General features: G+C 53.5%; 99 protein-coding genes, 11 tRNA genes, 3 rRNA genes, 2 other RNA genes and 1 pseudogene (2 of these 116 cut by a window edge). 85 read left to right on the top strand and 31 right to left on the bottom strand.

Translation table 11 applies throughout. The features are described from left to right. Positions 1–627, top strand: the 3' portion of a protein-coding gene (gene speB, locus ABIE48_RS31090; RefSeq protein WP_089549432.1) for an agmatinase. It extends 243 nt beyond the left edge of the window; 627 of the gene's 870 nt are visible here — the last part of the coding sequence; its start codon lies beyond the left edge, outside the window; it ends in the stop codon at positions 625–627. A 101-nt stretch (positions 628–728) separates the two neighbouring features. On the opposite strand, the gene ABIE48_RS31085 is transcribed toward speB, so the two are convergent. From ABIE48_RS31085 to ABIE48_RS31065, 5 genes are all read right to left on the bottom strand, one after another. Beyond that, positions 729–2018 (bottom strand): ABC transporter substrate-binding protein, encoded by a 1290-nt coding sequence (locus ABIE48_RS31085; RefSeq protein WP_192717566.1) that lies wholly within the window; start codon positions 2016–2018, stop codon positions 729–731. 171 nt (positions 2019–2189) lie between these two features. Continuing rightward, a complete protein-coding gene (locus ABIE48_RS31080) occupies positions 2190–3809 on the bottom strand; it encodes a response regulator (RefSeq protein WP_192717565.1) in 1620 nt (539 codons plus the stop codon). Beyond that, positions 3784–5571, bottom strand: coding sequence for a cache domain-containing sensor histidine kinase (locus ABIE48_RS31075; protein ID WP_192717564.1), 1788 nt, complete (start codon positions 5569–5571; stop codon positions 3784–3786). The genes ABIE48_RS31080 and ABIE48_RS31075 overlap by 26 nt, the downstream gene beginning before the upstream one ends. Positions 5572–5743: 172 nt before the next feature. Beyond that, positions 5744–6580, bottom strand: a complete 837-nt coding sequence (locus ABIE48_RS31070) for a carbohydrate ABC transporter permease (protein WP_076176951.1) — start codon at positions 6578–6580, stop codon at positions 5744–5746. Further along, positions 6577–7542, bottom strand: a complete 966-nt coding sequence (locus ABIE48_RS31065; RefSeq protein ID WP_192717563.1) for a carbohydrate ABC transporter permease — start codon at positions 7540–7542, stop codon at positions 6577–6579. The genes ABIE48_RS31070 and ABIE48_RS31065 overlap by 4 nt, the downstream gene beginning before the upstream one ends. A 269-nt stretch (positions 7543–7811) precedes the next feature. Here ABIE48_RS31065 and ABIE48_RS31060 point away from each other — a divergent pair, with 269 nt between their 5' ends. The 3 genes from ABIE48_RS31060 to argS all read left to right on the top strand — a co-directional run bounded on the left by ABIE48_RS31060 (position 7812) and on the right by argS (position 11351). Further along, a complete protein-coding gene (locus tag ABIE48_RS31060) occupies positions 7812–9011 on the top strand; it encodes a WD40/YVTN/BNR-like repeat-containing protein (RefSeq protein WP_192717562.1) in 1200 nt (399 codons plus the stop codon). Between the two features lie 238 nt (positions 9012–9249). Next, entirely contained in the window at positions 9250–9675 is a 426-nt protein-coding gene (locus ABIE48_RS31055; RefSeq protein WP_192717561.1) for a YwiB family protein, read from the top strand. Further along, positions 9672–11351 carry an arginine--tRNA ligase gene (argS, locus tag ABIE48_RS31050; protein ID WP_192717560.1) on the top strand — a complete coding sequence of 560 codons (1680 nt, stop codon included), beginning with the start codon at positions 9672–9674 and terminating at the stop codon, positions 11349–11351. The genes ABIE48_RS31055 and argS overlap by 4 nt, the downstream gene beginning before the upstream one ends. A 156-nt stretch (positions 11352–11507) precedes the next feature. Here the strand turns inward: argS and ABIE48_RS31045 are convergent, their stop codons facing one another. Next, positions 11508–12671, bottom strand: coding sequence for a S8 family peptidase (locus ABIE48_RS31045; RefSeq protein ID WP_105444913.1), 1164 nt, complete (start codon positions 12669–12671; stop codon positions 11508–11510). A 386-nt stretch (positions 12672–13057) separates the two neighbouring features. Here ABIE48_RS31045 and rpoE point away from each other — a divergent pair, with 386 nt between their 5' ends. The 8 genes from rpoE to rpmE all read left to right on the top strand — a co-directional run bounded on the left by rpoE (position 13058) and on the right by rpmE (position 21845). Then, on the top strand, positions 13058–13615 hold the full coding sequence (rpoE, locus tag ABIE48_RS31040; protein ID WP_105444912.1) for a DNA-directed RNA polymerase subunit delta: 558 nt from the start codon (positions 13058–13060) through the stop codon (positions 13613–13615). 419 nt (positions 13616–14034) lie between these two features. Beyond that, positions 14035–15636, top strand: a complete 1602-nt coding sequence (locus ABIE48_RS31035; protein ID WP_192717559.1) for a CTP synthase — start codon at positions 14035–14037, stop codon at positions 15634–15636. A 176-nt stretch (positions 15637–15812) separates the two neighbouring features. Beyond that, the gene (locus ABIE48_RS31030; protein ID WP_076176959.1) at positions 15813–16196 is read left to right on the top strand and encodes a response regulator; all 384 of its coding nucleotides are present in this window, start codon (positions 15813–15815) and stop codon (positions 16194–16196) included. Between the two features lie 182 nt (positions 16197–16378). Beyond that, positions 16379–17233 carry a class II fructose-1,6-bisphosphate aldolase gene (fba, locus tag ABIE48_RS31025; RefSeq protein ID WP_076176960.1) on the top strand — a complete coding sequence of 285 codons (855 nt, stop codon included), beginning with the start codon at positions 16379–16381 and terminating at the stop codon, positions 17231–17233. Between the two features lie 196 nt (positions 17234–17429). Continuing rightward, the gene (locus ABIE48_RS31020; protein ID WP_192717558.1) at positions 17430–18680 is read left to right on the top strand and encodes a UDP-N-acetylglucosamine 1-carboxyvinyltransferase; all 1251 of its coding nucleotides are present in this window, start codon (positions 17430–17432) and stop codon (positions 18678–18680) included. 197 nt (positions 18681–18877) lie between these two features. After that, entirely contained in the window at positions 18878–20224 is a 1347-nt protein-coding gene (gene rho / locus ABIE48_RS31015) for a transcription termination factor Rho (protein ID WP_076176962.1), read from the top strand. A 26-nt stretch (positions 20225–20250) separates the two neighbouring features. Then, entirely contained in the window at positions 20251–21525 is a 1275-nt protein-coding gene (locus tag ABIE48_RS31010; protein ID WP_192717557.1) for a radical SAM family protein, read from the top strand. Between the two features lie 122 nt (positions 21526–21647). After that, positions 21648–21845, top strand: a complete 198-nt coding sequence (gene rpmE / locus ABIE48_RS31005) for a 50S ribosomal protein L31 (RefSeq protein WP_076176964.1) — start codon at positions 21648–21650, stop codon at positions 21843–21845. A 164-nt stretch (positions 21846–22009) separates the two neighbouring features. Here the strand turns inward: rpmE and ABIE48_RS31000 are convergent, their stop codons facing one another. Next, positions 22010–23257, bottom strand: a complete 1248-nt coding sequence (locus ABIE48_RS31000) for a stalk domain-containing protein (protein WP_145030045.1) — start codon at positions 23255–23257, stop codon at positions 22010–22012. Between the two features lie 181 nt (positions 23258–23438). Between ABIE48_RS31000 and ffs the strand changes: the two genes are divergently transcribed. The 37 genes from ffs (at position 23439) to trxB (ending at position 51786) form a co-directional block, all read left to right on the top strand. Continuing rightward, positions 23439–23706: signal recognition particle sRNA large type (gene ffs / locus ABIE48_RS30995), an RNA gene on the top strand. A 224-nt stretch (positions 23707–23930) separates the two neighbouring features. After that, complete coding sequence (gene dnaX / locus ABIE48_RS30990; RefSeq protein WP_145030043.1) at positions 23931–25652, top strand: DNA polymerase III subunit gamma/tau; 1722 nt, start codon at positions 23931–23933, stop codon at positions 25650–25652. 44 nt (positions 25653–25696) lie between these two features. Next, positions 25697–26008 carry a YbaB/EbfC family nucleoid-associated protein gene (locus ABIE48_RS30985; RefSeq protein WP_076176967.1) on the top strand — a complete coding sequence of 104 codons (312 nt, stop codon included), beginning with the start codon at positions 25697–25699 and terminating at the stop codon, positions 26006–26008. A gap of 27 nt (positions 26009–26035) precedes the next feature. Next, positions 26036–26635, top strand: a complete 600-nt coding sequence (gene recR / locus ABIE48_RS30980; RefSeq protein WP_076176968.1) for a recombination mediator RecR — start codon at positions 26036–26038, stop codon at positions 26633–26635. Positions 26636–26835: 200 nt separating this feature from the next. After that, on the top strand, positions 26836–27147 hold the full coding sequence (locus ABIE48_RS30975; protein ID WP_145030041.1) for a DUF2508 family protein: 312 nt from the start codon (positions 26836–26838) through the stop codon (positions 27145–27147). A gap of 54 nt (positions 27148–27201) precedes the next feature. Further along, the gene (locus ABIE48_RS30970; RefSeq protein ID WP_145030039.1) at positions 27202–27474 is read left to right on the top strand and encodes a pro-sigmaK processing inhibitor BofA family protein; all 273 of its coding nucleotides are present in this window, start codon (positions 27202–27204) and stop codon (positions 27472–27474) included. Between the two features lie 290 nt (positions 27475–27764). After that, positions 27765–29317: ribosomal RNA gene (locus ABIE48_RS30965) — 16S ribosomal RNA — on the top strand. A 111-nt stretch (positions 29318–29428) separates the two neighbouring features. Beyond that, a 5S ribosomal RNA gene (gene rrf / locus ABIE48_RS30960) occupies positions 29429–29545 on the top strand. Between the two features lie 45 nt (positions 29546–29590). Further along, positions 29591–29667: transfer RNA gene (locus tag ABIE48_RS30955), tRNA-Ile, on the top strand. A gap of 44 nt (positions 29668–29711) precedes the next feature. Next, positions 29712–29787, top strand: a tRNA-Ala gene (locus tag ABIE48_RS30950). Positions 29788–29977: 190 nt separating this feature from the next. Beyond that, a 23S ribosomal RNA gene (locus ABIE48_RS30945) occupies positions 29978–32907 on the top strand. Together the 16S, 23S and 5S rRNA genes with 10 tRNA genes alongside form the textbook arrangement of a ribosomal RNA operon. A gap of 109 nt (positions 32908–33016) precedes the next feature. Beyond that, a tRNA-Ser gene (locus tag ABIE48_RS30940) sits at positions 33017–33108 on the top strand. Positions 33109–33138: 30 nt separating this feature from the next. Continuing rightward, positions 33139–33215 (top strand) — tRNA-Met (locus tag ABIE48_RS30935). A gap of 9 nt (positions 33216–33224) precedes the next feature. Next, a tRNA-Val gene (locus ABIE48_RS30930) sits at positions 33225–33300 on the top strand. A gap of 6 nt (positions 33301–33306) precedes the next feature. Then, a tRNA-Thr gene (locus tag ABIE48_RS30925) sits at positions 33307–33382 on the top strand. Between the two features lie 11 nt (positions 33383–33393). Beyond that, positions 33394–33470 (top strand) — tRNA-Asp (locus tag ABIE48_RS30920). A 115-nt stretch (positions 33471–33585) separates the two neighbouring features. After that, positions 33586–33658, top strand: a tRNA-Phe gene (locus ABIE48_RS30915). Between the two features lie 8 nt (positions 33659–33666). Then, positions 33667–33752 (top strand) — tRNA-Tyr (locus ABIE48_RS30910). 7 nt (positions 33753–33759) lie between these two features. Then, a tRNA-Lys gene (locus tag ABIE48_RS30905) sits at positions 33760–33832 on the top strand. Positions 33833–33988: 156 nt separating this feature from the next. After that, a complete protein-coding gene (locus tag ABIE48_RS30900; RefSeq protein ID WP_354520329.1) occupies positions 33989–35131 on the top strand; it encodes a PucR family transcriptional regulator in 1143 nt (380 codons plus the stop codon). 105 nt (positions 35132–35236) lie between these two features. Continuing rightward, positions 35237–36361: an ABC transporter ATP-binding protein gene (locus ABIE48_RS30895; protein ID WP_145027392.1), complete on the top strand. Its 1125-nt coding sequence runs from the start codon at positions 35237–35239 to the stop codon at positions 36359–36361. A 187-nt stretch (positions 36362–36548) separates the two neighbouring features. Continuing rightward, a complete protein-coding gene (hprK, locus tag ABIE48_RS30890; RefSeq protein ID WP_076173197.1) occupies positions 36549–37490 on the top strand; it encodes an HPr(Ser) kinase/phosphatase in 942 nt (313 codons plus the stop codon). A 12-nt stretch (positions 37491–37502) separates the two neighbouring features. Continuing rightward, positions 37503–38534, top strand: coding sequence for a prolipoprotein diacylglyceryl transferase (gene lgt, locus ABIE48_RS30885; RefSeq protein ID WP_145027390.1), 1032 nt, complete (start codon positions 37503–37505; stop codon positions 38532–38534). Positions 38535–38541: 7 nt separating this feature from the next. Then, entirely contained in the window at positions 38542–39183 is a 642-nt protein-coding gene (gene ppaX, locus ABIE48_RS30880) for a pyrophosphatase PpaX (protein WP_145027388.1), read from the top strand. A gap of 7 nt (positions 39184–39190) precedes the next feature. Further along, the gene (locus ABIE48_RS30875; protein ID WP_076173194.1) at positions 39191–39730 is read left to right on the top strand and encodes an acyltransferase; all 540 of its coding nucleotides are present in this window, start codon (positions 39191–39193) and stop codon (positions 39728–39730) included. A gap of 205 nt (positions 39731–39935) precedes the next feature. Further along, positions 39936–41129, top strand: coding sequence for an ATP phosphoribosyltransferase regulatory subunit (locus ABIE48_RS30870; protein WP_192716173.1), 1194 nt, complete (start codon positions 39936–39938; stop codon positions 41127–41129). A gap of 82 nt (positions 41130–41211) precedes the next feature. Then, the gene (gene hisG / locus ABIE48_RS30865; protein ID WP_076173192.1) at positions 41212–41844 is read left to right on the top strand and encodes an ATP phosphoribosyltransferase; all 633 of its coding nucleotides are present in this window, start codon (positions 41212–41214) and stop codon (positions 41842–41844) included. 57 nt (positions 41845–41901) lie between these two features. After that, on the top strand, positions 41902–43197 hold the full coding sequence (gene hisD / locus ABIE48_RS30860; RefSeq protein ID WP_192716172.1) for a histidinol dehydrogenase: 1296 nt from the start codon (positions 41902–41904) through the stop codon (positions 43195–43197). A gap of 3 nt (positions 43198–43200) precedes the next feature. After that, a complete protein-coding gene (gene hisB, locus ABIE48_RS30855) occupies positions 43201–43803 on the top strand; it encodes an imidazoleglycerol-phosphate dehydratase HisB (protein WP_089549412.1) in 603 nt (200 codons plus the stop codon). A gap of 2 nt (positions 43804–43805) precedes the next feature. After that, entirely contained in the window at positions 43806–44426 is a 621-nt protein-coding gene (gene hisH / locus ABIE48_RS30850) for an imidazole glycerol phosphate synthase subunit HisH (protein WP_192716171.1), read from the top strand. 44 nt (positions 44427–44470) lie between these two features. Next, positions 44471–45211, top strand: coding sequence for a 1-(5-phosphoribosyl)-5-[(5-phosphoribosylamino)methylideneamino]imidazole-4-carboxamide isomerase (hisA, locus tag ABIE48_RS30845; RefSeq protein WP_192716170.1), 741 nt, complete (start codon positions 44471–44473; stop codon positions 45209–45211). Positions 45212–45311: 100 nt separating this feature from the next. Next, positions 45312–46070, top strand: a complete 759-nt coding sequence (hisF, locus tag ABIE48_RS30840; protein WP_192716169.1) for an imidazole glycerol phosphate synthase subunit HisF — start codon at positions 45312–45314, stop codon at positions 46068–46070. Continuing rightward, positions 46067–46768, top strand: a complete 702-nt coding sequence (gene hisIE / locus ABIE48_RS30835; RefSeq protein ID WP_192716168.1) for a bifunctional phosphoribosyl-AMP cyclohydrolase/phosphoribosyl-ATP diphosphatase HisIE — start codon at positions 46067–46069, stop codon at positions 46766–46768. The genes hisF and hisIE overlap by 4 nt, the downstream gene beginning before the upstream one ends. 12 nt (positions 46769–46780) lie before the next feature. After that, positions 46781–47605: a histidinol-phosphatase HisJ gene (gene hisJ / locus ABIE48_RS30830; protein ID WP_192716167.1), complete on the top strand. Its 825-nt coding sequence runs from the start codon at positions 46781–46783 to the stop codon at positions 47603–47605. Between the two features lie 164 nt (positions 47606–47769). Next, positions 47770–48717 (top strand): ribose-phosphate diphosphokinase, encoded by a 948-nt coding sequence (locus ABIE48_RS30825; RefSeq protein WP_105445120.1) that lies wholly within the window; start codon positions 47770–47772, stop codon positions 48715–48717. Positions 48718–49070: 353 nt separating this feature from the next. Continuing rightward, positions 49071–50798, top strand: a complete 1728-nt coding sequence (locus ABIE48_RS30820; protein WP_192716166.1) for a tetratricopeptide repeat protein — start codon at positions 49071–49073, stop codon at positions 50796–50798. Between the two features lie 40 nt (positions 50799–50838). Beyond that, positions 50839–51786 carry a thioredoxin-disulfide reductase gene (trxB, locus tag ABIE48_RS30815; RefSeq protein WP_105445122.1) on the top strand — a complete coding sequence of 316 codons (948 nt, stop codon included), beginning with the start codon at positions 50839–50841 and terminating at the stop codon, positions 51784–51786. A gap of 162 nt (positions 51787–51948) precedes the next feature. On the opposite strand, the gene ABIE48_RS30810 is transcribed toward trxB, so the two are convergent. Continuing rightward, positions 51949–52533, bottom strand: coding sequence for a LysE family transporter (locus ABIE48_RS30810; RefSeq protein WP_192716165.1), 585 nt, complete (start codon positions 52531–52533; stop codon positions 51949–51951). A gap of 119 nt (positions 52534–52652) precedes the next feature. Here ABIE48_RS30810 and ABIE48_RS30805 point away from each other — a divergent pair, with 119 nt between their 5' ends. After that, positions 52653–53207 carry a helix-turn-helix domain-containing protein gene (locus tag ABIE48_RS30805; protein WP_192716164.1) on the top strand — a complete coding sequence of 185 codons (555 nt, stop codon included), beginning with the start codon at positions 52653–52655 and terminating at the stop codon, positions 53205–53207. Positions 53208–53346: 139 nt separating this feature from the next. On the opposite strand, the gene ABIE48_RS30800 is transcribed toward ABIE48_RS30805, so the two are convergent. From ABIE48_RS30800 to ABIE48_RS30785, 4 genes are read right to left on the bottom strand one after another with little or no spacing between them, the layout of a single operon-like run. Continuing rightward, complete coding sequence (locus tag ABIE48_RS30800; RefSeq protein ID WP_076173179.1) at positions 53347–53949, bottom strand: response regulator transcription factor; 603 nt, start codon at positions 53947–53949, stop codon at positions 53347–53349. Next, positions 53946–55082 (bottom strand): sensor histidine kinase, encoded by a 1137-nt coding sequence (locus ABIE48_RS30795; RefSeq protein WP_186326100.1) that lies wholly within the window; start codon positions 55080–55082, stop codon positions 53946–53948. The genes ABIE48_RS30800 and ABIE48_RS30795 overlap by 4 nt, the downstream gene beginning before the upstream one ends. After that, positions 55082–55819 (bottom strand): ABC transporter permease, encoded by a 738-nt coding sequence (locus tag ABIE48_RS30790; protein WP_192716163.1) that lies wholly within the window; start codon positions 55817–55819, stop codon positions 55082–55084. The genes ABIE48_RS30795 and ABIE48_RS30790 overlap by 1 nt, the downstream gene beginning before the upstream one ends. Further along, a complete protein-coding gene (locus ABIE48_RS30785; protein ID WP_192716162.1) occupies positions 55819–56772 on the bottom strand; it encodes an ABC transporter ATP-binding protein in 954 nt (317 codons plus the stop codon). Before ABIE48_RS30785 ends, ABIE48_RS30790 begins: the two co-directional genes overlap by 1 nt. A 398-nt stretch (positions 56773–57170) precedes the next feature. Here ABIE48_RS30785 and ABIE48_RS30780 point away from each other — a divergent pair, with 398 nt between their 5' ends. The 12 genes from ABIE48_RS30780 (at position 57171) to ABIE48_RS30725 (ending at position 69606) form a co-directional block, all read left to right on the top strand. Continuing rightward, complete coding sequence (locus tag ABIE48_RS30780; RefSeq protein WP_145027364.1) at positions 57171–58121, top strand: ROK family glucokinase; 951 nt, start codon at positions 57171–57173, stop codon at positions 58119–58121. Between the two features lie 96 nt (positions 58122–58217). Continuing rightward, on the top strand, positions 58218–59117 hold the full coding sequence (gene rapZ, locus ABIE48_RS30775; protein ID WP_076173174.1) for an RNase adapter RapZ: 900 nt from the start codon (positions 58218–58220) through the stop codon (positions 59115–59117). A gap of 14 nt (positions 59118–59131) precedes the next feature. Continuing rightward, a complete protein-coding gene (locus ABIE48_RS30770; RefSeq protein WP_076173173.1) occupies positions 59132–60118 on the top strand; it encodes a gluconeogenesis factor YvcK family protein in 987 nt (328 codons plus the stop codon). 5 nt (positions 60119–60123) lie between these two features. Then, the gene (whiA, locus tag ABIE48_RS30765) at positions 60124–61053 is read left to right on the top strand and encodes a DNA-binding protein WhiA (protein ID WP_116233099.1); all 930 of its coding nucleotides are present in this window, start codon (positions 60124–60126) and stop codon (positions 61051–61053) included. Positions 61054–61153: 100 nt separating this feature from the next. Next, a complete protein-coding gene (locus ABIE48_RS30760) occupies positions 61154–61423 on the top strand; it encodes an HPr family phosphocarrier protein (protein ID WP_076173171.1) in 270 nt (89 codons plus the stop codon). A 242-nt stretch (positions 61424–61665) separates the two neighbouring features. After that, positions 61666–63204: a methyl-accepting chemotaxis protein gene (locus ABIE48_RS30755; RefSeq protein ID WP_186326099.1), complete on the top strand. Its 1539-nt coding sequence runs from the start codon at positions 61666–61668 to the stop codon at positions 63202–63204. A 186-nt stretch (positions 63205–63390) separates the two neighbouring features. Next, positions 63391–64146, top strand: coding sequence for an SIMPL domain-containing protein (locus tag ABIE48_RS30750; protein WP_192716161.1), 756 nt, complete (start codon positions 63391–63393; stop codon positions 64144–64146). 284 nt (positions 64147–64430) lie between these two features. Then, entirely contained in the window at positions 64431–65405 is a 975-nt protein-coding gene (locus tag ABIE48_RS30745; protein WP_354520318.1) for an ABC transporter ATP-binding protein, read from the top strand. Beyond that, complete coding sequence (locus tag ABIE48_RS30740; RefSeq protein WP_105445130.1) at positions 65402–66253, top strand: ABC transporter permease; 852 nt, start codon at positions 65402–65404, stop codon at positions 66251–66253. The genes ABIE48_RS30745 and ABIE48_RS30740 overlap by 4 nt, the downstream gene beginning before the upstream one ends. Further along, positions 66250–67056, top strand: a complete 807-nt coding sequence (locus tag ABIE48_RS30735; protein WP_076173166.1) for an ABC transporter permease — start codon at positions 66250–66252, stop codon at positions 67054–67056. Before ABIE48_RS30740 ends, ABIE48_RS30735 begins: the two co-directional genes overlap by 4 nt. An 85-nt stretch (positions 67057–67141) precedes the next feature. Beyond that, positions 67142–68179 (top strand): polyamine ABC transporter substrate-binding protein, encoded by a 1038-nt coding sequence (locus tag ABIE48_RS30730; protein ID WP_373319031.1) that lies wholly within the window; start codon positions 67142–67144, stop codon positions 68177–68179. 323 nt (positions 68180–68502) lie between these two features. Continuing rightward, positions 68503–69606, top strand: coding sequence for a PdaC/SigV domain-containing protein (locus ABIE48_RS30725; RefSeq protein ID WP_192716160.1), 1104 nt, complete (start codon positions 68503–68505; stop codon positions 69604–69606). A gap of 161 nt (positions 69607–69767) precedes the next feature. Here the strand turns inward: ABIE48_RS30725 and ABIE48_RS30720 are convergent, their stop codons facing one another. The 6 genes from ABIE48_RS30720 to ABIE48_RS30695 all read right to left on the bottom strand — a co-directional run bounded on the left by ABIE48_RS30720 (position 69768) and on the right by ABIE48_RS30695 (position 76171). Then, entirely contained in the window at positions 69768–71210 is a 1443-nt protein-coding gene (locus ABIE48_RS30720; RefSeq protein ID WP_354520314.1) for an MFS transporter, read from the bottom strand. Between the two features lie 189 nt (positions 71211–71399). Continuing rightward, positions 71400–72356 carry a class 1b ribonucleoside-diphosphate reductase subunit beta gene (gene nrdF, locus ABIE48_RS30715; RefSeq protein WP_089549396.1) on the bottom strand — a complete coding sequence of 319 codons (957 nt, stop codon included), beginning with the start codon at positions 72354–72356 and terminating at the stop codon, positions 71400–71402. Positions 72357–72434: 78 nt separating this feature from the next. Further along, positions 72435–74519: a class 1b ribonucleoside-diphosphate reductase subunit alpha gene (nrdE, locus tag ABIE48_RS30710; protein WP_354520312.1), complete on the bottom strand. Its 2085-nt coding sequence runs from the start codon at positions 74517–74519 to the stop codon at positions 72435–72437. Beyond that, on the bottom strand, positions 74506–74865 hold the full coding sequence (gene nrdI, locus ABIE48_RS30705) for a class Ib ribonucleoside-diphosphate reductase assembly flavoprotein NrdI (RefSeq protein ID WP_145027353.1): 360 nt from the start codon (positions 74863–74865) through the stop codon (positions 74506–74508). The genes nrdE and nrdI overlap by 14 nt, the downstream gene beginning before the upstream one ends. A gap of 426 nt (positions 74866–75291) precedes the next feature. Further along, the gene (gene clpP, locus ABIE48_RS30700) at positions 75292–75888 is read right to left on the bottom strand and encodes an ATP-dependent Clp endopeptidase proteolytic subunit ClpP (RefSeq protein WP_076173158.1); all 597 of its coding nucleotides are present in this window, start codon (positions 75886–75888) and stop codon (positions 75292–75294) included. Between the two features lie 208 nt (positions 75889–76096). Then, positions 76097–76171 (bottom strand) — tRNA-Arg (locus tag ABIE48_RS30695). 240 nt (positions 76172–76411) lie between these two features. Between ABIE48_RS30695 and ABIE48_RS30690 the strand changes: the two genes are divergently transcribed. The 12 genes from ABIE48_RS30690 (at position 76412) to ABIE48_RS30635 (ending at position 89352) form a co-directional block, all read left to right on the top strand. Continuing rightward, a complete protein-coding gene (locus tag ABIE48_RS30690; protein ID WP_145027351.1) occupies positions 76412–77449 on the top strand; it encodes a sugar-binding transcriptional regulator in 1038 nt (345 codons plus the stop codon). Between the two features lie 79 nt (positions 77450–77528). Then, positions 77529–78539 carry a type I glyceraldehyde-3-phosphate dehydrogenase gene (gene gap, locus ABIE48_RS30685; protein ID WP_076173156.1) on the top strand — a complete coding sequence of 337 codons (1011 nt, stop codon included), beginning with the start codon at positions 77529–77531 and terminating at the stop codon, positions 78537–78539. A 194-nt stretch (positions 78540–78733) separates the two neighbouring features. Then, positions 78734–79915, top strand: a complete 1182-nt coding sequence (locus ABIE48_RS30680; RefSeq protein ID WP_076173225.1) for a phosphoglycerate kinase — start codon at positions 78734–78736, stop codon at positions 79913–79915. Between the two features lie 63 nt (positions 79916–79978). Then, positions 79979–80731 (top strand): triose-phosphate isomerase, encoded by a 753-nt coding sequence (tpiA, locus tag ABIE48_RS30675; protein WP_192716158.1) that lies wholly within the window; start codon positions 79979–79981, stop codon positions 80729–80731. A gap of 1 nt (position 80732) precedes the next feature. Further along, positions 80733–82277 carry a 2,3-bisphosphoglycerate-independent phosphoglycerate mutase gene (gene gpmI, locus ABIE48_RS30670; RefSeq protein ID WP_192716157.1) on the top strand — a complete coding sequence of 515 codons (1545 nt, stop codon included), beginning with the start codon at positions 80733–80735 and terminating at the stop codon, positions 82275–82277. Between the two features lie 202 nt (positions 82278–82479). Further along, positions 82480–83766, top strand: a complete 1287-nt coding sequence (gene eno, locus ABIE48_RS30665; RefSeq protein ID WP_076173153.1) for a phosphopyruvate hydratase — start codon at positions 82480–82482, stop codon at positions 83764–83766. Positions 83767–84110: 344 nt separating this feature from the next. After that, positions 84111–84344: a preprotein translocase subunit SecG gene (secG, locus tag ABIE48_RS30660; protein WP_076173152.1), complete on the top strand. Its 234-nt coding sequence runs from the start codon at positions 84111–84113 to the stop codon at positions 84342–84344. A 210-nt stretch (positions 84345–84554) separates the two neighbouring features. Further along, the gene (gene rnr, locus ABIE48_RS30655; RefSeq protein WP_145139193.1) at positions 84555–87176 is read left to right on the top strand and encodes a ribonuclease R; all 2622 of its coding nucleotides are present in this window, start codon (positions 84555–84557) and stop codon (positions 87174–87176) included. A gap of 234 nt (positions 87177–87410) precedes the next feature. Next, entirely contained in the window at positions 87411–87893 is a 483-nt protein-coding gene (smpB, locus tag ABIE48_RS30650; RefSeq protein ID WP_076173150.1) for an SsrA-binding protein SmpB, read from the top strand. A 233-nt stretch (positions 87894–88126) separates the two neighbouring features. Further along, positions 88127–88493: a transfer-messenger RNA gene (gene ssrA / locus ABIE48_RS30645) on the top strand. A gap of 364 nt (positions 88494–88857) precedes the next feature. Continuing rightward, on the top strand, positions 88858–89058 hold the full coding sequence (locus ABIE48_RS30640; protein WP_076173149.1) for a cold-shock protein: 201 nt from the start codon (positions 88858–88860) through the stop codon (positions 89056–89058). Between the two features lie 81 nt (positions 89059–89139). After that, positions 89140–89352: a cold-shock protein gene (locus tag ABIE48_RS30635; protein ID WP_076173148.1), complete on the top strand. Its 213-nt coding sequence runs from the start codon at positions 89140–89142 to the stop codon at positions 89350–89352. Positions 89353–89505: 153 nt separating this feature from the next. Here the strand turns inward: ABIE48_RS30635 and ABIE48_RS30630 are convergent, their stop codons facing one another. Further along, on the bottom strand, positions 89506–90249 hold the full coding sequence (locus tag ABIE48_RS30630) for an NADPH-dependent oxidoreductase (RefSeq protein ID WP_192716156.1): 744 nt from the start codon (positions 90247–90249) through the stop codon (positions 89506–89508). Positions 90250–90419: 170 nt separating this feature from the next. Here ABIE48_RS30630 and ABIE48_RS30625 point away from each other — a divergent pair, with 170 nt between their 5' ends. Next, positions 90420–90908, top strand: a complete 489-nt coding sequence (locus tag ABIE48_RS30625) for a MarR family transcriptional regulator (protein ID WP_354520307.1) — start codon at positions 90420–90422, stop codon at positions 90906–90908. A 154-nt stretch (positions 90909–91062) separates the two neighbouring features. Here the strand turns inward: ABIE48_RS30625 and ABIE48_RS30620 are convergent, their stop codons facing one another. The 3 genes and pseudogenes from ABIE48_RS30620 to ABIE48_RS30610 form a co-directional block, all read right to left on the bottom strand. Continuing rightward, entirely contained in the window at positions 91063–91380 is a 318-nt protein-coding gene (locus tag ABIE48_RS30620) for a helix-turn-helix transcriptional regulator (protein ID WP_354520305.1), read from the bottom strand. 135 nt (positions 91381–91515) lie between these two features. Then, a pseudogene (locus ABIE48_RS30615) lies at positions 91516–91614 on the bottom strand (AraC family transcriptional regulator); the annotation flags it as partial. After that, a complete protein-coding gene (locus ABIE48_RS30610) occupies positions 91578–91799 on the bottom strand; it encodes an AraC family ligand binding domain-containing protein (RefSeq protein WP_354520750.1) in 222 nt (73 codons plus the stop codon). The pseudogene ABIE48_RS30615 and the gene ABIE48_RS30610, both read right to left, overlap by 37 nt. Positions 91800–92172: 373 nt before the next feature. Here ABIE48_RS30610 and ABIE48_RS30605 point away from each other — a divergent pair, with 373 nt between their 5' ends. After that, positions 92173–94356 carry an alpha-galactosidase gene (locus tag ABIE48_RS30605; protein ID WP_192716154.1) on the top strand — a complete coding sequence of 728 codons (2184 nt, stop codon included), beginning with the start codon at positions 92173–92175 and terminating at the stop codon, positions 94354–94356. Positions 94357–94700: 344 nt separating this feature from the next. Here the strand turns inward: ABIE48_RS30605 and ABIE48_RS30600 are convergent, their stop codons facing one another. The 3 genes from ABIE48_RS30600 to ABIE48_RS30590 form a co-directional block, all read right to left on the bottom strand. Then, on the bottom strand, positions 94701–94937 hold the full coding sequence (locus ABIE48_RS30600; RefSeq protein ID WP_145027337.1) for a hypothetical protein: 237 nt from the start codon (positions 94935–94937) through the stop codon (positions 94701–94703). Between the two features lie 304 nt (positions 94938–95241). Beyond that, entirely contained in the window at positions 95242–95361 is a 120-nt protein-coding gene (locus ABIE48_RS30595; RefSeq protein ID WP_208629353.1) for a YjcZ family sporulation protein, read from the bottom strand. A gap of 91 nt (positions 95362–95452) precedes the next feature. After that, on the bottom strand, positions 95453–95659 hold the full coding sequence (locus ABIE48_RS30590) for a hypothetical protein (RefSeq protein WP_192716153.1): 207 nt from the start codon (positions 95657–95659) through the stop codon (positions 95453–95455). Between ABIE48_RS30590 and ABIE48_RS30585 the strand changes: the two genes are divergently transcribed. Next, positions 95601–96116, top strand: a complete 516-nt coding sequence (locus ABIE48_RS30585) for a glycosylhydrolase-like jelly roll fold domain-containing protein (protein WP_354520303.1) — start codon at positions 95601–95603, stop codon at positions 96114–96116. The two genes, ABIE48_RS30590 and ABIE48_RS30585, sit on opposite strands and share 59 nt — an antisense overlap. 206 nt (positions 96117–96322) lie before the next feature. Next, entirely contained in the window at positions 96323–97213 is an 891-nt protein-coding gene (locus tag ABIE48_RS30580) for a cation diffusion facilitator family transporter (RefSeq protein WP_192716152.1), read from the top strand. A 22-nt stretch (positions 97214–97235) separates the two neighbouring features. Here ABIE48_RS30580 and ABIE48_RS30575 read toward each other — a convergent pair whose 3' ends face one another. Both ABIE48_RS30575 and ABIE48_RS30570 read right to left on the bottom strand, forming a co-directional pair. Further along, the gene (locus tag ABIE48_RS30575; RefSeq protein ID WP_192716151.1) at positions 97236–98081 is read right to left on the bottom strand and encodes a WYL domain-containing protein; all 846 of its coding nucleotides are present in this window, start codon (positions 98079–98081) and stop codon (positions 97236–97238) included. Further along, on the bottom strand, positions 98068–99375 hold the full coding sequence (locus ABIE48_RS30570; protein ID WP_192716150.1) for a helix-turn-helix transcriptional regulator: 1308 nt from the start codon (positions 99373–99375) through the stop codon (positions 98068–98070). The genes ABIE48_RS30575 and ABIE48_RS30570 overlap by 14 nt, the downstream gene beginning before the upstream one ends. A gap of 233 nt (positions 99376–99608) precedes the next feature. Here ABIE48_RS30570 and ABIE48_RS30565 point away from each other — a divergent pair, with 233 nt between their 5' ends. Both ABIE48_RS30565 and ABIE48_RS30560 read left to right on the top strand, forming a co-directional pair. Beyond that, positions 99609–100874, top strand: coding sequence for a class I SAM-dependent methyltransferase (locus ABIE48_RS30565; protein ID WP_192716149.1), 1266 nt, complete (start codon positions 99609–99611; stop codon positions 100872–100874). A 5-nt stretch (positions 100875–100879) separates the two neighbouring features. Then, a complete protein-coding gene (locus tag ABIE48_RS30560) occupies positions 100880–103465 on the top strand; it encodes a metallophosphoesterase (RefSeq protein WP_192716148.1) in 2586 nt (861 codons plus the stop codon). Between the two features lie 65 nt (positions 103466–103530). Here ABIE48_RS30560 and ABIE48_RS30555 read toward each other — a convergent pair whose 3' ends face one another. Further along, positions 103531–103860, bottom strand: a complete 330-nt coding sequence (locus ABIE48_RS30555) for an ArsR/SmtB family transcription factor (RefSeq protein ID WP_192716147.1) — start codon at positions 103858–103860, stop codon at positions 103531–103533. Positions 103861–104113: 253 nt separating this feature from the next. Here ABIE48_RS30555 and ABIE48_RS30550 point away from each other — a divergent pair, with 253 nt between their 5' ends. From ABIE48_RS30550 to ABIE48_RS30540, 3 genes are all read left to right on the top strand, one after another. Continuing rightward, the gene (locus tag ABIE48_RS30550; RefSeq protein ID WP_089549375.1) at positions 104114–104743 is read left to right on the top strand and encodes an HD domain-containing protein; all 630 of its coding nucleotides are present in this window, start codon (positions 104114–104116) and stop codon (positions 104741–104743) included. A gap of 288 nt (positions 104744–105031) precedes the next feature. Beyond that, on the top strand, positions 105032–106048 hold the full coding sequence (locus ABIE48_RS30545; RefSeq protein ID WP_145949791.1) for a phosphodiester glycosidase family protein: 1017 nt from the start codon (positions 105032–105034) through the stop codon (positions 106046–106048). Positions 106049–106079: 31 nt separating this feature from the next. Next, positions 106080–107156 carry a bifunctional glycosyltransferase family 2/GtrA family protein gene (locus tag ABIE48_RS30540; RefSeq protein ID WP_145027321.1) on the top strand — a complete coding sequence of 359 codons (1077 nt, stop codon included), beginning with the start codon at positions 106080–106082 and terminating at the stop codon, positions 107154–107156. 126 nt (positions 107157–107282) lie between these two features. Here ABIE48_RS30540 and ABIE48_RS30535 read toward each other — a convergent pair whose 3' ends face one another. Further along, on the bottom strand, positions 107283–107975 hold the full coding sequence (locus ABIE48_RS30535) for a hypothetical protein (protein WP_192716146.1): 693 nt from the start codon (positions 107973–107975) through the stop codon (positions 107283–107285). Between the two features lie 73 nt (positions 107976–108048). Between ABIE48_RS30535 and ABIE48_RS30530 the strand changes: the two genes are divergently transcribed. Beyond that, a complete protein-coding gene (locus ABIE48_RS30530) occupies positions 108049–108996 on the top strand; it encodes a hypothetical protein (RefSeq protein WP_354520298.1) in 948 nt (315 codons plus the stop codon). 57 nt (positions 108997–109053) lie between these two features. Here ABIE48_RS30530 and ABIE48_RS30525 read toward each other — a convergent pair whose 3' ends face one another. Next, the gene (locus ABIE48_RS30525; protein ID WP_192716144.1) at positions 109054–113127 is read right to left on the bottom strand and encodes a glycoside hydrolase family 10 protein; all 4074 of its coding nucleotides are present in this window, start codon (positions 113125–113127) and stop codon (positions 109054–109056) included. 312 nt (positions 113128–113439) lie between these two features. Between ABIE48_RS30525 and ABIE48_RS30520 the strand changes: the two genes are divergently transcribed. After that, on the top strand, positions 113440–114327 hold the full coding sequence (locus tag ABIE48_RS30520; RefSeq protein ID WP_192716143.1) for an ADP-ribosylglycohydrolase family protein: 888 nt from the start codon (positions 113440–113442) through the stop codon (positions 114325–114327). A gap of 71 nt (positions 114328–114398) precedes the next feature. Here the strand turns inward: ABIE48_RS30520 and ABIE48_RS30515 are convergent, their stop codons facing one another. Next, a protein-coding gene (locus tag ABIE48_RS30515; protein ID WP_354520295.1) for an epoxide hydrolase family protein crosses the window boundary here: on the bottom strand, positions 114399–115343 show its 3' portion. The gene runs 234 nt beyond the window's last position; the window shows 945 of its 1179 coding nt (coding positions 235–1179); its start codon lies beyond the right edge, outside the window; its stop codon occupies positions 114399–114401.

Raw genomic sequence — 115343 nt, 5'->3', positions numbered from 1 at the left:
GGCAATGCAGGACGCAGTCTCGAAGTGATCGGCGAGTACGTGGGCAAACTGCTCGGCGACGATAAATTTCCGATTGGGCTCGGCGGCGAGCATCTGGTGACCTGGCCGGTCATCCAGCAAATGTACGCGAAGTATCCGGATCTGATCCTGATCCACATCGACGCGCATGCCGACCTTCGCGAGCAGTACGAGGGCGAGCCGCTGTCGCACTCGACGCCGGTCCGCAAAGCAGCCGGGCTGATGGGCGGCAAGAACATCTACCAATTCGGCATCCGCTCCGGTTCGCGCGAGGAGTTCCAGTATGCCCGCGAGAACATCAACTTCTATCCGTTCGACGTAGCGGCTCCGCTTCGGGAAGCACTACCGCAAATGGGTAATCGTCCTGTATACGTCACGATCGACATTGACGTGCTCGATCCTTCAGCGGCGCCGGGAACGGGAACCGCGGAAGCGGGCGGCATCACTTCCAAGGAATTGCTGGAAGCGGTGCACCTGATCGCCAATTCCGAAGTCAACGTGGTCGGCTGCGACTTGGTGGAAGTGGCGCCCGTCTACGACCATTCGGAGCAGACCCAGATCGTGGCGGCGAAGCTGATTCGTGAAATGCTGCTCGGTTTTGTAAAATAAATGAACGTAAAGAAGCACCCGATGATAACCGGGTGCTTCTTTGTTGTGTCATTGTGCGAGCTAGGATGGTGATCCGAGATTCATCTGTGAGAGCTGCCAAGCTAGTCCAGGCTCTTGCTCAGCTTGACGATTTGGTTCCAGCCGTCGTCGATGCTGATTTTTCCGAACATGATCGACTGCGTGATGTTATCATACTCCTTCGTGAAATTAGCCCAGCCGCCTTTATTGCCGGGACCCGGGTCGAACGCGGCCCCGTCCTTGGACACTTCGTTGATCAGGCCCAGTGCATTTTTGTCGACATCGGTGAACTTAGGTTTGAGCGCATCAGCGACGGTCTTGTTGACAGGAATCCCGCGGGAAGTGCCGAGGATGTCGCCGGCTTCCTGGCTGTTGACGAACCAGTCGATGAACTTCTTGGCTTCTTCTTTATACTGGCTGTTGGGGCTGACGCTCCAATACATGGAGGCTTTGAGCCATCCGCCCGCCTGTGTCCCCCGCGGCTGGGTCGTCAGCGCCATAACGCCCGGTTTCAGGGCGTCCGTTCCGCCGAATTCCGCGGCATGCGCGCCCCGGAGCAGAATTTTCTCCTGAATGAGCAAATCCATCTGCGCGTCCTGCGACTTATCCGACACCGTCACATCCGGCGGAGGCACGAGATGGTCTTTGCGCAGCTGTGCCCATTTGTTCATCCAATCTTTCCAGGTGGTTTCGTCGTAGTGGAACTTTCCGTCCTTGCTCATCGAGAAGCCTTTGCTCATGCTCAATTGATAGGACATGTAGGAGGCGCCGTCTGCCGTCAAATCCCGGGTAAGGTATTGGTCTTTGGCCAATTTCGGCTTCAGGTCGCGCGCCATGGCGAAAAACTCATCCCATGTCTTTGGAGGCTGAACGCCAAGGCTGTCCATGATCGTCTTGTTATATACCATGCCCCAGGCGTTGTTGCCGAGCGGCATCGCGTACAGCTTGCCTTGATAGGTGCCGGTTTCGAGCAGGGCCTTGTCGATGTTATCCGTCGGAATGGACGAGAGATCCTCCAACCGGCCGCTGGAGGCCCAGTCGTTGAACCAGGCGGCATCCATCTGGAAAATATCCGGGGTGTTTTTCCCTGCGGACTGGGTCGAGAGCTTGTCTTGGTATCCGTCGAACGACTGGTATTCCGGCTCGAATGTGATACCCGGGTTGTTTTTGGAGTATAAATCGAGCGCTTTCAAAGTTGCGTCGTGACGGGCCTGTGAACCCCACCACATGATCCGCAGCGTGATGGACTTGCCGTTTCCGGTGCCCGCAGCTCCGGTTTCTTCCTTCTTGACCCCGCTGCAGGCGGACAGGACGAGGGACAGCATAAGGACGGCCGCAGTGCCTGCGGCAACACGTTGCCATGATTTTCTCATTAATTGAACCTCCCTTAAGTAACGGATCTCCTTCTTGCTCTAAGGTACCAAGCCAAGGGACAACCGCGTAGCAGACAATACAACAAATCGTTTCAGTATTTTACGAATATCGGTGAACTGCCGGCTGCGCTTGTCCTGTATGCTGGGCGTATCCAAGCGGCAGTAGCTGCATTAGGCCCGGTAGAACTCGGTCGGACTGCGGCCGGTATGCTTTTTGAACAGCGTAGTAAAGTACGGTACGTTGCGGTATCCGACCCGCTCGGCAATTTCGGCGATAAACAGCTTTTTCTCCAGGACCATGCTCTTGGCTTTTTCCATCCGGACCCGGGTCAAATAATCGCCGAACGTCTCGCCGGTGAACTGGCGGAATAGGGTGCTCAAATAATTTTTGGAAATATAGACCTGATCCGCTACATCCTGGAGGTGGATGTTTTCGGCGTAATGCTCGTGAATGTACTGAATGATAAACTCCACCGTTTCCTTATGCTTCAGGTTCTCATTGGGAGTAAACCGGCGGCAGATCCGCTTAACCTTCTCGGCCACCCAGGCCTTCCACTGCTGCGCGTTTTCTATCAATCCCAGCTCCTTCGACAGATCCGAGGGAGGCAGCTCGTCGTCAAGCTTGTGGCCGGAATCGTACAGCGTGAAGGAGAGAATGGCAAACAGCTGTGTTCCGAGGGCTGCCAGCTCGCCGGGAGAAAGCTGTGCCACGCCGCTGTCGCTGCTTGCGAAATCCTCCAGCGCGAGCAGGGCCCGCGGCTCATCGAAGGTCCGAACCGCATCCGCCATTTCCTGAAAAAATCGGACCGGACGCACGTTTCGCGCTGCCGGATGCCGGAAGCCGGCTTCGGTATAGACGTAGATGCAGGGATGGTTTGCATCCGGCTCACGCCGCTCGGCCAGGGCCTGAAAGGCCTCTTCCGTGGAATCCGCAATAGCCGTCCAATCGTCTTTCCGGAGTCCTGCCCCGATACGCAGCTTGACCTGAAGGTAACGGTCCACTGACTCAATGATGCGCCCGGCCAGTGCCAGTACCTCGGAGCGAAACGCTTCCGCGGGCCAGGGAAGGGGCTTATACAGCAGCAGAGTCATATGGTGACTATGCAGCTCTAAAAAGTAGCTCCTCAGTCCATCCTGCCTGGCCAGCTCCTCGACCGTATTACCGACGGCAAAGCGGAACAGGTGCCAGTCCCGGGCAGAGATGCCCTCCGTCCGCCCCTGCCGCTTGATTTCCAGGGCCAGCATCATGAACTGGGCGCCTTTCCAGCCAAGCCGGTCCAGCATCCGGTACGGCCCGGTCGGAGGGGAGAAGGTCCCGCCCGTGAGGACCGATTTCACCCATTCCCTCTCCAGGTAGGGCTCGTACTGCATCAGCCGGTCCTGAAGCTCCTGCTCCCGGTTCTCTGCCGCTCTTTTCTCTGACAATTCGGCGATTACGCGCTGCAGTACCTCACGGATCGTAGCCGGTGAGGCCGGCTTGGGCAAATAATCGTCGACCTGCAGCCGCAGCGCTTTGCGGGCATAATCAAAGTCCGAGTAGCCGCTTAAGATGATGATTTTGCCGTCAAACTGCTGCTTGCGAAGCTGCTCGATCATTTCCAGCCCGTTCATGACCGGCATATAGATGTCCGTAATGACGATATCCGGCTTGGCAGCTCTAATCAGCCGGAGCCCCTCTTCACCGTCCATGGCCTCCCCGATGGGTCGGATGCCGAGCTGCTCCCAGGGAATGAGCCGCGACATCCCCCCAAGCACCTGCCGGTCGTCATCCACGATCGCGAGTGTCCACATCACTTCGTCCTCCTTCCAAATCCGGCTGCTGCGTCAGCTTCGGAAGATAAATTTCCGCCTCGGTGCCTGATCCGGCGGTACGATTCCGGAGCGATACGCCGAAAGGCGGACCGAAAAATACTTGAATGCGCTCGGTTACATTACGGATGCCGTATCCACCCGTCGGATGGCGCCTCCGGGTCTTCCAATCGTCCCGCAGGCCGACGCCGTCATCCCGGATCCGGATCCGGATGCCGCGGTCCTCTTGCACGGCATTCAGGACGATTCGGCCATGGCTGCGTCCATGGAAGCCATGCACGATCGCGTTTTCCACAAAGGGCTGCAGGGTCAGCTTCGGAATCAGAAGCTGCCGCAGTTCCTCCGTACAGTTGATCTCCCAGTCCAGACCCTGCCCCCTTTTGAACTGTTGAATTTTCAAATAGCATTCAACGTGAAGCAGCTCATCCTGCATCGGGATCAAGGATTCGCCGCCGGACAACCCGATACGGAACATTTGCCCCATCAGTTCAAGCACCCGGCTGATCTCCTCCTGGCCGGCCTCCAGCGCCATCCAGTTCAGCTGATCCAAGGTGTTGTAGAGAAAATGGGGGTTGATCATCGCCTGCAGCGCCTTGATTTCCGCCTCGCGCTGCGCCTTGTACTGCTGTTCCAGCGATTGGTACAGCGTCTCGATCCGCTCGGTCAGTTTGCGGTAGCCGCTGAAGAGACTGCCGAATTCGTTGCGGTATTCTGTAGGCAGCGGCAGCCCTTTCTTGCCGGGATTGAACGCCTGCATCAGCTGGACCAGCTTCCGGATCGGCACCGTGAAATTCCTCGAAAGGAACAGCGTGAAGAATACCGACAGCAGGATGGCGGCAGCTCCGATCGTAGCCATGGTCCATGCCAGGCGGACACTTCCGCCTGTGATGTCCTTCCATGGCGTAAGCTCGACCAGCATCCAGCTGCCGGGGGCCGTGCGGGACCAGACGGTCAGCATGTTCTTCTCCGGAAGCGAGCCTGCCGCTTCCAGCAGCTGATGCGCATGGCCGGCATCTCCGCTGACCTCCTTCAGAATGGCATCGATTTCTCCAGGAGGCGGAGCGATCCGGGTGTGCATGATCATCCGGCCGCCGGAATCGAGCAGCAGCCGGCTGGCCGAGGAATTGTCCTCGGTCAGGATATCCTGCAGAAATTTGACGCGGACGTTGATAATGAGGATTCCGCGGTTCACCCCGTCCGGCGTCGTGATTTTACGGATAAAGCTGATGACCTGCTGCTTCCCCTGCGGCGAGCCGACCTCGCGCTGTCCGATCCAGACGAAGTCGGCCTTGTCGACGGCCGGATACCAGCTTTCCCGGCTGGCGTAATTCAGCGGAAGGTACTGAATGTTCGCGTTGGGGTCGACTTGCAGCGGATCTCTCATATAAATCTGAAAGGAGAACATCGAGCGGGAACTGTTCAGCATCGGCGCCAGATAATCCCGGTTCAGCTCGTCCCTGGCCGTTTTGCGGGCATAATAGTCTCCTTTCATTGTCAAATAATTGACCAGCGGGGAGTTGATGGCTACGGCGAGCGAGGTCTGCTCCACGGCGCTCATCTGGTCGGTGAGCTGTTTGTTGAGCTGCTGCAGCACCGCCTGTTGATACATGGAGGCGCTGTCCGCCTGCTCATTGGCGGAGAACCGGTAGCTGACGATCATCATGATAGTGATCAGGACCGCGATAAAAGCGGCAAAGCTGAAGAAAAACACATAATCGATACGGAACATGCGAAACGGATTCATGGCTTTTCCCCTCCTCTTGGGTGCGGCGAGGCCATAGCGTTAACGCGCTGCTATCCCAAAGCGGCCGTTCACGGCGCGCCGGGGGAGAGAATTACGTTCACGATACGGTCCGGAAGAAAAGCATGGAATGAGCGATTCCCCTGTTGCTTTCGTTTTATTGCGCTCCAGGTGACTAGCCTTTCAGCCCTGACGTAGCAATGCCCTCGACAAAATGCTTCTGCGCCAGGAAGAAGATCACGACCGGCGGCAGCACGGAGAGCAGGGACACGGCGAGCAGCTGACCCCACGGCACGGCCGACTGGGAATCGATGAACATTCGGAGCGCCAGCGGAACGGTATATTTGTCCACGGTATTCAGATAAATCAGCGGACCGAAGTAATCGTCCCAGCCCCAAATAAACGAGAAGATCATGACCGTGATCAGCGCCGGCAGGGTCAGCGGCATGACGATGCGCAGGTAGATGCCGAACCAGGTGCAGCCGTCAATTTTCGCCGACTCGTCAAGCTCCCGCGGAATGCCCCTGATGAATTGGACGATCAGAAAAATAAAGAAGGCTCCACCCATGGCCGACGGGACGATCAGAGGCAGATACGTGTTGATCCAATCGAAAGAATGGAACATCGTATACTGCGGGATGAGCGTGACCTGGCCCGGCAGCATCAGGGTCATCATCAGGATGGAAAACCACAGCCCTTTCAGCGGAAAGGTCAGCCTGGCGAATCCGAAGGCCACCAAGCTGGCGGAGATGACGTGCAGCACCGTGGTCGCCACGTTCAGCTTGAGGCTGTTCATGAAGAAGCGTGTAAACGTATACTTGGGCAGCGCGTTCCAGCCTTCCGTATAATTCTGCCACAGCCATACTTTGGGGAACAGGGAGGGCAGGCTAATCTCGGCTGTCGATTTGAAAGAGGCGCCGATCCACCAGAGTACGGGGTAGAACATCACAAAGCAGAACACGATCATCAGAATATGAACCAGCCAATTTTGTTTTTTCAGAACGCCTGTCATTTGCGACCCTCCGTTTCCGTTTCGTAGAACACCCAATATTTAGATGCGAAAAAATTAATCGCTGTGGCGATGCCGATAATGACCAGTAGGATCCAGGCCAGTGCCGAGGCGTAGCCCATCTGCAGCGAACCGAAGGCTTTGTTGTACAGGTACAGGGCAAACATTTCGGTCGAATTGACCGGACCTCCGTTGGTAACGACAAACGCCGAGGTGAACATCTGGAACGCGTTGATGATCCCCATGATCAGGTTGAACAGGATGACGGGCGACAGCATGGGCAGCGTAATCCGGATGAATTTGCGAAAAGGTGTGGCCCCGTCCACGGAGGCTGCTTCGTACAGCTCCCCGGGAATCTGCTTAAGACCGGCCAGAAAAATAATCATCGACGAGCCGAACTGCCACGCCGTCAGCAGGACCAGGGTTCCGAGGGCAGTGGAGGGCGTTCCAATCCAGTTCTTCGGGGCGATGCCGACCAGAATCACAAGATGGTTGATAAATCCGTTGAGGCCGAAAATGTTGCGCCACAGCACGGCCACCGCCAGGCTTCCCCCGATCAGGGACGGCAGATAAATGATCGTGCGGTAGAAGGAAATACCCCGAATATTCCGGTTGAGCAGCATAGCGACCAGCAGCGCTGCCAGCAGCTTCAGGGGAACCGAAGTAATGACGTACAGGAAGGTCACCTTCAGCGAGTTGAAAAAGAGCCGGTCCTGCGAAATATCCTGATAATTTTTGAGCCCGATCCAGCGGGCTGGTTCCAGCAGGGAAAACTCGGTGAAAGATAAATAGAAGGATTGAATAATGGGCCACAGCTGTAAAATGAGAAAACCTAGCAGCCAGGGGGCGATGAACAGGTAGCCGGCCAGCGGGGCGTTCCAGCGTCCTTTCAACGTTTTGGCAACCGTTTTCATGTTTTTGCCCGGCTGGGCCTTGTCCGCCGCCGGTATCGTTTGTGCATTCAAAATCAATCACCTCACGCCTTTTAGTAGCTCTCATTGTATCGTGGGCTGAACCATGCCTGTAGTCGAAGGATGCACAAATTCTTTCACTATTGAATGGTGTTTGCTCCTGTTTGGCTTGCTTCGCTCTCTTGTTTTGCGCTGTGCGCAAAGCCAAAGTCGCTCACCAATCCAAACACTCGCATGCTATTTTTGGAATGAAGATGAGGACCTTTTTTTTGCGAGTGGGGAATCCCCAAAGAGGGTAATGTAATCGATATGGAGGTGTCGTTATGATCATGAAAAAGCTGCTTAGAAACTCTTCCTTGGCTGCCGCTGCGCTTATGCTGCTGATGATGGCGGGCTGGGGATTATCCCCAACGCAGACTTCGGCCGCCGCCGCGGCGCCTGCTCCCTGCGGAAGCGGCGATCACGGCCTGCTTCAGCAAGAGCAGAAACAGCATATGGGGGAGGGCGCGGACCCGCTTCATTTTACCGATATTCAGTTTCTGAACGGGTCGACGGGCCGGGCGGCAGGAACCGGGTTTATGATCGGCACATCGGATGCGGGGTGCCACTGGCAGGAAATTTACACGGGGAAATGGAACTTTGCCCAGATCAAATTTACGGACAACGTGAACGGATGGGCCATCGCCACCCTTCCTTCCCACCAGACCACGCATATGCTCAAGACGGTGGACGGCGGATCGCATTGGAAACAGGTGTATACGGCCAATCTGCCGTTTAACCGGCTGGAGGCGCTCGGCAAGAACACGGTGTATGGCTACACGCAAAATGGCGCCTACCGGACCGATAACGGCGGGAACAGCTGGGTGAAAGTCCCTACGCCGGCCAATACGAGATATGCCACGTTTCGGGATAAGAACAACGGGTATGTCCTGGTCATTGTTCCCGGCTCTGGCTATAAAGTATTGGGCACGGCCGACGGCGGGCACAGCTGGGGCACGAAGCTGAACGTGAAGTTTGACTCCCCGTACCCTGCGGGCGGACAAATTTACAGCAAGGACAATCAGGTCTGGGCGCTGTTTTATGGCGGTTCAGGCATGTCCCAGGTATCCTATTCGCTGTATGGCAGCTCAGATCAAGGCGTACATTGGAAGCGTGTCATCGCCCAATCCACGGCAGGCGGAGGCCCGGCTCCCGGCAGTGGGGCCGCTGTCGTTAATCAGGGGCCGGCCCAGCCAGGCGGACACCCCGGCAACATGCAGCTGATCGGCAAGGAGACGTCCTTTCTGTCCGGCGGCTCTCCGGCGGGCGGCATGGTGTCTGTCGGCGTGACTTATAATGGAGGAAAAACGTGGAAGAACGTAAAGCCGTCCATTAATGGTTACGATTCACGGATCTCCTTTACGGACGGCAAGACGGGCTGGCTTGTGGTGACTAGCGCCACCAAATCGTCGATTTATGCCACCCATGACGGCGGTGCCAGCTGGAACCGGAAGTTCGCATTTAAGGAAGCGTTGAATCCTTAAACGGAAGTAACATGGTACGAATGAAGTTGCAGTAACAGTCATAAGGCGGGGCTGCCGGTTATTACTGGCGGTTCCGTCTTTTTTTCGATGACGGCGTGGGTTTCCCGGAATACGAATCCCCGGCGCTGTGAAAGCTGTACAGTAGAGGCAGTCTGCGGCAGGCACGGTTTGTATTGAATTGATACAGCGAACTGGATATAGTAGTACAATAGGAAAGAATAGATTGGAGTATTGCGTAATGCCACATGCCAGAAATGCTACCGTCCGTCTGCGCAGCCGTCATGACGGCCAGGAGGTCAACCAGGAGATGACGGCGCAGGTATTTGCCCGCGGACAAGCTCTCTATGTGATGTACGAGGAGCCGGAAGCGGATTTGCAGGGGCGGAAGACCAAAACGACAGTGAAAATCGGCGCAAACAGCCTGAAAATGATCCGGCACGGCGCCGTGGAGTCAGAGCAGTCTTTTCAGGAGGGGCAGCGGCTTCCCGGCTTTTACCGTTCGCCTTATACGTCCTTTAACCTATCGACGGATACGCGTTCCCTTAAGATGGACCTGGACGGAATGACAGGGGAAATCAGCTGGGCGTACGATCTATATGTATACGAGGAATGCACAGGGCATTTCACCATCAGCTTTTTTATACAGGAGGATAATCAATCATGACACTCAATCCACTCGAACAGATTCACCAGCTGGTTTTGGAGGCGGTCAAGGACGCGGTGGTCGCCGCCGGGCTGGCCAGCCGTGAAGAGCTCCCCAGCATTACGCTTGAGGTGCCGAAAGATAAATCTCACGGGGACCTTGCCACCAACGCCGCCATGCAGCTGACCCGGATCGCGAAGAAAAACCCGCGCCAGATCGCCGAAGCGATCCTGGAGCATATCGACGTAAAGAAGGCGTCCATCGAGAAGGCCGAAATCGCCGGCCCGGGCTTCATTAACTTTACGCTGAACAAAAGCTATCTGTACCCCGTGATCGAACAGGTCTACGCGCAGGGCGAAGACTATGGACGCGTACAGCTCGGTCAGGGACAGCGCGTGCAGGTCGAGTTCGTCAGTGCCAATCCGACAGGCAGCCTGCACTTGGGACATGCCCGGGGAGCCGCCGTCGGCGACGCCCTGTGCAATATTTTGGACTTTGCCGGGTATGAAGTAACCCGCGAATACTATATCAACGATGCGGGCAACCAGGTCGAAAACCTGTGCAAGTCGATAGAAGCCCGGTACCTGCAGGCGCTCGGACAGGATGCGGAAATGCCTGAGGACGGATACCATGGCGAAGATATCAAGGGATTTGCCAAGGAACTCGTCGCCGAGAAAGGCGACTCCCTGCTGTCCATGGATCCGGGCGAGCGGACGGCGTTCTTCCGTTCGTACGGCCTGGAGAAAGAGCTTGGCAAAATCAAACGCGATTTGGCACGCTTCCGGGTACATTTTGACGAATGGTTCAGCGAGACTTCCCTGTACGAGAAGGGACTCGTTGAAGCATCTCTGGACGAACTGAAAGCCAAAGGCCAGGTGTACGAGCAGGACGGTGCCACTTGGCTGCGGACGACTGAATACGGGGACGACAAGGACCGTGTATTGGTGAAAAATGACGGCACCTATACGTACCTGACACCGGATATCGCGTATCACCGGGACAAATACAACCGCGGCTACGACCGCATGATCAATATTTGGGGAGCCGACCACCACGGCTATATCCCGCGGATGAAAGCAGCCATGCAGGCCATCGGCAACGATCCCGACAAATTGACCGTGCTCATCGCGCAGATGGTCAGCCTGTTCCAGAACGGGGAGAAGGTCAAGATGTCCAAGCGTACGGGGAAAGCCGTAACGATGGAGGACCTGATGGAAGAGGTCGGCATCGACGCCATCCGCTACTTCTTCACGATGCGCAGCATGGACTCCCATCTCGATTTCGACATGGATTTGGCCATTTCGACGTCCAACGAAAATCCGGTGTTCTATGTGCAGTACGCGCACGCGCGGATTTGCAGCATTTACCGTCAGGCGGAAGAGCAGGGCGTTGCGCTGCTACCGCTGTACGAAGTGGACCTCACGGTGCTGAACACGGAGCATGAGTATGACCTTCTCCGTAAAATCGGCGAGCTGCCGGAGGAAATCGCCACTGCTGCAGCGGGCTACGCGCCGCACCGGATGATCCGTTACGTGTATGACTTGGCTTCCCTGTTCCACAGCTACTATAAGGCGCAGCGCGTTATCACCGAGGATGCCGCTCAAACGCAGGCACGCTTCGCCCTGCTCGGCGCCGTGCGGACCGTTATCGCCAACGTGCTGAGAATCGTGGGCGTATCCGCTCCGGAGAAGATGTAATTCCTTCTTCCCCTTTTGAATACGCCGAACATATGAAAGGCCGTCTCCGGTATTTGCCGGAGGCGGCCTTTTTCAACAAATGCTAAATATTGTAGTTGTTTGGCATGTACGTGAGCAGAAGCTCCGTTTGTCCTGAGCGGTACAGGCCGCTCTCGTCTAGCTTGGATTATTTTTGCGTTTGATGCCTTCACGCAGCAGCCGGTAGGCATTGATTTCACCGGTGTGCACGACGCGGGATTGCCCTTTTCTCGGGCGCAGCGGCGTGGCGGTTGCGACGAGGAGCTCTTTAATTTCAGCCGGCGACAGGTCGGGATTTTGGGCAAGCAGCAGCGCGATTGATCCGCTGACATGCGAAGTCGCCATGGAGGTGCCGCTCATCTCGTGGTACTTGCCGCGCGTCCAGGAAGAAATGATTTTATCGCCCGGCGCATAAATATCGATGAGGTCGCCGCGGTTGCTGAAGCTGGCGATGCGGCGGTTCCGGTCGGTCGCTCCCACGGATATGGTCTGCCCGTACCTTGCAGGATAGTCGATGCTTCGCCGTTTCCCGTCATTGCCGGACGAGGCGACGATCGAGATCCCGGCCGTATAGGCCTTGCCGACGATGTCCAGTAGCGCCTTGCTTTTGGTCTTCATGCCGAAACTCATATTGATGATGTGCATGCGGTTGCGGACGCACCAGTCGATCCCCTGGATAATGTCCGAGACATAGGCGGATCCGTTGTTGTCGAAGGCTTTGACCGGAAAAATCATGGCCCGCGGGGCGACGCCGATCATGCCGTCGGGACCGTTCGCGGCAGCAATGGTTCCTGCAATGTGGGTGCCGTGCCCGTTGTCATCGAGCGGCAGCAGATGCCGGTGCAGCAGATTGATCCCTTTGGCCAGCGACTGGCGCAGATCGGGATGATAGTAGTCGGCCCCGGTATCGATCACTCCAATCCGGATGCGGTAGCCCGTCGAAGTGGACCAGGCTTTGGGAGCCTGAATTTGCTTGACTCCGTACGGAATGCCTGGGCTTTGGTTGACTTTGTTGTTCACCAAGGTATGGACCTGCATTTGGGTGTCTTCTTCAATAATAAGATCGTCATGATACTTGGACATCAACCTGCTGCTGACCGGAAACGGAGCGATCATGGCCTCGAGGAGATCGGACACCTGGATGCCGGGCATGTTCGGATACCGAAGGTGAAGCGTCTGCAGCCGATCCTGACAGGCATAGAAATGCCGCGGTTCGCGAAACCTGATAATATTTTTTTCTCCGGACGATACGGGACTCTCCATATCTTCAAGCAGCATCTGGATAAAATTGGTGTAGTCCATGTTGGGCAGTCCCCCTCATAATGAACCCTGCTTTTGCATTGTATGAGCGGGGAGTGCGGCAGGAGTGGGAACATGCCCTTTTTTGACGAAATAGGCCCTGCCCCGATGTCAAAAGCCGGAGGCGGACATAATATAGACTGAAGAGGCCATGGGCGTCTCTTTCCAGGTCCCGTGAGGAGTTTCTCCTTCGTGGGCGGATACAGTCGGAAGGCGGAGGATACTCCGCCTTTTCATTCGCCTTTTTTAGGACAACCTTGCAGTCTTCCTTTATGCACTTAAAACTTGCATTTTATTTATAAATAGGTTTTACTTAGTTTTGATAATGGATATGTTGTTATAAGTAACGATATATAAGGTGAACTTTGCGTGAGAGGAAGTGTCCGTAAGTGAGTAACTCACTCCAGCTTAAAATGGATCCCGAGAGAATCCGGGAAATGCCAATGGTCGACCTGGCCTTTGCCATTTTGAAGGCGGCGAATACGCCGTTTTATTATCTCGACCTGATGAAAGAGGTAGCCAAGCTTCGCGGTTTGACGGATGAAGAAGTTAAAGAGACCGTTGCGCAGCTATATACAGAAATTAATATCGACGGCCGGTTTGCCTGCGTAGGAACGAACCTGTGGGGACTCAAGCGCTGGTATCCGATTGACCGCTCCGAAGATCCGATCAGCAGCGCCAAGCGTCCGCGCATCATTAACGATGACGACGATGATGAGGATGACGATTTCACGGACGAGGAAGATACGTTTGCTGAGGACAGCGACGATGATTTCGACCGGATCGACGAGGATCATGACGACATCTATTCCGATGACGATTCCGAGGAAGAAGTGGAAGAAGACGAAGACGTGATGCTCGACGACGAGGACCTGGAAGATGAAGACGCCGTTGAAGAGGATGAGGAAGAGGAAGAAGAAGACGACCTCGATGAGGACGAAGATTAATTCCATCCGCAGAATCGCCAATCCTCTCTTGACAGGGGACAAGGCACAGAGTAAACTATTGCATGGGCTTATGATTGAGATTTAAATATGCGTAAAATAATAAAAAGTGCCCCGTACTACGGGTGTCACTTTTTTGTTTTTTAATGCGGTATGTCATGGAAGCGGAACTCTCCTTCCACCATATTCGCGGGGGTAGATGAACTGGGAATGGAATGGAAATGATTCATCTTTTTTAGTTCAATCTATATAATGTCGATTACCCAATTGTGCCATTTGATTTCAAATGGCGCATTGTTGTTCACAGAGAGAGAAAGCAACAAACTTGTTTCGGCCCGATTCCGATGAAAAAACGTGAATTGGGTTACGCTAAACATCATATGTCGCCTGAATTTCTGGACTTTAATAGGAGGGTTTTTACAGTGACAAAGTATATTTTTGTGACGGGCGGGGTCGTGTCTTCCTTGGGTAAAGGGATTACCGCCGCTTCACTCGGAAGGCTGCTTAAAAATAGGGGTTTAAAGGTGACGATCCAGAAATTCGATCCGTATTTGAACGTAGACCCCGGCACCATGAGTCCTTACCAGCACGGTGAAGTATTCGTAACGGACGATGGCGCCGAGACCGACCTTGATCTGGGGCACTACGAAAGATTCATCGACATCAACCTGTCCAAGAACAGCAATGTCACGACGGGGAAGGTGTACTCCTCGGTGATCAGCAAAGAACGCCGCGGGGAATATTTGGGCGGAACGGTTCAAGTCATTCCACATATCACGAACGAAATTAAGGAGCGGGTGTTCCGTGCAGGCCGCGAAGCAGGCTCTGACGTCGTGATTACGGAAATCGGCGGAACCGTCGGCGACATTGAAAGTTTACCGTTTCTTGAGGCCATCCGTCAGATCAAGAGTGAAATTGGCCGCGAGAATGTGATGTACATCCACGTGACGCTGATTCCTTATATTAAAGCTGCAGGGGAAGTGAAGACCAAGCCGACCCAGCACAGCGTGAAGGAACTGCGCAGCATCGGCATTCAGCCGAATGTGATCGTATGCCGGACGGAGCATGAGCTGTCTGCGGATATGAAGGCGAAAATCGCACTGTTCTGCGATATCGACGAAAGTGCGGTCGTGGAGTGCCGCGACGCATCTACGCTTTACGAGGTGCCGCTGAACCTTCGCGATGAAGGGCTCGACGAGATCGTGGTCAACTACTTGAAGCTGACGACGCCGAAGCCGGACATGACCGAGTGGGAAAGCCTTGTGGATCGCATTAACAAGCTGGAGAAAACGGTGGAAATCGCCATCGTCGGCAAGTATGTCGCTCTGCATGACGCTTATTTGAGTGTGGTTGAGTCCCTTTCCCATGCAGGCTTTGACGCAAACGCGGATGTAAAAATCCGCTGGGTGAACGCGGAAGAAGTGACCGATGAGAACGTGGGCGAGCTGCTGCACGGCATCGGCGGCATTCTGGTTCCAGGCGGCTTCGGTGACCGCGGGATTGAGGGTAAGGTATCGGCGATCCGCTACGCCCGTGAGAAGCAAATTCCGTTCTTCGGCATTTGCCTCGGCATGCAGGTGTCTGTGATCGAATACGCCCGTTCCGTGCTGGGACTCGAAGGAGCGAACAGCTCGGAAATCAACCCGTCCACCGAGTATCCGGTGATCGACCTGCTTCCGGAGCAGAAGGATATTGAAGATCTGGGCGGAACGATGCGCCTTGGATTGTATCCTTGCAAGCTGGCCGAGGGCTCCCTGGCGATGCAGTGCTACAATGACGAGCTCGTCTACGAGAGACACCGCCATCGTTATGAGTTCAATAATGAGTACCGCGAGCAGATTGAAAAAGCGGGCTTGCGCATTACCGGAACGTCCCCGGACGGACGTCTGGTGGAAATTGTGGAACTCCCGGGCCACCCTTGGTTCCTGGCTGTGCAGTTCCATCCGGAATTCACGTCACGTCCGAACCGTCCGCAGCCGTTGTTCCGTGAATTCGTGAAGGCTGCGCTGCAAGTAGAACGTTAATATACAGCTATGGGTCTCCCTCAGGAGGCCCATTTTTCATTTATATGAAGTTGCAGGAATTTGTATCTAGAAGGCGAATACCTTTAAATGGAGATTGCAGGAGTATGGAATTAACAGTTTAGTTAGGAATTAGGGGTTTGATTCGGACGCAGCTGATTGTTGGGAGGTAAGTTTGAGTGGATAACAAAAAGGTATTGATCGTCGATGACCAGAACGGTATTCGCATTTTGCTCATGGAAGTGTTCAACAGTGAAGGTTATACGACGTTTCAGGCGGCCAACGGCAAGATTGCACTGGAAATTGTGGAGAAGGAATCGCCGGATCTGGTTCTGCTCGATATGAAGATTCCCGGAATGGACGGGCTTGAAATCCTGAAGCACATCAAGGAAATGAATCCATCCATCAAAGTGATCATGATGACGGCCTACGGAGAGCTTGATATGATCAAGGAAGCGACCGAGCTTGGAGCACTCATGCACTTTACGAAGCCGTTCGATATCGATGAGATGCGGGTGGCGGTAAACATGCAGCTCAAAGACAGCCCGGTTCAATTTGGCTAAAGCGATGGAATTCTGCTGACCTGGCAGAATTCTTTTTTTTGCCCTGCCCTTCCTATATCTGCTTAATTTCAAATGCTTGTTTAGCATTTACAATATGATGTGGTATAATAGCGCTGAATGCAATGCGAATTTCGGCTTAAAACCCTTAGATCAGACAAACACTTTTTAGGAGGATTGGAACCATGCCATTAGTATCCATGACAGACATGTTAAACAAAGCACTTCAAGGGAAGTATGCGGTTGGTCAATTCAACATCAACAACCTTGAGTGGACGCAAGCGATTCTTGCTGCCGCCGAAGAAGAGAAATCCCCGGTAATCCTGGGCGTATCCGAAGGCGCGGCTCGTCATATGGGCGGATTCTATACCGTTGTAAAAATGGTGGAAGGCCTGCTTCATGATATGAAGATTACGGTTCCCGTAGCCATTCACCTGGACCACGGTTCAAGCTTCGACAAATGTAAGGAAGCGATCGACGCTGGATTTACGTCCGTTATGATCGATGACTCTCACAGCCCGATCGACACCAACATCGAAACGACGCGCAAAGTTGTTGAATACGCGCATTCCAAAGGGGTTTCCGTTGAAGCCGAAGTTGGAATGGTCGGTGGTCAGGAAGATGACGTAGTCGGATCTGTTATGTATGCCAAACTGGATGACTGCGTACGCATCGTCAAAGAAACCGGAATCGACACGCTGGCTCCGGCGCTTGGCTCTGTTCATGGACCTTACAAAGGCGAACCAAACCTCGGTTTTAAAGAAATGGAAGAGATTCGCGACGCCGTGAACCTTCCGCTCGTTCTTCATGGCGGGACAGGCATCCCGACGCATGATATCAAGAAAGCCATCTCTTTGGGCACATCCAAAATCAACGTCAACACAGAGAACCAAATCTCGTTCACCAAAGCGGTGCGTGAAGTTCTTGCTGCTAAACCGGACGTATACGATCCGCGTAAATACATCGTTCCAGGCCGCGATGCCATCAAGGCAACCGTTGTCGGCAAAATCCGCGAGTTTGGATCCAACAACCAGGCTTAATGTTACACAAGGTTTGAAGTAGGGCCCAGCCCTACGGTGTGGTTCATGATATAGAGGGCTGCCCCGCTCCGGGGCGCCCAATTGAATAGCAAGGAATGGAAAGCACACCGCTTAGCCGGTGTTTTTCCATTTCATACACCAAAATGGACACAGAACTATTTTGCGGCTGCGAAGTATGTGGGGGGAACCTTAGCTTATGGAAAAATTGATGATCAGCGGTGGACGCCCACTGCAAGGCACCGTTTCAATCAGTGGGGCGAAGAACAGCGCCATCGCGTTGATTCCCGCGGCTATTTTGGCGGAGTCCGAAGTAATACTGGACAACCTGCCGCTGCTTAGTGATGTGGCGGTTTATGCAGAAATACTGGAGGAGCTTGGGGCAAAGGTGTCTTGGGATGGGAGCCAGATGAACATCGATCCTTCGCGGATCGTATCCATTCCGATGCCCAACGGGCCGGTGAAGAAGCTGAGAGCCTCCTATTATATGATGGGTGCGCTGCTTGGCCGGTTTAAGGAGGCTGTCGTCGGTCTGCCGGGAGGATGCAATTTCGAGCCCCGTCCGATCGATCAGCATATTAAAGGTTTTGAAGCGCTGGGCGCGACCGTGACGAACGAGCATGGCGCGATTCATCTCCATGCGAAGGAGCTGCGCGGGGCAAAAATTTACCTCGACGTATCCAGCGTAGGCGCGACGATTAACATTATGCTGGCGGCTGCCAGAGCCAAAGGCTCCACAATTATTGAAAATGCGGCGAAAGAGCCTGAAATTATAGATGTGGCCACGCTTTTGAACTCCATGGGAGCCATTATTAAAGGCGCCGGCACGGAAACGATTCGTATCGAAGGCGTATCCGAGCTGCACGGCTGCCGCCATTCCATCATCCCGGACCGGATCCAGGCGGGAACATATATGATTGCCGCCGCGGCAACGCGCGGTGACGTATTGATCGACAATATTATTCCTAAGCATTTGGAAGCTGTCACAGCCAAGCTGCTGGAGATGGGGGTCCAAATCGAGGAGCTCGACGAGAGCATTCGCGTGATGGGGAGTCCATCATATGGCCATGTCGATGTGAAAGCACTGATATACCCAGGATTTGCTACAGATTTACAATCGCCCATGACCAGTCTGCTAACCCAGGCCGAAGGCGTAAGCGTGCTCAGCGATTTTGTCTACAGCAACCGGTTTAAGCATGTGCCGGAGCTGGTCCGCATGGGAGCTAAAATTCGCGTCGAGGGCCGTTCGGCCGTCATCGAGAAGAGCCGCCTAAATGCGGCCAAAGTCAAGGCTTCCGACCTCAGAGCGGGGGCTGCGCTGGTGATCGCCGGCCTTACAGTTGAGGATGGCGTGACGGAAGTGACCGGCGTGGAGTACATCGACAGGGGTTACGATCACCTCGTCAGCAATCTGCGGATGCTTGGCGCCGATGTTTGGCGCGAACAATAATCAGGGTGCTGTAATATTAGGAGAATGCGGGAAATAGATTGAGTGAAGCTGATTTTTTCATCATGACCTGCATATCTCCTTCTAATTTGGGTAATCCTATCCTAATGAGGATTTTCATAGACTCATAGATTAGCGTCTTCATCCATTTGATGCTAAGCTCTTGTCAGGACTTATAAAATTGAATAGGTGGTTATTACATGGATTTACAAATTGCCGATTTGGAAGAAATGAAGCTGACCGAATTGTACAAACTGGCGAAGAAGTACCAGATCCCTTATTACGGTCAGTTGAAGAAGAAAGAACTGATTTTTGCTATTTTGAGAGCGCAGGCCGAACAGAGCGGACTTATGTTTATGGAAGGTGTGCTCGAGATTCTCCCGGAAGGTTACGGCTTCCTAAGGCCGATCAATTACCTGCCAAGCACCGAGGACATTTATATCTCCGCCTCCCAGATTCGTAAATTCGACCTTCGTACGGGAGACTTGGTATCAGGGAAGTGCCGCGCACCGAAGGAGAACGAGCGGTATTTCGGTTTGCTGCAAGTCAATGCGGTCAACGGGGAGAGCCCGGAGACGGCATCCGAACGGTTACACTTTCCGGCACTGACTCCTCTCTATCCGCAAAAGAAACTTGTGCTTGAAACATCCCCTAACCATTTGTCTACTCGAATTATGGATTTGCTCGCCCCGGTCGGTCTGGGACAGCGCGGTTTGATCGTTGCACCTCCAAAAGCAGGTAAAACGCTCCTCTTAAAAGAAATTGCCAACAGCATTTCCACCAACAATCCCGAGATTGAACTTTTTGTACTGCTGATTGACGAACGTCCTGAGGAAGTGACGGATATGCAACGTTCCGTAAAAGGAGAGGTGGTTGCGTCAACGTTTGATGAGCTGCCGGAGAACCACATCAAGGTTGCGGAACTGGTGCTTGAACGCGCGCTGCGTCTGGTTGAGCATAAGAAGGACGTTGTCATTTTGATGGACAGCATCACCCGTCTGGCCCGTGCTTACAACCTGGTCATCCCGCCTTCCGGACGTACGCTGAGCGGCGGTATCGATCCGGCGGCATTCCATCGTCCGAAGCGGTTCTTTGGTTCTGCCCGGAACGTCGAGGAAGGCGGCAGTCTGACCATTTTGGCCACAGCGCTGATTGATACCGGTTCGCGGATGGACGATATCATTTATGAAGAGTTTAAGGGAACCGGCAACATGGAGCTGCACCTAGACCGCAAGCTGGCTGAGCGCCGCATTTTCCCGGCCATCGATATCCGCCGTTCGGGAACGCGTCGTGAAGAAGTGCTGTTAACGAAGGATGAGCTCGATACCATTTGGGCGATCCGTAAAAATATGAACGAATCGGCCGACTTCGTAGAGGGATTCTTGAAGAAATTGCGTGACTGCAAAACCAATGCCGAATTTTTGGCTTCCTTTGACGTGCATGGAGCAGGAAACGGCCATAGCCGCAGTTCCTCCTCGTCCTCGAACAGCCACAGCAGCAACCGGCGCACCTCACGCCCGTCGACGGCTTCCGTGCCGCTGACTTAAATTTAGAGCATAAAGAGGAGAACATCATGTATCTGGTATATGCCGATGAAAAAGGCAACGTATTTGATCATCCGACACTGTACGGTCTCGGCCGCAGCGCGGATATGATCGTGGAAATTATGGAAGATGAGCTGATTCCCCTGCCGGAAGGCGCGACGCTGGTCGGCCTCCCCAACACCCGTGCCATCGGTATGGATCCGGAAACGGGTGAGATGACGGCGCTCCCGGGAGACGCTCAGGCTGTGGGGGCACTGCTCCCGCAGGGTTACACCCGGTTATGCCTGCCCGGCTATGTGAAGACGGACAAGGACTACAAGCTGCCGCTCTTTGGCTACTCGGCTGTCGTGTGGAAGGACGGACAATTTTACACGACGGGCAGACTGTCGGACGACCCGGAGAAGTGGAACCCGCTGAACTGCGATGTAGAGGAATTGGAGCTTGGCGTGAAGCGCCTGACGGAGAAATATCCGGAGAACCGGCTGTACCAGCATTTGTCCAATTGTGCGCTCGGTTATGAATGTCTGACCGCATCCAATACCTTTTTGAATCGATGGGAAGGGGCTGTTCCGGTATCTTATTCTTGTAATGCCGGCTGCTTCGGATGTATCTCAGAACAACCGGATGACAGCGGATTTGTGGCGCCCCAGACCCGGATGAATTTCAAACCGAGGGTGGACGAGCTCGTTCAAATTATGTTGGAGCATTTAAAAACGCCGGAGTCGATCATCAGCTTCGGACAAGGCTGCGAAGGCGAACCTTCTACACAGGCCAAAATCATCATTGAAGCGATGCGCGAGGTGCGTTCGATCACGGATATGGGATATATTAATATCAACACGAATGCCGGCCTGACGGATTTCATCCGCGGCATCGTCGATGCGGGTCTCGACCTGATGCGGGTGAGCACGATCAGCGCGCTGGACGACCATTACAACGCCTACTATAAGCCGCGTGGTTATACGCTTGCCAATGTGGAGAAATCGCTGAAGTATGCGTCGGACCAAGGCGTTTACACGTCCATCAACTATTTGATTTTCCCTGGCGTCACAGACCGCGAAGAGGAAATCGAGGCGATGGTGGAGTTTGCGCGCCGGACCAATCTGAAGCTTATTCAGCTACGCAACCTGAACATTGATCCGGAGAGCTATTTGGAATTGATCCCGCCGGCCAAAGGCGAAATTTTGGGGATGAAGCAGGCGATTGAAATTTTCCAAGCGGAGCTTCCGGATGTGGTCATCGGATCCTATACCCATGTTCCGCCTCCAAGCTTGATCCGCCCGAAAAAGCCGATTCTGTCTTAATCCGGCAGCGCCTGGAACGGGAAGAAACCATTGATTTATAGGCGCGTCCCTGCTATAATGAATTTATGTGTCAACATAACTCTGGGTCCGCCTGAGGCTCAGGGCAAAAAGAGGTGAAAGTCATGAAAACAGAAATTCAACCAAAATACCACGTTACTACAGTAACTTGCGCATGCGGCAACACGTTCGAAACGGGTTCGGTGAAAGAAGAGCTTCGCGTCGAAATCTGCTCCAACTGCCATCCGTTCTTCACTGGTAAACAGAAATTCCTGGATGCTGGCGGCCGTGTTGATAGATTTAAGAAGAAATACGGAATGTAATTGCTGCCTGGCAGCATAGATCCGTTATATTTTATCAAATGACAATCCCCGGTTCGATGAACCGGGGATTTTTTCTTTAATAAGATCAATATAATTACAATAAACTCCGATCCTGTATTCCGTAGGAAACCTTCCTTTTACGCACCATGCATGTATTCCGCGTCTTAATTGTTCAAGTCGACCGATTGGCCGATTTTTGCCCATACGTTGGTTTTATTAAAGCCGAGGCGCCATAAGGCGATACCTTTCAGATTGTACCGTTTGGCCAGGCCAATTTTGGTGTTCACGGTGTTTTCGTTTTCGCTGGCAAGGTTAACGCCGAGAACCAGTTTGCTGGCAGGCACCTGTTTGAGCGCAAGCTGGATGGCCGCATCCACTTTGTCGTTAGGCTGTGGGTTTTTCTCATCGGTATAGGCATAAGCCATGACGATAAGCTCATCGGCCAGTGTGCCAAGCTTTTTATAATCGTATCCATGAAAAGAACCGTTCAGAGGCGGCAGGGCGATCGACAGTTTCAGGCCCTGGGCGTGAGTAGCTGCCGCTGCTTTTTGGATGAAAGCATTATAGGATGCCTGTACAGCCGCTGCGTCCCCCGTAAGCCCGAGTCCTTCCAAATCAAGCAGGATGCCTTGGAATCCGTTAGTTTTGGCCGTATCTACCATCTGCTGAATCAGGCTTGCCTGAAGCTCAGGATCCTGGGTCGCCTTCGTCAGTTCCAGCTTGGTGTCGCCGGAAAATACCATCAAATAGGGGGTGGTGCCGGCTGCTGCGGCGGAGCTGACGAGGCTCTCCGGCGTCACATCGCCGGCCGCTTGCGGCCATTTGAAATCCTGGCCTGTCGTCGTGAACCGGCCCTGATCGTCGATGCGGCTCCAGCCAAAGGCGGCTGCGTCGAAGCTTGGAATCAGGCTCGACTCAGAAAACGACGAGATGGCGTAAAAGGCCAGCGTATACATTTTTTCTTGGGGGGACAGGATAGTAACGGTATGCGTGGCCTGATCCCAGTTGACGCCGGCGCCGAACTGCTGGCTGAAGAAGCTGAGCGGAATTAGGACACTTCCTCCGGACATTTGGGGAGCTACGGTCAGCGCCGTTTTGGTCCCGTCTACGGTCGCGCTGCGGCTGCCGACGGTCAGAACGACCTTTTTCGTGGAATCCTTGTCTGTCTTTACTGCTGTGATCTGCTTGGCCGAGGCATTCCACTGCACGCTGATGCCCAGCGCTTCGGAGATGGCCCGGAAGGGCACAAGTGTAGTTCCTTGAACGACTTTGGGTGCAGCCGGGAAAGGCAGCGGATATCCGTCCAGCACGATGCTGACGGGTGCAGCGGCGCTAGCCGGCTTCTGGCCGATGCCGCTCCAGGCAGTGGCTGCAATGAGCAGGCACAATGCGGTTTTGGTTGCTTTATTCATGCGCGATGTTCCTTTCCGTTTTAAATCGTATGTGTAGGATTGGTTGTGGTATAGGACCACTATATCAATAAACGTTTGCTAGATGAATATGGAACGAGAATAATAGATTTATTTTTGAGCGTTTATCCACTTTCTGCCGGGTGGTTGCTTTTTGTACAGGCATGCGATATACTTATTTTCACCGTGCTAGATGGGGAGGTAGCGGTGCCCTGTAACTCGCAATCCGCTGTAGCGAGGTTGAATTCCTGTTAGAGGTATTGTCGATGTGAGGTTTGGTCCCTGCGTGCAATGTTGACGGTTGGGTCCTCCGCAATGAGTACTTGTGAACCTGGTCAGGTCCGGAAGGAAGCAGCCATAAGCAAGCCCACTCTTGTGCCGGAGGATAGCCTAGCCCGAGTTGTTACGCAGGGGTGCCGCTCGGATCGCAATCATCAATAACAGGTGCACGGCTTAAACTTGACAATTATTTCAGCATCTTTGCCATCAGGTGGTAAAGATGCTTTTTATTTATTCCGGATGTTCTCATGGCGGCCTTTCAGTCACGGACGCAGGCGGCGGACAGGTAAAAGCCTGCTGCAACATGCGTGTTGGACGTTTTGCATGACGCCGGATTATAGTATAATGATGAGGCAACGAACCCACGCTTAGTGGAAGTTGAAAGAGGGTAAGCGAAGTGGAACATATAGCGTTGTACCGTGCCTGGCGGCCTCAGTCGTTCCAGGACATGGTGGGACAACAGCATATCATTCAAACGCTGCAGAACGCGATCCGCGAACAGCGGGTTTCCCATGCCTACCTGTTCAGCGGCCCGCGCGGAACCGGTAAAACCAGCGCGGCCAAAATTTTGGCCAAAGCGGTGAACTGCGAGCGTGGACCTGCAGCGGAGCCGTGCAATGAATGCGAATCCTGCCGCAGAATTACTTCGGGTGCGGTGATGGACGTTCAGGAAATTGACGCTGCTTCTAACCGCGGCGTGGAAGAAATCCGCGATCTTCGCGAGAAAGTGAAGTACGCACCGACCGAAGTAAGGCAGAAGGTTTATATTATTGACGAAGTGCATATGCTGACGACAGAGGCGTTTAATGCGCTTCTGAAGACGCTGGAGGAACCCCCTCCGCACGTCATGTTTATTTTGGCGACGACCGAACCGCACAAGCTGCCGGCGACGATTATATCGCGCTGTCAGCGCTTTGATTTCCGCCGGGTATCCCTGGAGGAGCAGACGGATCGGTTAAGACAGATTTCACAGGAAGAAGGCATTGAAGCGGAGAATGAAGCGCTTCAATATATAGCAAGGCTATCCGACGGCGGGATGCGGGATGCGCTGAGCATCTTGGATCAGATTGCGTCGTTTACCGGCGGTCATGTATCTTATGAACAAGTGCTGAGTATGACCGGCGGGATTGCTTCGGAGCAATTCGGCAAACTTGCACAGGCCATTCTGGAAGGTGACGTGGGCCAGGTGCTCATGCTGGTGGAAGGTTTTATGCAGGAGGGCAAGAGCGCCGATAAATGCATGGAGAACCTGCTGTATTATTTCCGTGATTTATTGATGATCCAGATGATTCCGCAGGCAGACAAGCTTACGGACCGCGTCCTTCATCCGGAAGAATACAAGGAGATGGCTTCTGCCTTTTCCCGCAAACAGCTGTTCCAAATGATCGATACGCTCAATCATTATCAGAGTGAAATGAAATATGCTTCCCAGCCTCAGACCTTGTTCGAGGTTGCACTGCTCAAGCTGTGCGGCATTCCCCGTGAAGCGGGGGACAGCGATCGTCCTCAGGAGGCGGCTGCCGATTCGGCTGTGATCAATCAGCTCAAGCAGCAGGTCGCTTCTCTGGAGAAGAAGCTCGAGCGCTTCATCAAGTCCGGTGCGGCTCCGGCCGCTGGTAATAACGGACCATCCAGGCCTGCAGCTCCGCCGGCCCCGCGCATGTCGTCGGCCGCGAAAATTCCGGCGAATATGGATCAGTTTGTAGCAAGTAAGGGAAGTCCTGAATTCATGGAGATTCAGCGCCAGTGGGCTCATATTCTGCAAGGAGTCAAGGAGGAGAAGGTGACGGTCCATGCCTGGTTTATGGACGGCGAGCCGGTTTCCGCGACTGATGACACCGTGCTGGTTGCCTTTAAAAATAATATCCACCGGGAAACGACCGAGAAGCCGGCCAATAAGCAGGTGATCGAGGGCGTGCTGCACTCCGTGCTCGGCAAACCGTATCATTTGGTTACCATGATGCAGCGGGATTGGAGCGCCTCGATGGAAGGGGCTGCGCAGCCCAAGGAAGAGCTGAAGCTCGAGCATGAGCATGAATCGAAGGATCCGAATTCAAAACCATGGATTGATGAGGCGCTCCAGATGTTTGGAGAGGACCTCGTTGTCATAAAAGATTAACCGCACCTTGAAGTGCACTCAATTAATTAAAGGAGAGATGACCCATGAATAATATGAATCAAATGATGAAGCAAGTGAAAAAAATGCAGGAGCAAATGCTCAAGGCACAGGAAGAGCTTGCTGACAAAAAGGTCGAAGGTACTTCCGGCGGCGGCGTGGTTACCGTGGAAATGAACGGCCACAAAAAACTGCTCTCCATTACGATTAAGCCGGAAGCTGTTGATCCGGACGACGTGGAAATGCTGCAGGATCTGGTGATGACTGCCGTGAACGATGCGCTGAGTAAAGCTGACGAAATTGCGAATGCCGACATGGGCAAATTTACAGGCGGAATGAAAATTCCCGGCTTGTTCTAAAATTTAAGCTGAAGGAGATCCTGCGCTTTGTATTATCCCGAACCGATCTCGAAGCTGATCGATGCGTTTACGCGACTGCCGGGCATCGGGCCGAAAACCGCGGCCCGGCTTGCTTTTCATGTACTGAACATGAAAGAAGACGACGTCATTGACTTTGCCAAGGCCCTGGTCAGCGTTAAGCGGAATCTCACCTACTGTTCCGTATGCTGCAATATTACAGACACCGATCCGTGCCGGATTTGCCAGGATAAAACGCGCGATCCGTCTGTCATTTGCGTAGTGCAGGATCCCAAAGATCTTGTCGCCATGGAGCGGACCAAGGAATTCAATGGTTATTATCACGTTCTTCAGGGAGCCATCTCTCCGATGGAGGGAATCGGTCCCGATGATATTCGGCTGAAGGAACTGCTTACCCGGCTTAGCGATGAGCGGGTCAAGGAGCTTATTTTAGCGACGAATCCGAATATTGAAGGGGAAGCGACGGCGATGTACATTTCGCGGCTGGTACGCCCTTTTGAAATCGTTGTGACGCGTATCGCGCATGGTCTGCCGGTAGGTGGGGACCTGGAGTACGCGGATGAGGTGACCTTGTCGAAGGCCTTGGAAGGACGGCGTCAATTGAATTGATGTAAGTTTAGTGTTTAGCGTTTTTGTTAAGCGATTATATCCATAAAGAATAGTGCACTTATAGAAGGAGCCTCCTCGGAGGCTTCTTTTTTTGTTCTAAGTTTGTCCCTTTCCCGAATAAGTATGAGAATGGAGACGGTATGAGGTACTTTGTGCTTTAGCCGCCCATAACTTTCGTGTACAAGGGAGGGGTCTGGGACATGACTTGGTTCAAAAAGAATAAATCAGGAATGTCTGCCCGGCAGTACAAAGAGGAACAGGAAGAGAAGTGGATCGTTTATAACGATGTCCAAAATGCTCATGCGGAATGGGAACGCGCTAGGCTGCGGTTTGAGGAGGCGCTCGGACAAGACCAGATCGATTATGCCATTTATATGCTGGAAGCAGCGGAGCGCAAGTATCAAATGCATTTGAAGCAAGCCAAAGACATCGGCCTCAACCGAGTGCAAATGATAACAAGGGAAGCATCGGCGGCAGCCAGAGGGATGGGCACCCGGACGATGTCCCATTAATTTAGTGGAGGTAACGTTGTATTTATAACGATTTGATTGGGAGGAGATCGATCCATGACGGTAAAAATGTTGATTTGGGGTGTGCTTGGCGTCTCGCTGTTTCTGCTTCTGTTCATCGTCTTTAAGAAAAAGCTGGGATTTGGCTGGTTGACGATGTTCGGAGCGCATTTGGTGTTGGCGGCAATGGGACTTTACCTGGTAAATTTCTCAGGCTTGATGTCCGAAGTATACATTCCGCTTAATCCAGCAACGATAGGAACGGTAACGGTGTTGGGACTGCCTGGCGTTGCACTTCTTTATGGTTTAAAAATAACTTTAATGGGGTAGTTGACGATTGGTTGCATTCTGTGGTAAATTAATTCTCGCCCCTTTCGAAAAGGTACAAGCCTGCCGGACTGGCAGGAAGCGAAAGAAAAAAGAAATTAAAAAAAGTGCTTGACGAATTGCTGGGTAACATGATATATTATAAGAGTTGCTGCTGAGATAAAGCGGCGGCGCTGAAAGAGAAGTTTTGATCTTTGAAAACTGAACAACGAGTGAGTATAAACGCGATGGTCTTATGACCGGAGCGATTGAGATTAAATCAATCTCGTCAGATTCAAAATGAGCTACAAACTTTCTTGGAGAGTTTGATCCTGGCTCAGGACGAACGCTGGCGGCGTGCCTAATACATGCAAGTCGAGCGGACTTGATGGAGAGCTTGCTCTCCTGATGGTTAGCGGCGGACGGGTGAGTAACACGTAGGCAACCTGCCTGCAAGACCGGGATAACCCACGGAAACGTGAGCTAATACCGGATATCTCATTTCCTCTCCTGAGGGAATGATGAAAGACGGAGCAATCTGTCACTTGCGGATGGGCCTGCGGCGCATTAGCTAGTTGGTGAGGTAATGGCTCACCAAGGCGACGATGCGTAGCCGACCTGAGAGGGTGAACGGCCACACTGGGACTGAGACACGGCCCAGACTCCTACGGGAGGCAGCAGTAGGGAATCTTCCGCAATGGGCGAAAGCCTGACGGAGCAACGCCGCGTGAGTGATGAAGGTTTTCGGATCGTAAAGCTCTGTTGCCAGGGAAGAACGTCCGGTAGAGTAACTGCTACCGGAGTGACGGTACCTGAGAAGAAAGCCCCGGCTAACTACGTGCCAGCAGCCGCGGTAATACGTAGGGGGCAAGCGTTGTCCGGAATTATTGGGCGTAAAGCGCGCGCAGGCGGTCATTTAAGTCTGGTGTTTAAGGCCAAGGCTCAACCTTGGTTCGCACTGGAAACTGGGTGACTTGAGTGCAGAAGAGGAGAGTGGAATTCCACGTGTAGCGGTGAAATGCGTAGATATGTGGAGGAACACCAGTGGCGAAGGCGACTCTCTGGGCTGTAACTGACGCTGAGGCGCGAAAGCGTGGGGAGCAAACAGGATTAGATACCCTGGTAGTCCACGCCGTAAACGATGAATGCTAGGTGTTAGGGGTTTCGATACCCTTGGTGCCGAAGTTAACACATTAAGCATTCCGCCTGGGGAGTACGGTCGCAAGACTGAAACTCAAAGGAATTGACGGGGACCCGCACAAGCAGTGGAGTATGTGGTTTAATTCGAAGCAACGCGAAGAACCTTACCAGGTCTTGACATCCCTCTGACCGGTCTAGAGATAGGCCTTTCCTTCGGGACAGAGGAGACAGGTGGTGCATGGTTGTCGTCAGCTCGTGTCGTGAGATGTTGGGTTAAGTCCCGCAACGAGCGCAACCCTTGATTTTAGTTGCCAGCACTTCGGGTGGGCACTCTAGAATGACTGCCGGTGACAAACCGGAGGAAGGCGGGGATGACGTCAAATCATCATGCCCCTTATGACCTGGGCTACACACGTACTACAATGGCCAGTACAACGGGAAGCGAAGCCGCGAGGTGGAGCCAATCCTATCAAAGCTGGTCTCAGTTCGGATTGCAGGCTGCAACTCGCCTGCATGAAGTCGGAATTGCTAGTAATCGCGGATCAGCATGCCGCGGTGAATACGTTCCCGGGTCTTGTACACACCGCCCGTCACACCACGAGAGTTTACAACACCCGAAGTCGGTGAGGTAACCGCAAGGAGCCAGCCGCCGAAGGTGGGGTAGATGATTGGGGTGAAGTCGTAACAAGGTAGCCGTATCGGAAGGTGCGGCTGGATCACCTCCTTTCTATGGAGAATCGCTTCCTGCGATGGAAGCATTCAAATACAAATCTAGCCAGGTCGGCTAGTTACTCACTCGTTGCTCAGTTTTGAGAGAGCAAACCTCTTTCAAAACGCGTTTGGTGGCGATAGCGGAGGGGTTCCACGCGTACCCATCCCGAACACGACCGTTAAGCCCTCCAGCGCCGATGGTACTTGGACCGAAGGGTCCTGGGAGAGTAGGACGTTGCCAAGCGCAAACCCTAACGGGTTTCAAATGAATAATTCCCATACACGATATGGGCCCTTAGCTCAGTTGGTTAGAGCGCACCCCTGATAAGGGTGAGGTCGGTGGTTCGAGTCCACTAGGGCCCACCATATAAACTTCATTCAAGTGTAAATCACTTATTGGGGTTATTTATGGGGCTATAGCTCAGCTGGGAGAGCGCCTGCCTTGCAAGCAGGAGGTCAGCGGTTCGATCCCGCTTAGCTCCACCAAATATTTGATCCTTGAAAACTAGATAACGAAACGAATCTGCGTTTTAGAAATATCCTTTTAGCTGCTTGTGTCTTCATTGTAAGACCAAGAAGTAAAAAGTAGCAGACGAGTGTTTGGATTGGTGAGCGTCTTTGGCTTTGCGCGCAGCGCAAAACAAGAGAGCGAAGCAAGTCAAACAGGAGTCATTATGGTTAAGCTACTAAGAGCACACGGAGGATGCCTAGGCGCTAGGAGCCGATGAAGGACGTGGCGAACAACGATACTGCCTCGGGGAGCTGTAAGCAAGCTTTGATCCGGGGATGTCCGAATGGGGAAACCCGGCTGATGTAATAGTCAGTCACTTCTGTCTGAATACATAGGACAGATTGAGGCATACCAGGGGAACTGAAACATCTAAGTACCCTGAGGAAGAGAAAACAAGAGTGATTCCGTCAGTAGCGGCGAGCGAACGCGGAACAGCCTAAACCGGTCAGCTTGCTGGCCGGGGTTGTGGGACGTCTCACATGGAGTTACAAAGGAATTGGTTAGGCGAAGAGGTCTGGAAAGGCCCGGCATAGAAGGTAAAAGCCCTGTAGCCGAAAGTCAGTTCCCTCCGAGACGGATCCCGAGTAGTGCGGGGCACGTGAAACCCCGTATGAATCTGGCAGGACCATCTGCTAAGGCTAAATACTCCCTAGCGACCGATAGTGAAACAGTACCGTGAGGGAAAGGTGAAAAGCACCCCGGAAGGGGAGTGAAATAGAACCTGAAACCGTGTGCTTACAAGAAGTCAGAGCCCTATTTATGGGTGATGGCGTGCCTTTTGTAGAATGAACCGGCGAGTTACGTTCCCGTGCAAGGTTAAGGTGAGAAGCCGGAGCCGCAGCGAAAGCGAGTCTGAATAGGGCGAATGAGTACGTGGACGTAGACCCGAAACCGTGTGATCTACCCCTGTCCAGGGTGAAGGTGCGGTAACACGCACTGGAGGCCCGAACCCACGAATGTTGAAAAATTCGGGGATGAGGTGGGGGTAGCGGAGAAATTCCAATCGAACTCGGAGATAGCTGGTTCTCCCCGAAATAGCTTTAGGGCTAGCCTCGGTGAATAGAGTCGTGGAGGTAGAGCACTGATTGGGTGCGGGGCCCGCAAGGGTTACCAAGCTCAGTCAAACTCCGAATGCCATAGACTTGTAACCGGGAGTCAGACAGTGAGTGCTAAGATCCATTGTCAAAAGGGAAACAGCCCAGACCATCAGCTAAGGTCCCCAAGTGTGTGTTAAGTGGGAAAGGATGTGGAGTTGCACAGACAACCAGGATGTTGGCTTAGAAGCAGCCACCATTGAAAGAGTGCGTAATAGCTCACTGGTCGAGTGACTCTGCGCCGAAAATGTAACGGGGCTAAACACACCACCGAAGCTATGGCTTGATGCGTATGCATCAGGGGTAGGGGAGCGTTGTATACAGCGTTGAAGGTATACCGTAAGGAGTGCTGGAGCGTATACAAGTGAGAATGCCGGTATGAGTAACGAAAAGATCAGTGAGAATCTGATCCGCCGAAAGCCCAAGGTTTCCTGAGGAAGGCTCGTCCGCTCAGGGTAAGTCGGGACCTAAGGTGAGGCCGACAGGCGTAATCGAAGGACAACAGGTTGAAATTCCTGTACCACCGTAAACCGTTATGAGTGATGGGGTGACGCAGGAGGGTAGTGACGCGAGCTGATGGATGCTCGTCCAAGCAGTGAGGCTGGTGTGTAGGCAAATCCGCACACTTTAAGGCTGGGCTGTGATGGGGAGGGAAAATTATAGTACCGAAGGTCATGATCTCACACTGCCAAGAAAAGCCTCTAACCAGGTGAAGGTGCCCGTACCGCAAACCGACACAGGTAGGCGAGAAGAGAATTCTAAGGCGCGCGGAAGAACTCTCGTTAAGGAACTCGGCAAAATGACCCCGTAACTTCGGGAGAAGGGGTGCCCCGGTAGTGTGAATAGCACGAGGGGGCCGCAGTGAAAAGGCCCAAGCGACTGTTTAGCAAAAACACAGGTCTGTGCGAAGCCGCAAGGCGAAGTATACGGGCTGACGCCTGCCCGGTGCTGGAAGGTTAAGGGGAGCGGTTAGGGAGCAATCCCGAAGCTGTGAACCGAAGCCCCAGTAAACGGCGGCCGTAACTATAACGGTCCTAAGGTAGCGAAATTCCTTGTCAGGTAAATTCTGACCCGCACGAATGGCGTAACGACTTGGGCGCTGTCTCAACGAGAGATCCGGTGAAATTTTAATACCTGTGAAGATGCAGGTTACCCGCGACAAGACGGAAAGACCCCATGGAGCTTTACTGCAGCTTGATATTGGATTTGGGTACGATCTGTACAGGATAGGTGGGAGCCTTTGAAACCTGAGCGCCAGCTTGGGTGGAGGCGCCGTTGGGATACCACCCTGATCGTATCTAGGTTCTAACCTGGTACCGTAATCCGGTATGGGGACAGTGTCAGGTGGGCAGTTTGACTGGGGCGGTCGCCTCCTAAAGAGTAACGGAGGCGCCCCAAGGTTCCCTCAGAATGGTTGGAAATCATTCGAAGAGTGCAAAGGCAGAAGGGAGCTTGACTGCGAGACCTACAAGTCGAGCAGGGACGAAAGTCGGGCTTAGTGATCCGGTGGTACCGCATGGAAGGGCCATCGCTCAACGGATAAAAGCTACCCTGGGGATAACAGGCTTATCTCCCCCAAGAGTCCACATCGACGGGGAGGTTTGGCACCTCGATGTCGGCTCATCGCATCCTGGGGCTGAAGTAGGTCCCAAGGGTTGGGCTGTTCGCCCATTAAAGCGGTACGCGAGCTGGGTTCAGAACGTCGTGAGACAGTTCGGTCCCTATCTGTCGTGGGCGTAGGAAATTTGAGAGGAGCTGTCCTTAGTACGAGAGGACCGGGATGGACGTACCGCTGGTGCACCAGTTGTTCCGCCAGGAGCATGGCTGGGTAGCTACGTACGGACGGGATAAGCGCTGAAAGCATCTAAGCGTGAAGCCCCCCTCAAGATGAGATTTCCCAGTATGTAAGACCCCTTGTAGACGACGAGGTAGATAGGTTGGAGGTGGAAGTGCAGCAATGCATGGAGCTGACCAATACTAATCGGTCGAGGGCTTATCCAATTATATTAAAGCGCAGATTCGTTTCGTATCTAGTTTTCAGGGACTCAAATTCCTGAATGTGTTTTGAAACCACTCTTGGTTATACAATTTGTATACCGAGGTTATGCTTGGAGAGATACCCAAGTGGCTATAAGGGGACCCTCTGCTAAGGGGTTAGACTGCGTAAGCGGTGCGAGGGTTCGAATCCCTCTCTCTCCGCCATTTGAATCACATCTTAGCAAGTTTTAGTATGGCGGCGTAGCTCAGCTGGCTAGAGCGTACGGTTCATACCCGTGAGGTCGGGGGTTCGATCCCCTCCGCCGCTACCATACATACCTGGAGGCTTAGCTCAGCTGGGAGAGCATCTGCCTTACAAGCAGAGGGTCGGGGGTTCGATCCCCTCAGCCTCCACCATCATATGCCGGTGTAGCTCAATTGGTAGAGCAACTGACTTGTAATCAGTAGGTTGGGGGTTCAAGTCCTCTCGCCGGCACCATCTAATAATGTGGGACCGTGGTGTAGAGGCCTAACATGCCTGCCTGTCACGCAGGAGACCGCGGGTTCGAATCCCGTCGGTCCCGCCATTATTATTTACTTCATCTATATGCTTGATATAGATTGAAGATGATGTTTTGCATAGTGAATTTCCACAGCGTAAAGTGGGAAGATTAAGATCACCCGCTTTATTTTTGCATGTATGGCTCGGTAGCTCAGTCGGTAGAGCAGAGGACTGAAAATCCTCGTGTCGGCGGTTCGATTCCGTCCCGAGCCACCTTATATGGAGGCTTAGCGAAGTGGCCAAACGCAGCAGACTGTAAATCTGTTCTCGTACGAGTTCGGTGGTTCGAATCCATCAGCCTCCACCAGTTGTAAGAGCCATTAGCTCAGTTGGTAGAGCACCTGACTTTTAATCAGGGTGTCGAAGGTTCGAGTCCTTCATGGCTCATCACAAAGACCATTAACCTTTCGGTTGATGGTCTTTTTGTTTTCTTTTTGGCTGACGATCTGATGTGCATAAGAAGTGTGGTTTTCGATTTTATATAGGAATATGGTAAGATGATTAATAAAAATGGCAAAGTGGTGGATGACATCAATGGTGGAGATGGAAACATTACGAAGCAAGTTGGAGCAGGTCGTAGGCGGAACGTTACATATCAAGGAGCTGAGCAAACAGCAGTCGGAGGCGGTTTATTTACCCGTTTCGGTATCCGGCAAAGCTTCTTCGAAGAAAGGGAAGCAGACCGAGCATAGAAGCCTCCAGGATGTGGTGATGGTGGAGGACAAGGTTTGGTTCCCGCTGTTTATCAAGAACGGGCGGGTACACGTAATTGAAGCCAGTTCTGAGCTGGTCAATAATGAAGTATCCCGCTTGATCGGTGTACTGCTGTCTGCGGTAAGAGAACAAACGGGTGATGCCGTGGAAGCCCAGGGTGATGAGGAACGGGAACTCCTGAGGCTCAGTCAATGGATTCAAGAGCAGCTCGACCTGGGACACGGCGATGCCGAATTGCCTGACGATTTGGAACTAAAACGTCTGCTTTCCGCAGAGATGACTCCCTTTTTACTGACTTGTGAGAGTATCCATGCCTCCGATGTTAAGGGGAGCCAGCTGAAAAAGCTGCTGCGCAGCTACTTCGATGGAGAGGTGGTGCTTGCGGCTCTGCGCGACAACGAGTGGCTCATCTTGGCCAGAAAAGAACTGGTGGCCGGCAGCAATGACGAGAAAGAAGAGGATAACGGCGAATCGGAAACAGACATGCTCTCCGCGTTCTGTATGGGGCTCTATGAGCTGATTGCAAGCGAATGGGTTGGTGCTTTTCATCTATCCGCCGCGCCTTCGTTCATCCCCTTGAAGTCACTGCCGGGCACGGTAGGCATGCTTCGAGAAACCATTTTCTTGGGACGGACGTTTCATGTGTCGGAGCATGTTCACTTTCCATGGGAGCTGCTGTTGGAGCGTTTAATCTACAGCATCCCGATGGAGCAGCGCCGCCGCTTTCTCGAACAGGCAGGGGACCACGGCGTATTGTTCAGCGATAACGAGACGTTGTCGACGCTGGAGACTTTCTTTCAGCTCGACTGCAATGTCAGCGAGACGGCGAAGCGACTATATATTCACCGGAATACCCTTTTATACCGGCTCGATAAGATCAAACAAGAGACCAATCTGGACGTTAGAAGCTTTGGGGACGCGGTTTTGGTGAAGCTGACGATGCTATTGTATAAAGTGACGAAAAGAAAATAGGTTTTTTGTGCAGATTGTGTATAGCCAGTCTGCGAGATGTTGGGTAATATATAACTATCATAATGTATTCGATTTCATAACTATACACTAAGGGGGCAAATTCACATGGCAGGTGTACGTTTAGAGCATATTTTCAAAAAGTATCCGGGTTCTGACAAAGCAACAGTTATGGATATCAACCTTGATATCAAGGATAAGGAGTTTCTGGTGTTGGTAGGTCCTTCCGGTTGCGGTAAATCTACGACGCTTCGTATGATCGCCGGTCTGGAAGAAATCTCTGACGGTAAACTTTACATTGGCGACCGCGTCGTGAACGATGTAGCTCCTAAAGACCGCGATATCGCGATGGTGTTCCAGTCCTACGCTTTGTATCCACACATGAACGTATACCAAAACATGGCCTTTGGTCTGAAGCTGCGTAAAGTGAAAAAGGATGAAATTGATAAACGTGTACGTGAAGCTGCGAGAATCCTCGATATCGAGCATTTGCTGGATCGTAAGCCAAAAGCTCTTTCCGGTGGTCAACGTCAGCGTGTTGCCTTGGGACGTGCGATCGTGCGTGATCCTCAAGTCTTCCTGATGGACGAACCGCTTTCCAACTTGGACGCTAAACTTCGTGGTCAGATGCGTGCGGAAATCACGAAACTGGTGAAACGCCTTGAAACCACTTGTATCTACGTAACACATGACCAGACGGAAGCCATGACGATGGGTGACCGTATCGTGGTTATGCAGGACGGCATTATTCAACAAGCCGCTTCTCCGGAAGAGCTGTACAACAATCCAAACAACCTGTTTGTTGCCGGCTTTATCGGATCGCCTACCATGAACTTTATTAACGGAACACTCAGCGAGTCCAACGGTTCTGTACGCTTCAAATCCCAAGGACTTGACGTAGAAGTTCCAGGCGGTAAAGCGCAAATCCTGAAGAGCAAAGGCTACATCGGCAAAGAAGTGATCATGGGCGTTCGTCCGGAAGATATTCATGAAGAGCCTGTATTCTTGGAAGCTTCTCCGAATACGATCTTCACGGCCCATGTAGACGTAACAGAAAACCTTGGTCACGAAATGCTCCTCTACCTGAGCGGATTGGGTAACGACACCGTTATCGCCCGTGTAGACGGACGTTCTACGACTCGTGAAGGCAACAGCGCTCGCTTGGCTGTCGATATGAACAAAATTCATATCTTTGACAAAGAGTCTGAGCTGAACGTATTGTTGGCTGACTAATTCCAGGCGGAATGCCTGAAGATGAAGAGCCGCCCTTTCGGGCGGCTCTTTTGTATTTGGAGCGAATAGGCGGCTGACATTGCATTCATGGGAAATATCATTTACGATGGGTACATTAGAAAATTCATGGTTTGACCGGCGGCAGTCGGCTGACAGAAGAGCCAGCTGATAGAAAGGGAGACGTGAAATGGCTAAGAAAGTAAGAGTATCTGAATTGGTCCAGCAATTTCAGCTGGAGGTCATTTCAGGGGAACACGGCCTGAGACGGGCCATCACGACAGACGATTTAAACAGACCGGGTCTGGAAATGGCAGGTTATTTTGAATATCATCCTGAGGAACGGGTGCAGCTGCTGGGACGAACGGAGCTGGCCTTTTTTGCCATGCTTACGGCAGAAGAACGGAAAGAACGGATGGAGCGCCTGTGCAGCAGTGAGGAAACGCCTTGTATTGTTGTTACGAGAGGGCTGGAAGTGCCCGAGGAACTGATCCATTTTAGCCAGGAAAAGAACCTGCCCATCCTGCGGAGCAATATGGCGACGACCATCCTGTCCAGCCGGATTACCGGCTTTCTGGAGAGAAAGCTGGCGCCGACCACTACCATTCATGGCGTATTGTGCGACGTCTATGGGGTAGGCATGCTGATTACCGGCAGCAGCGGCATCGGCAAGAGTGAAACCGCACTGGAATTGGTCAAACGGGGTCACCGGCTGATCGCTGATGATGCAGTGGAAATTCGGCAGACCTCGGACTTTCAGCTGCACGGATCGGCTCCTGAGCTGATTCGCCATCTGTTGGAGATCCGCGGTGTCGGGATCATCAACGTCATGACCCTGTTCGGAGCCGGGGCAATCCGGAACAACAAACGAATTACGCTTGTCGTCAAGCTCGAGGCCTGGCAGCAGGATAAACAGTACGACCGGCTCGGACTGGATGAAGAAACGACCAAAATCATCGATACCGACATTCCTCTCGTGACCATTCCAGTACGTCCGGGACGTAACCTTGCGGTCATCATCGAAGTGGCGGCCATGAATTACCGGCTGAAGCAAATGGGTCTGAATGCGGCCCTGCAGTTTACGAATAAGCTCACAGCCACCATTGCAGAAGATATGGACGATATGGACTAGGAGAGTGGATACATGGCTACATTGCTAATTAATCCGATCGCTTTCTCGATTGGATCCCTGTCGGTTCACTGGTACGGTCTGATCCTGGGCTTGGGGGCGCTGGTTGGCCTCCTCCTGGCCATCCGGGAAGGCAGAAGATTCGGCATTATGCCTGAATTTTTCATGGACTTGCTGCTGCTGGGAGTACCGTCGGCTATTATCGGGGCGCGGATCTATTTCGTGGCCTTCATGTGGGACGATTACAAGAACAACCTGCTGGACATTTTTAAAATATGGAACGGTGGGATTGCCATTTACGGTGCGCTGATCGGAGCGATCATTTGCGCCATCATCTATTTCCGTTACAGAGGGTACAACTTCTGGCGCATTGCCGACATTTGTGCACCCAGCCTGCTTACGGGGCAAATGATCGGTCGCTGGGGCAACTATGTGAACCAGGAAGCGTACGGCGGTCCGGTGAATGAGTTTTTCCTGCGGAACAATCTGCATTTGCCTGCTTTTATCGTAGACCAAATGAACGTCGAGGGCGTATACCACCATCCGACCTTCCTGTACGAATCGTTATGGAGCCTGGTGGGCATCATCATTTTGTTTATTCTCCGTCGTCAAAAGTTTTTGCGCGCGGCTGAATTGTTCCTTTCTTATTTTATTTGGTACTCGATCGGGCGGTTCTTTATCGAAGGACTGCGGACGGACAGCCTTGCTTTTAAGGGTCCGGAATGGCTGGCATCGATGGTTAACGGTTTGTGGAAACCGATGGAGTGGATGGGATTCGAGCATGGTGCGCTTGACCCGAACTACGGAAATGTCCGTATTTCCCAGCTGCTAGCGATCCTGATTATCGTCGTCGCCATTGTATTGATTATTGTGCGCCGTACAACCGGTCAGGCGAAGGAGCACTATCTGGATCCGATCGTCTCGACGAAAGCGCCGAAAGATACGGTGCCGGAAGCAACCGCGCTGGATCATGATACTAAAGTAGAACCCGTTGCTACCCCTGAGTACCGCGAGGAGAACGCCGTAGTGGAGGACAAAAAGGAGTAACGACAGCATGATAGATACCGTACTGTTTGATTTGGACGGAACGATTATTGATACGAATGAATTGATTATCAGCTCGTTTATGCATGTACTAGAGAAGCATGTGCCGACTCCCCTGACCCGGGAAGTGATCATTCCCAAAATGGGGATGACGCTGGAGCAACAGCTCCAGTTTTTCTCGGGGAGCGAGGATGTGACCCATTTTCACCAGGCTTACAGGACGTATAACGACGCTCATCACGACGAGATGGTGCAGCCTTTTCCGCATGTGCTGGAGGTAATCAAGGAACTGGACCGGCGCGGCATTACGATGGGGGTTGTGACCACCAAAAACAAGCCGGGGACGTTCCGCGTGCTGGAGATGTTCGGGCTGGACAAGTATATGAAGGCGATTGTAACGGTGATGGACGTCGAGCATCCCAAACCGCATCCGGAGCCGGTGCTGATGGCCATCAGCCAGCTTGGAGCGGATCCGGTAGCAACGTTGATGGTCGGGGACAGCCCGGTGGATATTCAATCCGCCAAGGCGGCAGGCGCCCGGTCTGCAGGGGTCGCTTGGTCGCTGAAAGGCGAGAAGGTGCTCCGCGAGTATAATCCGGATTACATACTGCATGATATGACCGATTTATATTCCTTGGTGGAACAGGAGTAAGGCGATTGTGAGCAGAAACGTGACCCGTTACCCGGTCGAAGGCCCGAACGCGCTGTGGCAAATCTATAGAACGGTCAGCCCTTGGAAAGGGGTTAAAAATTTCATATGTATACAGGCGGCCCGGTACTGCCCGATTCTTCCGCTAAAGAATTGGATCTACCGTCACCTGCTGGGGATGAAGGTGGGAGAGCATGCCGCATTTGGTCTGATGGTCATGGTGGACGTGTTTTTTCCGGAGAACATTACGATCGGGGACAATTCGGTGATCGGGTACAACACGACGATTCTCGCCCACGAATATCTGATTAAGGAATACCGGCTGGGACAAGTCCTGATCGGCAGCAATGTGCTGATCGGAGCGAATACGACCATTTTGCCGGGAGTCACGATTGGAGACGGCGCTGTCATTGCCGCCGGATCCGTCGTGCACAAGAGCGTACCGGCGGGTGCCTTTGTCGGCGGAAACCCGCTGCGCGAGCTGAGACGTTCGGATTCGAAAACGGAGGAGGATGCGCATTCCTCGTCAGTGCCGGCATCGGATGAATAAAGGCAGCGGCCGCACATACGAAACATTCAAAAGCTTGGATTTTGAATGTTTTTTTTGTATCAAGCCGAAGCAAGTGCATGGAAGTGAAACGTATGGCAATTGACGAATCTGCCTTTTCATGTTAATATAGCCATTATTCTTTACTTTGGTAGTATGGTAGCACTTTAACGTGATGAAGAAATATAACTGTTCGAGGTGATGGGACGTGACCAAGCCGAAGGGTTTTGAAAAGCCTTCAGGCGTCCGCGATTATGTGCCTTATGCGGTCTCCAAGCTGCGCCGGATCGAGCGCGACGTGCTTGACTGCATGAGCCGCTGGGGTTACCGGCAAATCATGACGCCGACGATGGAATATTACGATACGGTAGGCGTGGCAAGCTCCACGTCGGACCGCAAGCTGTTTAAATTGTTGAATAACCGGGGCACCACACTGGTGCTTCGTTCGGATATGACGGCTCCGATCGCCCGGGTGGTCTCGTCGCTGCTGAAGGAAGAGCCTCTGCCCATCCGGTTGTCTTACCACGCGAACGTGTTCCGGGCCATTGAGGAAGAAGCCGGACGGGAAGCGGAGTTTTTTCAGACCGGCGTCGAGCTCGTCGGTGACGATTCTCCCGAAGCGGATGCCGAGGTCGTGGCGCTGGCCATCGAATCTTTGAAGGCGGCGGGTGTGTCTTCTTTTAAAATCGCCATGGGCCACGTTGGGTTTCTCAACGGGTTGTTTGATGAAATCCTCCCCGGATCAACCGAAGCTCAGCAATCACTGAAAGAGGGCCTGCTCAGCCGGGACTTCGTCGGTTTCCGTAAAACGATCAGCGAGCTGGGTGTAACGGATGAACAGCGGAATTGGCTCGAAGGACTTCTCCGTCTGCGCGGATGCCAGGAAATTTGCGATCAGGCTCTGGAGCTGAGCGGTCATCCGCTCGCAAGAGCATCCATCAGCCATTTGTGCAAAGTATGGGAGGTGCTGGAGGCGTATGGCGTGTCGGAGCACGTGCTTATCGATCTGACGATGATCGGAGACTTTTCCTACTATACAGGAATGACGTTTGAAGGCTACGCCTCCGAGCTTGGCTTCCCGGTCTGCAGCGGCGGACGATACAACAATCTGCTGAAGCAGTTTGGACGGGACGTTCCGGCGACGGGATTCGCGCTGAAAACGAACCGTATTCTGGATGGCGTCAACGGCGTGCAGGAAGCGGCTGTGCTGCCTGTTCTCGTCCGTTATGACGCAGCTCATCGCAAGGAAGGCCTGGCGGAGGCGGCGAGGCTTCGTGCGCAGGGACAATCGGTTGTTACGCTGTTGATCGACGGAGATCATACCGGCCCGGATACGGCGCAACCAGGGGCGACCAGCCAAGCTTATGGAGAGGTTATCACTTTTGGCGAGAGTTTGGGGTAAAGGGAACCTGGGGCCGGATTAGAAAAACATAAACAGCGAATTGAGATAGATAGATCAACAATTAGAAGCAGGAGGGAGAACGTTGGCAGAAACTTTAAAAGTGGCGATGCCGAAAGGGCGGATCTATAAAAAAGCGTCGGCATTGTTCCGTGAAGCCGGTCTTCCGATCCCGGAAGAGGTCGATGAGTCGCGCAAACTGGTCATTCCGCTGCCGGAGCTGGACATGGAATTCATTCTGGCCAAACCGGTGGATGTGCCGACCTTCGTGGAATACGGCGCCGCGGACATCGGCATCGTCGGCAAGGACGTACTGATGGAAGAAAATCGCGATGTCTACGAGCTGCTGGACTTAGGTATCGCCAGATGCCGGATGTCCGTGATCGGTCTGCCTGACTGGAAGCCGGGCATTCAGCAGCGCGTGGCAACGAAGTACCCGAACGTGGCGTCGCAGTACTTCCGCGAGCAGGGGCAGCAGGTCGAGGTGATCAAGCTGAACGGCTCCATCGAGCTTGCGCCGTTGATCGGGCTTTCCGACCGGATCGTCGATATGGTGGAAACCGGTCAGACGCTGCGGGAAAACGGTTTGGTGGAAATGAACAGCATCTTTGAAATAACGAGCCGTCTGGTGGCCAACCGGGTGAGCTACCGGATGAAGAACGGGCAAATCCAGTCGCTCTGCGACCGGCTTCAGAAAGTGATTTCCGCTTCGGAATAGTTCGGGATAAAGCCAAGCAGAGTGGATGGCGAAGAGATAGCAGAGGGGGAGAATGGGATGAAAATCGTACCGGTTGAGGATTTTGATCTGCGGCGGGAGGTCGAGTACGGCACGCCGGAGCAAAATGCAGCCGCCAAACGGATCGTGCAGGACGTAAAGCAGGAGGGCGATGCAGCGCTGCTCCGGTACACGGCAGAGCTCGACCGCACGAAGCTGACGGCATCGGGCCTGCGCGTGACCGAAGAGGAGCTGAAGGCGGCCTACACAAAGGTTGAGCCATCGTTCGTCGAAGCGATTTCGGCTGCGGCGCGCAATATTCGCGCGTTCCACGAGAGAGAGAAAAGAAACTCCTGGATGGATCTGCAGCCTGACGGCAGCATCTTGGGGCAAATCATCCGTCCGCTGAAGCGGGTCGGCGTCTATGTGCCGGGCGGGAAAGCGGCCTATCCGTCATCCGTCCTGATGAATGTCATTCCGGCCCAGGTGGCGGGCGTCCCGGAGATCGTCATGGTGACACCGCCGGCGACGGGCGGAAAAGAGGGCATCAACCCGTATATTCTGGTGGCGGCCGCGGAAGCCGGCGTCCATGAAATTTACCGGGTTGGCGGCGCCCAGGCCATCGCGGCACTGGCGTACGGCACGGAGACGATCGCGCCGGTGGATAAGATCTGCGGGCCGGGCAATATTTATGTCGCGCTGGCCAAGCGGGAAGTGTACGGTGCGGTCGACATCGACAGCATCGCCGGGCCGAGCGAAATCGTCGTGCTGGCCGACGAGCAGGCCGACCCCGAATTCGTGGCGGCCGACCTGTTGTCCCAGGCCGAGCATGACGAGATGGCGTCCGCGATTCTGGTGACGCCTTCGCGGCAGCTGGCGGACGCGGTCGCTGCCGAGGTGAAGCGGCAGCTGGAGAGCCTGCCCCGCCGGGATATCGCGGCGGCTTCGGTGGAGGGTTACGGAGCCATCATCGTGGTGGAGTCGCTGAAGGAAGGCATATCGGTCGTCAACCGGCTGGCGCCGGAGCACCTGGAGCTGATGGTCCAGGATCCGATGGCGATCGTCGGGCTGATCGAGAATGCCGGGGCGATTTTCCTCGGAGCGTACAGCTCCGAGCCGGTAGGGGACTATTTTGCCGGACCCAACCACATCATTCCGACAAACGGCACGGCCCGGTTTTCTTCACCGGTCGATGTCGATGATTTTATTAAAAAGTCGAGCATGATCTATTACAGCAAGGAAGCGCTCCTGAAAAACGGCGAAGCGATTATGGAGCTGGCGCGCGGCGAGGGGCTGGAAGCGCATGCACGGGCCATTGAGGTCCGGCTGAAACGCGAAATCGAAGGGAGAGACTAGAACATGACTAATCAAAGCAGCGAACGCCGTGCAAGCATCAGCCGCAAAACGAACGAGACCGACATTCAGCTGACGTTTGGCGTCGATGGCACCGGGGTATCCGAACTGGAAACGGATGTGCCGTTCTTGAACCATATGCTGGACCTGTTTACGAAGCACGGCCAGTTTGATTTGAAAGTGAAGGCCAAAGGCGACATCGAGATTGACGACCACCATACGGTGGAGGACATCGGCATCTGCCTCGGCCAAACATTAAGGGAAGCCCTCGGTGACAAAAAGGGCATCAAGCGCTACGCGAACGTGTTCATTCCAATGGATGAGGCGCTCGCTCAGGTCGTGATCGACGTGAGCAATCGTCCGCATTTCGAATACCGGGCGGAGTATCCTTCCAGCCAAGTCGGAAGCTTCTCCACTGAAATGGTGCATGAGTTTCTGTGGAAGCTGGCGCTGGAGGCACGCATTACGCTGCATGTCATTGTTCATTACGGCCAGAACACGCACCACATGATCGAAGCGGTGTTCAAGGCGCTGGGACGCGCGCTGGATGAGGCGACCAGCATCGATCCGCGGGTTACGGGGGTTCCATCAACGAAGGGAGTGCTGTAACCGTGACGATCGCCATTGTGGATTACGGCATGGGCAACCTGCACAGCGTCAGCAAGGCCGTCGAACGTCTCGGCACCGAGGCGCTTGTGACGGGCGACCGTGAAGCCATTCTTGGGGCTGACGGCGTCATCCTGCCCGGCGTTGGCGCGTTCGGCGACGCGATGGAGCACCTGCGCGAGACCGGGCTTGACCGGGTAGTCCGGGAGGCCGCTGAAGGCGGCAAGCCGCTGCTTGGTATCTGCCTCGGCATGCAGCTGCTGTTCAGCAGTAGCGAGGAGCATGGACAGCATGAGGGATTGAACATCTTACCGGGCAAGGTGGTCCGTTTCCCGGATGGGGCACTGAAGGTGCCCCACATGGGCTGGAACCGGCTTCAGTTTATGCAAAAGGACAGCCCGCTCTTGGCCGGCCTGACGGAGGGCCATGTGTATTTTGTCCACTCGTATCATGTGCTGCCGGACGAACCCGCCGATTTGCTGGCGGTAACGGATTACGGCCGTCCGGTGACCGCGATCGTGGGCCGGGGATCGGTATATGGCATGCAGTTTCATCCGGAGAAAAGCGGTGAGCTGGGCGTGCAGCTGCTGCGCAGCTTTTTGCGGCTGACGGGAGCGAAGGTCTAACGCCTTCTTGACCGGCGTGGAATAACAGGAAAGCGGGGAGAACGATGTCTTCATTTATCATTTATCCGGCCATCGATATTCGCGGAGGCAAATGCGTACGGCTGGTTCAAGGGGATTACAATCAGGAAACGGTATATAACGACAGTCCGCTCGAGGCCGCCAAGGCTTGGGAAGCACAGGGCGGTGCCTATATTCATTTGGTGGATCTGGACGGCGCCAAGGCAGGACGCCCGGTGAACGACGAGGTCATTGGAGCCATTGCCAAAGGCGTTCAAGTCCCCGTTCAAGTCGGGGGCGGACTGCGCACCCTGGATGACGTGAAGCGCCTGCTGGGCCTTGGCGTGAGTCGGGTCATTATCGGCACGGCGGCGATCGAGGACCGGGCCTTTACTGAGGCGGTGCTCGGCACTTATGGAGACCGCGTGGCGATCGGAATCGATGCGCGGAACGGTTATGTGGCGACACGCGGCTGGCTGGAGACATCGGAGGTTAAGGCAGAGGAACTGGCTAAAGAGCTGGCGGCCAAAGGAGCGGAAACGTTCATCTTCACCGATATCTCCCGCGACGGCATGATGCAGGGGCCGAACATCGAGGCCATCGTGTCACTGGCCAAAGCCAGCGGACGCACCGTGATCGCTTCGGGAGGCGTGACGGTCACCGAGGACCTGCTGAACCTCAGCGGACACCGCGGCGACGGCGTGGGCGGAGCTATCGTCGGAAAGGCGTTGTACACGGGCAGCATTCAGCTTACGAATGCGCTGCGGCGAATCGCTGAACAAGCATAAGCGTGAGGATAGAGAGAGCGGAAGCTCTCTTTTGCAGATATAAAGGGATAAACGGTAGTCAGACTACCATGTGAGCACGAAAAGAGAGGGAGCGAGGCCCATGCTGGCAAAACGAATCATTCCCTGCCTGGACGTTAAGGACGGCCGTGTGGTGAAGGGTGTTAATTTTGAAAATTTGCGGGACGCGGGCGATCCGGTGGAACTCGCGGCGCTGTACGACAAGGAAGGCGCGGATGAGCTGGTATTTCTGGACATTTCGGCGTCGGTGGAAGGACGCGCCACCATGGTGGAGGTCGTGCGGCAAACCGCAGGGGAAATCGCGATACCGTTCACGGTAGGCGGCGGCATTTCCCATGTCGATGACATGAAGCGGATTCTGCGCGCAGGCGCGGACAAAATCGGCATCAACACGGCGGCCGTCCTGAATCCCCAGCTCGTATCGGAAGGCGCACGCCGGTTCGGCTCACAGTGTATCGTCGTGGCTGTAGACGCCAAGTATAACGAAGCTTGGGGCGAGTGGGAGGTCTACACGCACGGCGGACGCAAAGCCAGTGGCATCCGGGCGCTGAACTGGGTGAAGGAAGCGGAAGCCCTCGGAGCGGGAGAGATTTTGCTGACGAGCATGGACGCTGACGGCACGAAGGACGGCTTTGACCTTCCTCTCACCGCAGCGGTCGCGGACGCTGTCCGGATTCCGGTGATCGCTTCAGGCGGAGCGGGGACGAAGGAGCATTTTGCCGAAGTCTTCACGCAGGGGAAGGCGGATGCGGGCTTGGCAGCTACCATTTTTCACTACAAGGAAATATCGATACCGGAATTAAAGCAGGACTTAAAGCAAAAAGGGGTTGAAATCCGATGAGCAGCAACATACAGCAATTCTCCCTGGAGCAGGTGCAGGGGCAAATCCGTTATGACGAGGCCGGCCTCGTACCCACCATTATTCAGGACGCCACGACGCGTAAAGTGCTGATGATGGCTTATATGAACGAAGAATCGCTCAAGCGGTCGATCGAAACCGGGGAGACCTGGTTCTGGAGCCGCTCGCGGCAGGAGCTGTGGAACAAGGGAGCGACGTCGGGCAACACTCAGCGCATTGTGTCTGCCAGCTATGACTGCGATGGTGACACGCTGCTGTTCCTGGTCCATCCGAAGGGTCCGGCATGCCATACCGGCGAGGAAACCTGCTTTTACCGCGGCATTGCCGTTCCGGGACAGGAGCAATCCGCCGATGGCGTCGGTGCGGCGGGCGAAGGAAGACACCGCTTTGCGGTGCTGGAGGAGCTCGAGCAGGTGATCGCGGAACGCGAGAAGGAGCGTCCGGAAGGCGCGTATACGACCTATCTTTTTGATAAAGGCGTCGATAAAATTCTGAAAAAGGTCGGCGAGGAAACCGCAGAGACGATCATCGCAGCCAAAAACAAGGACAACGACGAGCTGCGCCTTGAGGTCAGCGACCTGATCTATCACCTTCTGGTGCTGCTGCAGGAACGCAAGCTGCCCCTGGATGATATCATGGCCGAGCTGGACCGCCGCCACGAGCGTCCCCGCCGGGATTAGGGGGAAAACGCTATGTACATCGATTATCATACCCATCATGTCCGGTGCGGCCACGCCGTAGGCGAGCTCGAGGAATATGTGCGCCGCGCGGTTGACATCGGGCTGGGACAGATCGGTTTGTCCGACCATATGCCGCTGCTTCATGTGGACCCGGCTTCGTATTACCCGGAGATGGCGATGCCGATGGAGGAGCTTCCGCGATATGTGGAGGAGTGCCTGTCTTTGAAGGAGCGCTACCGCGGCCAAATCGACATTCGGGTCGGCCTGGAGGGCGACTATATCGAGGGCTATGAGGCGGAAATTGAGAAGATCGTGAACGCATACCCTTGGGATTATATTATTGGTTCGGTGCACTTTTTGGGCGAATGGGACATTACGGATCACCGTCAGGTGCAAGGCTGGGAAGGCAAGGATGTCCTGAAGGTATACGAAACGTATTATGATGCGGTGAAAAAGGCGGCTGCCACCGGCTTTTACGACATTATGGGCCATCTGGACGTGATCAAGCGGTTCGGGTACCAGCCAGGCCCCGAGGCTGCGAGCGAAGTAGAAGCGCTGGAAAACGCCGCCCTTGCCGCTGTCGCGGCCAGCGGGGTGGCGATGGAGCTAAATGCGTCGGGATTGTCCAAGCCCTGCGCAGAAATGTTCCCGTCCCGGCGCATGCTGGAGGAGGCCTACCGGTTGGGGATTCCGCTCACGGTAGGCTCAGACGCTCATGACCCGCTCAAGTTGGGCGAAAATCTGGAAGCCGCCCGAAACATGCTTTGGGAGGTTGGCTTCCGCGAACTCGTTGTTTTCGAAGGGCGGGAGCGCAGTCGGATTCCGCTGGAGCTATAAGCAGCCTTGTAAGTGTACGGTCTGCTGCAGGCAAGGGCCGTCTGAAGTGGCGCCGATGACAGGGGTGGAAACATTTTTTCCGCCGGACTCATCGGCGCGATTTCATTCCGGGAGCGAACCGATGTATAATCTAAGTATAGAAGACGGGTTATCAGGAGGGTCGTATGCAACATAAGCTGCGTATTTTTTCCGGATCATCGAATCCTGTTCTAACTGAAAAAATTTGCGATATGCTGGGTGCGGAGCTGGGCAGCGTTAAGCTTTCCCGTTTCAAAAGCGGGGAAATCTATGTGAACTATGAGGAAAGCATCCGCAACTGCGACGTCTTCCTCGTGCAGTCCCTGTCTCATCCCATTAATGAACTGTTCGTCGAGCTGCTGGTCATGATTGATGCGGCCAAGCGTGCTTCGGCCCGTACGGTGAACATTATCGTTCCTTACTACGGATATGCTCGCCAGGAACGCAAGTCCGCACCGCGTGAACCGATTACGGCCAAAATGGTGGCGGACGTGCTGACAACGGCCGGGGCGAACCGGGTCATTACTGTTGATTTGCATGCACCTGCTATTCAGGGCTTTTTTAATATTCCCGTCGACCATCTCACGGCGCTGGACCTCATCAGCGGTCATTTGAAATCGCTTCAAATCGACCGGCCGGTCATCGTGTCGCCGGACGCCGGAAGGGCGTCCACCGCGGAGAAGCTGGCGAATCACCTCGATTCTCCGTTTGCGATCATGATCAAGAAGAGACCTGCGCATAACGAGTCCGTCATTACGCATGTCATCGGCGATGTGAAGGGACGGACGCCGATTATCATCGAGGACCTGATCGATACGGGATCGACGATCGTCAATGTGGTCGAAGGCCTGAAGGAGCGCGGGGCGTCCGAGGCGATTGTATGCGCCACGCACGGCTTGTTCTCGGGCGACGCGCTGCAGCGGCTCGATCATCCCCATATCCGGGAGATCGTGGTGACGGATTCGATCGCCATCCCGGAAGCACGGCCGGAGAAGCTGCACATCTTGACGATTGCGCCAATGCTGGCGCGGGCCACACGGATTATTATCGAGGGCGGGTCGATCGCCACTTTGTTCAAGGACGCCGGGGTATAGCTGCCCCGGGGTCTTTTTGCGCTTACGCGGGGGATGGATGCGGTCTGGCCCCCTTGAATAAATTTCGATTGTAGATTTCTCTTTAGATATAAGAAAGTATAAGCTTCGAGGACACGGACTTCCTTATATCGCAAGAAAAGTTACCCATAAACGCGGTCTGTCTTCAATGAATTTACGTCGACGTACACTTTTCTTATAGTAGATTATGGCTTAGATGCCCCTTGCATCTTATGGTATACTGTTCTGGATAGATTGAACTTAAAGTTCGGCGTATGTACTCTCTGATTCCAGAGGGGCGAAGCGGTGGCTTCGGTTCGTTCTATCCAGCAATCAAGGAGGTGCCTTGCTTAGGAATGAACGATTATCATCTGCGGGCGGAGGACCTACACCAAAAAGTAATACCCATTCAAATGGATGCCAATTTCTTTTTTGAACGAGCGGTTCGGTCTCTGGACCGGCACCGATACGATAAGGCATTAAAATATTTTCGCAAAGCTGTTGAATATGAGCCGGAAAATCCGGTGAATCATTGCAATATGGCGGGTATATTATCAGAGATGGGCGATTATGAAGGATCGAACGCCGTTCTTGCGCACATTTTGGAGCATGTGGATGCGACCATGACAGAGTGTTACTTCTATATGGCCAACAATTACGCCAACATGGAGAACTTTGAGGAAGCGGAACGCGCACTGGTCACGTATTTGGAGGAGGACCCGGCCGGGCAATTTTTGGACGAAGCTGAAGAAATGATGGAGCTGCTTCAGTATGAGCTGAAGCGGCCGACCAAACTGAGCCGGATCAAGAGCCGCGGAGGCATCGTGGAGCACGAGCGCGCGCGGTCCCTGATGGAAGAAGGGAAGTTTGCCCAGGCGGCCGAGCTGCTGGAAGGCATCGTGAAGGAAGACCCCGACTTTCTTGCGGCGCGCAACAACTTGTCCCTTGCTTATTATTACATGGGCTTGTTCCGCAAAGCCAAGGAGACCATCGGCGAAGTACTGTCCCTGGAGCCGGGAAATTTGCATGGACTGTGCAACCTGGCGGTTTTTTACCAGCATGAAGGGGATACTGAAGCTTTAGATGGCATGATGAAGATGCTGGAGGTTACGGTTCCTTTTCATCAGGAGCATGTATTCAAGCTTGCGACGACGATGGGGATTCTGGGCCGGCATGAAGCGGCCTACGGTCATTTCCGCCGGCTGTTGAAGGATGACGAGCTCAACGATGATCCGAGCCTCTACCATTACACAGCGGTCGCCGCTTATAATAGCGGCAGAGGCAAGGAGGCGGCTCGTTACTGGAGCACGGCCATGAAGCTGGACCCGGAATCGGAAATTCCCCGGTTTTATTTGGACCAGCTGAAGGAGGGCTTTGGCGGAAGCGTCAAGCTCAGCTATCAATATCATCTGCCCTTTGAAGAGCAGCTGAAGCGGTGGGAGAAGGACGGGGAGGGCATGTCCGAGGAGATCAAGAACAACCCGCTGATTCGGTCTTCCTTCTCCTGGGCGCTCCGGTATGGAGATTCCGGTACCAAGCTGCAGGTCATCCGGGCCTTGGCCTGGATTGCCGATGACGAAGTCAAGGAGACGCTGATGACCTTCCTTGAAGACCCGGACGTGCTGAGCGAGCTCAAAGCTGAAGCGCGTCGGGTGCTGCGGGATCTCGGGGTTGAGAGCTCCGAACTTCCTGGCACGGCCGTCGGGGCAGCGGCATACCGTGAAGTGGCTGCGGGTCTGCCCAAGTGGAACGTGACGCTGCAGTCCGTCGTCGACAAGGCCCTGAAAAGCATGGAGACGGTGGCCGACCGCGCACAGAAAAACCATGTGCAGCAATTATGGCACCAGTTTATCAATAAGCTGTATCCTGAGACACCTCTCATCAGGCAGGCGGAGGGCTGGTCGGCGGCTCTGGAATACTTGACGGCCAAGAAGCACGGACGCGCCCTGACTTACCAGGAGGTGGCCCAGCGCTATGGCGTTTCGGTCTCCACGGTGAGCCGCAACGTCAAGCGGATCGACAGCGTATGTTCACTGGATGAAGAAAGCGATGATATTTTCCGGCCATTTACGGAGAATATCTAAATAGACCCATTCATTTCCGTTCGAAAAGGAGGCAATTCTCATGTACAAATCCATCGTTATCGGAACAGGACCTGCCGGCCTGACGGCCGCGATTTATCTGGCACGCGCCAACATGAAGCCGCTGGTTATCGAAGGCATGCAGCCCGGCGGACAGCTGACCACCACGACTGAGGTAGAGAACTTTCCGGGGTTCCCGGAGGGCATTATGGGCCCTGAGCTCATGGACAACATGCGCAAGCAGGCGGAACGTTTCGGCGCCGAGTTTAAAACCGGCTGGGTCAACAAAGTCGATTTCTCCAAGCGCCCGTTCAAGCTATCCGTGGAAGGCATGGGAGAGATTGAGGCGGAATCCGTAATTATTTCCACAGGCGCCTCGGCCAAATACCTGGGCATTCCGGGCGAGCAGGAAAACGTCGGACGCGGAGTCAGCACATGTGCGACCTGCGACGGATTTTTCTTCCGCGGTAAAAAGATCGTCGTGATCGGCGGCGGGGACTCTGCCATGGAGGAAGCCAGCTTCTTGACCCGTTTCGGCTCCAGCGTCACGCTGGTTCACCGGAGAGAAGAGTTGAGAGCGTCCAAAATAATGCAGGACCGCGCCCGCGAGAACGAAAAGATCATCTGGTCGCTTAACCGTACGCCGCTTGAAATCGTGGCCGGTGAGCACGGCGTGAAGGGACTGAAGGTCCTCAACAATGAAACGAACAAAGAAGAGCTGATCGAAGCAGACGGCGTCTTCGTGGCGATCGGCCATACGCCGAACACCAAGTTCCTCGACGGCCAGATTACGACCGACGAAATCGGCTACATTCAGGTGAAGCCGGGAACGACCGAAACGAACATTCCAGGTGTATTCGCCTGCGGCGATGTGCAGGACGTGCGTTACCGCCAAGCGATTTCAGCTGCCGGTACCGGATGCATGGCCGCCATGGACTGCGAGAAGTTCCTGGAAGGCAGCATGGTGCATGACTGGAGCGAAACGCTGTAAAGCGGATCAATACGAACATAGAAAAGGAGCCGGGGACGGCTCCTTTTTACATAACAATGGGGGAACGAGCCGCTACCTGATCCTGCCGAGGAGAGGTTTCCTCCTGTATGCGTGCAAATTTCTGTGAATGATTTGCAGGCAGGCGCTCGCCGGGCTCCACATTTATTCGACCAGGATGGAAACCGCGCTGTAGGCGAGAAGCAGGCCCATCGCGACGTTAAACGGGGTCTGGTATGCTGACAGCCATCGCTGAAATATGGAGCCGAACATGCTCCAACAGAAGGTGCTTATCACGCTCAAGAGTGCCAGAAACAAAGAGAAGCCGATCAAGGCCAGATGGGAAGAATGGTACGGGAGAATAAAGGTGGATACGGACGTTATGGCGTACAAAATGCCTTTGGGATTGATAAACTGCAGCAGCACCGCCGTCAGAAAGCGGTTGTTTTTGTCCTCCCTGCTGCTCGCTGCCTTCTTGCGGTGGAACATGATTTTAACGGCGAGATACAGCATGTAGGCCGCTCCAAGAATCGTCATCCACCACCGGATGCCGGGAATGAGATTCTTGAGCAGCAGATTGCAGTAACTGCACAGCAGTGCAACGACAAAAAAGCCGGCGCCAACGCCCAGACAAAATCCGATCGTTCGTCGAAAACCGTACCGGTGAGCAAACAGCATCGCCATAAAGTTGTTGGGGCCTGGGGTAAAGGTGCTCACTACAATATAGACCAGAAAAGAAAATACAGGCATCTTGGGTCTCCTCCGTTTGTATGTTATAATGTCCGAAAATTACGCTATAACGCATTTATACTTCATATTGTACATTGTGATCGTTATATTGTACATAATCGATTGGAAGAGGTGTGCCCATGGAAGAAATCAATCTGATCATCGCGCGGAATTTGAAGAGCATCCGTGACAATAAAAAGCTCAGTCTGGAAAAAGTAGCCGAGCTCACCGGGGTCAGCAAGACGATGATCGGCCAAATCGAAAGAGGCGAATCGAGCCCGACAATCACAACCATTTGGAAAATCGCCAACGGTCTCAAAATTTCGTTCACGTCGCTGATTAACCAGCCCCAGCCTGACACCAAAGTAATTCAGAAAAGCGAGGTCCAGCAGCTATCTGAAGACAACGGCAAATACCGGGTCTATCCTTATTTCCCGTTTGATGAAGAGCGGCGTTTCGAGATGTATGCGGTCGAGATCGATAAAGGAGGATTTCTCGCTTCGGAATCGCATGGTGAGGGAACGGAGGAGTACATTACGGTGTACGAGGGGGAATTGACCATCCGCGTGAACAACAGCGAGCATACCATTGGGAACGGCGACTCGATCCGGTTCAAGGCCGACCGGCCGCATACGTACCATAATTCCGGCGGCTCGCTGACGAGATTAAGCATGGTCATCTATTATCCGGCTTGAAGCTGGAAGAAGGCGACGCGGGTGCAAATCACTCGGTAATGAAAAGAGGAGAACTCAAGCGTACACCGACGGCAAAAAAGACCGGCTGCATGAGCCGGTCCCCGTTCATATTGTCAATAATGAGGCTTTTCAGTCCCTCTTAGAGCCAACCCTTCTGTTCGGCGATACCGATCGCTTCGATTCGGTTCTTGGCCGACAATTTGTTCAGCGTTTCGGAAATGTAGTTCCGAACGGTGCCGTGCGACAGGTGCAGGGTCGCCGCAATTTCGTTCGCTGTCCTGCCTTCCGCAATCAGCCGTAAAATGTCGCGCTCCCGCGCGGTGAGCGGGTTTTCCTGGCGGAACGAGCCAAAGACGAGCTCGGGTGAGACCTCGCGGTGGCCGGCCATGACCCGCCGGATGGCTTCGGCCAGCTTCTCGCTCGGCTCATCCTTCAGCAAATATCCGCAGGCGCCTGCTTTGACGGCCCGTTCAAAATACCCCGGCCGGGCAAACGTCGTTAATATGATGATTTTACAAGCCGCCATCTGCGCCTTGAGCCTTTCGGCGACCTCAAGCCCGGTAATGACGGGCATTTCAATGTCCAGCAGACAGACGTCCGGCTGTAATGACAAGATCTGGTCCAAGGCCTCCTGGCCGTCGCCAGCTTGGCCCACCACTTCCATATCCTCCTCCATATCGAGCAGCGAAGCGAGAGCGCCTCGCAGCAGACGCTGGTCTTCAGCGATCAGAATACGGATCATGCCGTAACACTCTCCTTCCCTTTAATAATAATCGGTACGGTAATGATGAGCTTGGTCCCGCCGGAAGTGGACAGCTCCAGCGTTCCGTCGATCAGCGCCAGCCGCTCGGACATGCCTTTCAGCCCATTGCCCTGACTCGTAGACAGCCCGCTTTCCTCCAGACCGACGCCGTTGTCCCGAATGATCATCCGGACGTCGGAAATTCCCTGCCGAATGGTAATACCGCATGCCGTGGCCCGGCTGTGCTTGATGATGTTGGTCGCTGCTTCCTTCAGGCACATGCTGAGGATGTTTTGCGTCAGATCGGGAATCCCGTTCAGGCGCGTATCCCCCTCGGATTCCAAGGTGATGTCAGCGCTGTGCAAAATCGAGCGCACTTCTTCGATCTCTTCCGCCACCGTTAAGGTCCTCATATCGGAAACCAGCTCACGTACCTGTCTTAAAGCCGCCCGGGAGGTCTCTTCCATCTCACGCGCTTCCAGCCGCGCCTTCTCCGGATCCTTCTCCGTCAGCCGCTGGACCAGCTGGCTTTTTAACGTGAGCAAGGATAGCGTATGTCCCAGCGTATCATGAAGGTCACGGGCTATGCGCAGCCGCTCCTCCTTTTTGACCAAAATTTCGATTTGCTCCTTGGCCTCGTTCAGCTGCAGCTCCAGCTGCTTTCGATAATTCATGGAACGCATGCCGAAGGGGGTCATCAACATAATCATAATAAAGGGAACGAGCGTTAAGTAGTCCGATACAGTCAGATGACGAACGTTTCCAAGGATCGGAAGCAAGATGGATGCCGCAAAGGCAGCCAAGGCGATCCTGAATTTCCGGTCATCCTGATAATTGCCGATAAAGTTGGCGGTAAAAAAGCCCATAAACGAATAAAAAGGGAGGTATAGCAAAGACAGCGTCACAATGATAATCATCTGAACGGCAAGCCAGAAGGCCGTTAACCTTTCGGAGAAAAAGAGCTGACGATACGACACGATAAAGATCGCGATCATGGCATAGCCGAGCACCATTTTGATGCCGCGCTCATAGGCCATATTAAACAACGGAATGACCATATACACGAGCCATACATAGGGGGAAAACCCGAGCGCTCTTGGGAAAATCTCTGTTTTTCGACGTGCCAATGGCATTACACCGCTTCCTGTTTCTTTCGTATATAGGTGGATAATACCATAAACAAGATGAGATATCCCAGCAAAATCAATACCGGCTGCCAGCTGGGGGAATGACCCGCGGCAATATCCCAGGCCCCGCTTCCAAAGTTATAGGAAGGCAGCCACTTGCCGATGCTCTGCAGGATGGCCGGGAAGCTGTCGATCGGAAACCACATGCCGCCCACGATCGCCAAAATCATATACACCATGTTGCTGACACCGCTGGCAGTATCGACCCTTTTCATCGTCCCGACCAGGGTACCGAGGGCCAGAAAAGGGATGGAGGCGAGCCATATCCACAGTCCGCTGCCAACCCACTGGCCAGCCGACAAATGGACGCCGTTCATAAGAAAGCCTGCAGCAAAAATAACAATAATGGAGAACATGTGCATAACCATCTGGCCAAACATTTTTCCAAAGAAATAAATGCTGAAGGGCAGCGGGGTAATCCGCATAAAGACCGACCAACCGTGCGTGCGCTCCTGGACCATGCGGATGCCCAGCGTCATGATCGCTGAACCCATCACGCTGAAAGAAGTCATCGACATCAGGTAACGCGCCTGCCATTCGGAGGCCCCTTCAATACCGGAATTGACGAGACGGGTAAAAATGAAATAGAACACGATCGGCATCAGCAAGGACCAAAAGACGTAGTACGGATTGCGGATAATCCGCAGCATTTCGGCCCGGCACTGCATGAATAACATCTGCATTAGGAAACAGCTCCCTGTGTGTCGTCATTATGAATCATGATTTCAAAAGCGTCGTCGAGCCGGCCCTGCTGGGTCCGGATATCGTGGACCGGAAGATGGTATCGGAAAATCGCGGCCAGCACCGCATCGGTATTGTCCGCCGTGACAGTCCAGCGTCCTTCCTGGCAGGTGCAGCCGTGGACGCCGGGAACCGGGATCAGGCGCTCGCGGATGTGCCGTTCGGTATCGGCACTCATCAGAGCGTGGCCCTCGAGCGACCTTGTATCGGTCGTAAAGGTCACGGAGCGGCTCGTCAGCTGGGCCGTGATCGCCTGTGGCGTGCCGTCGGCGGCAATTTTGCCGCGATTGAACAGGATCACGCGGTCCGCGGCGTCCTCGGCCTCCTGCAGGTAGTGCGTGGAGAAGAGGATGGTCTTGCCCCGGTCCGAGAGCGCTCGGACCTGTTCCCAAAAGGAGCGGCGCGCCGGTGTATCCAGGCCGACGGTCGGCTCGTCGAAGAACAGCAGATCGGGATTCCCTGCCAGCGCCAGCGCGAACCCGAGCCTCCGTTTCTGGCCGCCGGACAGCTTCTCCGCCCGTTTGCCCAGGTCTTCCTCGGTGAACCCGGCCAGGGCAGCCAGCTCCTCCAGCCTCATCGGCCGGGGGTAATAGCTGCGGATCAAGGCCAGCACCTCGCGCACCTTCAGGCCGTCGATCACGCTGACATCCTGGAGCATCGCCCCGATGCGCTGCTTGACCTGCGGCTGCTTCGGGTTTTGCCCGAACAGCCGGACAGAGCCGCTCGTCGGCTCGAGAAGCCCCAGCATCATCGAGATCGTCGTCGTTTTCCCGGCGCCGTTGGGCCCTAGGACGGCCACGATGGATCCTTTATCAATCGTGAATGAAACGTCATCGACCGCGGCTTTGCTTCCAAAACGTTTCGTGACATGCTGCAGTTCGGCAATATGTTCCATTGTGTCATTTCCTCCTATTGATCGGGTGAATCCGCATTTGATTGATCTACCGTTATCATAGACGCGGAGGCATCCCTTCGTTAGTGGACTCTGTCATGGAATGGAGGTGACAATTGTCATGTTTTTTGAAGAGATCAGGAAGTATAAGTTACGGGGCTTCTGCTACCTGTCTCGCAAGAAAAACTTCCTTTAGACGAGGTCTGTCTTCTTCGAAGGTACGTCGATAGACGTTTTTCTTACAGGATTTTCATATAGGGGGTAGGTCCGTCAAGCCTTCTGACAGAAGCGCTGGACCCACTTTCGGGTAAGGCCCGCTTCTCTTGACCGGAGAGAGGGCTTCAATTATAGTTGGTACAGTAGGAGCAAACTATTATTGAGGAAAAAAGGTGGCTTGTAACATGTCTGAGCAAATCTACGTCGGTGTCGACTTGGGCGGAACGACCATTAAAGTGGGCATCTGCAATCAAGCGGGACAGCTGATTCAAACGTATGAAGGTCCCACGGAAACAGATAAAGGCGTCGATACGGTTATCAACAATATTGAGAAATATGTGCGCCATATCGTGGAGCAGTCCCCTTACAGCTGGGATCAGCTGGCGGGCGTTGGGGCTGGGGTTGCCGGATTTACAAACGTCCGTGAAGGGATCATCATCCTCGCGCCGAACGTAGGTTTCCGGGATGTACCGATTCGTTCCATTCTGGAGCAGAAGATTGGCAAGCCGATCAAAATAGATAATGACGCGAACGTGGCGGCCCTGGGCGAGGCTTGGAGCGGCGCCGGACGCGGCATCGACAACTGCGTGTGCTATACGCTCGGAACTGGCGTTGGCGGCGGTATCATCATTAACGGCCGAATCTATCAAGGCTTCTCCGGACTTGCCGGTGAGCTGGGACATATCTCCGTCGTGCCGGATCTGGAAGCCATTCAATGCGGATGCGGCAAAATGGGCTGCCTCGAGACCGTCTCTTCCGCAACGGGCATTATCCGTATGGCCAAAGACGCCGTTGAGCGCGGGGACCGCACTTCCCTGTCGATGGTTGAGAACATCGCGGCGAAGGAAGTCTTTGATGCAGCCAAAGCCGGCGACGAAGTGGCGCTGCGGATCGTGAACCGCGCCGCCTTCTACCTGGGCAAGTCCATGGCTGCGGTTGCGGCGATTCTGAATCCGGAAGTATTCATTATCGGCGGCGGCGTATCCAAGGCTGGAGACATCCTGTTTAACGAAGTTCAGGAAGTTTATGCGAAGCTGACGCCGGAACCGCTGCAGCGCGGGGTATCGATCCTTCCTGCCGAGCTCGGCAACGATGCGGGTATCGTCGGTGCGGCCGGTTTGCTGCTCCGTTCGTAAGGAGATCCTGCGAGGTCGCCCATGGGTTAAAATGAGGGGTGACCTGGGTATACCAAGTATTAACGGGCCCATATTCCATAAGGGAGGGGAAAGCTGATGCTGGAGGAGAATAATACTGCGTCGGCCATGGCCACCCTGATTATTATTACAGGCATGTCGGGGGCGGGTAAATCCTTGGCCGTACGAAGCTTGGAGGATTTGGGATTTTTCTGTGTGGATAATTTACCGCCGGTGCTCATTCCCAAATTTGCGGAACTGATTGAACAATCGAAGGGGAAAATCGCCAAGGTGGCGCTGGTCATTGACCTGCGCGGCCGGGAGTTCTTTACGGCCTTATCCGAATCATTGAATTATATTAAGGACCATTTCACGATTCATTGCGAAATTCTGTTCCTGGAGGCGACCGATTCGGTCCTCGTGCAGCGTTACAAGGAGACCCGCCGGCGGCATCCGCTTGCGCCGGAGGGCATGCCGCTGGACGGCATTCGGCTGGAGCGCAAAATGCTGGAGGAGCTCAAGAGCTCGGCCACAGTGGTGCTCGACACGAGCAATATGAAGCCGGGACAATTGAAGGACAAAATTATCTCGAGATTTTCCCACTTGGAAAGCAATACCCTTTCGGTCAACGTAACCTCATTCGGATTTAAGTACGGTATTCCGATCGACGCCGATCTGATCTTTGACGTCCGCTTTCTTCCGAATCCCCACTATGTGGATAGCCTGCGTCCACACACCGGTCAGGACAGCGATGTGTATGACTATGTCATGAAGTGGCCTGAAACCCAGGCTTTTCTGACGAAGCTGCTGGATATGCTGCATTTCTTGATTCCCCAATACCGTAAGGAAGGCAAGAGCCAGGTGATCATCGGCATCGGCTGTACCGGCGGGAAGCACCGCTCGGTGGCGATCGCCGAGTACCTGGGCAAAATGCTGGGAGCCAGCGAGACCGAGACGGTCTCCGTCAGCCATCGGGATTCCGAACGTGATCGGCATTAAAGAGAGTGGAAGTGATGACAGTGGCAGAACAAAGAAGTGACCGTCCGCGGATCGTCGTGATGGGCGGGGGCACCGGACTGTCGGTCATGCTCCGGGGACTGAAGGAAATGCCGCTAGACATCACGGCTGTCGTCACCGTAGCAGATGATGGAGGGAGTTCGGGCATCCTTCGCAGCGAGCTGCAGATGCCCCCTCCCGGGGACATCCGGAACGTCCTGACGGCACTGGCCGACGTGGAGCCGCTGCTGTCGGAAATGCTGAGATACCGGTTCTCCAGCGGCTCGGGCCTGGCCGGACACAGCCTGGGGAACCTGATTTTGGCGGCCATGACCGACATCAGCGGCGATTTTGTAACGGCTGTGCGCGAGCTCAGCCGCGTTTTTGCCGTGCGGGGGCGGGTGCTTCCGGCGGCGGGCGAAGCTGTAATCCTGAACGCGGAGATGGAGGACGGCACCATTGTGACCGGTGAGTCGAAAATTCCGGAAGCCGGCGGTCGGATCAAGCGGGTGTTTCTGGAGCCTGCCCATGTCGAGCCGCTTCCGGAAGCGACCGAGGCCATCCGGGAGGCGGATGCCATCCTGATCGGCCCGGGAAGTCTATATACGAGCATTCTGCCGAATCTGCTCGTTCCGAAGTTAGCTGAAGCGGTCATGTCGTCGGACGCTATCAAGATTTTTGTATGCAACGTCATGACGCAGCCCGGGGAGACGGACGGCTACACCGTAAGCGACCATCTTCAGGCGGTATATGACCACGTCGGCAAGCATCTGTTCGATTATGTCATCGTGAACAGCGGTGAAATTCCGCCCCAGGTGCAGGACAAATATGCCGAGAAGGGCGCGAAGCCGGTGGAGCTCGATTACGACGAGGTCACCAGTCTTGGCTATAAGGTCATCGCCGATACGCTGGTCCTGTTCCGGACCTATCTGCGCCATGACGCCGACAAGCTGAGCCGACATATCTACCAGCTGGTTCAAAATTGGATTAAACGAAAGAGGTGAGTCCCGTGTCGTTTGCGGCGCTGACTAAAAAAGAACTGACCATGATCGAAGCAGAGCCCTGCTGCGAAAAGGCTGAATTGTCGGCACTGATCCGGATGAACGGGGCCGTCCAGCTTTCCAATAAAAAGGTGATTCTGGATATATCGACAGAGAATGCGGCCATCGCAAGACGCATTTACACATTGATCAAAAAGCATTTCCAGGCGCATACCGAGCTTCTTGTGCGTAAAAAAATGCGTTTGAAGAAAAATAATGTGTACATCGTACGTATTCCTGCACAGGTTCAGGAAATACTGAAGGAGCTGAAGATTGTCTCCGAAGGCTTCCTGTTCACCTCGCATATCCATCCGGATTTGGTCCGCAAACCATGCTGCAAAGGGGCGTATTTGCGCGGTGCCTTTATGGCAGGAGGCTCCGTGAACAATCCGGAAGGGTCGTCATACCATCTTGAAATTGCCTCGATGTACGAGGAGCACTGCCAGGCCCTTGTAGACCTCGCCAATGAATTTCATCTGAACGCCCGTTGTATAGAGCGCAAGAAGGGGTTCATACTGTATATTAAGGAAGGCGAGAAAATCATTGAATTTTTAAGCCTGATTGGGGCCCATCAGGCCTTGTTCAAGTTCGAGGACGTGCGGATCATGCGGGATATGCGGAATTCGGTCAACCGGATCGTGAACTGTGAAACCGCGAATTTGAACAAGACAATCGGGGCCGCCGTCCGGCAAATCGATAACATCAAGCTGCTCCAGAAGGAAGTGGGCCTTGATAATCTGCCGGACAAACTTCGGGAAGTGGCCGAAGTGAGATTGGCCCATCCCGATATGAACCTGAAGGAAGTCGGTGAACTGCTGAAGGGCACCGTCAGCAAATCCGGTGTGAACCACCGGCTGCGCAAGATCGACGAAATGGCCGAGAAGATTCGTGGCGGCTGAGCCTTTTTTCTTCTAGTTTCCTTCATGGTATAATGGTATAATGTTATAAAATGTGTTGTGTGTGAGCTATACAGATTGATCTAATAGGGGGTAAGTTTCCATGACAAAGCACCCGGTAGTTGTCCGTTTGAAAACGGGTCTCCATGCCAGACCGGCAGCATTGTTCGTCCAAGAAGCGAATAAGTACTCGTCTGAAATTTTCGTGGAAAAAGATGATAAAAAGGTGAATGCCAAGAGTATCATGGGAATTATGAGCCTTGCCATTAGCTCGGGTACGGAAGTAAACATCAGTGCTGAAGGTGCGGACGCAGAACAGGCTGTAACCGCTTTAGTCAACTTGGTGGGCAAAGAAGAGCTTGAAAACCAATAATAAACAATTATAGAATGGGCCCTGCGGCTGCGAATGATGCGGCGCTGAGGCCATTTTCTGCACAAAGCAGTCCGTTTCTCCTTGGGGAGGGCGGGCTGTTTTTTGCTGTCTGGCGGGATCTGGGACGATTTGGCTCTTATAAAAATAAATCCGCCATCCGATATCATAGCTATAGCCGTTCATGCAAGCGGCGGCAGCGGGGAAGCCCGGATGCATTTATTTTGATAAAGAGGGGTCAACGTATGGGGAAATGGAACAGTACCACAACCAACACAGATGATGCTGAAGGATCGGGGAAACGACGGAGGCTGACGATCGCGGAGCGGGACGCGATGGGCAGAAACCGGATTCTGCTGATCGCGATTCTGATCTCGACGCTGATGGCCGTGTCCACGGTCAAGCTGGGAAGCCTCGATAATCTGACGAGTCTCAACAACTTAAGCTTCTTGATTGATTTGGTGGTTCTGCTGGTGATGGTGTACAGCCAAGTCCGGCGTAAGCTGATTCATCAGGCGGCGGTTATTGCCATTACGGGGGTGGCGCTGACGATCCTCATTCAGGCGTTGGATTCCACCAGCCCGAGCAGCTTGTTTTCCATATACTATTTGCTCGTGTTGGCGCTGATCACCTTGCGTATCGTATTAACCTCGATCACAATGCTGTACGGCTTGGGGTTGATGCTCTACCTGTGCCTGCAAAAGGCTGATGAGGTTCAGCTCGGAACCAGTTCGAAGGACGGACCTTTAACGGTCATCATTATGTATGCGCTTGTATGTGTCATGGTGTTCCTGCTGCTGCGGGTGACCCGGTCCTTGATGAACAATATGAAAGTGGCAAGCGATCAGACCGAGCGGCTGCTGGCCGAGCAGAAGGAACAAAAGGAGCACGTGCTGGGCAGCGTTGCTGCGGTGACAGGCAGCATCGACGACCTGACGCAGGCGGTCGAGGATAACACCGCCTCGTTCCAGCAGATGAACGTCGCCTTTCAGGAGATATCGGGCGGGGCATCATCCCAGGTGGATTCCACCTATGCCATTAATGAGTCCATTAAGCAGATGAACGAGATGATCAAGCAGATGTCGGGCTCGACGGAAACGCTGCTGAGCCAGACAGGTACGGCGAACCGGCTGTCGGAATCCGGCAAGGACAAAGTGGAGCAGCTGAACGAAGCGATTATCGAATTTAAGGAAGAAATCGGCGCCATGTCGCAGGATATCCAGAGCTTGACAGGAAAGGTTCATGAAACGACGCAGTTCAGCCAGACCATTCAGGAGATTGCGAACCAGACCAACCTGCTGTCGCTGAACGCCAGCATTGAGGCGGCACGGGCAGGCGAGCATGGCCAAGGCTTTGCCGTGGTCGCCAGGGAAATCCGCAAACTGGCGGAGAATGCCTCGGACTCGGCGGAGAAAATTTCGCTCCAGCTTCACAGCTTCTCCGAGCTGATGAGCGACACCCTGATGCGGATGGATCAGGTTGCGGAGCGGATGCAGAAGAGCAGCGAGATGACGCATGAGACGTACGAAGCCTTTGAATCCATTAAAGAATCGGTGGCCGGACTGCTGCAAATTTCCGACGGATACCGCGGATTGCTTCAAGAAGTGGAGACGTTCTCGGGTTCCATTGACGAGTCCACTTCGCATCTCGCGTCGGTGAACGAGCAAACGTCGGCGACGCTGCAGGAATTGTCGGCTACATTGCAGTCCCTCCTCGGCAACAATGAGCAGAGCCTGGCCGGCATTAAGGAAGCGCAGAGCCACTTGAAATCGATCGTCAGCTGACCGTTTCATAGGCAGAAGATTATTTTTCTAACATGTGCAACATTTAACAGTCCCCTACGTCTAGTAGACAAATACAGTTGGAAGGTGAGGGCGGCCGCGCAGGCGGTTTGACCTACAGGCTGCGACCGTGCTTGCGCTTTCGGCTATATGGATACACTGGAAGTATATAAAGGGAGGCTGAAGGTAATGAAAACATGGCTGAAACCGGTAGGTTCCGTGCTGATCGCAGGGGCGCTCTTGGCTGGAGGCACGGGCGTCACCGGACTGGGTGGCTCGACCACCGTCTATGCGGACCAGGATGTACAGCGCAATGTTATCAATGTTGTAGGCAAGGGTGAGATTTCGGTCAAGCCGGATATCGCATACTTGTCGATCGGTGTGGACTCGCAGGCGGCAACGGCACAAAGCGCGCAAAAGGCAACGGCAGACAAAATCCAAAAGATCACCGCGCTGCTGAAGACGACGTGGAAAATCGAAGACAAAGATATCAAGAGCACCACGTTCTATGTGCAGCCGAACTACACCTACAACGAGAAGGACGGACAAAAAGTGACGGGCTATACGGCCCACCATACGCTGCAGGTATCGTACCGCGACCTGTCCAAGGTTGGACAGCTGCTTGACGCCGCTTCCGGTGCGGGCGCCAACAACATCGAGAGCGTCCAGTTTTCCGTCGAGAACCGTGACCAGTATGAGGCACAAGTGATTGAGAAGGCGATGGCTAACGCTGACCTGAAGGCAGGCGCGATTGCCAAGGCCGCCAAGCGTCAGCTGGGAGTGGTTCTGGTCGTGAGCCAGGGCGATGCGCAGAACCCGATCATTTATGCCGAATCTTCCATGGCCAAAATGGATACGGCCGGCACCGCCGACAACGCTACTTCGGTTGAGCCTGGCGAAGTAAAAGTATCGACGCAGCTGAGCGTGCAGTACGAAATGAAATAAGAACGGGCTGATTTGGTCCGAGCCAAGCCGCCGCTTCGGGGACAGACGTCTCTTGAAGCGGCGGCTTTTTGCGCAGATGTGGGTCCCGATCCCCCCTTTTCCAGCGGGAAAACGTAGAAAGGTATTGTACCACGGGTCAAAAAACGTTATAGTGAATATGCGAAAATTTGTACATGCAGCAACAGTTATAAACAACTTCCGTTGATCGTAACGGAGAAAAATAATTTACCGAAAAAGCCATACCCATGGATATGGCTTTTTTCTTAGTAATGGATAAGGGGTTGATGCATATGATTGAACTTGTCCAGATTGAAAAGCAATTTGAAGGACAAGTTGTCGTGCATCCGCTGTCACTGAACATTGAAGAAGGGGAATTCCTGACTCTGCTCGGGCCTAGCGGCTGCGGTAAGACGACCATACTACGCATGATTGCCGGATTCGAACAGCCGACTCACGGCGAGATTATCCTGGAAGGGCAGAACGTCACGAAGCTTCCGCCTAACCAGCGGGATTTGAACCTGGTGTTCCAGCACTACGCGCTGTTCCCGCATATGACCGTCGGAGACAATATCGCCTTCGGTTTGAAAATGAAAAAGCTGCCTCAGGCAGAGCAAAAAGCACGGGTTGCTGAAGCCGTCCAGATGACTCAGCTAACCGCGCTTACTTCGCGTTATCCGCATCAGCTGTCCGGCGGACAGCAGCAGCGGGTGGCCATCGCGAGAGCGATCGCGAACAAGCCCAAAGTGCTCCTCCTCGACGAGCCGCTGGGCGCGCTCGACCTGCAGCTGCGCAAGAGCCTGCAGTCTGAGCTGAAGCATCTGCAGCGCTCGCTGGGCATTACCTTTGTCTATGTCACGCACGACCAAGAGGAAGCAATGATGCTGTCCGACCGGATCGTGATTATGAACAGCGGCAAAGTCGAGCAGATCGGCACGCCGAAGGACATCTATGCCGCGCCGAAGACGCTTTTCGCCGCGACCTTCGTCGGGGAGAACAACATTTTCAGTTCAGGTTCGGAGCTGTTTGCCGTACGGCCGGAGAAGCTGCGTCCGAAACGGGAAATCGAAGGGGTCCGCAAGACCGGAGTCATTCAAGATGTGCTGTATCTTGGCAACGTCCATAAGCTTATCGTGCAGCTCGATGGCGAACCGATGATGGTGACGATCGCTCTGGACTTCGAAGATGAGATCGTTTGGAAGGTTGGGCAGCGGATCGGGGTGGACTGGAATCCGCGGGATGAGGTGGTCATCGGGGCATGAGACGATCTAAGTTGCTGATTACGCCGGTTCTGCTGTGGCTGGCGCTGTTTCTGCTCGTCCCGATGGTGATCGTCGTGGTCATGTCCTTGATGAGCCGCGACACACTGGGCAATGTTGTCTTTCATTTCTCGCTGAACGGGTATAAAACCTTTTTCGACTCTTTGTATCTCGGCATCTATTGGGATACGTTAGTGCTGTCGGTGGTGACGACCGTCGTATGCTTGTTGGTCAGCTACCCGCTCGCTTATTTTATCGCCAATGCCTCTCCCAGGGTGCAGACCTGGGGACTGGTGCTGATCACGATTCCGTTCTGGATCAACTTCCTGATTCGGACGTACGCCTGGGTGCTGCTGCTGCGCACGCAGGGCGTAGTGAATACGCTGCTGATCCATTTTGGATGGATTCAGGAGCCGCTGCAAATGCTGTATACCAAAGGCGCGGTGCTGCTTGGCATGGTTTACAACTTCATTCCGTTCATGGTGCTGCCGATTTACGTCGCGCTGGAACAGATGGACAAGCGGCTGCTGGATGCGGCCAGCGACCTGGGGGCTACCCGCTGGAAAGCGTTCCGGCACATCACACTGCCGCAGAGCAAGTCCGGGATCATGACCGGCTGCGTGCTGGTCTATGTCTCCACGACGGGGATGTTCGTTGTCACGGATATTCTCGGCGGTGCCAAGTCGACGATGATCAGCAACATTATCCAGCAGCAGTATCTGGGGGCGCGCAACTGGCCGTTCGGCTCGGCGCTGTCCGTGATTTTCGTCATCACGTCCCTCATTCTGATCCTGCTGTTTAACCGGGCGATGCAGTCCCGGGCGGACCGTGCGAAGGAGGGGAGAGCATGAAGAGAAAAAGTCATCCCCTGCTGGGGATTCACTCCGTGCTGATGATGATCTTTATTTATGTGCCGATCCTGCTGATTATTATTTATTCATTTAATAACACGAGGCTCAGCGGGGACTGGGAAGGATTTACGTTCGACTGGTACGCCTCTCTGATGACCGATGACCATGTGCTTGAAGCGCTCATGAACAGCTTGACCGTCGGGATCGTATCCACGATCGTAGCGACGCTGCTCGGGACGGTGGGCGCCTTGTCCCTGCGGGGGCTTGGCCGGCGATGGAAGGGCAGCATGAACGGACTCATGTACCTGCCCGTCATTATTCCCGACATCATCATGGGGCTGTCGCTGCTGGTGCTGTTCAACCAGATGCATGTTCCGCTGGGTAAAGCGACGGTCATCATCGCCCATATCACGTTCAGCATGTCGTACGTCTATGTCGTCGTGACGGCCCGCCTTGCGGGAATGGGCAAGCAGCTGGAGGAGGCGGCCGCCGACCTTGGCGCCACCCCTTGGCAGACGTTCCGCCATGTAACGTGGCCGCAAATTTTCCCGGGCGTCATCTCGGGGGCGCTGATCGCGTTTACGATGTCGCTGGACGACTTTATGGTCAGCTTCTTCGTAGCCGGGCCAAGCTCGACTACGCTGCCGATTTACATCTACGGCCAGGTGAAGCGGGGAATCTCGCCGGAAATTAACGCACTCTGTACGCTGCTGATTGTGGTGAGCGTCGTGCTGATTTTGCTGGCGCAGTTTTTCCTCAACCGCGGCAAGGGCCAGAAGAAGCATAAAATGCTGCCGATTTAACGCAGCTGCTAGATAGTGAACTATTGATTGGACTACATGCTATAAGGAGAAAGAGAGGAGATATGTTACTGTGAAAAGAAAGGGTATCGCCGGTCTCGTACTGGCTGGGGCACTCGCCCTCGTGTCGGTTGCATCCCTGGGAGGATGCTCATCTTCCAAGGAGACGCTTCATATTTACAGCTGGGCTGACAATTTTGACGAGCAGGTGCTCAAGGACTTCGAGAGTAAATTCAACGTCAAGGTTACGTATGACAACTATGCGAACAACGAGGATTTGCTGGCCAAAATCAAGGCGGGCGGCGGCGGATACGATCTGATCCAGCCTTCGGACTACATGGTCCGGACGATGATCGAGAACAATTTGCTGGAACCGCTGGACAAGAACAACATTCCGAACTTCGAGAACATTCAGGAATCGCTGAAGAACCCTGATTTTGACCCGGGCAATAAATACTCGATCGTATACACTTCCGGCGTAACGGGTATCGCGTATAACAAAAAATACGTGAAGGACACCATCGACAGCTGGGAGGATCTGTGGGACCCTAAATACAAGGGCAAGGTCCTTCTGCTGGACGACAACCGCGAAGTGATTGGCATGGCCTTGAAGAAGCAGGGGCACTCGAACAGCTCCCAGGATGAAGGCGAGATCAAGTCGGCCGTGGACGACCTGAAGAAGCTGCTGCCGAGCGTTCTTGCTTTCGACACGGATACCATCAAGCAGAAGATGATTCAGGAGGAAGGCTGGATCGGAACGGTATGGTCCGGCGACGCGGCTTTTATCGCGAAGGACAATCCGGATGTGGAATATGTCGTGCCAAAAGAGGGCGGGACGATCTTCTCGGACAACTATGCAATCCCGAAAGGGGCCGAGCATAAGGAGCTTGCGGAGAAGTTTATCAACTACATGCTCGATCCGCAGGTCAGCGCAAAGAACTATGAGTCGATCGGATACAGCGATCCGAACGCCAAAGCGATGGAGTTCCACAGCGAGGAATACCGGAACAACCATATGATCAACCTCTCCGAAGAAGAGCTGGGCCGGACGGAATGGCTCGGCGACGTAAAGGATACCCTGCAGCTCTATGACCGTTACTGGACGGAGCTGAAGAGCGGACGGTAGTAAGCAGAGGCCTTACAACGACCGTTATATCGTTTAAGAACAATTGCCCTGTTTCGGGATCCATGCTTAAGCTGGCTTCCGGAACGGGGCATTATTTTTATGACTTCATGATTGCAAGGCCTGTGGCTGATCGGATGAAAGAACACAAAGTTAACGTAAAGGTTAAGAGAGTTATACTTTTGGCTGGCGTAAACGACAATACTGTAACCCCGGTTGTAAACAAATCGGCTGAGGTCTTTTTTATAATAGGGAAGTGGTGAATTTGGGTAATAAATCATATGACTAGCACAAGCAGCAATGTTTGGAGAGGAGATTTGATAGGGATGAACAAGGGAATGAAATGGGGAGCCGCGGTGCTGGCCGCAGGCGTATTGATCGGAAATGCCGGCGTGTTCGGAGGTTCGCAGGTATCGGCAGCAGCCTCAAAGCCAGTCGTGAAGCCGGCTGCGCAGCCGGGAGTGGCGTTAAAATATAACGGCAAGGTGCTATCGCTGCAGGGGAAACTGGTTGACGGGGTCACCATGATTCCGGTGTCCATTTTGCGCGATGCCGCCGGTCTGCCGCTGTCTTATAATCCGGGTATCAAGACGTACACTGTCGGATCCGGGGTAACGAAGCTGAACCTGGAGGTTTCCGACTACGGGGTCAGCGCTTATATCAACGGAAGCTATGTCGGGGACAATTCGTACAGCTATGATGGAAAATTGATCGACGGCAAGCTGTACGTTCCTTTCAAGCTGCTGAACGACTATATGGGCTTCCAGGGCGTGTTTAACACGTCTTCCAAGACGTTGAGCCTGTCCAAGCGTCAGATGAACCAGGTGACAATCTCCACCGAACTCATCAAGGCGAGCGACGCCAATGCAACGATTCTGATCCGTTATCCTCAGTTAAGCGGGCTGGCTAACGCGGACGCCCAGGAGGCGATCAACAAAGTATTTAAAGACAAGGCGGAAGCGTTCGCCACAGAAGCCAAGGCCAAGGCGAAAAAGCGCGACGCGAAAGTGGAGCACCCGTATGAGTTCGACGGAACGTTCCTGGTTACTTATAACCGCCAAGGCGTCCTGAGCATCGTGACGGATTCTTATGAATACACAGGCGGAGCTCACGGGATGACGGCCCGTGAAGGGTTTACGTTCTCGCTGAAGGACGGCAAACAGCTGACGCTGGACAGCCTGCTCCACAATTCGGCCGACGCCAAGACCAAGCTGGACAAACTGCTGAAGCAAAGAGCGACCAAAGACGGCTTCACTGACGGATTCAACGGTTTGAAAAAGGACGCGGACTTCTATGTGAAGGAAAGCGGATTGACGATCTTCTTCCAGCAGTATGAAATCGGGCCGTATGCCGCCGGCTTCCCGACCTATACGTTCAACTTCAGCGACCTGCTGCCGAAGGGAACGGATCCGTTCGAAGCAGCGAAATAATGGAGCCGATGCAGCTGAGATGATGTAAGCGAGTCTGATGATATAGAACATTTATCCCAACGAGCGTCGGTCAACGGTCCTCAAGGGATACTTTATGCGGCTAAACCCCCGTTAAACCTATAACGGGGGTTTGGCTGTTTTTGCTGCGTGGCGACAGCCGGTCATATTTTTCGTTTGCGGGGCAAAAACAAGGCGACAAGCGCGCCGAGGAGAATGCCGAGCGCCGCAAGATAAATGGCTGTCCGATTACCCTCAGCTAATGCTTGGCGAAAAGCTTCACCCGTCATTTGATGCGTACCCGAGTTGGCGATGGCGATCAAGATGGCAAGCCCGATGGCATTGCCGATGTTTAAGGTGGTCGAGGCCATCCCGGACGCGACGCCTTGGTCCTCCGGGGCTACACCGTTTGAAGCCGTGATCCACATGGCGGTCCAAGTGATGCCCTGGCCGATCCCGGAAATTACAAGGCCCGGAACGATCATCAGATAGCTGCTGTCTGTGTACGCACCTAATGGAATCAGTATGGTCCCGACAATTCCGATGATCATGCCGATAAGCAGCGTGCTTCGCGCCTCCAAACGGGACGCCAGCCGCTCGCCGAGCTGGGTGCCTGCGGCAATCGCCAAGGAAGGGATAATGAAGGCAAGCCCGGTTTGCAGAGCACTGTATCTGTGCACATTTTGAAATAAGGTTGTCAGGAAGTAAGGTAAGGCACCAAACGTCCCCATGTAGATGAATGTAATGACCATGCTGGCAGCCAAGCTGCGGTTACGGAAAAGATGGATCGACATTAAAGGAGCGGTACTGCGTATTTCGATCAGGGCGAAGATCGACAAGAGGATCAGGGAAAGGGCAGCACATATGATCATTTCCGTGGAGGCCCAGCCCAATTCGGGCCCCTGGACAAGAACATATACCAAGAGAGTAGCGCCTGCGGTTACCGTGGCGGCGCCGGGCACATCGAAATAGCGCTTTTGATTCCGCCGTTCGTCGCGGGGAATAACGAACAGCGCGGCTAGTGCAACGATTCCTGCTAATGGAACATTCACCAAAAAGACCGCTTCCCAGCCGAACGCATTGGTCAATACCCCACCTAGAATCGAGCCAATCGTCAGGCCGCTGGCTCCTGCCCCGCCCCATACGGCAAGAGCGCGGTTTCGGCGCGGGCCTTCCTCAAACAATCGGTTGATCAGCGATAACGTAGCGGGAAACAGGAACGCCGCTCCGATACCTTGGATGGCACGGGCTATAATGATGACGAGCGGGTCCCAAGCCAAGCCTCCCAATAGCGAAGAAAGGGCGTAAAGGACCAACGCAAAAATAAACATTCGCTTTTGTCCCAGCATATCGGCAGCACGCCCTCCAAGAAGCAGGAAGCCCCCGCAGAAAACCGTGTAAGCACTGACCACCCATTGCAGGGACTGTTCCGAGAAGCCAAGGCCATGTCCGATCTCAGGCAAAGCGACGAAAACGATATTGATGTCGAGCCCGTAAATCAGCTGTGCTAGAGCAAGCAGTGCCAAACTCCATCCCATGCCCCGCTGCTTGACAGCAGCGATCTCGGTTGTAGAGCCGCTTAGCCGAGTTTGTTGATCAGTAGACATTCGTAGTTCACCCCTATAATTCAAATTATTTTGAAATGATTGGATCGGGAACATTATATTTCAAAATAATTTGAAATGTCAACAAAGAAAAAATCCCCTCTGAGCAAACGGCAGTGCGCTTTCCTGCACTTGCCTGCTCAAAGGGGATTTTGTTATGGAGCGGAGCTCCTTCTGTTTACTTGACGGAACTTATACGTCAAACACGAAGTCGTCGTCGGACAGCGGCTCGATGTTGATCGCGCGGACGTAGCCGTTGCCTTTTTTTGAGAAGAAATCATGCTGCTTGGTGTGGGTGCTGATCCCGTTGAAGACGATCGGGTTGATCGGCTCTTCCGGGAAATGCGGCTCGAAGCCGAGATTCATCAGCGCTTTGTTGGCGTTATAGCGGACATAGGTTTTCACTTCCTCCTGCAGTCCGATCGGGCTGTACAAGTCATCCGTATATTTCACCTCGTTCTGATACAGCGTCTCAAGCAGCTCGTACAGCTCCCGGCGCAGTTCCTCCTGCTCTTCGAAAGAGAACTCCTGGAACAGCTCCTGGGCCAGCGTGCCGACGTACAGGCCGTGAATGCTCTCGTCACGGATGATCAGGTCGATGATTTCGCCGCTGCTGGTCATTTTGCCCTGGCCGGCCAGGTAAAGCGGATAGAAGAAGCCGCTGTAGAACAGATAGCTTTCCAGGAAGACGGAAGCGGCCATCGCCTTGTACAGATCGCGCTTGGTTTGAATGTTTGCGTACCAGGATTCGATGCTCTTCGCTTTGAACTGCAGCTGCTCGTTGTCCTCCACCCAGCGGAAAATGGCGTCGATCTCTTCCGTCGAAGCGAGCGTGGTGAAAATGCTGCTGTACGATTTGGCGTGGATTTGCTCCATCATCGACATGAAGCCGAGCACGGCTTTGCGCTGCAGGCCTTCCACATGCTCCAAAATTTTCGGCATGCCGACGCCGCCCTGCAGCGTATCCAGCAGCGTCAGTCCGCCAAGAACATGCTTGTAGGCGGTGCGCTCCTCGTCGGTCATTTTGATCCAGTCCATTTTATCGTCGGACAAAGGGATTTCGTCGTCGGTCCAAAACTGCATGATGTTCTGCTGCCAGAACATGAGCGTAAAATCGTCGTCAGGCCGGTTCCAGTTTACTGCTTTCATCAGGCCATTGCTCCTTTTATAGAAGAAGGCGACAGGGGCTGTTCAAGCCCCCGCCGTCGCCTTGCGTAATATTCGAATTTAGACGGCGCAGCTGGTGCACTCTTCGATGGACAATTTTTTCGTCCGGGTGTAGTACAGCGATTTGAGCCCCTTCTGGGCGGCGTAAATATAGAAACGGGACAACTCCCGGGTCGATACGGTGCTGTTGACGTGCAGCACGGTGGAAATGCCTTGGTCCACATGCTGCTGGATTTCCGCGATCATGTCGATCAGGCGGAACTGGTCGATATTGTAGGCCGATTTATAATACCACTGCGTTTCCGCGCTGAGGAACGGCATCGGGTAATATGTCGTCGAGTTCGCGTAGGTACGCGTTTCGATATGCTCGACGATTGGCATGACGCTGGACGTCGCGTTCTGGATGTACGAGATGCTCTGCGTCGGCGCGATCGCCAGACGGTAGGCATGGTACAGTCCGTGCTTCTGCACAAGCGCCTTGAGCTGTGCCCAGTCCTCAGGGGACGGGATCTCGATGCCTTCAAACAGCTGCTTCACGCGTTCCGATTGCGGCCGGAAGTCCTTTTCGAGGTAGCGGTCAAAATAGGTACCCTTCGCGTACTCGGACTTGTCGAAGTCCCGGAACGTTTCGCCGCGATCGCGCGCGATTTCCATGCTTTGCTCCAGCGAGTAGTAGTTCATCATCATGAAAAAGGTGCTCGCAAACTCGCGCGCTTCCGCGCTCTCGTATGCGATTTTGTTTTTGGCCAGGTAACCGTTCAGGTTCATGGCTCCAAGGCCGACGGAGTGCAGCTCCTTGTTGGCGAGGCTCACGCCCGGCGCGTTCTCCACGCGGGAGTGATCGCTGACGACGGTAAGGGCCTCGATGCCGACACGGACGGATTCCTTGATTTTGCCCTGCTCCATCACGTTCACGATGTTCAGCGAGGCCAGGTTGCAGCTGATGTCCCGGCGAATCACATCATCGACACCGTAGTCGTTAATTTCCGATGTCTCCTGCAGCTGGAAAATTTCCGTGCACAGGTTGGACATTTTGATCTGGCCGACATCCTTCAACGCATGTACTTTGTTAGCGTTCGATTTGTTCACGATGTACGGATAACCGGACTCGAGCTGGATCGAGGCGATTTTCGTCAGCATGTCGCGGGCGCTCATGACGGTTTTCTTCGTCACCTGGTCATTGGCGAGAAGCTCGTCGTACATTTCGTCCATGTCCAGGTCGTCCAGATGCTTGCCGTAGGCTTTGTACACCGAGTAGGGGCCAAAGACCACAAGCGGCTTGTTCTGGGCGGCGAGCTCGTAAAATTTGTTCGGGACAATCAGACCGATCGACAGCGTCTTGATGCGCAGCTTCTCGTCGGCGTTGATTTTCTTCGAATCAAGGAACTCGATAACATCCCAGCCGAAAATGTTATAGTATCCAGCACCCGAGCCTTTGCGCTGGCCCATTTGGTCGGCATAGGAGAACGCGTCCTCCATCAGCTTCAGCACCGGCATGATGCCTTTGGCCGCTCCGGCCACGCCTTTGATCGGTTCGCCGCGCCCACGCAGCTTGGACAAATTGACGGCGACGCCGCCGCCGATTTTGGACAGCTGCATGCAGGTGCCGAGCACGTAGTTGATCGAATTGAGCGAATCGTCCATTTCCAGCAGGAAGCAGGAGACCAGCTCGCCGCGGCGGCTTTTGCCGGCATTGAGGAAGGTCGGGGTCGCAGGCTGCAGCCGCTGCTCAATCATCGCTTCGGCGATGCGGAGCGCTTTACCGATATTTCCTTCGCCCAAGTACAGCGCCACGATGGCGACGCGGTCCGGGTACTGCTCCAGGTACTGCTTCTTGTCGTTGGTTCTCATCGCATAGTCCTTGTAGAACTTCGAGATCGCCATGTAGGACTGGAATTGGAAGTCGCTGCTCGCCGTCAGGTTGAACACGGACTCGACTTCGTCGTAGGTGTAATGCTCAAACACGTTCTCATAGTAGTCGTTGCTGATCAGGTAATCCAGCTTCTCGCGCAGGGAGCCGAACTTCATCGTATCGCGCTCCACTTCCCCCATAAAGGCGGCAACCGCCTCCCGGTCTTTTTCCAATAGAAAGTAACCGTCCGATCCGCGCTGCATAATTTCGTTGTTGAGTTCAATATGCTTCAATGCTCCGCACCCTCTCTTTGAAAATCTCCGTATCCCGCATCGTTCCCGATAGTTCGAACTTGGTGATGACCGGCACATGGTACATCTCTGATATCGTATCCGCGCTCTTGGCAAAACGAGGCCCCCAGTTCCGGTTGCCGCTTGCCGACACGCCGCGAAGCATGCGGTTGTTCTTCGACAGGAAGTTGGACACTTTCTCGGGCACCTGCCCAAAACCCGTTGTATACGTTACGAGCACGTAAGGCTCATTCACCTGCTCCTGCTCTTCGATCGGAATGGCTCTCATGTTCAGCTTGTTGATAAAGCGTCTGACATTGCCGGTCTTGGAATCATAGACGATCAGCATGATCCTTCACTCCTGAATAATGTTCTCTGCCGTGGTCACGGGCGCAAAAAAAACGTCTATTGACGTCATTGTAGATAACCACACCACATATCGTGGTCGTTATTCTTGTGATCACAGAATGGTTCAGCTTCGCTGAAAATGAAATCCCTTAATCCTAGAACTACACCGAATAGACTGGGATAGAGGGAAAATATGTTATATATACTATGCCGATGGAAATCAATATGTAGATGATATTTGGCATGTATTAAGAATAATACATCAATATATTGATGTGGTCAAGCCTATGAGAATCATGTTCTAATAGCGCGTCCGCTCCTGCGCGGGGCCTTGATAAACAAAAAAACAGGGAGCCTCCCGGCGATCCGTAAGCGGATCGATTCGGGGAGATTCCCTGTTTTTCTTCGGTTCCAAAGCCGCGAATATTTACACGCCTTGGATTGGAGTGCTTTCCAGAACTTTATCGATCAGTCCGTATTCCTGCGCTTCAGCTGCGCTCATGAAGTAGTCACGGTCGGTGTCTTTCTCGATGCGCTCCAGCGGCTGTCCGGTACGTTCGGACAGGATGCGGTTCAAGGTGTCGCGCATTTTCAGAATGCGGCGGGCGCGGATTTCGATATCCGTAGCCTGGCCTTGCGCACCCCCGAGCGGCTGGTGGATCATGATCTCACTGTTCGGCAGGCCGAAGCGTTTGCCCTTGGCGCCGGCGTTCAGCAGGAACGCGCCCATGGAAGCGGCCAAGCCTACGCAGATTGTAGATACGTCCGGTTTGATGAACTGCATTGTATCGAAAATCGCCATACCGGCCGTAATGGATCCGCCGGGGCTGTTAATGTACAAATGGATGTCTTTCTCCGGATCTTCGGCTGCGAGGAACAGCAGCTGGGCGATGATAGAATTGGCGACCACGTCATTGACTTCGGTGCCCAGGAAAATGATGCGGTCTTTCAGCAAACGGGAATAGATGTCGTAAGCCCGTTCACCGCGGTTGCTTTGTTCGACGACCATAGGAATATAACTCACGTGGAAAACCTCCCTTAATTGGCTCAAAATAGGTCATTCTATACATACTGTTACCGTATTAACCACATGATAAACAATTTCAAACAAAAAGTCAAAGAAAGTCAAACTCAAGGTAAAAAAAATAGCCATCTGATTGGCTGTGGTACGTTTGGTTAAAAACATAACGTAGAACGGTTGCCGTTCTGCGTTCTCTTCTATTGAAGAAAAATGGCGCGCCCGCGAGGAATTGAACCTCGATCTCAGGCTTCGGAGGCCTACGTCATATCCATTGGACCACGGGCGCAAAATTCAATAGCAAGAGTTATTATATGATAGCTTGCCTCAAAATGCAAGGGTTAAGTTATTAATTTTTTTGGATCAGGAAAATGCTGTATAGGAGGAAAGGCTGATGTGAATTATAGTCAGTGGACTACTTGCAACCAGCCCCATTATTGAGTAGAATAGTGGTGGGACTTAAAACGTTGACCCGGGACATTTTAGGGCCAGTGGAGAGAGGGAAGCGAAGTTGCAGGAGTGGAAAGAAATGCGGGATATATTAGAGATACAAAAGCAGCTTCTGCCTGATCTCGTGGACGTTCTCAAGACCAGATATACCATTCTTCATCAGATCATGCTGTCGGAGCTGATCGGCCGGAGAACGCTCGCTGCATCCCTGCATATGACCGAGCGGGTGCTGCGGGCCGAGACGGATCTTCTCAAGTCCCAGGGCCTGATTGAGATCGAGAGCTCTGGGATGAGGGTCAGTGAGGCGGGAAGCAAGCTGCTCGAACAGATGGAGCCGATGGTGAAAGTGCTGTTCGGCCTCAATGATCTTGGCGAGAAGATCCGCCAGACGTACGGCTTGCGCAAAGTCGTGGTCGTGCCCGGGGATTGCGAATCGTCGCCGCTCACGAAGCGTGACTTGGGACGCGCGGGTGCCAAAGCGCTGCTTGGCGTCATGAACCAAGGGGACACCGTAGCGGTGACTGGAGGCTCAACGCTCGCCGAAGTGGCGGAGCAGTTGACGCCGCAGGCGGCCGTACCGATGAAGAACAGCTGGTTCGTGCCAGCTAGGGGCGGACTTGGCGAAAGTGTGGAGTTTCAGGCGAACACGATCGCATCCACCATGGCCAAGCGCGTCGGCGCGCAGTACCGGCTGCTGCATGTGCCGGACCTCCTGAGCGATGAAGCGTATCAGTCGCTGGTGCAGGACCGCAACATCCAGGAGATCGTGCAGGCGATCAGGCACTGCCGCATCATCATGCACGGCATCGGGGACGCGATGGAGATGACCCGTCGCAGAAGGCTGGATCCCGCCGCCGTGGAGGAGATCCGGTCGGAAGGAGCCGTAGCCGAATCCTTTGGCTACTATTTCAATGAACAAGGCGTTGTCGTTCATAAAATGATGACTTTGGGGCTGCGGCTGGAGGACATTATGCGGACCGAGACCGTCATCGGCATTGCGGGCGGCCGAAGCAAGGCCCAAGCGATCCATGCGGTGCTCAAGTTCGGCCACGAGGACATTCTGGTGGTTGACGAAGCGGCCGCAATCGAGATCTGCCGGGAAATCGACGGCGAGTAAACAACATTCCTTTTGATGTCATGACAGGTATCTACCTGTTTTGAATAAATAAAATACGAACTTTTGGGAGGACTATTCAATGAGTGTAAAAGTAGGCATTAACGGTTTTGGACGTATCGGACGACTCGCTTTCCGCCGTATTCAAAATGTGGAAGGCATCGAAGTTGTAGCCATCAACGACCTTACTGACGCTAAGATGTTGGCCCATCTGCTCAAATATGATACAACGCAAGGCACTTTCAACGGAGACATCGAAGTTCACGACGGCTTCTTCAAAGTGAACGGCAAAGAAGTTAAGGTTCTGGCGAACCGTAACCCTGAAGAACTTCCTTGGGGCGATCTTGGCGTAGACATCGTTCTCGAGTGCACAGGCTTCTTCACAACGAAAGAGGCTGCTGAGAAACACCTGAAAGGCGGCGCTAAGAAAGTTGTGATCTCCGCTCCGGCTACAGGCGACATGAAGACGATCGTATACAACGTTAACCATGAGACACTGGACGGAACTGAGACAGTAATCTCCGGCGCATCTTGCACAACGAACTGCCTGGCTCCTATGGCCAAAACGCTGAACGACAAGTTCGGTATCGTTCAAGGTTTGATGACAACGATCCACGCTTACACTGGCGACCAAAACACCCTGGACGCTCCGCATCCAAAAGGTGACTTCCGTCGTGCGCGTGCAGCTGCAGAAAACATCATTCCTAACTCCACTGGCGCTGCAAAAGCGATTGGTCTGGTTCTTCCAGAACTGCAAGGCAAACTGGACGGTGCCGCTCAACGCGTACCTGTACCAACAGGTTCCCTGACTGAGCTCGTTACAGTTCTGAACACCAAAGTAACGGCTGACGAAGTGAACGCAGCAATGAAAGAAGCTTCCGATCCAGAAACTTACGGCTACACTGAAGACGAAATCGTATCTTCCGACATCAAAGGCATCACGTTCGGTTCGCTCTTCGACGCTACTCAAACTAAAGTGTTGACTGTTGGCGACCAACAGCTGGTTAAAACCGTTGCTTGGTACGACAACGAAATGTCTTACACTTCCCAATTGGTTCGCACATTGGCATACTTCGCTAAGATCGCTAAGTAATATCGGCCATCCCATAGCGAAAACATCCCGAGCGGAAACAGGCATCCTATGTTTCCGCTCTTTAAAATATAGAATGCATAAATTTTCAGCGGAGCTGAGCCATTCTATGATTGCAAGATAATGTCCTAACATGCTGAACCACGGGCTGAGGAGACTGTCCCGTTAAAAATATGGGTGCGGAGGGAAACAATACGATGAACAAGAAGTCTGTACGTGATGTAGAAGTAAACGGCAAGCGCGTATTCGTGCGCGTTGATTTTAACGTGCCATTGGAAGACGGCAAAATTACCGACGATACACGGATCCGTGAAACGCTGCCAACGATCAACTACCTGATCGAGCATGGCGCGAAAGTGATTCTGGCCAGCCACATGGGACGCCCGAAAGGCGAAGTGGTAGAATCCATGCGTCTGACACCTGCGGCAGAGCGCCTGTCCGAGCTGCTCGGCAAACCGGTTGCCAAGGCTGACGAAGCAGTTGGCGACGCGGTCAAAGCGCAAGTGGAGAAGCTGAACAACGGCGACGTGCTGCTGCTTGAAAATGTCCGCTTTTACCCTGGCGAAGAGAAAAACGATCCGGAACTAGCGAAGCAGTTCGCTGAGCTGGCTGACCTGTTCGTAAACGACGCGTTTGGTGCTGCTCACCGTGCGCACGCTTCGACCGAAGGTATCGCCCATTACCTGCCGGCTGTTTCCGGCCTGCTGATGGAGAAGGAACTTTCCGTACTCGGTAAAGCACTGTCCAATCCGGAGCGTCCTTTCACAGCGATCATCGGCGGTTCCAAGGTTAAGGATAAAATCGACGTTATCGACAACCTGCTGAACATCGCGGATAACGTACTGATCGGCGGCGGCCTGTCCTATACGTTCATGAAGGCACAGGGCTATGAAATCGGTCTGTCTTTGTGCGATAATGAAAAACTGGATGTCGCGCTCGGATTTATCCAAAAAGCGAAGGATCTCGGCAAAAACTTCCTGCTTCCGGTCGACATTGTCATCGCGGACGATTTCAGCGCCAATGCGAACGTGGACATCGTAGAAGTCGGCAACATCCCTGAGAAATGGGAAGGCGTGGACATCGGACCGAAAACCCGTGCCAAATATGCGGAGATTATCAAGAACTCCAAGCTCGTGGTATGGAACGGACCGATGGGCGTATTTGAAATCGATCCTTTCTCCAACGGTACACGTGAAGTGGCGGAAGCCTGCGCTCAAACCGAAGGCTACACGATCATCGGCGGCGGCGACTCGGCGGCAGCTGCAGAGAAATTCCATCTGGCTGACAAAATGGATCACATCTCCACTGGCGGCGGAGCATCCCTCGAATTCATGGAAGGCAAGGCTCTCCCTGGCGTCGTGGCACTGAACGACAAGTAAGCAAGAAGCGCCGAAAGAGCGCGGAACGTACGGACCCGTAAGGACAAAAAAGGAGTGAAAAGTGTGAGAACACCTATCATCGCCGGCAACTGGAAAATGTTCAAAACCGTTCCGGAAGCCAAAACGTTTATCGAAGAAGTCAAAGGCAAAGCTGAAGTTGAAGGCGTGGAGAGCGTCATCTGCGCTCCGTTCACGAACCTTCCCGCTTTGGTGGAAGCCGTGAAAGGCACATCGATCAAAATCGGTGCCCAAAACCTGCATTTTGAAGACAACGGTGCGTTCACCGGGGAAATCAGCGGCGTGATGCTGAAAGACCTTGGCGTAGACTACGTCATCATCGGCCACTCCGAGCGCCGGCAATATTTTGCCGAAACCGACGAGACCGTAAACAAAAAGGTTCAAGCGGCTTTCCGTCATGACCTGACTCCAATCGTGTGCGTCGGTGAGAAGCTGGAAGAGCGCGAAGCCGGCCAAACGAAAGACATATGCAAAGTGCAGACGGAAGAAGCGTTCCAAGGATTGTCCGCAGAACAGGCGGCTCAAGTGGTTATCGCTTACGAGCCAATCTGGGCGATCGGAACCGGCAAGTCCTCGACTGCACAGGACGCTAACGAAGTGATCTCTTATATCCGCAGCCTGGTAGAAGGCCTGTATGGCAAAGAGGTAGCGGATCAGGTTCGTATCCAGTACGGCGGCAGCGTGAAGCCGGAGAACGTAAAGGAATATATGGGCCAAAGCGACATCGACGGCGCGCTCGTCGGCGGTGCCAGCCTGCAGCCGGCTTCGTTCATCCAGCTCGTTGAGGGGGCGAAGTAAGATGACCGCACCTAGACCCGTAGCACTGATCATCATGGACGGATTCGGGCTGCGCAGCACGGACGAAGGCAACGCAGTAGCGCAGGCCAAGAAACCGAACTACGACCGATTGATGGCGAAGTATCCGAACACGACGCTGACCGCTTCCGGCGAAGCGGTAGGTCTGCCGGAAGGGCAAATGGGCAACTCCGAAGTCGGCCATTTGAACATCGGCGCAGGCCGCATCGTGTACCAGGATTTGACCCGGATTTCGAAATCGATTCGCGAAGGGGAGTTTTTCAACAACCCGACGCTGGTCGAAGCGGTGCAAGCTGCAAAGAATAACAACAAGAAGCTCCATCTGTACGGCCTCTTGTCCGACGGCGGGGTACATAGCCATATCGAGCATATGTTTGCTATGCTGGACCTTGCGAAAAAAGAAGGGCTGGATGAGGTTTACATCCATGCCTTCCTGGACGGACGCGACGTGGCTCCGGATTCCGGCAAGAAGTTCATCCAGGATCTGCAAGCCAAGATCAAGGAAGTTGGCGTCGGCAAAATCGCCACGGTACAAGGCCGTTACTATGCGATGGACCGCGATAAGCGCTGGGAACGCGTAGAGAAGTCCTACCGTGCGATTGTGTACGGGGATGGACCGAAATACACCGATCCGCTGGTTGCCGTAACGGAATCCTACAACAAGTCGGTATTCGACGAGTTTGTGGAGCCAACCGTCATCGTTGACAAGCAGGGCAACCCGGTATCGCTGGTGGAGAGCGGAGACTCCGTTATCTTCCTGAACTTCCGCCCGGACCGCGCGATCCAGCTGTCCCAGGTGTTCACGAACAAAGACTTCCGCGGATTTGACCGCGGGCCGAAGTTCCCGGAAAACCTCCATTTCGTCTGCCTGACGCTGTTCAGCGAAACGGTGGAAGGCTACGTAGCCTACGAGCCGAAGAACCTGGACAACACGCTGGGCGAAGTGCTGGTGCAGAATAACAAGAAGCAGCTGCGTATTGCCGAAACGGAAAAATATCCGCACGTTACCTTCTTCTTCAGCGGTGGACGCGACGTCGAGCTGCCTGGAGAAACGCGCATTCTGATCAATTCGCCGAAGGTCGCCACTTATGACCTGAAGCCGGAAATGAGCGCTTACGAAGTAGCGGACGCCTGCGTGAAGGAAATCGAAGCCGAGAAGCATGATGCGATCATTCTGAACTTTGCCAACCCGGATATGGTCGGACACTCCGGTATGCTGGAACCGACGATCAAAGCGGTTGAAGTCACCGACGAGTGCATGGGCAAAGTAGTGGACGCCGTCATCGCCAAAGGCGGGGTAGCGATTATTATCGCCGACCACGGAAACGCCGACATGGTATTTGACGAAGCAGGCCGCCCATTCACCGCTCATACGACGAACCCGGTGCCGTTTATTTTGACCGATGAGAACGTAACGCTGCGCGAAGGCGGCATTCTGACCGACGTGGCGCCGACGATTCTCGATCTGATGCAGCTTCCGAAGCCTGCCGAAATGACCGGCGAATCGATGATCGCAACCCGCAAATAAGCGGAAAATTCGATTCCGGTGATCCGATGCGTTATAATGGCTGTAGAAGCTGACAAGCAATATAGAATGAACTCAAGAAGTTCGTGTTGCAGGGCTTGGATAAGGCCGTTACAGCAGGGTTCTCCATTCGAGACTTGAGTTCAATCTATATAATGTGGTCTGAATAACCAATTACGAATGTGGAAAAGGAGATTAGCACAAAATGACTATTATTTCTGACGTGTACGCACGCGAAGTCCTCGACTCCCGCGGTAACCCTACGGTTGAAGTTGAAGTATATCTGGAATCCGGCGGCCATGGCCGCGCCATCGTACCATCCGGCGCATCCACAGGCGCTCACGAAGCTGTAGAGCTTCGCGACGGCGACAAAGACCGTTACCTCGGCAAAGGCGTTCTGAACGCGGTGAAGAACGTGAACGAAATCATCGCTCCTGAAGTCATCGGCATGGACGCGCTCGACCAGCTCGGCATCGACAAGCTGATGATCAAACTGGACGGAACACCTAACAAAGGCAAGCTGGGCGCTAACGCCATCCTGGCAGTATCCATGGCCGTAGCCCGCGCGGCTGCTGACGCTTTGGACCTTCCGCTGTACGTATACCTCGGCGGATTCAATGCCAAACAACTGCCTGTACCAATGATGAACATCGTCAACGGCGGCGCTCATGCCGACAACAACGTCGACGTTCAAGAATTTATGGTACTGCCGGTTGGCGCTCCTACGTTCAAGGAAGCTCTCCGTACAGGTGCAGAAATCTTCCACAGCCTGAAATCCGTACTGAAGGGCAAAGGCCTGAACACAGCGGTTGGCGACGAAGGCGGTTTTGCTCCGAACTTCACGTCCAACGAAGACGCATTGTCCTCCATTATGGAAGCTATCGAAAAAGCCGGCTACAAGCCAGGCGTTGACGTATTCCTCGGTATGGACGTTGCTTCTACTGAATTCTACAAAGATGGCAAGTACCATCTTGAAGGCGAAGGCAAATCCTACACATCCAGTGAATTCGTTGAGCTGCTCGCTTCTTGGGTCGACAAATACCCGATCATCACGATCGAAGACGGCTGCTCCGAAGACGACTGGGAAGGCTGGAAACTCCTTACCGCGAAACTCGGCGACAAGATCCAGCTCGTTGGCGACGACTTGTTTGTAACGAACACTGAGCGTCTTGAAAAAGGTATCGAAGAAGGCATCGGCAACTCCATCCTGATCAAAGTAAACCAAATCGGTACGCTGACAGAAACGTTTGATGCGATCGAAATGGCGAAACGCGCAGGATACACAGCGGTTGTCTCCCACCGTTCCGGTGAGTCCGAAGACAGCACGATCGCTGACATCGCCGTGGCAACGAATGCCGGCCAAATCAAAACCGGTGCTCCGTCCCGTACGGACCGTATTGCGAAGTACAACCAATTGCTCCGCATCGAGGACGAATTGGGCGAACTGGCGCAGTACAACGGCCTGAAGTCGTTCTACAACCTGAAAAAATAAGGCTGTACAGCCTTGTGCAAGAGCGTTCCGGGTAACTCCGGGGCGCTTTTTTTATTAAAACAGAAAGTATAAGTTTTAGCGGAGTGTTTCCTTGTTATGGGGTCCCCGCAAAGTATTTGGAATAGGCATCGAAGCATAAGCCTCACTTTGTGGGGCTATTTTAGCTTGTGATTGGTGCCATAAACAGCGGTGCAGTGCGGGTTTAGCTTGTGTTCGCAAATAGGCTATGATACAATAAGAATGCTGTTTGTGCAAGCTGGGCTGCGGTTTAAGTCCGGCCATAACGGAATTGAAATTTTGACATTCATATAATTGAGATGTTAAGCCATTGGGAGGTGGAACAAATGGAAATCTTGTTGAAGGTGCTGCTCGTGATTTTCTCCATCGCGTTGATCGCGATTGTTCTTTTGCAAAAAGGGAAAAGCGCGGGTCTTTCCGGGGCCATCTCCGGTGGCGCGGAACATCTATTCGGTAAAACGAAAGCACGCGGCATGGATCTCGTGCTGCAGCGCGTGACGGTTGTCGTCGCGGCATGCTTTTTTATCCTGGCCATTGTGGTGGCCGTCGTCGTCAAGTAAAGAATAGCAGCACACCAAAACCTCCGCTCTTTTTCGATTGGAAGATGAGCGGAGGTTTTTTAGGTTGATTAAGGCTTACGGGCAGGGATGCAACCGATTAAATTCGTGTATACTAGGGTATGTGTATATTACTGGACAAATACAACAAACGAACGATTACATAGTCACTTGCGGAAGGCATTCCTGCAAGTCACCTGAGGTGATGAAACGATGATTACGGAACAGATGATACTTGATTTGATGCAGGATCCCGAATATAAACCGATGACGTATCAGGAACTGGAACAGCATTTCGCGATTGACGATGCGCTGGATTTCAAGGATTTTCTGAAAACGCTGAACGCGATGGAGGAGGCAGGGACCATCGTGCGGACCCGGTCGGAACGGTACGGTGTGCCAGAACGGCTGGACCTCCTGAAGGGCCGTCTGCAGGCCCATGCGAAGGGCTTTGCATTCCTGATCCCGGAAGACCGGGAGCATCCGGATGTATATATTGGAGCCAATGATATGAAGAGCGCCATGAACGGGGATACCGTTCTGGTACGGGTTACGGCCAAGAGCCCGGCCGGCGGCAAGCTGGAGGGGGAAGTGGTGCGGATCGTCAACCGGGCCATTACCCAGATCGTCGGGGTCTTCCAAGGGCATGAAGCGTACGGCTTTGTGCTGCCTGACGATAAACGGATCAACCGGGATATTTTTATTCCGAAGGATGCCTTTAACGGGGCGGTCGACGGCGAGAAAGTTGTCGTCAAAATCGTCAATTATCCGGAGGGCCGATCCGCCGCGGAAGGCGAAGTGGTCGAGATTCTCGGGCATAAGGATGATCCGGGAGTCGATATCCTGTCCATTATCCGCAAGCATCAGCTGCCGGAAGCTTTTCCGGAAGAGGTCATGGCGGAAGCGGAGCAGGCCCCGGATTCAATCACCGAGGAGGAAATCGTCCAGCAGGGACGGCGTGACCTTCGCGGCAAAACGATCGTCACGATTGACGGAGAGGACGCGAAAGACCTCGATGACGCAGTAAACGTGGAGCGTCTGCCGAACGGCAACTTCCTTCTGGGCGTTCATATCGCCGACGTCAGCTACTATGTCCGCGAGAACTCGGAGCTCGATAAAGAGGCGTACAACCGCGGATGCAGCGTCTATTTGGTGGACCGAGTCATCCCGATGCTGCCGCACCGCCTTTCCAACGGCATCTGCTCGCTGAATCCGCAGGTGGACCGCCTGACGATGTCCTGTGAAATGGAATTCGACGAGCATATGAAGCTCGTGAGGCATGATATTTTTACCAGCGTGATCAAGACGAAGGAACGGATGACGTACAACAACGTCCGGAAGATCCTCAACGACGAGGATCCGGAAGTGACGGAGCGGTACAGCTATCTGGTCGACACCTTCAAGCTGATGAAGGAGCTTGCGCTGCGCCTGCGGGCAAGACGGATGAACCGCGGGGCGGTGGACTTCGACTTCGTGGAGTCTAAGGTGATCGTCGATGAGAACGGCAAGCCGGTCGACATCGTAAAGCGCGAACGCTCGATCGCCGAGCAGATCATCGAGGAGTTCATGCTGGCGGCCAACGAAACAGTGGCCGAGCATTTCTACTGGATGAAGGTGCCGTTCCTGTACCGGATTCACGAAAATCCGGATCCGGAGAAGCTCCAGACGTTCATGGCGTTTGCGGCCAACTTCGGTCACCATGTGAAGGGCCGGGGCAACTCCGTGCATCCACGGGCGCTCCAAAGCCTGCTGGAAGACATCCAGGGCACGAAGGAGCAAAAGGTCATCAGCACGGTGATGCTGCGCTCGATGAAGCAGGCGAAATACGATGCGGAAATGTCCGGACACTTTGGACTGGCCGCCGAATATTATTCGCACTTTACGTCTCCGATTCGCCGTTATCCGGACCTGGTCATTCACCGGGTGATCCGGGAAGTGCTGGAGAACAAGGGCGTCCTGCCGGAGAACCGGCTGGAGTACCTGGCTTCCCGGATGGCGGACATCGCCCAGCAGTCCTCCGAGCGTGAGCGTGTGGCGGTGGATGCGGAGCGTGACACAGACCAGCTGAAGAAGGCCGAATACATGCTCGACAAGGTCGGCGAGGAATTCGAAGGCATCATCAGCAGCGTGACGAGCTTCGGCATGTTCATCGAGCTCGAGAATACGGTCGAGGGCCTCATCCGGCTGAGCGCGCTGACGGACGATTACTACCATTTCGATGAGGCCTCCATGGCCCTCATCGGGGAGCGCACGTCACGCGTGTTCCGGATCGGCGACGAAGTGAAGATCCGTGTCGAGCGCGTGAACATGGACGATCACACCATCGACTTCGAGATGGTGGACATGAAGCCGCGCAGCGAAGGCCGGCGCGGCGGAAGCTTTGGCGGCCGTGGTGGCGGCCGCGTGGGCAGAGGCGCCGCCATCCGTGAAGGCGGCGAGAATGGCCGCGGCGGGCGCGGTGCGGCCCGTGGCGGCGGCAAGGGCGCGCGGCCGGGCAAGAGCGCCCGCGAGGGCGGCGCCGGCGCAGCGCAGCAGGGCGCCGCGCGGGAAGGCGGCCGCAGCGGCGAAGCCAAGCGGCCGGCGAGCTTCGGCTTCGGCTCCGGCAAGGGTGGCTACGGCGCCCCGGCGCCTGGCGGAAGCCAAAGCGGCAGCAGTAGCAAGCCGTCCAGCGGCCGCAAGAAGAAAACGTCGCGCAGCGGTATTTTTGTCGGGGATGGGGCGGCTGCCGCCCGCGAAGACAATGCCGGCAGCGGCGAGAGCGTCGTCCGCAAGCGCAAGAAGAAGGGTGCGGCCAAGAATGGCACAGCCGCCTTCGTGCGCAAGAAGAAAAAGTAGAAGGGTTCCTGGGCAGTATCTTTTAAATCAGGCTTCGCCTGAAATGGGCGCCACACCGTGCGCCTTTTCGCCGAAATCTTGATTTTGCCCAGTCCAGTTGATACAATGGATTTCTGGTATACCGGCCGGGTTTGCGGCCTCTAGACGCTCTCGTTAGGGCGCTTGAGCTGCTTCCCCTTGTGCTGTACACCGGAAGTCCATTGTTGTTATAGCAAGTGTGGGAGGAGTGATAGCATGGGTGGTAAGAAGAGTGACGGGAAGGTCCTGGCCCAGAACAAAAAAGCTTCCCATGATTACTTCATCGAGGATACGTACGAAGCCGGCATGGTGCTGACCGGGACCGAGATCAAGTCGATCCGGAACGGACGGGCCAATATCGGGGATGCGTTTGCAACGATCCGCAATGGGGAAATTCATATTCATAACATGCATATCAGCCCGTTTGAGCAGGGCAACCGCTATAATCCGACGGATCCGACGCGGACCCGCAAGCTGCTGATGCACAAGGAACAGATCCACAAGCTGCTGGGACAGACCAAGCAGGAAGGCTATACGATCGTTCCGCTTAAGGTATATATCCGCAACGGCTATGCGAAGCTGCTGCTTGGCCTTGGCCGCGGTAAGAAGCAGTATGACAAGCGTGAATCGGCCGCCAAACGCGACGCGCAGCGCGACATTCAGCGGGCACTCCGCGAGAAGCAGAAGATCGCGCGTTAATTTGGGGTTAAGTGAAGTTACAGGCAAGTTTCACCTGCGTTTCCTTCAACCTCTGTGTCATTTTGGCCGGAATGTGTGATATACTATGTATGTAAGAGGTTATGGCTTGACCGGCCTTTTACGTGACAAATGCTTCTGATCATCCTTTCTTCATGGAGGGGAAGGATGCTGGATAGATTGCTTCTTATGCTTCAACGGTTCTAATCTAATCCAATAGAAGCCCTTTTTAATAAGGGGGCGTTCTTGGATTCGACGGGGATAGTTCGAGCATGAGTAGCGGGTAGTGGGGACGCGTCCACTTCATCAACGCTAAAGCCAATAATAACTGGCAAACAACAAACTTCTTACGCTGTAGCAGCTTAATAACCTGCACACGTGCTCTCGCTCTGCATCGCCCATGTGCCGGGATGAGGGCTCAACTTTAGTGGGATACGCTGTCTAGTCTCCGCCTGGGGCTAGCTGAAGAAGACAAACAGGCTGACCCTATCGGGATCCGGTGACGGGGAGCCTGGTGGGGTGACATCAAAACTGTCACTACACCCGTAGAAGCTTATGTGGCGTTATCTTCGGACAGGGGTTCGACTCCCCTCGCCTCCATAAACGAGTATCAGAAAAGCGACCCGTTACGGGTCGCTTTTTGCATCTCCGTTTTTATTAGGATGGCTGCACAATGTCTCTTAATCAATATTTTTCTCCACTTTAATTGTGGTTTACTAAGTATACTACCCGGGGAAGATTATACAGTGTCATACTGCAGATAAGGTGAGTTCCAATAAAATGGAAGCAAAATTCAAAAAAACTTGTAAATCAACTTCAGCTGTGTTATAGTTAATTTATTGGAATTTCGACCTGAGATCACATATTGTAGAGGGTTAGATTTTGATGATGTAACCTTGTACAATATGTGATTTTTTTTTGAAACTCGAAGATCATGTAAAAAATAGAATTATGGAGGTAATGGACTATGCAACAAGGAACAGTAAAATGGTTTAATGCGGACAAAGGTTTTGGTTTTATCGAGGTTGAAGGCGGAGACGACGTATTTGTGCACTTCAGTGCAATCGTGAGCGACGGCTTCAAATCGTTGGATGAAGGTCAAAAAGTTGAATTTAATGTAGTACAAGGCAATCGAGGCCCACAAGCCGAGAATGTTGTAAAACTGTAAGGCTGTAATTTAGAAAGGTCCCGCACATCGTGTCGGGGCCTTTTTTCACTTAGGATTCCAGAAGAGAAAGAGGGATGCTGCTTGTACTATTCACGGAAAAGACTGATGATCGATCTTCCTGAGGAAATGACAACGATATGGTCGTGCACCAATGAAAAGTGCAACGGATGGATGAGGGATAACTTTGTTTTTCTGATCCAACCGATTTGTGGCCAATGCAATTCCTTCATGGAAAAAAGTGAGAAAATGCTGCCTATTTTAGCCAATACAAGCCCAAATCAGACGAAGCATTAAAAAAGCGAGGACCCGCAATTCATCACGATGGTCACCATCTATACGCGAAAAAAGGTGGCGTTATGTCCGGACAGGGGTTCGGCTCCCCCTCGTCTATCACGTAAATGAAATCCACAACCTCAAGGGGTTGTGGATTTTGCATTTCTGACGAGCCTACTTCAAATCAAACCCTTTGCTCTTCACATACTCCGTATACCCGCCCAGCGGCAAATCTCGGTCCAGCATCGAGACGAATTTCCCGGACCAGCTGGCCTTCTGCTTGTTGTTGGTTCGAGCGCCATAATATTCTTCTATTTCCCGGTCATACTCTTCGACTTGTGCTTTAAGATCACGATCATACTGGTTTTCAAAAAATACGGCGGACCGTGGCAGGCGCGGCTTTTGTTCTGGGGATTCATCGGGGATGCCTACCGCAAGACCGACCAAAGGAATGACAAAGTCCGGAAGGTCCAGCCATTCGTCCAGTTCAGGCAGAGCACTGTTAATCCCGCCGATAATAACGGCCCCGAGACCCATCGATTGAGCCGCCAAGTTAGCGTTTTGCAGAGCAAGCGCGGCACTTAGCACACTGGTTTGATAAAAATACGAGTAGTTCAGGTTGCGGCTCATTTTGTCCTGGTAATCTGGGCCGGCAGCCAGCATCATGCGGTGAAGATCGGCGCAAAAGATAAAAAAGTATCCGCATTCCGCAATCCACGGATTTTCAGAATGCTCCGCAATTCTCTTGCGCAGTTCCTGATCGGTAACGCCGATGATCGAGAACGGCTGCATATGCGCCGAGGTTGGTGCCATTTGCGCCGCGTCGACGATGGCTTCGATTTGCTCGCCGGTTAACGGCGTATTTGTAAACTTGCGGATGGAGCGATGCTGGCGGATCAATTGAATGACCTCATTCATAAAAATTCCCTCCAAATCAATGTAATGTGATTTCTGCAGAAGCTGCATGAAGACCACGTTCCAACTAAATGGTTTCCATGGAAACCACAATAACAAGAAAATGGTGTTCTGTCAAATGGTTTCTGCGGAAACCATGATATAATGAAAAGAAAAAAAGGTAGGCTTGCCTTATGCCTGATATGAATGATGATTTGCTTCAGCTCAAAAACCGCATCGAAAAATCCATATACCAGATCCTCGTCAGCGAAGCCGAGGATGACAGTGACCGGCTCTGGCTCATGGAGCGCATTTCCGACGACCGGCTGAAAAAGCTGCTGCCCCGTCTATCCGTCTCAAGCCTGCACGTTCTGGACGTCATCTATGCGCATGACGGCATTAAAGGGATCGATATCGCCCGCGAGATGGGTTTAACAAAAGGCGCCGTCTCCAAAATCACCCGCAAATTGCTGGAGCAGGACCTGATACGAAAAAATCAGCTGCCGGACAACCTGAAAGAAATTTATTACTCTGTGACACCGCTTGGCGCCGAACTGGCTGAGCTGCACCGGGTTTTTCACGAGGAGAAGGATCATAAAGCGATGGAACTGTTGGCTAGTTTCGACGAGGCATCGCTGGAAATCGTGGCAGACTTTCTGGAGAAGCTGGCCCGTCTGCGGTAGATTTAGCCCTACAGATCTATCGGTAAGAAAATTGAAAATCGCCGTCACCGACGGCGATTTGGATATATTTTAGGAATTGGTCGGACTCCTCCCCAGCGTACGCCTTGAGAATGAACACCTTTTTTCAATCCACGTCCTCCCTATGAGCTCCACCTTAATTTGGACCAAAGACCTCGCTCCGATAATGTTTCGGCGAGGCCCCCTTCACCTTTTTGAACATTTTGGAGAAAAGGAGCGGGTCGGCATAGCCGACCGAGCGGGCGATATCGCCGATTGAAAGGTCTGTGTTTCCCAGCATTTTAGCCGCCATACCCATTCTGTAGCGAATCAGGTAATCCTGAATGCTTATGTTCATTTGCTGTTTGAATAACGAGCACAAATAGCTTCGATTAAGCCCAATCAAATGCGCGATGTCCTCGATAGTTATTTTTTGAGAGAAGTTCATTTCGATAAAATCGATCACTTGCTCCACGTAAACCTCAGCCCGGCTTTCCCTTTGAACGGTGGGCGTTTCCGGACCAGATTCCACCAGCAAAGATAACATCAAATACAGCAGCCCCGTTAGTCTGGTTTCCCGGGCTTTATGGCTTTGTCTCGACTGGGCCATCAACTGCAAATACTGATGGATCATATCATCTCGGTCATAATGCAGAATTGGAGATGAAGGGGTTAGCCCTGCTTGCATAAGGAGGGGTTCGGCCAGCGTGCCGTTAAAACCAACCCAGCCGTATGACCAAGGGTTGACCTCGTCGGCTTGATAATAGGTAACGAACGAAGATGGTGCCTCACTCCCCCTACCTCAAAAACCCCCTCCCCTTTGAATATATAATGGAGCAAATAGTGAGTCCTTACGGCGGGCCCGAAATAATGACCGGATATACAATCCTCCATGCCAAATTGCGTCAGATGCAGCTCGGTATGCTGTTTACTTCGCGGCAGATACTCTAACACAAGCAACCCCCCTCCCCTTAAAAATAGAATACCTGTCAATTATCAATCATAATAACATAACTAGTGAGCACCATGCCATGTACGACCTATCGTATGATCATATATGATTTTTGTATATAAGCCTGTATTTCTGGAATCGTAGATCAATCCTAAAGCCATGTTTCAAAGAAAGATTGAATACAGAGATGCCGGAGCATTGCCCCGGATGGCGGAGATGTAATGGTTCATAGATACGAATATGGCACAAGCCATTTTCTAGACCATGTTACGATGCGTGAAGTACCGATAGGCAGGAAAGAAGGGATGTTTACCAATGGGCGTAATCGTTCAAGAGCAAGCAGGGTTGTTTCATCTACAGTCGTCCGGCATGAGCTATTTGATTCAGATCGTGGACGGTTATCCTGTACATGGGTATTGGGGAGGGAGACTGAAGCATCGGGATACGATGGGCGATCTCCTGATACACACTCCCGCGAGGGCTGGACTTGACCGGCTGCCGCAGGAATACCCGCAGTACGGCAGCGGAGACTTCCGGAATCCGGCGTACCAGGCCGAACTGGAGGATGGGACGAGGATTACGGAGCTTAAGTACGACGGTTACCGGATCCTAAAGGGAAAGCCGCCATTAAGCGGACTTCCGGCCGTTTATACGGAGGACGAGTCCGAAGCAGAGACGCTCGAGCTGGTATTAAAAGATGCCTACTCGGGACTTAAGGTCGTCATGCTTTATTCCATCTTCACGGATCGCAATGTGATCATTCGGTCAGCTCATTTGATCAACGAAGGGGACAAGAAGCTCCGGCTTCGCCGTGCCCTTAGTGCCAGCGTCGATTTCTCCGGTCATAGCGATTTGGAGATGGTGTACCTTTCCGGGGCGTGGGCCCGGGAAGGAAATATGAAGCGAAGACTGCTTGAACAAGGCGAAACCCGGATCGACAGCAAAAGGGGCATGAGCAGCCACCAGTTTAACCCTTTTGCCGCTCTGGTCACACCGGAAACGACGGAACGACATGGGGAAGCCTTTGGCTTTAGCCTGGTGTACAGCGGCGGATTTGAAGCAGGGGCGGAGGTAGATTCCTTCGGCTCCACAAGGTTTAGCATTGGCGTGAACTCTTTTGATTTCGCGTGGCAGCTGAATCCGGGGGAGAGCTTCCAAACGCCGGAAGCGGTCATGGTGTACTCCGCGCAAGGATTGGGAGAGATGTCGCGGACATATCACCGCCTGTACCGGACCCGGCTGTGCCGGGGGAAATACCGGGACGAAGAACGGCCGATTCTGGTCAATAACTGGGAGGCCACGTATTTCGACTTCAATGCGGACAAGCTGGTTTCGATTGCGGAAGAGGGGGCCAAGCTGGGCATTGAGCTGTTTGTCTTGGATGACGGCTGGTTTGGCAAACGGGATGCGGACAATTCGTCGCTGGGGGATTGGTACGAGGACCGCCGGAAGCTGCCGGACGGACTGGCGGATGTCGCGGAGCGCATCAACCGGCTGGGCCTGAAATTCGGGCTGTGGTTCGAGCCCGAGATGATTTCGCCGGATAGTGAGCTGTACCGGAAGCATCCGGACTGGTGCCTTCACGTCCCGGGGCGGAGACGCAGCGAAGCCAGGTGGCAGCTGGTGCTGGACTACACGCGCCAGGAAGTGCGCGATTACATCTATGACTCGCTCTCTGCGATTTTCTCCACCGTGCCGGTTGCATATGTGAAATGGGACATGAACCGCGCTTTGACGGAAATCGGGTCTGCCGCCCTGCCGCCGGAGCGCCAAGCTGAGACTGCTCACCGCTATGTTCTTGGGCTGTACGAGCTGCTTGAACGAATCACCACCGATTTTCCGCATATTTTGTTCGAGAGCTGCTCCAGCGGCGGTGGACGCTTTGATCCCGGCATGCTGTACTACATGCCTCAAACCTGGACCAGCGATAATACCGATGCGGTGGAACGGCTGAAGATTCAGTACGGGACCAGCCTGGTCTACCCTGTAAGCGCCATCGGAGCGCATGTGTCGGCGGTTCCGAACCATCAGGTCGGACGGATCACACCGCTTGATTTTCGCGGCAATGTCGCCATGTCGGGAAATTTCGGGTATGAACTGGATCTCACCAAATTTACCGATGACGAAAAGGAAACGGTCAAACGCCAAGTTGCCGCCTACAAGCAGATTCGCAGTTTGGTGCAGAAAGGCGATTTGTACCGTCTGAAAAGTCCGTTCGAGGGAAATGAGTCGGCGTGGATGTTTGTTTCGGAGGATCAAGAGGATGCCTTGGTCTACGCTTTTCAAGTGATGGCCGTGCCAAACGCACCCCAGCGGACCTTGCGCCTGGACGGACTTGACCCCGAACTGGAATACGAAGTGGAGCCCGGAACCGGCGGGGAGATTTCGATCTTCGGGGGAGACCGGCTGATGCAGCTCGGTTTGCCCCTTGCCTACGAGCATAAAGATTATCAAAGCCGATGGTTTAGACTGCGGGCCCTCAAGCCCGGCAAGGCGTAACCATTGATCTAAGCCTGAAAGAGCATCAATGGATGGAGTTTAAGCCCCTTTTTTAAGCGAAAAAGGGGCTTTTTGCGCGCAGCAGAACAGATAACACGGGAGGTAGCGCCATGTTTTTTTATCCGGATGATGAATGATATGAAAATAAGGAAGAAGCTAGCCGTTACGTTTATATCGGTGGCAAATCGTTATTGAAAACGCTTTTGTGCAGGTCTCCACTAATGTGGAGCGCGTTTCCGAAGAAACGAAATAAAAAATGAACTAAAAATAGACTGCGAAGTAAGCAGTCTATTTTTTTGTTAATTCTTGTGAATATGGTGATTGATTTTTTATCGCTTAGGGATTTAGATTAAAGCAATCGCGAGCAGCGTGAACAGGCTTAACGTCAAAATGGAGTTGCGAGCCCTGAATCCGAAGGGGAGGAAAGCGGAGGTCGTAACAGGTCCATCTCTTCGATCTGTCTCCAAGTACACATTATCACGATCCACTTTTACGATTCTTCCTTCGTGCACATAACCGTCTCTTGTTATAATGCGGACTCTCCGGCTCATGAATCGCGTGCAGCTATAATAGGCATCCATCTCATCATTCCTTTCTTTGACAAAGCATCATATGAACGCGTTGGACAAGGGGTCACGGCAGTTATACCAATGAATGAGGCCGATTCCGCTAGTTTACGAAATTTTGAGAAACGAACTTTAAAGTGCAACTTTAAACCTTATAAAAAAGATTCAGAAATAAATTAAACCCTGCAGCACAAAGCTGTCAGGGTTTAAAAATGCTATTTGTTTAGAAAAAGAAAGATCTAATGCTTTCAGATCACAACGGCGCGTCCGCCCTGCCAACAGGTAGCCAGCAGGGTTTTCGTCAATACTGATATTTGGTTTACCAACAAAATGCTGCCAAAATAATTACCAACAGAATGAACAACACAAGGATAGCACCAACATTGTTGTGCAAGCCGTAACCGTACCCTGCGCCAACTCCTCCTACAACTCCACTCATCCCTTACTACCTCCTTGAGTTTAAAGTACAATGTATCTTATGATTTAATCTGGATTGGGTATGGGCAAAGCGGTAAATAGATAATCATATCTTATGGATAATGAACATTTGGGGAAGGGAAAACACTCATTTTTAAATTTCGGACTATAAATTTAGAATGAATCAAAAAACGACCCTGCCAGCTAATAGCCAACAGGGTTTTCGTCACTCCTCGTTCCTTATTCTTTATTTCCAACAAAATGCTAGCACCTATATTAGTAGGGCAGCACCCATTTTCAACACCTTTGACGTCGCTCATGATAGACCTCCCTGCGCCGGCACATACGACAGATTCGAGCTATGAGCTCAACGGCGAATGGATGATATCCCTTGCGAAAGCAGAACAATACCCTCATTTCGAGGAATGGGGAACCGTGACAGGTTTAATAAATATGAGTGGTCCTGATGGCTTACCGCGATTTAGCGGCACGTTCCGTTATGAAATCGAATTTGAATGGAACGAGTCGACGAAACAAGTCCTGCTGGATCTTGGTGAAGTCTATGAAACGGCGGAGGTATGGTGGAATGGCGAGCAGGCAGGAGTGCGCATTTGCCCTCCCTACACCTTCGAGATCCATGGCATGATCAGAAAGGGTACGAATAAGCTTGTCGTTGAAGTGACAAATACGCCGGTGAAGGAGCAGCGCGACTTCTTGTCGTCCTTTGCGCAGCAGGAGCCCAGCGGGCTGATCGGGTCGGTGCGGTTTTGCTATTAAACAGCGGATCTTCAGATAAGTCTCCTTGATAGGAGGCTTTTTTTGTTATGTAAAAATATTTTTCACCCGTACAACTCTTTATGCCAAGTCATACTTTTTAGGGACACACAAAAACTGTTTCTCTGGACCCACACGGTATTTATACGCTACTATTAAAACCTATCGTTTCAACACGGATGCTACTGAATGTGTAAGGAGTTAAAAACGTGAACCATGAAGACAAACAATCGACATTTGCCATTTGGCTAAGCTTCATAAGTAATATCGTGTTAACCGCTATTAAACTCGGTGTTGGATTCTTATCCAATAGTCCGGTACTCATTGCCGATGGCGTTCATAATGCAGGAGACGTCGTCGCCACAGGCGCAGCCCTCAGCTCCATGCGAATCTCCAAGCAGCCTCCGGATGAGGATCATCCTTATGGTCATGGAAAGGCAGAGGTGCTGGGGGCAGGGGGCGTGGCCATCATTTTAGCGCTGGCTGCTCTATATATGGCCTATCATTCCGTGATGGTGCTGTTCGAACCCCCGCACAAAACGACCGTCGTCGCGCTGGCAGCAGCGGCTTTTTCTTTGGTTTTGAAGCAAGTTCTCTATGTTTATACCATGGCTATCGGAAAACGTCACCGAAGCAGCGGGCTCATTGCCACAGCTTATGATCATCTGGCAGACGTCTATGCTTCCATTGCCGCGGTCATCGGCATCGCATTGGGCATGCTCGGCGATCATTACGATATCGCGATTCTCTCTTATGGCGACCCTATTGCCGGAATCGTTGTTGCTTATTTGGTGTTAAAGCTGGCGATTCATATGGGAAAATCCTCGGTCGATGTTTTGATGGAGAAAAACGTGGACTTGGAGAAAATGAACGAGCTTACGGAGTTAGTCAAAACGGTTCCGGAAGTAAAGCGTCTGGATCGCCTTCGTGCGAGGGACCACGGCCATTATATTATTGTTGATATTCGAGTCGGGGTGGCGGCTGAGCTTAGTGTTCAGGAAGGGCATGATATCTCCAGAAATATTAAACAAACGATTATGAAGCATTGCTCCGATGTCGGAGAGGTTATGGTTCATTTAAACCCATGGTATGAAGAGTAGTCCGCAAGCAGCCAAACCCCGCTCATTGAGCGGGGTTTAGCGCATCCTCATCCTTAACCGTAACTTCCTCCACCACGCCGTACCTCTCCAGCGCCTTCACCGAAGCCTCCAGCATGCGTCTCTTCACATAGTCTCCTTCAAGCACCCGCACCCGTTTGCCCAAGAAGCGCAGCTTGGACAGCAGAAATTCCCTCTCATCGCCCATAACGCACACCTTGACCGTATAGGTATCGATTTGAGCGTCATACTGCACCTCCTTGTCAAAACAGCACAGCGCATACAGAATACGCGAAAGCTCTTGGTTATACTGCGGCATGATTTGGACGAACACCTCGGCTTTGCGGTTCTCCAGTGTCTCGCTAATCCGCGTCAAAATATCGCTCACCCGCTCAAGCGGCAGCTCCTGCTCGGTGACAGAGAGGATGTTATCCAGCTTCGTGCTCATGAAGGCGCGATTGCGGATATGATGCCACAGCAGGTACCATTCCCGCTTCACCATGGAATACTCCAGCCGATACGGCACGCCGAGTTGGTTGGAGTAGATCTGCCCGCTTTTCAGGGCGTGGGTGACGCGGATGCCGCTCCGGTTCATGATCAGGCGGCGCAAGGGCCGCAGGAGGGGGTGGTACACCTGCTTTTCCCGGCTCCGCGCTTTCTCGATCAGGTGAGCGCCGGTGTCCATCGCTTCATCTTCGGCCAGCAGAGCCGCCAGCTTCGCCAGCGTTTCGGGCGTAAATGCTTCGGAAGCGGCGGGGTGCTCCAGCACGGTTTTCAGCCAAGCGCGTTCGTGGGCGGTGACCATGAAGGTGCCGGAATCGTCGAGGCGCGAGATGATCTGGTAGTTAAAAATCTTTTCAAACAGATTCATAATAGGCGCGTATCTCCTTCCATTCCGCGATCATTTCGCGGCGCAGCCGGATCGGCTCAAGCACCTCGCAGCTGGAACCGAAGCTCCGCAGCCACGGCTTGATTTCCGTCGTGCCGTTTACAGTGATCTCGTAAATAAAGGCCACGTCGTCTTCTTCGACGATTTGCCCCCACTGACCCTGCAGCAGCACCCGCTCTTTGATGAAGTTCGGTCCGTCGCCGGGATTGTAAAATTTAGCGCGGACCGTGACCGGTGCGCCGGTGTCGATCAGCCAGCTGTAGCGCAGCTTCTCCAGCAGCTCCTGCTGCTTCTCCGCAAACCAGACGGGATCCGCCTCTTCCGCTTCCTCAAACTGCGTGATGCCTTCCATCCGGTATTTCCGGATGCCTTCCCGGCCATAGGACAGCAGATACCAGCGGCCGTATTGATGGTCGTACACGACCTTTAGCGGCAGCGTCTGTTCCAGCTTGCCCTGCGTTTTCCGTTCAAACAGCGGGTTAGTGTTTTGGGAGGCGTAGCTTTTTTCCGCTTTGGGCGAGAAGTACAGGAACCGGACCTTCCGGTGCTTGCGGATCGCATCCAGAATGGAGAACAAATGGGCTTCGTCCAAAATCCGCGAGTGGTAGTGATATTTATATAAAAAGGGCTCGACCGCATGCCTCTCCGAATGGCTTCGCATCAGCTGCTTCTTCAGTCCGTCCCGCAGCAGGTAGCCCTGGACGGAAGGAATTTGGGTGCCCGCCATGACGTCCACAAAATCGTACAAATCCAGCAGCTCATCCTCGGTCAGCTCCTGAACGAGCTCGCCGCGAATGGCGTATCGGTAAGGGCGCGCTCCGCCTATTTTGCGGATCACCCCTACTTCTTCCAGGTACTTCAGATCCTTGCGGATCGTCTTCTCATCCGGGAGCGGGAGATGGGCGGCCATCGCGTTCGTGCAGCAGTCCAGCAGCTCCAGCGCAGTAAGGGACTGCGTACCAAGCGCTCCAAGCAGCAGGGACAGCCGCTCGCTTTCCGATTCTTTCAGCGACTTGGCGCGGAACAGGAACAGCAGCATCGGGTCGGCCGAATCGTAGTAGTTGTAACGCAGCCCTTCGTTGAATTCCTTGCCCTGTTCCTCCGGCAGCTGCTGGTACGTGGTCTGGACAATCTCCTTGAGGCGGCGGATCGTCTTATCGAACGTGTTCACGGAAATCCCCAGCCGCTTGGCGAACTGCTGCCGGTTATACGCCCCGCTCGTCAGCACCAGCAAGCGCAAAAACTGGATTTCTTTATCAAAGCTCTCTTTGGCCATCTGGCGGTTCTCCTTTTCCGTATCGATCTCATTCTATTGTAGCAGGCGAACCGGCTGGTTAACACGTGAACCTTACCATGAGCGTGCCGTGATCGTGCGAGCGGAAACATGAAAGGCGCCTGTTTCATCAGATTTCTATGCCAGGTCGTAATACTTGCGCCATGTTCGTGCGCACGAAAATAAGCGATGATGACAACAAAAGAATTGAAACCCGCAAGCAAGGAGAGTGCAGTATGGCGATCGTGCAAATCAGGTCCACGAACCCGCAGTTTTCATTTTTGATCAAAAAGAACCCGCATTCCGGCATGATTCTCCGCAGCATCCGCAAAGGGATGGCCTACGGCTGGTATTCGGATGAGCAGACGTTCAACGTCTATTTCAAAGACGCCGATAATGAAATTTCCTATAAGCAGCATGCCGACGAGAAGTTCGAATATTTGAACGTGTCGCGTTACAACACGCCGTTATTTCCGCTCAACGCGATCAGCGAGTTTTTCGCTCACCCGCTCAAGCACCATGACGAACGTGATACGGAGGGGTATGAGCATACGTTGATGATCGGCATGATTCATATCGAGCTCACGCGCTACATCGATTTTTTTGAAAAGCATCTCAAGGACTTCACGTTTCAGATTACGCATCAGGCGCATAAGAGCTACTCGCTCACGGTGACGACGCAGCGCAGCCTTTATAAGCTCCTTCACGCCGTGAGCGTGCTGTGCCTGTTCCTGTCCATGTTCGGCAACGAATATATCGACATTTCCGAGCATGTGCTGGACAAATACATCCGCAGCATCAACGTGATCGACGCACCGTTTTACATCCGCAGCCTGTTCGTCCGCAATTTCCTGGCTTCCCGGGAGCGGTATAACAAGTACAAGACGGAGCTTGAAGCATCGACCCGTTACCGAATCCAATTTGCTTACGGGGGTACAGCGCTGCAGCGCCGAAATTACATCGGCGGCGTGCTGCCTTTCGATAAGTCCATTCTCGACGTCGGGTGCGGTGAAGGCTTTTATGCGCTGCCGTTTGCCGGCAAAATCGAAGGAAGCTACTACGCGGTCGATATCGACGAAGAGAGCCTGGCGGCCCTGACCCGCAAAGCGGAGTCCCGGCAAATCGATAACATTGCGCCCTTCCACTCGATGGTCCATTTTCTCGAGGACTACAACGGCGAACGGGTCGACGTGATCCTGACGGAAGTTATCGAGCATATGAGCAGAGAGGAGGCGGCGCAGCTGATCCGGCAGATCGTGGCCAGGGTCGATTTTGATCATTTGGTGATCACGACGCCGAACGCGGACTTTAACCGTTATTACGAGCTGTCCGGCTTCCGCCATGACGACCATATGTGGGAGATGGGGCAGGAGGAGTTCCAGACGTGGATGCTGGATGTGATTCAGGGGCTCGGACTGTCGCATGATTTCGCGGCGATCGGGGATGAGGTCGACCAGATCCGGACGACGCAGGGCGTTATTTTGAAGAAAGAGGGGGCTTAGAGCTCATGGAAATCCGCACAAAAATGCATACCATCTTCATGCTCGTCGGTTCTACGGAATGCGGCAAAACGACGTTTGCCCAAGACGTGCTAATCCCGGGACTGCGGTTTGAGGATGAGACATCGAAATTAAAAGCAAACATTCAATACCTGTCCTCCGACCGGATCCGCCAGGAGGTGCTCGGATATGATTACGATAAATATGATCAAGTGATGCTGGAGGCGAGCGAGCAGGCTTTTCACCTGCTGTTTGAGCGGTTGAAGATGGTTACGTCGTTTCCGGTCAATGCCGATTTCGTGGTGGTGGATACGACGGGGCTGGCGGAGGATTTTCGCGAAAAGGTGCGGGAGATCGCCCGCAGCCATCACTACAACCTTGAGGTGATCGTCTTCGATTACCGGAAAAGGGAGGACTACTACGCATCGGAGCGCTCCAAACGGCTCATCACGAATCATATCAACCGCCTGAAAAAAGACGTGCTCGGCGCGCTGCCGCGCGAAGGCTATGAAAAGATCCATAAGGTGCGGGCCAAGGACTTTTACCGGCCTGAAGAAAGCACGGCCAGTTCCGACTACCGCGTGATTATCGAGGATTTGGAGGCTTACCGGGAGACGGTTCTCCCGCATGGCCCGCGGTACATCATTGTGGGGGATGTTCATGAGTGCGTGGAAGAGCTGAAGGGCCTGCTGCTGAGCTACGGCTTCCGGATGGAGGCAGGCAAGCTGCTCGCAGGGGAGAAGCTAAGGTATACGAAGGTCATCATGGCTGGCGACTGGATCGATAAAGGCAAGCAGACGCGTGAAATCATCGAATTTCTGTATGAGAATCAGGAGCATTTCCTGTTCGTGCTGGGGAATCACGAAAATTTCGTCTACAAATACTTGCGGGGCGAGATCCAGGGCGTGGATCGGGAGCTGCTGCAGACGTATTTTGATTCCACCGAGACATTGGCAAACGATGCTGAGCTGCTTGTGATGTTTAACGAACTGGTGGAAAAGGCAAAGCCCTTTTACCGCTATGTAGGAACGGACGGCCCTTCCTACTATGTAACGCATGCACCGTGCATGAAAAAGTATATCGGCAAGCTGGACGCTCAATCGGCCCGCCATCAGCGCAATTTCCGCATCGACCGGGAAGCGCCGCTGGAAGAGCAGCTGTCCTTCCTGAAGGATGAGGCGGTGGGGAACCATCCGTATCATATCTTCGGTCATGTGGCCGCCAAGCAGGCTTTCCGGATCCGCAACAAAATCCATCTCGACACTGGCGCCGTGCATGGAAACGGGCTGACGTCCGTGACGGTCTCGTTCAAACCGTTCATGAAGTCGCATAAGTCGCGTACGTCCGTGCTGACCGAGGAACTTCCGGCGCTGTTCCAGGAAAAGCGGAAGGTATCCGTGCAGGATTTGGGGGAGGACGATATCCGCAGGCTGCACTACTGTTCCCGGCATAAAATCAACTTCATTTCCGGCACAATGTCCCCGGCGGATAAAGATATGGAGAGAAGTGAGCTGGAGTCGCTGAAGCGGGGCTTGGATTATTTCAAGGAGAACGGTGTCCTGAAGGTGGCGCTGCAGCCGAAATATATGGGATCGCGCTGCAATATTTATTTGCATCTCGACATAGAGCAGTGCTTCGCGGTAAGCCGCAACGGTTACAAGGTGAAGCAGGTGGATCTGACGGAAGTCTACCATCGGCTGCTGGCCAAGTTCGGCCCTTATATGCAGGAGCGGGGAATCCGCATGCTCATCCTGGACGGCGAGCTGATGCCGTGGAACGCCCTCGGCGAAGGGCTGATCCAGCGGCAGTTCAAGCCGATCGAGAAGGCGCTGGAGGGCGAGCTTTCCTTTTTGCAGCAACATGGTTTCGAATCCGCTCTGCAGTCATTGACCGAGCAGTATCAGGCCAGCGGCTTTGAGCAGGATCAATACCGCATGCCTAAAAAAGACCTAAGCGACAAATACGGCGCCAACGTGTACCAGAACTACAAGCATATACACGAAATTGTGGAGACGTCCGTATCGTTGGCACAGCATATCGCAGCTTACGAAACGTACAAAAGACAGCTGGAGCTGTATGCCGAAGCAGGGGAGATGGAGTATAAACCGTTCGCCATCTTGAAAATCGTCTTTGAAAACGGCGGGGAAGAATTGCCGCAGTGGACGACATCGGAGATGTACGGCTTCTTGTCGGACGATGAATCGGTCTCGCTTGATTTGTCCGAACCGGAGAGTTATGCAGAGGCGGAGCGGTTCTTTGCCAAGCTGACGACGGAGAAGCACATGGAAGGCGTCGTTATCAAGCCCGAGGCTTGGGACGGCCGGACAGTACCGTACATGAAAGTGCGCAACCCGGACTACCTGTCCATTATTTACGGCTACGACTACCGGTTCCCGCATAAGTACCGGAAGCTGCTGAAGCAGAAAAGCATCGCCCGCAAGCTGCGGACCTCGCAGAACGAATACCGGCTTGGCCTCCGGATGCTCGGCGTGAAATACGACGAGATCGAACCGATGCATGCGGCGTACCAGGAAGTGGCGGCCAATCTGCTGTTTGAGGTGGCCCAGGAGCAGGAGATCGATCCACGGCTGTAGCGTTCGATTCTTCCCTTGTAGATCCAATGAGAAAGACCACCTCTATAGGTGGTCTTTTTAAAGACTCATTCTTCTTCCTCCTCTAAAAGCTGCTTCAAGCGCAGCATATTTGTACTCCAGAATTGGGTATAATAAGCCACCCAATCTTGAATTTCTTGGAGCGGGGAGGCGTTCAGCCTGAATCGTGTTTCTCTGCCGACTTTCCGGTCAACGACCAGTCCGGCCTCTTTCAGAATGCTCAAATGCTTGGAAACCGCTGTCCGGCCCATCTGGAAATGTGGCGTCAGTTCATGAAGCGGGAGCTCCTCCGCCTCGGATAACAGACGAATCAGCCGGCGTCTGGTTGGATCTGCAACGGCGTCAAATACATCCCGGTTCTCATTGTTCTCGCTCACAGCACTCTCTCCTAAGCCTTATTGTCGTCTCATGATGTGACACCTTTTGGTGACAACTTGATTGTATGACACCATTTGGTGTCGTGTCAATGTTCTGCAATATGAAGCGAGAGCGTCACCGGGGTATCCCGTGCATAACCATCCGTTGGTTCCCAATAACTTCTTGCGTCACTTTACGGTCCTTTTACAAACCGAATGTATACTAGAAATACAGCAGTATATCAACCATTTTACACAAAGAAAGGGTGCAGCTATGGGAATTCATACGTACTTTCAATCGCTGAACGACCTCGAACGCATCATTCGTTGTCCCGGCAAGTTCAAATTTGAGGAGCACAGCGTTTCCGCTCATTCCTGGAAGGTTGTCCAGTACGCCAAAACGCTGGCTGACATTGAGGAAACCAACGGAGTCACGGTGGACTGGAAGAAGCTGTACGAAATTACCAGCAGTCATGATTACGGCGAGATTTTTATCGGGGATATCAAAACGCCCGTGAAGCACCACTCCCTCGAACTGCGTGCAATGCTTCAGCAAGTGGAGGAAGGTATGGTCGCTCATTTCATTGATGAGCATATTCCGTCTGAGTTTCAGCCGATTTTTCGCAGACAACTGCGTGAAGGCAAGGATGATTCCGTCGAAGGCAGAATCCTGGAAGTGGCCGATAAACTGGATCAAATCTACGAGGCCTTTACAGAACTGCAGCGCGGTAACACGGAAAAAGAGTTCGTCGTCATGTATAGAGATGCTCTCATCAAAATTAAAGGAATCAAGCTTCATTGCGTCGACTATTTTTTGCAGCATATTCTCCCCGATTTAGTCAGCGAAGGGTCCAGATCCCCGATCGATATCGAGAAAATTACGAAAGAAGCCTTAGCCACATAAGTCATGATTTGCATCATTGGTTGTATCCTCCTACCTTTCAATCTTTTTGAACCTCAGTTCATCCTCTCAAGCTTCACAGCTTCAATAGATTTGTCCTCTCTTTTTTAAAAAATATTTCCCTACATATACGCTTCGAACCAAGATGAGGCCATGCGGCTCTATGGCCACCTTCGTCAGATCCCCGCTTTTTGCACCATTCCATCAGCTTCATATCCCATTTAAGTTCCATTTAAATATTCGGGTTTACTCTAGGGCTATCCCATTACAGCCACAAGGAGTAAATCATCCATGAACAATAAGAAAAAGAAGTCCAAGCGCACTCTGCTCATCAGTCTCACGTTGTCCGTTGCCACGGTCGGCAGTATCCTGTACGGGCTGGCCGACCGGTATTTGATCCCGCATGTGGAGGAGGTCGTTGCCCAACCCAGCACGGCAGCAGCCATATCGTCGCCCGCTTCTGGTACGCAGTCGGCGGGTACAACGAAAACAGCTGCTACGAATACATCGACGAATACAGAATCTGCGGAATCCACGGCCTCAGCAGTAAACGCAACCTCTGACGATTGGAACTACAAGAGCGATAACGTCGATATTTCGATCAAGCATGTGGAGACCGGTACAGGCGCGGATAAAATTACGTATTACGTCGCCGATGTTCAGCTGAAGGACGCGTCCAATCTTCGGACAGCCTTCGCGGACAATTCCTTCGGCCGCAACATTACCGAGCATACCTCGGAGATCGCATCCGCCAACAACGCCATTTTTGCCATCAACGGGGACTATTACGGGTTCCGGAATGACGGCGTCGTCATCCGTAACGGCACCTTGTACCGTGATGAGCCTGCGCGTGACGGGCTGGCGCTGTTCGGTGACGGCACGATGAAATCGTATAACGAGGAGGAGGTTTCCGCCGACGATTTGCTTGCCGAAGGGGTAACGAATACCTTTTCGTTTGGACCGGTACTGGTGAAAGGCGGCACCGCGGTGCAGAACTTCGATAACGTCAAAATCGATACCAACTTCGGCAACCGCACGATCGACGAGGCGAATCCGCGGACGGGGATCGGCATTATTTCGCCGAATCACTACGTGTTTGTTGTGGTGGACGGGCGGCAGCAGAATTACAGCCGGGGCATGACGCTGAACGAGTTTGCGAATCTGTTTGAGGACCTGGGAGCGACCGAGGCCTACAACCTCGACGGCGGCGGTTCATCGACCATGTACTTTATGGGCCGGGTCGTCAACAGTCCTGGGGGCAAAGGCCAGGAGCGCGGCGTCAGCGACATTATTTATGTTGGCGAATAACGGACCGACGAAGCTGAAGGAGGTTACCGACATGACAACCGTATTGATTCCGGCCTATGAGCCTGACGAGAGACTGCTGCAGCTGATTGCCGACCTAAAGGCGGCTTGCCGCTGCAGGATCGTCGTGGTCGATGACGGCAGCGGGGAGGACTATGGAGAGCTGTTTCATTCGGCTCGCCAGGCCGGCTGCATCGTGCTGACCCACGACCACAACCTTGGCAAAGGGCGGGCCTTGAAGACCGGCTTCGCCTTCCTGAAGAAGGCGGGTGAGACGGGAGGGATCGTCTGCGCGGACAGCGACGGACAGCACCTTCCGTCCGATATCGTCCGGATTGCCGCGGCGGTCGATGAGCATCCGGACCATATCGTGCTCGGCTGCCGGCATTTTACCGGCAGGGTACCGCTGCGAAGCCGGTTCGGCAACCAAGCGACGCGCTTGGTGTACGCCTTGACGACCGGCCGCTCCGTCACGGATACGCAGACGGGCCTTCGCGGCTTCTCGCCGGAGATGCTGGACTGGCTGTGCGGCATCCCGGGGGACCGTTTTGAGTATGAAATGAACATGCTGCTGCAGGCACGCGGAGACGGCTACCCGATCCATGAGGTGCCCATTGATACCGTCTATTTGGAAAAAAACAAGTCGTCCCATTTCCGCCCGGTGGCGGACTCCATCCGGATTTATGCCCCTATCCTAAAGTTTTGCTCTTCGTCCGTACTCTCGGCAGGGCTGGATTTCCTGATGCTCTTCGTGCTTCAGTTCGTTACCGGCAGCCTGCTGGCTGCCGTAGTCGGTTCGCGGTTGTGCAGCGCCATATTCAATTACGCCATGAACCGGCGATATGTATTTGTGAAAAAGGACGCCCCCCGACTGATCGAATCGGCTCCGAAATATTTTGCGCTGGTCGCGCTTATTATGGGATTAAATTACGGGCTGTTGGTATTGTTCCACGAAATGGTGGGGATTCCGCTTTTCATCGCCAAGCTGCTCACCGAAGGCTCCTTGTTCGTGTTCAGCTACTGGTGCCAGCGCAAATTCGTGTTCCGTCCCCGGTCGCGAGCCGGGGGAAGGCCGCCCAAAGCTTATTTTAAGAGGTATAAGAAAGTGTGAGCCTCGCGAAATTCAGGTTCCTTATATCGCAAGAGAAAGTTTCGCTAAATGCGGGCCAGATTTCTATAAAAAGAGCGATCCAATATGGACCGCTCTTTTTCGTCTATTTATGCTTTTCGAACAGGTTTAGCTTCTATTAAATTCCTCGTTTAAACGGCTCACGTAATGTTCGAGCACGTAATCCCTCACAAATTTTTCCTTAGCCTCGCTGTCCTCTTTCCTTTGAAACAACACGTTCCTTTTCGTTCGTTCTGGCGCAGGCTTGTTAAGCCAGAGCTCCAAGGCCTCGCTCTCCAGCTGACGCTTCACTCTTCGTTCCGTTAGGTGATCCGCCTGTTTCCGGCTCTGGGCTTGAACAGCTGGGGACAAGGACGCCGCCGCTTCGGTCTGTTTCATAAGGAGCTCGGTAAGACGTTCGACTTTTTCCTGCTCACGCTGCAGCAGTTCGAGCAGATGCTGATTAAATTGCTCCTGGTTGTTAAAGTGATCGATCACGGATTTCTCCAGTTCGGACAAGGCTTCGGCAAGATTATCGCTCACGCGCTCATCCTTATGGATGCTGGTATCGCTCACGGTCGTGATCGTGGATGGCTGGCCCAGCAGCACCTCCTCGACCTGCTCCCCGTTCAGCCCCTTGGAGTATTCGTCACGGATCCGGGCCAGCGTGGGAATAGACGCGGAAGATATCAGATAACTTTTATGCTGCTTTTTCGTATGCAAGTGATGTCTGTGCCGGTCCATGTATCGCCTGATAGTTGGCTGAGGGATTTCAAGCTGTCCCGCCAAATCGGAAACTTTCAGCCATTGCTCATCGCTCATGTGCGCTCACTCTCCCATCATCATACGCTCATAGCTGATATATTCTGGACGCGGGGGGCTTTTTCCTTCGAGCGTGGAGCAATTAGGCTCACTCAATCGTTCACGGCTGGGGTGGCTGGACTTCAAGAGCTGGATAATTCAGTCCTCGGCATTCCCTGGGCGTTACTTCTCACGACTAGCAGCGTTTATAGATAAGAGGTTACGATATTGTGCATCAACTAGCGAAAGTGAGAGGATGGTCATTAACAAGCTCGCATTATTTTCGGCTTCGATTTTAATGTTCGGTTTTCTTGTGGGTTGCAGCAAAGATCAGACGATAAACAGTCCCTCAACAGGTACGGAAGCAACAACAGAATCTCGGGTAACAACACTTTTGCAACAAGAGTCTCATGTGGACACGGCGAATCCGTCACTGGATACGAAATCTTGGTCTTCGGAGAACAAGGAGGTAAAGCTGACGCCGGTTAAGGAAGGGCAATATTCGTATGAATCCGTAGCCGTTGATGTGAATGGTGTGAACAAGGCATTCGACTGGAGCTTTTCGATGATTGAGGACCCGCGGATTTACTACACGGATGTTACGGGCGACGGGAAAGAAGAAGCGGTGATCATCCTTAATAAGGGAAAAGGGACAGGACTGAATATTGATGAATTACATGTGCTGGACGGGATGGATCTCTCCGAAATCAAAGTGCAAAGCTACCAGGAGATTGTCGCCGGCCAGATCGAAACGGGGGTCACCCGGAAAAATGATCAGACTTTGGCCATTAAGGTAAAGTCACAGGGAAAAGAACATCAATTTGATTATCATGTTGCCGGTGTAAACTTTAAACAGGACAAGCTTAGTTTTGGCGGCGTCGTCTATTATTGGATGAAGAATCAACAAATCGTCACCACGTTAGGCGCGAGCGTTGGCATTTCTCCGCAATACGTAGGCGATTTTCAGATCACCTATAAATTCAATCAAGCAGAAAATAAATTGATTGCTGATCAAATCAGATTTGAACCTGTTCACAGATAAGATGATCTGGGGTTAAAAAGGAGACACCGGTCAACTAACCGGTGTCTCCTTTCCATTTCAAAGTTTGACTCCCCAATGCTGCAACTTCCAAATCCGATACAAAATGACCGCCGCCTCAGCCCGGGTGAGCGGACCTTGCGGCGCGATCTTACCGTTGCTGCCGGTAACGATGCCGGCTTTCACGAGCGCAGCCGCGCTGTCCTTGGCGTAGCCAGCAATGCTTGAGGCGTCGGCGTATTCGCTCAGGCTTCCGCTGCCCTCAACTGTTTGTCCGGCCGCTGTTAACGCGCGTGCGGTGAGCACCATCATCTCCTGGCGGGTGATCGGGCTGTCCGGCTTGAAGGTACGGTCTGGCAAACCAACCGCAATGCCCAGCTCATTGGCAGTGTCCAGCTCGCTATGATCATAAGCGTTCGGATCGACATCGCTGAATGCGGTTTTTGGACTGCCTGTACCTTGGAGCTCCAGCGCTCGAACCAGAAGGGCCACGAAGTCGGCCCTCTTGATTAACGCTTCAGGGGAGAAGCGGCTCTCGGACATTCCATGGATGACTGCGCGGGCGGCCATGGCGTCAATGGCTGGCTTGGCCCAAGGGACGTTTTGCAGGTCTGTGAAGGCAGTGGACGCATAGGCGACCGCATAAGTACTGAAATGGGTGGTGTGGAAAACCACCGTTCCAGTGGCGGCATCATAGCGGCCGTTAGGAATAGGGGTTGCCTGGCCTTGGCCGTCGACATACCAAACTACAATCTGATCCGGATAGCTTAACTCCTCAGCAGTCGGCTTGTATGGGATTTCCACCGTCACAGGCGCTGCAGGATTGTTCCAATCCAAGGTTCTGCCGCCTGCTGCAAGGTTCAGCTCGATTACCGGACGGCTGCCGATCCGTTCACGATCGGCTGCGCTTAGGTTCAAATGGTCCGTCGAGGCGGTTCTGATGCGGACGGATACCTGCCCGGATAGATCTGTCTGATTGGACAGCATGCCGCTTGGAATTCGAATGATTGCGGAATCCGTCTTCAGCAGCAGATCGAAGGATTCTTTTCCACTAAGGCTTTGAGCCGGAAGCTGGACTTCAACGGAACCGGTGCCGGGCGGCTTTGCCGCTTCGATCACGATTTGCTTCTTCCCATTGCCGGGTACAGCCGCTTGCTCCAGCGCCTTTTTCAGGCTGTCGGCAGAAATGGTACTCACGGCTCGTCCGTCTTGGATTTTCGCTTCCGGCTTGATTGTAACGACACCATCGGTGCTCACGGTAATCCGAGTTTGCGGGCTGCCGCCGCCGTTGCTGTTATTGCCGCTGTTGTTGCTGCCATTACCGCTTCCGCTATTACCGCCGTTTCCGTTACTGCCGCCGTTACCTCCGTTGTTTCCGCCACCGCCCTCATTGCCCGAGCCATTGTCGCCCGGATTGGCGGGTTTGCCGGTGAGGGTCAGTACGCCGAACACGGATGGATCCTGGTAGCCGTTGCCGGTCGTGTCGTTCCAAGCGGCGACGCTTTGACGGGCGCTGTCTTTTGCGTCATTGACCTGGGCGTCGAAACCAAGCTTCAGCTGATTGGCCGGCGTTACCGTCTTGAGCGGAATCTTCATTTCTACGGTGTAGTTTGTGCCGGCTGCTTTGGTCGCCGACTCGAAGCCATCTGCGATCTTGGCCGGATTAAAGGAAGTTTCGTTATCAAAGTTGATGCGGAACTGCCCGTCGTCATCCTGGTAGAACGTAGTTTTTGCGTTGTTCTCGTCCAGGAAGACTTCGACGGAGTCCTGCTCCCATGCGTTCGCGCTGGATTTGTCCAGCTGAGCGTCGCTGACCTGGATCAGCACGTACAGGTTGTGGTCGTCCCAGAGCGCATTGGCTGTGCCAGTCGCGCCCTGCCACGCCATCTGATAGCGGTTGACCGGCATAGCGGCCGCTTGGTTCCATACCGCGTCGACCGTCCCGTCAATCACCGGCGTGCCGTACGCCGCGGTAGATTGGTTGGCATGGCCCGACTCGGGCGGATGCTCCGTGATAAATTTGTCCGGATCAATGACGCCGTAGTATGCCGGCTTGGCTTGAAGATTTTTATCAAACAACAGCGGATTTGATGCAGCTCTCCAGCTTGTACCGTCGTCCATTCCCCAGAAGGTGACCCGGCTGATGTCGGCGGCATGGTCCTTGAATATCCTCATCAATTGCGCGTACAAGTAGCCCTGGGCGTTGGCCAGCTTCTCGGGGAGCTCGTAGTTGCTGCCGGCTTGGATGTCCAGCTCGCTGATACTGACCTCGATCCCTAAGGAGATGAACTTCTCCAGGGAAAGCTTCACATTTTCCGGATTCGTGTTCACAGTGTAGTGCCCTTGCATGCCGACACCGTCGACCAGCTTCTTACCGGGATGCGCTTCGGCATATCTGTCGTTCATGGCTTTGACCATGTTGTAAATGGCCTGGGCCTTATTCTGGTTGTCTTCGTTATAATCGTTGTAATACAGCTTGATATCCCAATCCGGATGATCGTCCAGCACTTCCCTGGCCGCAAGGAACGCCTGCTCGACATAGTCCGGCCCGATCGCGTTATACCAAGGGGATTTGCGCAGCGACGCTTCCCAATCAGCCGGATTTGGCGGGTTGTCGTTCATCGCTTCGTTGACGACGTCCCAGGAGATCACCTTGTCGCCGAAATGCTCCATCACGGTTCGAATATGGGTCCGCAGGTTGTCCAGCGCTTCCTCGCGGCTCAGAGGGACCGTGTTACCCTGCGCGTCCTGAGCCGTATTCATCCACGCCGGCGACTGCTGATGCCATACCAGCACATGCCCGTGCATCTGCATGCCTGCAGCCCGAACTTTATCGACCATTGCATCGGCTGCGGTGAACGTGAAGTTGCCCTTCGTCGGCTGCAGCGCATCCGGCTTCATGGCGTTCCCCGCCGTGGCGACGTTGTGGTGCATGGTTAACAGCTCCAGCCGTACGCCTTCCAGATCCTCCGCCGAGATGGCGTTTCCGATCAGAAAATCGCTTTGGTACGCTTTCTTGACCGGAATCAGATCTTTCTGGATTTCGACCGGCGTCGAACCGGTTTTTTCGAAGCTGATATCGTCGATATAAAAGGAGGCCTCCGCATTACTCGAACTTTCCAAGTAAAGGGTCAAGTATTCGCCGCCCACGCTATTGTAACGGTACGTTCCTTCAAATTGGACCCAGCCGTCATCGGTGCTGATCGTTTTCGGGGCCAGGGTCGCATAATTTGCGCTGCCACCGCTGCCGATCTGGGTGGAGAGCTGAATCTGCGAGCTGGCGGGGCTGATTAGCTTGACCCAGGCGGATATTTTATACTCGGCGCCTTGATCCACGTATTTCTCCACGTGTAATGACGGCCCATGCCAGGCGGCTGTCCTGTTTTCCACTTTAAGGGCGTACGCACCGTCTGGTGCATGGTTGGCTTCATCCGTGACGGTTAGCTTCTCTGTGCCGGATCGGCCTTCAAAGCCACCGAGGGTCTGATCCTCAAAAGTGATCGTGCTGAAAGGCAGGGCCGGATCTCTAGGCGGCTCTTCGTTTCCGTCCCCGCCGGAGTCAGCCTTTTCAGTGATGAGGATGTCGCCGAGGTAGAAGGGGACTGTGGCACCGGCGCTGTTGGATTGAACACGCAGTCGAGTATCGCCGCTGCTGGTATCCAATGTGAATTCTTTGGTCAACGTAAAAGCTTCCCCAGCTCTGAAAGCTGAGCCGGCCAGCCAGCCGTAGCTTTTGTCAACGGTTTGAAGATACGCTTGGGCGTCGTCAGGAACGGTGGCTTCAGCGTCCACATATCCTTTAACGGTGATCGTGTAGGTTTTGCCGTTTTGGATTCCTAAGTCGGTGTAATTGAAATCAGCCGCATCGTAATCGTGGGTACGGTTGCTTACATAAAGAGCACCTCCGTCCTCATTCCCGTCAAACACTTTGCCCGACACCCGTGCGAGGCTGGCGCCTCCCGATTGAACGGCTTTGCCAATCCCGTCCGCAAAGGTTTCATGGCACACCACCGTTACCGTATCGGCATCCGGCTGCTCTGCATCCGCGCTTACATCCGAGGCCAGCCAGCCCGATGGCATGAGCAGAGCCGCGGCGATTACGGCCGAAAAGGCTTGTTTCATCCATTTACTCATTCATTGCACTCCCCCTGCGTCAAATGGTTTGTTTATTAAGCGCTTACATTTTACTCGACGAATCCTCCTTTCCCGCCAAGATGATACCATTCGCCTGAAATGTGCGTCTTACAGCAAATGAAAGGAGATATCGTACTTTTTTGATATATTTCTGAGAGCAGAAGAAAAGGGGAATCACGCGAAGTTCGGTCGGCCGGGCCGCCGGAAGTTCGCTGCATCTATGGAATGGATGATGTAGAATGCACTTGCTATAATCATAACTAATAGAACAGACTTCTTTTCAAATATTTCATTAGAACGCGGGGTGTTGGCATGCAGGACCAAATGCTCGACCGCTTGAAGGGCTGCCTCTTCGGCGTGGCTGTGGGTGACGCGCTTGGCGGAACGACGGAGTTTATGAGTGTCCGGGAAGTAAAAGCCCAATATGGCTATTTGACGGAGATCATCGGCGGAGGGGTATGGCAGCTCGAACCGGGGGAAGTAACCGACGATACGATGATGACGCTCTGCGTGGCGGAAGGGATTCTGGAAAATCCCGCGGAGCCAATGGAGGCGATCGGGCGTCATTTTCTCGAATGGTATCAATCGCGGCCCAAGGACATCGGGAACATCATCCGGCATGTGTTTGAAAAATATGAGGGCGATTGGCTCGAAGCCGCTTTTATTGCTCACGCAGACATGGGTCAGAGCGGCGGGAACGGCTCCTTGATGCGATGCCTCCCGGCTGTGCTGGCATACAACGACCCGGCTGAGGTTGAGCGGGTGACAATCATGCAATCACGCATGACGCATTACGATCCAAGGTGCGCGGAAGCTTGCGTTATCTATAATCGCATTGCCGATCGTCTAATACGCGGTGAGGATCTGAGCGAAGCCATCCTGGCTGAGATCAAGGGCAGCGAGTATGAAGGGATGATCGAAGACGAACCAGAATGTCCTCCCAGCGGGTTCGTGGTCCATACGTTCCGATGGGTGCTGCATATTCTGCTTCACGCGACCGACTTCAGCGATGCGGTGCAGCGGGCTGCTAACCTGGGCGGCGATTCCGATACAATCGGGGCGATCGCCGGCGGGTTGGCGGGCATCTATTACGGCTATGAGGGGATCCCGGCGAAGTATGCGGAGGCCATCCTGATCAAGGATCGGCTCGAGCGGGTGGTCTCGCAGTTGTATGAGTTTAGGAATTCAACGTCATCGTAAAAAGAAGCCGCAGCAATAAAAGGGAAAAGGGCACCGCTCAGGTGCCACCCTACATTTATCCACTTTAACTGTTACAGCACATTCCGAAAAAACGTACGGATGTCCTTGATCATCAGATCCGGTGCGTCGATCGCGGCAAAATGCGTACCCCGCTCGAACTCGCTCCAATGTACGATGCGGTTGCCCTGCTCGGCGAAGCGGCGGATCGCCACATCGGATAACTGGAACATCGCGACACCGACAGGAGTTGGCGACATGTCTTTCGGAGCCCAGGCACCCGGGTCGTGTGCGCCTTCGTAATACATGCGCGTAGAGGAGTTAGCCGTTCCCGTCAGCCAGTACAGCATAAGGTTGGTGAGAAACGTATCACGGTCCACGGCATCGACCGTATCGCCAAAACCGTTAAACAATTCGCAGGTCCAGGCCAGAAGTCCGGCCGGAGAGTCGTGAAGCCCGTAAGCGAGCGTCTGCGGTCTGGTGGACTGGATCATGTTAAACCCGAATCTTTCCTTCATAAAATGCCCCAACCGACCGACCCGCACCTTTTCGGCATCGGTCAGCGATGCAAATACGTCGTCTTCGATAGCCCCGAACGGCACAAAGCCCATGGTCGCCGCGTTGACATGCACCCCGATGACGCGGCCGGCGGCGATGCGGCCGATTTCCGGTGCGATCATGGCGCCCATATCCCCGCCCTGCACACCGTACTGCTCATAGCCGAGGAGCGTCATGAGCGCATCCAGCGCCTGGGCTGCACGGGATGGGCTCCAGCCCGTATCGGTTGTCGGGCCTGACAGGCCAAAGCCCGGCAGCGAAGGGATGACCAGGTGAAAGGCATCTGCGGCGTCGCCGCCGTACGATGTGGGATCGGTCAACGGACCGATCAGCTTCAGGAATTCCACAGGGGAGCTGGGCCATCCGTGAATGAGCATGAGCGGCACTGCACCCGGCTCGGAGGAACGAATATGGAAGAAGTGGATGTTCGCACCGTCAATCGTCGCCGTGAATTGAGGATA

It is taken from the genome of Paenibacillus sp. OAE614, assembly GCF_040546645.1.
In the GTDB taxonomy this organism is placed as follows: domain Bacteria; phylum Bacillota; class Bacilli; order Paenibacillales; family Paenibacillaceae; genus Paenibacillus_AQ; species Paenibacillus_AQ favisporus.
This window is presented reverse-complemented; position numbering and strand designations above follow the sequence as displayed.

What these genes read in the sequence shown, in the direction of transcription:
- ABIE48_RS30745 (WP_354520318.1), top strand. Translation starts at nt 64,431, where the DNA reads ATGCATATGATTGAACTTGTCCAGATTGAAAAGCAATTTGAAGGACAA.
- ABIE48_RS30785 (WP_192716162.1), bottom strand. Translation starts at nt 56,772, where the DNA reads ATGGAACATATTGCCGAACTGCAGCATGTCACGAAACGTTTTGGAAGC.
- ABIE48_RS30565 (WP_192716149.1), top strand. Translation starts at nt 99,609, where the DNA reads ATGGCGATCGTGCAAATCAGGTCCACGAACCCGCAGTTTTCATTTTTG.
- eno (WP_076173153.1), top strand. Translation starts at nt 82,480, where the DNA reads ATGACTATTATTTCTGACGTGTACGCACGCGAAGTCCTCGACTCCCGC.
- ABIE48_RS31020 (WP_192717558.1), top strand. Translation starts at nt 17,430, where the DNA reads ATGGAAAAATTGATGATCAGCGGTGGACGCCCACTGCAAGGCACCGTT.
- ABIE48_RS30755 (WP_186326099.1), top strand. Translation starts at nt 61,666, where the DNA reads ATGGGGAAATGGAACAGTACCACAACCAACACAGATGATGCTGAAGGA.
- ABIE48_RS30975 (WP_145030041.1), top strand. Translation starts at nt 26,836, where the DNA reads ATGACTTGGTTCAAAAAGAATAAATCAGGAATGTCTGCCCGGCAGTAC.
- hisJ (WP_192716167.1), top strand. Translation starts at nt 46,781, where the DNA reads ATGTACATCGATTATCATACCCATCATGTCCGGTGCGGCCACGCCGTA.
- nrdI (WP_145027353.1), bottom strand. Translation starts at nt 74,865, where the DNA reads ATGCTGATCGTCTATGATTCCAAGACCGGCAATGTCAGACGCTTTATC.
- ABIE48_RS30720 (WP_354520314.1), bottom strand. Translation starts at nt 71,210, where the DNA reads ATGTCTACTGATCAACAAACTCGGCTAAGCGGCTCTACAACCGAGATC.
- ABIE48_RS31075 (WP_192717564.1), bottom strand. Translation starts at nt 5,571, where the DNA reads ATGAATCCGTTTCGCATGTTCCGTATCGATTATGTGTTTTTCTTCAGC.
- ABIE48_RS30985 (WP_076176967.1), top strand. Translation starts at nt 25,697, where the DNA reads ATGAATAATATGAATCAAATGATGAAGCAAGTGAAAAAAATGCAGGAG.
- ABIE48_RS30560 (WP_192716148.1), top strand. Translation starts at nt 100,880, where the DNA reads ATGGAAATCCGCACAAAAATGCATACCATCTTCATGCTCGTCGGTTCT.
- ABIE48_RS30690 (WP_145027351.1), top strand. Translation starts at nt 76,412, where the DNA reads ATGCGGGATATATTAGAGATACAAAAGCAGCTTCTGCCTGATCTCGTG.
- ABIE48_RS30550 (WP_089549375.1), top strand. Translation starts at nt 104,114, where the DNA reads ATGGGAATTCATACGTACTTTCAATCGCTGAACGACCTCGAACGCATC.
- ABIE48_RS30805 (WP_192716164.1), top strand. Translation starts at nt 52,653, where the DNA reads ATGGAAGAAATCAATCTGATCATCGCGCGGAATTTGAAGAGCATCCGT.
- ABIE48_RS30575 (WP_192716151.1), bottom strand. Translation starts at nt 98,081, where the DNA reads ATGAATCTGTTTGAAAAGATTTTTAACTACCAGATCATCTCGCGCCTC.
- ABIE48_RS30725 (WP_192716160.1), top strand. Translation starts at nt 68,503, where the DNA reads ATGAACAAGGGAATGAAATGGGGAGCCGCGGTGCTGGCCGCAGGCGTA.
- argS (WP_192717560.1), top strand. Translation starts at nt 9,672, where the DNA reads ATGACACTCAATCCACTCGAACAGATTCACCAGCTGGTTTTGGAGGCG.
- ABIE48_RS30570 (WP_192716150.1), bottom strand. Translation starts at nt 99,375, where the DNA reads ATGGCCAAAGAGAGCTTTGATAAAGAAATCCAGTTTTTGCGCTTGCTG.
- rapZ (WP_076173174.1), top strand. Translation starts at nt 58,218, where the DNA reads ATGCTGGAGGAGAATAATACTGCGTCGGCCATGGCCACCCTGATTATT.
- ABIE48_RS30585 (WP_354520303.1), top strand. Translation starts at nt 95,601, where the DNA reads ATGCTAGCACCTATATTAGTAGGGCAGCACCCATTTTCAACACCTTTG.
- hisA (WP_192716170.1), top strand. Translation starts at nt 44,471, where the DNA reads ATGTCTTCATTTATCATTTATCCGGCCATCGATATTCGCGGAGGCAAA.
- ABIE48_RS31070 (WP_076176951.1), bottom strand. Translation starts at nt 6,580, where the DNA reads ATGACAGGCGTTCTGAAAAAACAAAATTGGCTGGTTCATATTCTGATG.
- hprK (WP_076173197.1), top strand. Translation starts at nt 36,549, where the DNA reads ATGGCTAAGAAAGTAAGAGTATCTGAATTGGTCCAGCAATTTCAGCTG.
- ABIE48_RS31000 (WP_145030045.1), bottom strand. Translation starts at nt 23,257, where the DNA reads ATGAATAAAGCAACCAAAACCGCATTGTGCCTGCTCATTGCAGCCACT.
- ABIE48_RS30760 (WP_076173171.1), top strand. Translation starts at nt 61,154, where the DNA reads ATGACAAAGCACCCGGTAGTTGTCCGTTTGAAAACGGGTCTCCATGCC.
- hisF (WP_192716169.1), top strand. Translation starts at nt 45,312, where the DNA reads ATGCTGGCAAAACGAATCATTCCCTGCCTGGACGTTAAGGACGGCCGT.
- rho (WP_076176962.1), top strand. Translation starts at nt 18,878, where the DNA reads ATGGATTTACAAATTGCCGATTTGGAAGAAATGAAGCTGACCGAATTG.
- ppaX (WP_145027388.1), top strand. Translation starts at nt 38,542, where the DNA reads ATGATAGATACCGTACTGTTTGATTTGGACGGAACGATTATTGATACG.
- ABIE48_RS30640 (WP_076173149.1), top strand. Translation starts at nt 88,858, where the DNA reads ATGCAACAAGGAACAGTAAAATGGTTTAATGCGGACAAAGGTTTTGGT.
- ABIE48_RS30770 (WP_076173173.1), top strand. Translation starts at nt 59,132, where the DNA reads ATGACAGTGGCAGAACAAAGAAGTGACCGTCCGCGGATCGTCGTGATG.
- ABIE48_RS30595 (WP_208629353.1), bottom strand. Translation starts at nt 95,361, where the DNA reads ATGAGTGGAGTTGTAGGAGGAGTTGGCGCAGGGTACGGTTACGGCTTG.
- gpmI (WP_192716157.1), top strand. Translation starts at nt 80,733, where the DNA reads ATGACCGCACCTAGACCCGTAGCACTGATCATCATGGACGGATTCGGG.
- ABIE48_RS30895 (WP_145027392.1), top strand. Translation starts at nt 35,237, where the DNA reads ATGGCAGGTGTACGTTTAGAGCATATTTTCAAAAAGTATCCGGGTTCT.
- hisB (WP_089549412.1), top strand. Translation starts at nt 43,201, where the DNA reads ATGACTAATCAAAGCAGCGAACGCCGTGCAAGCATCAGCCGCAAAACG.
- lgt (WP_145027390.1), top strand. Translation starts at nt 37,503, where the DNA reads ATGGCTACATTGCTAATTAATCCGATCGCTTTCTCGATTGGATCCCTG.
- ABIE48_RS30680 (WP_076173225.1), top strand. Translation starts at nt 78,734, where the DNA reads ATGAACAAGAAGTCTGTACGTGATGTAGAAGTAAACGGCAAGCGCGTA.
- ABIE48_RS30800 (WP_076173179.1), bottom strand. Translation starts at nt 53,949, where the DNA reads ATGATCCGTATTCTGATCGCTGAAGACCAGCGTCTGCTGCGAGGCGCT.
- ABIE48_RS30780 (WP_145027364.1), top strand. Translation starts at nt 57,171, where the DNA reads ATGTCTGAGCAAATCTACGTCGGTGTCGACTTGGGCGGAACGACCATT.
- ABIE48_RS30795 (WP_186326100.1), bottom strand. Translation starts at nt 55,082, where the DNA reads ATGCCATTGGCACGTCGAAAAACAGAGATTTTCCCAAGAGCGCTCGGG.
- ABIE48_RS30750 (WP_192716161.1), top strand. Translation starts at nt 63,391, where the DNA reads ATGAAAACATGGCTGAAACCGGTAGGTTCCGTGCTGATCGCAGGGGCG.
- rnr (WP_145139193.1), top strand. Translation starts at nt 84,555, where the DNA reads ATGATTACGGAACAGATGATACTTGATTTGATGCAGGATCCCGAATAT.
- ABIE48_RS30810 (WP_192716165.1), bottom strand. Translation starts at nt 52,533, where the DNA reads ATGCCTGTATTTTCTTTTCTGGTCTATATTGTAGTGAGCACCTTTACC.
- ABIE48_RS30590 (WP_192716153.1), bottom strand. Translation starts at nt 95,659, where the DNA reads ATGAGCGACGTCAAAGGTGTTGAAAATGGGTGCTGCCCTACTAATATA.
- ABIE48_RS30790 (WP_192716163.1), bottom strand. Translation starts at nt 55,819, where the DNA reads ATGCAGATGTTATTCATGCAGTGCCGGGCCGAAATGCTGCGGATTATC.
- ABIE48_RS31010 (WP_192717557.1), top strand. Translation starts at nt 20,251, where the DNA reads ATGTATCTGGTATATGCCGATGAAAAAGGCAACGTATTTGATCATCCG.
- ABIE48_RS31045 (WP_105444913.1), bottom strand. Translation starts at nt 12,671, where the DNA reads ATGGACTACACCAATTTTATCCAGATGCTGCTTGAAGATATGGAGAGT.
- secG (WP_076173152.1), top strand. Translation starts at nt 84,111, where the DNA reads ATGGAAATCTTGTTGAAGGTGCTGCTCGTGATTTTCTCCATCGCGTTG.
- ABIE48_RS30735 (WP_076173166.1), top strand. Translation starts at nt 66,250, where the DNA reads ATGAAGAGAAAAAGTCATCCCCTGCTGGGGATTCACTCCGTGCTGATG.
- ABIE48_RS30625 (WP_354520307.1), top strand. Translation starts at nt 90,420, where the DNA reads ATGCCTGATATGAATGATGATTTGCTTCAGCTCAAAAACCGCATCGAA.
- ABIE48_RS30820 (WP_192716166.1), top strand. Translation starts at nt 49,071, where the DNA reads ATGAACGATTATCATCTGCGGGCGGAGGACCTACACCAAAAAGTAATA.
- ABIE48_RS30825 (WP_105445120.1), top strand. Translation starts at nt 47,770, where the DNA reads ATGCAACATAAGCTGCGTATTTTTTCCGGATCATCGAATCCTGTTCTA.
- ABIE48_RS30610 (WP_354520750.1), bottom strand. Translation starts at nt 91,799, where the DNA reads ATGGAGGATTGTATATCCGGTCATTATTTCGGGCCCGCCGTAAGGACT.
- ABIE48_RS30535 (WP_192716146.1), bottom strand. Translation starts at nt 107,975, where the DNA reads ATGAGCGATGAGCAATGGCTGAAAGTTTCCGATTTGGCGGGACAGCTT.
- ABIE48_RS30970 (WP_145030039.1), top strand. Translation starts at nt 27,202, where the DNA reads ATGACGGTAAAAATGTTGATTTGGGGTGTGCTTGGCGTCTCGCTGTTT.
- ABIE48_RS30520 (WP_192716143.1), top strand. Translation starts at nt 113,440, where the DNA reads ATGCAGGACCAAATGCTCGACCGCTTGAAGGGCTGCCTCTTCGGCGTG.
- ABIE48_RS31085 (WP_192717566.1), bottom strand. Translation starts at nt 2,018, where the DNA reads ATGAGAAAATCATGGCAACGTGTTGCCGCAGGCACTGCGGCCGTCCTT.
- ABIE48_RS30525 (WP_192716144.1), bottom strand. Translation starts at nt 113,127, where the DNA reads ATGAGTAAATGGATGAAACAAGCCTTTTCGGCCGTAATCGCCGCGGCT.
- ABIE48_RS31060 (WP_192717562.1), top strand. Translation starts at nt 7,812, where the DNA reads ATGATCATGAAAAAGCTGCTTAGAAACTCTTCCTTGGCTGCCGCTGCG.
- hisIE (WP_192716168.1), top strand. Translation starts at nt 46,067, where the DNA reads ATGAGCAGCAACATACAGCAATTCTCCCTGGAGCAGGTGCAGGGGCAA.
- nrdF (WP_089549396.1), bottom strand. Translation starts at nt 72,356, where the DNA reads ATGAAAGCAGTAAACTGGAACCGGCCTGACGACGATTTTACGCTCATG.
- gap (WP_076173156.1), top strand. Translation starts at nt 77,529, where the DNA reads ATGAGTGTAAAAGTAGGCATTAACGGTTTTGGACGTATCGGACGACTC.
- ABIE48_RS30740 (WP_105445130.1), top strand. Translation starts at nt 65,402, where the DNA reads ATGAGACGATCTAAGTTGCTGATTACGCCGGTTCTGCTGTGGCTGGCG.
- trxB (WP_105445122.1), top strand. Translation starts at nt 50,839, where the DNA reads ATGTACAAATCCATCGTTATCGGAACAGGACCTGCCGGCCTGACGGCC.
- hisD (WP_192716172.1), top strand. Translation starts at nt 41,902, where the DNA reads ATGAAAATCGTACCGGTTGAGGATTTTGATCTGCGGCGGGAGGTCGAG.
- ABIE48_RS31055 (WP_192717561.1), top strand. Translation starts at nt 9,250, where the DNA reads ATGCCACATGCCAGAAATGCTACCGTCCGTCTGCGCAGCCGTCATGAC.
- ABIE48_RS30605 (WP_192716154.1), top strand. Translation starts at nt 92,173, where the DNA reads ATGGGCGTAATCGTTCAAGAGCAAGCAGGGTTGTTTCATCTACAGTCG.
- rpmE (WP_076176964.1), top strand. Translation starts at nt 21,648, where the DNA reads ATGAAAACAGAAATTCAACCAAAATACCACGTTACTACAGTAACTTGC.
- ABIE48_RS31080 (WP_192717565.1), bottom strand. Translation starts at nt 3,809, where the DNA reads ATGTGGACACTCGCGATCGTGGATGACGACCGGCAGGTGCTTGGGGGG.
- smpB (WP_076173150.1), top strand. Translation starts at nt 87,411, where the DNA reads ATGGGTGGTAAGAAGAGTGACGGGAAGGTCCTGGCCCAGAACAAAAAA.
- ABIE48_RS30900 (WP_354520329.1), top strand. Translation starts at nt 33,989, where the DNA reads ATGGAAACATTACGAAGCAAGTTGGAGCAGGTCGTAGGCGGAACGTTA.
- ABIE48_RS30545 (WP_145949791.1), top strand. Translation starts at nt 105,032, where the DNA reads ATGAACAATAAGAAAAAGAAGTCCAAGCGCACTCTGCTCATCAGTCTC.
- ABIE48_RS30540 (WP_145027321.1), top strand. Translation starts at nt 106,080, where the DNA reads ATGACAACCGTATTGATTCCGGCCTATGAGCCTGACGAGAGACTGCTG.
- fba (WP_076176960.1), top strand. Translation starts at nt 16,379, where the DNA reads ATGCCATTAGTATCCATGACAGACATGTTAAACAAAGCACTTCAAGGG.
- ABIE48_RS30630 (WP_192716156.1), bottom strand. Translation starts at nt 90,249, where the DNA reads ATGAATGAGGTCATTCAATTGATCCGCCAGCATCGCTCCATCCGCAAG.
- ABIE48_RS30600 (WP_145027337.1), bottom strand. Translation starts at nt 94,937, where the DNA reads ATGGATGCCTATTATAGCTGCACGCGATTCATGAGCCGGAGAGTCCGC.